Here is a 115,343-nt window from a genome sequence, read left to right as displayed (position 1 = left end):
AGCCCTTAACTTAAATGCTCCAATTGATGCAAATGCTGCATATTCCGGTATTTGGGCAACAAATACGTACTACCTCTTCAACAAAGGCATTCGCCTTGATTCCGAAGGGCATTTCAACTATAACACCGGTAAAGGCTACCTCTTGAACACAAGCGGCAAAACCTTCTCCCTGCACAGCACAGGCGTCTATGATATTGCAAATGTAGGCACAGACAAAGTGGCTTTTATTGATTCAGCAGACAAAGGTTATGTTGCCACGATAAAAAACAATAAAGTTACCAGCAAAAAAAATCTTAACATTTCTAAGCTTCATTCCGTATACAACATTATGTCAGGCGGAAAAATCACTTCTACAATCTTTTTCGGTGACAATGCCAGCTATTTGCTGAACTCGGATTTGTCGGTTCAAAAAATACCTGGATTGAACTGGGACTATATGCAGCTTAGTGAAGACGTTGATGGCATTTACTACATCAATGACGACTCTAAGGATGCTGGCTACGGGCAGTTGTTCCAACTGAGCAGCAATGGCAAAACAGCATCCAAGCTTAGCGAGCAATCGATCAGCCGGGTTCTGCTTGTTGCTAAACAATAAGCTGCTATTTTTTAGTCCTAATAGGTAAATCCACTTTTTTTAAAAAAGAGGAGCAGAATTTTAAAATCTGCTCCTCTTTTTCCTTTATAAAATGCCTGATTTTTTTACCGTTTAATTTGCTCAAGAATTTGCGGATCTTTAATTTTTGTATCTTGTGCAAGCAGAACAATTTTGGATAAAATCTCTGCTGTCTTTGGATCTTCATCTATAAACGGCAGAAACAGCTTGCCGCGATGCTGGGAATGAACCGGAATAATGGCAATGGCACCAGAAGCCTGTTTATATACGATACCGCTGCCCAGATGAACGCTGTATTCACCTAATTGACCTGCAATTAAAGCATGATTGCCTTCCAATCTTACATTGTCAATTTTGAGCAAGCGCAACGATTCACGAACGATAGCTTGGCGAATTTCAATCGTTGTTAGACTGGCCTCAGGATCTACTCCGCCTACATGCGCCACACTGACGACTAAATCCACATCACGCATCACTTCAGAGAAGACGAGCGGCGGCACATTTTCAATATCAATCGGTTTATACGTATGGCGGTCAAAGAAACGGACGGTCTCGATCGTCGGGCATTCAACATCCGATGGCGAGAACCAATCAGCAAGCGCATAAATGCTCGCAATGATATTTTCCTTGTAATAAACCTTCTGCAGCCCCTCCTCATAGCTTACCGTCCATAAACGGCTTTTCAGCAAGCTAACGGTTTTACGAGGCTGTACCTGGTGTCCATCATATCTGCGGGATATCGCACCACTAGCCAGTTCATCAGCATTCGGTATATACAGCTCCCTGAATACTTGTTTGAACGGCTGCTTCAACTGCCTATCAAACATATCCTTCTGGTACAAACTCCACTGTCCGCTATTTAGCAAATGCAGAGGATGGGCAATAAACAGCTCCTCGCCTTCGCCAACTTCATATGACCCCTCATCTGCTCCCAGCAGCGCCCCATTTTCAAAATAACCGAGCTTCCCATTGGCACCAAATACCAATGTTCTAATTAAAGGTGCAATAACCGGATTTTTCGCGAGCTTGTTAATCTCTTCCTTAGTGAAGAGACTTCCTGTTTCCATGGAGCGTTCAAGCTCCTTGCGCGCCCTCTTGTATTGATCGGAAAGCTCCGATTTAATTTGTTTTAACGTCTCCATGTATTCATGCTTTTTAAAAGCGGCCGGAACCGACTTAAGCTCCTTGTCTTTGCGGAGCAAACGGATTTCTGCTTTTCCTTCTTCATCAATAATAAGCTGTACCGTCACATCCTCGTCCAAAGCGACTGGATCAAAGTAATGCAGAAGCTCGTCTATTTTCCGCCCTTCCATATCCCAGGTTAAACGAACAACATCTGTATACCCTGCATTTCGGGCTAAATTATCCAATGCAATAGAGCTTGTTTTTGACTCTGTAGCTCGGCGCTGGGCTCCGAATGTTTTGCTTTCTTTAAGAAATTGCTGAATAAATTCATAACGCTCCAGTACATCACGCTGCTTGTCTTGCTCCAATGGAACTAGGCTATAGCACAGCAAATGATCTTTATTGCGCTTATCTGCTACTGATTTTTTCAAATCTGCAAGCTTAAGCTTGCCCAGAACCGCATCGGCAAATAATTGAGAGCGTCTGTGATTGGAACCAGCCGAAATGTATTTTGCAGACTGATAGAGTTGATCAAACCGCGTCTCTCCCAGTTCTTTATAGGCCGAATGGAACCAGTTCACATCGAATGCGCCATCGTTGAAGTCCTCCGGCAAAATCGGAGAATAATGTGCTACAATCGTTTCTTTCTCCCCTGAAAACGTCTCATTAATATGAGCGTGAAAATACCAGGCTGCACTTCGCAGACCATCCCAGCCCAAATATTTTGCTATAATATCAACCCATTGCGGTGCATACATCGCTGCTTCAAGCAGTCTGACCTCGCTTATTTTGCTACCTTTAAGCAGCTCTTTCAATGTCTCCTCGTTTTCCCCCGCAGCAGGGTGGCATACTTTAAGCATTTGGCTGAACGATTCTTTCTTCGTCGTATCTTTGCCATAGCTATAAATGTAGCCCCGAACGAATGATTCTTTATCCAGTCCTGTCAAAATATGAAGGAAATAAGAAGTCCCCTGAATATGTGAAATGCTTGTTGCGAGCTTGGTGACATCTGTCGGAAGATCACCGCGATTAAGTTCAATTTCCAAAATCCGCTCGATAATCCGATTTTTAATAGCTTCAATTGCTGGATATGAGTCTAAAACATGATTTTTCGGGCTAGTCATTTCCCTTATATAATTATCGCTTCTTGGTCTGGACATTAATAATCGAATAAGTTCATGTTCGGTCAGTATTTCCAAGCTGTACGCCCTTGCAAAATCCTCAATTCCAAGCAAATAACCATCGTATTCCTGAAGTGCAAATAACCAGTAATAAACTTCAAAATACGTTTTGAATGCATCATCGCTATGCAATTCAGACTTTTGCCAGCTTCGCCAGAAACTCGTCAATGTATTTAAAATGCCTTGGTATTCATCCTCTTTGTCATACGGAAAGCAGCTAATAATTAAACGCAGCGCATGATTCGACTTGTCAAAACGCTCCCGCTTATCACTATCTGAAATATAAGCGCCAATAATTTCATTGACCTGATTCTCATAATTCAATTGCTTATAAATCGCTTGCATTTCCGCCACCTTATTCATTGGATAAATGGCTTCAATCAGTTCCTTGCCCCAGTTCTCTATCACCTTAACGTTGGACCTGTACATTTCCCAGCTGTTCAATTCTCCCGTGCAGCAGCGATGCAAGAAATTGGCCTGACGATAAAACTCCAGCTGCATTAGCTCAAGCGGGCCAAAGCCGCTCGAATCCAAATAACTTCTCCATACTTCAGCAAGGGGATACCGATCCAATACGGGTGTTGGATCTTCGGGATCATAGCGCCAGCTAATGGTGGACAGCCTTGTCCCGAGAAGTACAGACTGTTTAGCCTCATAATAATCTTGAATTTCATACTCATGCTCCCGATACTCGTGCACAAGCTCAGATAACCCTTCCAGAAAACGCTGCATTTTGTCCACCGGCAACGTAAAATATTGCTTAACTTCTTCCAAGGCTGTCAACGGCATTGGTTCTATTTGCAAAAGCCGATCCACTTTCTCCGGAAGGTTGTACAAGCCGAAACCATTTGCTAAAGAATAGGTGGTCTCTTGCTTCAGCTTCGCTAGTAATAGCCGTTCCTTGTCCGTTGGCTCAGTAAGGACTTCTACCTGATCCTGTAGCTCCGCAAACAGCTTTGCGTGCTGCTCGTCTTCCTTCATCTCAGTCAGCAATTCCAACGCAGCCAGACGCTGCAGCTCCACCCTACTTTGCAGCAGTTCCTTTGTTACAGCCTTAAGACTGGACGCTGGCTGATTAAGAAGGAGCTCAATGGCACCTTGGCGAAGCGCTCCCTTCTTAAGCTTTAGAAGAGCGGAAATGGAGGACAGCTCCTCCTCATTAAGTTGAAGCTTGGCAGCTTTACTAATCGCGATTTCACGATTGCTTGTACTTTTATCTGAAAGGCTTGCAAACAAAAAGCCTCGCTGTGCTCTATTTTTTAGATCGGGAAGGAAATACTTTAACAGCTCGCCCCGCATGCTAGGGCTCAATGTATCTTTAATAGCTATCATTTCAGCAATCATTTCATTGTCCATATCGTAAGCAATAAGATAAAGCATTTTACTTACTATATCATCGGCACGTAGCGTATAACTTCTCCAATCAAATACACGGGAGTTTCTCGTAATTTCCTTTTCATTCATCCCGGACAGCATCGTGGAAAATTTCAGGAAATGACTTTGTCGCTCCGATTTCTCTTCAAGCAAGGGCGTACTTGTATAGGTCAACGTATTGTCTCGATCCATATGCCATTCATAGCTGTATCCATAGGCATAATTATCAAGAAGCCAATACTGCAGTTCAAAATCTGTCTCATCAAGCCAATTTCTAGCAATGGCAAAACGCATCGCTGTATTGGTGCTCTGTGCAAGAACATACTGGGCAACCACTTTACGGTACGTTTCTTGACTTGCCATTAAATACGCGATCTTGTCTTTCAAATCATCTTCCTCATGAACAGCTGTCGCCCACAAAGCCATAAATACTTCATTTACGTTGCTGCTTTGCAGCCACTGCTCACATAGTGCCTTATTACTAAGAGACTGGGTTGCATAGCTTAGACATTGCTTCGCTACACGCGCATTAGCAGCCTCCAAATTCATGCCTGTCCACACGTCCAGCGCACGAACAACTGAACTAAAGCGGATTAAATTATTGTCCTCCACAATTTTCAGCATAAATATCATAGCCTCAATCGTACCCGAGTCCATTTGCTCGACAATACTTTGTCTGAGGCCTTCTTGCAGTCGGGCAGCAACAAGAAGCTCGCCTATCATATGATAAGCCCGCTTACTGTGGCTCAAAAATATACCGGAAATCATAGAACGGGAGAGCAGTGCGGTGTTATTGTCCCCGTATATAATTTCTCTTAAATCTTCAAATGTTTCTTCATTGCCTCTGTCGATCTCATAGGCAATCATATCTGCTGCGGCAAGCATAAGGTGATTGTAATTCGAAAGAGAAGAATGATCCACTTTTGTTAAATAATCTTTTACATTGAATTTCGCCGCCTGCATGTAAAAGAGGGAGATGCATTTCTCTATCACTCTTTCTGTATGTATTTCTAAATTTGACGTGCGGAATGGACGACGCAAATAACCATTGCTGTGCGGATACTCCATGCAATAGTTAACAATATAACGGAATACAGCTGCATAAGGGTCATCAAACAGCTTGTCCATAATAATAACGAGTGGCTCAAACCAACTGCTATTATCATCTGCTGCTATTTGCGTCAACAGCTGCTTCAATTCTTTCTTCATGTCGCTGTCCATATATCTATTTTTAGCAGATTCAATTACTAGAACGGCAAGCTTGCGATAAGATTCATCCTTATATAAGGTACCCGCTTTATCCAGCATCTCTTTAAAATATTCCTTACCCGCTTCCAACTCCATATTGTAACAGCCTCCTGTATATCTAAAATGAAATATGAATCAATTTGGCTACCACATTCTACCTGCCAACATTGTAAATCGAATCAATGCGAGATCGTCTCCATCCTGTATATTTAAAGGACTATCCATTTGTTCGACTTCATCGCCATTAATGAATACCTTGTATAGTCCATCTTCAAAAGCCAGCAATGCGGTGCAAAGCGCTTCATCTAAGCTCGCCCTTTGCTCATTATATATAGAGCCAAAACCGACTTTTCCCGTCTCGGCTTGCAGCTCTACATCACTTTGCGTCAAATATGGCACAAGCGGAACGTCCGTCTCCTTCTGATTGAATTTCTGAACATTTACAGTAATCAGGTCCGTAATTAGTGCTTTCAACGTATCCGGTTTATTTGCAAATGTCCACTCGAGACGATCTAAATAGCTTTTCTTCTTACCAAGGCTCTTAACCGTTATGTACACAATCATGACTGACTACCTCCGGATACTTATAATGTTCCCTGACTACCATAATAGTACCATAATAAGGAAAGGACGCCCTTCATGCCGTTAGGAGGAAATAATGAAATTTTCTCTAAACAGCTAGGACCAATTACACTTAAAAATACGTGACATAGACTATTTACACATATCGCAGCTAGAGAACACGATGCATAAACTTTTAATATTTCGATATCATGTATATTTAATTGCCCTTTAATATTTACGGCTTGCCAAAAGAGAACATAGGTTCTATAATTCATATTACAGGAACATACGTTCTTAGTCAATAAAATTCCAGCGTCTTCCTTCTGCTTTTGATTATTTGGATTTGTTAATTCATTAAAAAAAGAATGTTTGAGCCTCTCTTAGTTTGGGTATAACCCTCTATTGGAAACTTTGCCTTTATGCTCGATTGTTTTTTATCATTTTCAGGAAAGCAGCTGGATTGACGCTGCTGAGCAGAGCGTGTTATTTTTAATTTTGACATGGAAACTTTTGGAGGGATTATGAATGATTGAGATTCGCTTATCCGTTGATTACGATGAATATGAAAATGGTGTTCGCATTTCCCAGCTTATTGAACAGCTCACTGAAAAACCGAACGCAGCTAATATTTCCGTCCTTACGATCGGCGATTGGGGACAAGCCTATGAGAACGGCCCTGAAGATGCCATCGAGTCACTCATTAAACACAAACATATTTTCACAGGACTAAGCAGCGTATTTCTTGGAGATATGGAATCAGAGGAATGCGAAGTATCCTGGATTAATCAGACAAACATCGCTCCACTGCTTGAGGCCTACCCTAATCTCCGTTCCCTGACAGTTAAAGGAAGCACCAATTTAAGCTTTGAGCCCCTCCAGCATGCAGCGCTTCAGGAACTGAAAATTATTTGCGGCGGATTGCCGAAAAGTGTAATTAAACAAATTGCTGGCTCCCAGCTTCCTGAGCTTCGCAGACTCGAGCTTTATCTCGGTGTAGATAATTATGGGTTTGATGCATCGCTGCAAGAGGTTTTGGCAGTCGCAAAACCAGAGCTATTTCCTAAGCTCACCTATTTGGGTTTGAAAAATAGCGAGATTCAGGATGAGATAGCCATTGCGATTGCTGACTCCCCAATTGTTGACCAATTGGACACGCTTGATTTGTCTTACGGTACACTAACCGACGTAGGCGCAGAAGCTCTCATAACGAGCGAGCGGGTGAAGAAGCTTAAACATTTAGATCTTAATTACCACTATATGAGCGAAAAAATGATTGAGCGCTGGAAAGCTACTGGTCTTTCTGTTGATCTTAGCGATGAACAAGATGCTGATGAGGATGACTGGCGCTATCCCTGCATTACGGAATAATGGCCGCTTCCGCTTCAGTACAGCCCTATTTGATAATTGGGAACCCGGGCAACAAACGTACTCTTGGCCTACAAGCTGCCAGACACAAGCTTGGGCTTCCCCCCGCTGTCGTGCTTCCTTATTCGGATTTGCTGAAACGTTCTATTCATTTAGGTGAATTGATTCAGCAGATGGCAGCAAACTCACAACCCCTTGAGGGCAAGCCTATTATTATTCGGCTGGATGCACCCGGGGAAAATCCACTTGTGGAGCGTGAATTAATTGCTTGGGGAGCAGAATTCGAGAGCAGCAGGAAAGATTTAAGCAGCGGTTTATCCGTTACTGCGGCCGAGTCATTGCGGCTTCCCGAACAATATGGAAGAATCCTTTTTCCAGGGCAATGGTACCTTGGCTACTGCCGCTTGCTGGCCGAGATCCGTGAAGCTGCACAGCAAAGTGATTTTCCTATCCGCTGGGTCAACGATCCGGCGGATGTTGCTGTTATGTTCGACAAGCGTCGCTGCCAGCAGCTGCTTTCACAAAATGGTGTTCCCACACCTGCTCTGCCGGCTCCTGCTGGCTCTATTCAAGATTATGAATCGCTGCTGGCGGCTGTTCAATCAAGCCGTATGAACCGCTTGTTCATTAAGCTTGCTTATGGCTCTGCAGCCTCAGGCATTATCGCTTATCAGCGGCATCCTGCAACCGGCTCAGAAATTGCAATTACAACGATTGGTGTAGAACAACATAACGGCGAACAGCTTTACTACAATTCTGGTAAATTGCGGCGTTACACCGATCATTCAACGATCCGCTTAATTATTGACTGGGTATGTCGTGAAGGTGCTCAAATTGAGCGTTGGATTGAAAAAGACAGTATCAATGGCAGCAGCTACGATATTAGGCAGCTTGTCGTTAACGGTTCCCCTTGCCATGCATTGGCAAGGCTAAGCCGCACGCCAATTACTAATTTGCATTTGCGCAATGAGCGGCTTTTCATAACAGATGGCACGCTGCCAACTGAATTGAAAGAACAGATTGAAGCTACCGCAGTATCCGCACTTGCCGCTTTCACTGGTTCGTCGGTCGCGGGAATTGATGTCCTTGTACAAAAAAAACGGGGCCGGGTCTACATATGCGATGTTAATCCCTTCGGCGATTTACTTTATCATGCCGAGCATAAGGGAATGAATACTTACGAATGGCAAATGTCTAGTTTAAAGTAGTAAAAGCTTACGTAGAGAGGATGCTCAGGATGATTGATATGAACCAGATCGTGGGCTCCCATGATATTGTCATGATTACGCTCGATACGCTGCGTTATGATGTAGCCAAGCTCGAAGAAGCCAACTGCCGCAACTTATGTGCAGATGGACCATGGGAGAAACGGCATACGCCTGGCAGCTTTACATATGCTGCACATCACGCCTTTTTTGGCGGCTTTCTCCCTACACCCGCCAATACAGATAAAGCATCGCATGTGCGATTATTCCATACCAAAAATACAGGCTTAAAAACACATCCCCATACGTGGCAGTTTGATGCACCTGATCTTGTAAGCGGCCTTGCCGAAGCAGGTTACCGAACGATATGTATTGGAGGCGTCATCTTTTTCACTAAGAAAAACAAGCTGGCAAAAGTACTTCCCGGATATTTTCAAGAAAGCTACTGGCGTATGACTTTTGGGGTTACCAACCCTCGTTCTACTGAACATCAAGTTAATCATGCTCTAAAGCTGCTGGAAAAGGCTGATCCCCATGAAAGATTGTTTCTGTTTCTAAACGTCTCAGCTATTCATGGGCCGAATCATTATTTTCTCCCTGGCGGATCACGAAAAGACTCCATTGAGTCACAGCGTGCAGCACTGAGATACGTAGACAGCCAGCTTGGCATATTGTTCGATGCGCTGCGAAGCCGCGGCAAAACCCTTTGCCTTGCCTTCTCCGATCATGGAACTGCCTATGGCGAAGACGGATATGACGGACATCGACTGGCACATGAGGTTGTATGGAACGTACCGTACCGTGAATTTATTTTATAATGAAAGAGGAGAGATGCCGGATGTCTATGCCAACATCACTAACGAGACCAGCGGATTTGCCGGAATGGGGCAAGCGCTGGTTCGCCTCCCCTTACCGCTCCTATCTTTATTCTTATCCGCATAAGACTGCTTATCGACCAATAACGCCGGCGTTGCCCCTTGATGAGCTCTGGAAGCACGAACCGGCTGATTATTATTTTTTATATATGCATATCCCTTTTTGTGGCGTGCGCTGCGGATTCTGCAATTTGTTTACACTGCCTGATCGCCGTACCCATGTCCATGAGCAATATGTAGACGCACTTGAACGCCAAGCTTTGCAGTGGGCTCCTATTATTACAGGAAAGCCTTTTTCCCGCTTCGCCATTGGCGGCGGCACGCCTACGCTGCTTGAAGCTACTCAGCTAAATCGGCTGTTCACAATTGCGGAAGATATTATGGGGCTGGATACATCGCAGGCTTCTATTTCCGTGGAGACCTCTCCCGATACAGTAAGTGAAGAGCGGCTGCAAATTTTAAAAGACCGCCGAACTGACCGAGTTAGTATTGGTGTGCAAAGCTTTATCGATGAAGAGGCCTCGGCGATTTATCGCCCACAGAAGCCTAAACTTGCTGAACAAGCTATTACGATGCTGCAAGCTTTTGATTTTCCATTGCTGAACATTGATCTGATTTATGGTTTGCCGGGCCAAACGACCGATTCATGGATTTATTCGCTAGAGAAAGCAATTAGCTTCTCTCCAGGAGAAATTTTCATTTACCCGCTGTATACGCGAGAGCATACTATTCTAAAGCCAGACCAAATTCAGCGCCAAGGCACCGATGCACGGCTGGAACTCTATCATATTGCATGCGAACGACTTAAGGCGGCAGGCTATAAGCAATTTTCCATGCGGCGGTTCGCTAAAGAAATAACGTTTACGCACAAAAACATTTTACCGTTTAGCTGTCAAGAGGAAGGCATGGCAGGACTCGGCTGCGGTGCGCGCTCTTATACGCGTGAAGTGCATTATGCATCCCGTTATGGCGTAAGTGCGGCGGCTACAAGAAGCATCATTGCCGATTATGTTTCCACAGAAAATTTCCAATCCGCGAATTACGGATTTATATTAAATGTAGCTGAACAGAAGCGGCGGTTTGTTTTAAAAGCGCTGCTTCACGCCGAAGGCTTGTTACTTGCAAGCTATTCAGAACGTTTCGGCAGTGAAGCACTAGCCGATCACTCCGAATTGGCTGAGCTGATTCAACTCGGCTTTGCGCAAATAATGGACGCCGGGCAAACCCTTCGTTTAACGGAGCTTGGCATGGCTTATTCCGATGCAATCGGCGATGAATTTATTTCTGGTGATATAAGAGAATTGATGGAAGGATACGAGCTGTCATGAAGGCCGTGCTGTATTATCGGGGATCGCTTTCTTCCTGCAACTATGACTGTCCCTATTGCCCATTTAGCAAAAATAAAGACAGTGCCGCTACGCTTCGCAAGGACGAGGAGCAATTGCATACGTTCATGGATTGGGTTCGGGAGCAAGGTCACGCCGGCCATGAATTGTCTATTTTTTTCAACCCCTATGGCGAAGCCCTGATCCATCGCTGGTATCGCGAGGCTATGATTGAGCTGTCGCATATGTCCCATATTTCCAAAGTAGCTGTTCAGACAAATCTCTCTACGAAGCTGGACTGGACAAGCCGGCTAAACCCGGAGAAAGCTGCTTTTTGGGTTACTTACCACCCTGGTCAGACGACGCTTAGCCAGATGCTGTCACAGTGTATGCAATTGTATCAACAAGGGCTTAATTTTAGCGTTGGAACGGTAGGGCTGCGGAGCGCCTTTGAGCAAATTGAAGAGCTTCGGAGCAGCCTGCCAGAGGATGTATACGTTTGGGTGAATGCTTTTAAAGATAAGCCCAATTATTACACAGAGGCGGAAATTGTACGGCTTGAAGCCGTTGATCCTTATTTTCTATGGAATACGAGAGATTATGATAGCTTCGGGCAACGCTGCTCCGCTGGCTCCTCGGTGTTTTATGTTCAAGGAAGCGGTGTTGTCAAACATTGCTACAAAGATCGGCGTATCATTGGTCAGCTCTATCGAGACGGACTGGAAGGCTTATCCGCAGAGCGGCCTTGTGGCATGAAGAAATGCGGATGCTATATCGGCTATATCCATATACCAAAGCTGGAGCTTGGAAGCATCTATGCTGATAGTCTGCTAGAACGAATTCCGGCGCATTTTCAGCACAAAGAAAAAGTAATCACTTCATAAAACAGGTTTCTGTTTTCCCTAGACTTTTCCTGTAAAGGAACTTGTCTATTTCTGTCGAATTATAACTAATATGATACTCAAAAACTATCCAAAAATCAGACTTTTCATTTATATCTTGCTATTCGCAAGTATTCTAACTGGACTGCATTTCGCTTGGAACGCAGCGCATAAGCCCCCTGTCCATCCTGTTGCTAAACAAGGTGTACTTGATTTGCGTAACTGGCATTTTACAGATGGGGAAACGATTCGGCTTAATGGACAGTGGGAGTTTTATCCGGATGCTTTTCTCCCACCTGAGCAATTTAATTCCATCCCTGCAGACAAAAGCTGGGCTGCCGTTCCTGCTGCATGGGGCAGTTATTCGGACAAAAATTCGAATCGTTCTGGCTTTGGATTTGGCACTTATCGTCTCAGGCTTTTGCTGCCTGACAATAACGTTGACCAGTATGGAATGGAAATGATGGTTGTATCCAGCAGTTATGAGCTATTCGTTAACGGGCGTTCTGTATCCAAGCTCGGTCAACCTTCAGAAAATAAGCAAGAGCATGTGGGAAAGATGTATCCCCTTATCGCATCTATTACAGGAACACATGAAATGAATATTGTGCTGCATGTGTCCAATTATGATTTCCCTAAAGGGGGCGGCATTACCAAACCGATTAAGTTCGGGACGCTTGCTTCCGTTCAATATGAAAATAATTTTTTAATTGCTATGCAGCTTATGGTCGCAGTCATCTATTTGCTTCATCTTATTTATGTTGGTCTGCTGCCTTTGCTTGGAGTTCGGAAGAAAGAGCTTTTTTATTTTGCCATTGTGGTTTTCTGCATGATGACAGGCACGCTTCTTGATGACAACCGCTTGCTTACGATGTGGCTTCCAATCTCTTTACATTGGACTATAAAAGGGCTAATGATTGCTATGATTGGCGCATCCACGTTGCTATTAACGTTTTCTGCAAACTTCTTCGCTGTTTATCAGAAAGGCAAAGCGGTACGGGTCTATTTATTTCTATGCTTCCTTTATACGCTTGCCATTGCGATATTGCCATTCAATTATGCGATTACTCTTTCACCTTATATGGCTGCTGCGGTTACCGTACCGTCTCTCTTTATTCTTATAATGATTCTGCGCCTGGCCCTTAAGGGCGAAGAGCATATGATTTTTCTCTTATTCGCAGCTATGAGCGTCGCTTCCAGCATTTTTTGGGGCTCGGTCAAGTTAAGAATAGCCTCGGATTTGCCTTATTATCCGTTTGATTTAATTTTTGCTTTTATCTGCTTTGCCTCCTTCTGGTTCAAACAATTTCTGCAAACAAGAACCGATTTGGAGCAGCTTGCTTTCAAACTGCAAAAAGCCGATAAAGCGAAAGATGAATTTCTCGCTAATACTTCTCACGAGCTGAGGAATCCGCTGCATGGCATGATTAATATGGCACAGACCGTATTGGCTAGTACTACCCATTCCATTAGTGAAGCAAGCAAAAACAATTTAATGCTGCTCATTACCGTAGGACGCCGCATGTCGCTGCTGCTTAATGATTTGCTTGATGTGACGCGTCTAAAGGATCGAGATATTCATTTGAATAAGGAAAGCGTCCGGCTGCAAAACATCATTTCCGGTGTATTCGATATGCTGCGTTATTTAACTGAGGACAAGCCTGTCCGGCTTGAAATGAATATTCCCCGTTCATTTCCTAAAATAATCGCGGATGAAAACAGGCTGATTCAGATCTTATTTAATCTCATCCATAATGCGGTTAAATTTACGAATGAGGGGATTGTTAGTGTCCATGCAGAAGCTATTGGCGATAAAGCCTATATCCACATACAGGACTCAGGCGTCGGCATAGAGGCGGACGTACAGCGCACTATTTTCCAAGCTTACGAGCAGGGCGATTCTAGCATGACGGCTATGAGCGGCGGAATTGGCCTCGGACTCAGCATTTGCAGGCAGTTAGTCGAGCTTCATGGAGGCAAGCTAACGGTATATTCGGTCCCTGGTAAAGGTTCTACTTTCACCTTCACCATGCTCCTTGACCCCCATTCAGCTGCTGACGAACCGGAATTTATACTGCCAAGCGCAGTTGAAGCAGCCGTATCTGCAAAGTCCGTCATTGCCGCCGATTCGCAATTACTGCGCCTTGATCAGAGAAAAGCGGCTTCAGAAACACAGCAAAATAAAGCTACTGTGCTCGCCGTGGATGATGATCCTGTTAACTTGAAAATATTATTCAACTTGCTGGATTCAGAGTTTTATGAAGTGGCTACCGTCACGAGCGGCAAGGAAGCACTCAAGCTGCTTGAAACGAAGGAATGGGATCTCATTATCGCCGATGTTATGATGCCGCAAATGTCGGGCTATGAGTTGACCCAAACGATTCGGAAACGATTCAGCATTTCTGAGCTTCCTATTCTATTGCTAACTGCTCGCAGCCGTCCTGAGGATGTCAACACAGGCTTTATGGCAGGGGCAAATGATTATGTTACTAAGCCTGTCGATGCAATGGAGCTCAAGTCTCGCGTACAAGCTTTAACAGACCTCAAACAAACGGTAAATGAGCGGCTGCGAATTGAGGCTGCTTGGCTTCAAGCGCAGATTCAACCACATTTTCTATTTAATACGTTAAATTCCATTGCCTCCTTAAGTGTAATTGACCAATCGCGAATGGTGCAATTGCTGGAGGAATTCGGGAAATATTTGCGAGCGAGCTTTGATATGAAAAATTCAGAACGCGTAGTTCTGCTTCAGCATGAGCTCGACCTGCTTCATTCCTATCTTTTCATAGAGAAAGAACGCTTCGGCAATCGCCTGCAAATTGAATGGGAGCTTGATGAACTGCCGTGGCTTCGCATTCCACCGCTTTCCATTCAGCCGCTTGTAGAAAATGCCGTGCGTCACGGCGTACTCGCCCGTTCAAGTGGAGGCAGCGTGCGTATTCGCCTGAAAGAATACGACAATTATATTGAAATTGCGATTATAGATAATGGGGTAGGTATGGAGGAGGAACAGGTTAGGAGCGTGCTCGAGCAGAACCGTGGAGGAATTGGCCTGCGCAATACTGACCGTCGCTTGAAACAGTTATACGGTAAGGGATTACGCATTGAAAGCACAGAAAAACAAGGCACGGTTGTAAGCTTTACTGTCCCAAAATCATCAACCAATGAAGGTAATTCAAATAAGTTATAGAGCAAGTATAGAAATTGTATAGAAGTTGCGTGTATAATGTTGGGGGAACAAAAAAAATAAATATGGTGATAAAACATGCGCTTAAAAAAATGGGTTAAGATTCTCCCGACCTCCATTATGATTGCCGCAATAACGGGAATGTTGGTGCTGTTTTTCACGCAACTGTTCAGACTCCCCGAGCCAATCTACTCTAACCAGAACCTTCCTTTCTTCTTCAACACCTTTATGGTCATCATCATTACCGTACTAATCATAATAATGCGTGCCATGCTTGTTGAGAGAGCAGTATTGAAGAAGCTTGCTTTTAGGGACGGTATTACTGGTCTATATAATCGTCATGGGCTTGAGCAATTCTGGAAAACATATCGCAGCAAAAAAAGTATGGCCATTCTCTATCTCGATCTGGATCACTTTAAAGAAATAAATGATCGCTTCGGTCATCATGTTGGAGACGCACTGCTTCGGGAGGTCAGCGTTCGCTTACAACAGGTGGAGTCTAAAAAAAGCCGTGAGTTATTCCGGCTTGGCGGTGATGAGTTCGTTATGATTCTCAAAAACTGCGATCCTATTATGGCGAAACGGGCTGCCACGCAAATTTTGGATAAACTGACGACGCCTTATGCAGTCGAAGGTTATCACGTGTTAATTACGGTGAGTATCGGTATTCGGATGTGCACGGCCCGCAACGCTGAGCATGATATGCTTGTAAAAGAAGCGGACGCTGCGATGTATGTGGCCAAGAAACAAGGCAAAAATGGATTTTTTGTCTTCCGGGAAGGCAGAAGCAAGCTCCCGAAAGAAAAATACGGCAATGTTAATCAAGCTAAGCCATAAAACCACAAGGCAAGGAGTTCTACTTCGTCCATTTATTCCGTGGATTGAGAGTGACTCCTTGCTTTTTTTTCCTATTTAGCAATCACGCACCTCTATAGTGTCTCTATTTGACGAGCGTGTACAATTAGCCTGTGCGTCGGATTAATGAGCGGATCACAGGTAATAAGTGTAAGTATATTTTCTCCCGGGACACTATCTAAAACTGATAATTCGGTTGGCTCCACAATTAACGTCTCGTACACTTTATAAATATATTTGGCAGTGCTCGTCTGCACGACAATTTCATCGCCAATTTCTACTTCATTCAGCCGATTAAATAACCTTCCGGTTGTATGGGCACGATGCGCTGCTACAGCCGCATTGCCCTCCTCCCCAAAAATAGCGGTCTCTCGCATATGTACAGCCGCATGCTTCATATTCGCCTTAGTAGCGCCCTCTAGGATCGGTAATAAGACATCAATACGATCTATCGTAATCGTTGCAATGGGCTTGCCATTTTGAAAATCGTTTAATAGGGAAGCTGCTTCATCCTCGGTTTCTTCTCCTGCATTTAACATATCATTCAGCTGTGCGTAGCTTTGTGCGGCCCCCATATTTACAGGCTCGGGCGTATCCATGAGCAGCAGCGCTTCTTTTAACAGCTTGTCCTGCTCCCGATCAGCCATCCATTCATTCCACTGCGGATAAATGAGCAGCAGCGCTCCGAGCGCTACCAATATAATTGCGATTTTACGCAAATTCTCAGCTCCCTCTGCTTATATGTCTCTTAACTAAACTGAATAGGCTTCTCTATTATGCAGAGCCTGGCTCTACAGTTTCTCTACAGGCCACACGCTTCTATAAAAAAACCTCCAAAACGAATGAAAAATCTTCGTTTTGGAGGCCGTATGTGCAGAGTAGAATGCGTACAGAATCAAAAATTTTCTACTCTTATGAAGCTTACTGCATCACGCTTAAGGACGTGAGCGTTTTTTTCTAAGCAATATAGCTCCAAGGGCAATTAATGCAGCGCCTGCGAGCTGGATTGGCAATTGACTGGACTCACCTGTCTTCGGAAGTGTGCCTTGGTTATTCGGTGCTGGCTTATTTCCATCTCCATCTTCATCCGAATCCTCCACTACCCCGAGCGGGATTTCATCCACATCAATTTCAAATAAAATTTCCTCTTCGTTGCCGTCAGCATCTTTTACAATAATGGAGAAATCATCTTTGCCTGTATAACCTGGGTCAGGCGTATACACCCATTGTCCATTATCGTCAACCGTTACTTGTCCATGCTCCGGTTGCTTGCCAACGTCTGTATTTCCACCTTTCGGAACATCAACTTTACCTTCAACTGGCGTATTTTCCTTAGTCTTATCTTTCTCTACTACAGGAGTCGCCGTTGGTGCTGGTGTCGGTGTGCCTGGCTGAACAGGAGTTGGAGCCACCGGTGTTGGCGTAGGCGTCGCTGTTGGCGTCTCCGTTACAGCAGGTGTTGGTGTAGGAGACGGTGTTGCTGTTGGCGTAGGTGTCGGCGTCGGTACTGATGGGTTGCCCGAATTTCCACCTGGACTAGTTGGCTTATTAATAAGCCCAAGGTCAATCGTCAAATCTTCCCAGCCACGCGGCGCTCCTTCACCAATAACAATAACTTCTGTGTATCCATCTACCTGTTTGTTTGAATCTTCCTCAGCAGACACGCCGTCTGCCTCAGCTTTCGTTACGGTGTAGCCAGTTGGCACAATAAATTTCACAAAATATTGTCCGCTTGGCAATTGATCAAACAAATAATAGCCAGGATTTCCACTCGCATCATTTGCTGTAATGGTTTCTCCAATTTGCTGTTTGTTTTGATCAAAAAGCTGTACGGTAACGCCATTGCGGCCATCCGCAGCCAGTTCATCCTGCTTGCCGTTGTCATTACGGTCAAACCATACATAATTGCCAATAACCCCTTTGGCAACTACGCCAAGGTCAATCGTATGATCAACCCAGCCAGCCGTCTCGTTAATAACAATTTTGACTGTTATGCCGTCTGCATCCGTTGCGTTGGAATCAAGGGCTGCGTTCGCTCCTTGCTCCGCGCTTGTTTTCAAATAATCGCTTGGCAAAACGAATTGAACATAATATTCGCCTGCAAGCAAATTATCGAACAAATAATAACCCGGCTTGCCACTTGCATCATTCGCTGTTGTAGTTTCAGCTACAGGCGTACCTGTGCTGCTGCCTTTATACAGCTTCACCACAATGCCATTAATTCCGTCTTTCTCATCTTCGTTCTGCAAGCCATCACGGTTGCGGTCGAGCCATACATAATTCCCGATTTCTCCGCGTGGAACAAGACCCAAATCAATCGTCAGATCATTCCAGCCTGCCGGCCCAATCGTAATGACCTCGGTTATTCCTTGGCCATCCGTTTTGTTGGAATCCACATCTGCCGCTCCAGCTTCCGGCTTCGTTACGCCGTATTCTGCCGGAATGACAAACTGGACATGATAATCGCCTTGCGGCAATCCGGCAAACAAATAAAATCCTGGCTTGCCATTTTCATCATGCGTCACGGTCTCAGCCAATACATGGTTTGCATCGTCATAAAGCTTAACGATAATGCCATTAATGCCTGTTTCCGCTGCATCTTGCAGCCCATCTTCATTACGGTCAAGCCATACATAATTGCCGATGGAGCCCCGCTCATCCGAAACGACAGGTATTTCATGCTCAGTCGTCACCGGCGGTGTTTCATCGGAAACAGCTTTAGCCACATTGATAATGGAAGCCGCTGCTGTATCTACTGATGTTACTTGATAGGAATACGTAAATTCCTTCGATTCCCCAGATTTTAGCGATGGAATGCTCGGTATGCCGGATACTTTCGTATCCGTAATCACAACATTCGTTAAATCGCGTTTGCCTGTATTCGTTACTTTAACCGTGTAGTTAATCCAGCTTCCTGCTGCTGTATCGGATACAGCGACTGCACTGCCTCTTTTCTCAATCTTAAGCCCTGCTGTCGGAATGCTAGCCTCATCCTTAATCGGATCAGGGGATTCATTGTAATACACGGTTGCTACATTATCCAAATCTGTCAAATCCAAATCCGCACTCGTGACACGGTATACGCCTTCAAGCGTCAATCCCGCTCCTGCTGCAAGATTTTTAATGACAATAGACGGATTCGTTCCGCTATTAGCCAACTGGCCAATAATGTCTGGTCTGTCATGGCTGCCGCCATTCAAGGCAACTTCCTCGCCATTATACGTCAGCTTAGTAAATTCAAAGCCAGCTTGCAGTCTGTCAAGCGCATCTGAAATTTTAAAATTATGCAAAGTAACAGAAGATGAATTTTTCAAAGAAAGCTTATAATGCACATCGTTCCCTACCACTACATATTGCTGCGATGGAGCAATTGTCGAGGAGCCTTGCGTCACACTTGTAATTTCTTTCTCAAACGTGATGGTTGGGTAAGACTCGCCAGTAGGTGATGCTGTTTCGATTAAGCCCAAATCGATTGTCGGAATTTTACCAGCAGTACCCAAGCTGATCGTATCCGTACGATATGGCGTATAACCGTCTACTGCAGCGCCTTTCGTTACCAGGTTGGAGTCATTGTCATTCGTATGGCTTGGATCTGCGCCATGCACATTGGCTGTCGTCGGCATGTAGCGATCTGGCAGCACAAACTCTACGAAATAATTTCCTGCCTCAAGTCCCTGGAACAAATAGTAGCCTGGGCTTCCATTGTAATGATAGCCTGTCTTGCTTGACTTGAACGGTGTCGTTTCACCCGCTTTGTACAGATTTACGGTAATGCCGTTAATACCTGCACCTTGGCCGCTGTCGCCTGGATATTCTTCATCCTGCGTGCCATCACGGTTGCTGTCGAACCAGACAAAATTGCCGATTTCGCCAAGCGGTACATGCTCGTCATTCGGGTGAATCAGGAAGCCGACTTTGTTAGGCGCTGTTGGAAGCATTTTGCTGCCTTCATCATTGCCTGCACCGATTTCAGTTGCTTGAATGGCAAAAGAGTTCCAAGCTACTTCATTTGTCGGTGCTCCTACAGGGGCATCCATTTTCCAATCCAATACGATATAGTCGCCTGGCGCAAGTCCAGATGCTCCATCACTGCCTACAATGTTCGACAGCTGGAAGTAGAGCGATTTGATGTCTGTCAAATCATCCTTTTGGTAATTCCCTTGTTCGATCCAGCCCTGCTTGCTGTCATTCACATTCGTGAAATTGACAACCTGCTCCTGATTAACCGACTTGCTGTAATACGCGGACAGCGTGTAGTTTACCGTTCTGCTTCCCGCTGCCGCTGAGGATGTAAAGGTTTTATTGCCGGAAGAGAGTACTTCCGCTAGGTTAGGCTGCCATTGGGAGCCCCTTGCTTCATAAGGCGAACCGCTGTTGACGCGCAGTGCATTATCGCCTACATGCGGCAAAATATCCAGCACATCAATGACGCCGAGTCTCGTATTGCCGCTATTGCGAACTGCCAATCTGTAATCCGCTGTTCCGCCTTCGTACGTTACGCTGTAGCGCGGGTACTCGGTGTATTCAATATCGCCATCATAATCAAATGGCTGTACAGGAAGAGCTGGTTCTCCATCATACGTAGCATCATCTGATGCCCGGAAAATAGGCTCCAAATCGCCTTGATTCCATTTTGTCGACTGGACGAGAGATGCTTTGCGTACCGTTACGTTCGCTGAAGCATGAACAAAAAACTCATCCGTTCCCGCCGTTGGATCAAAGCCTATAACTGTATCTTTAATCGTATTGTTGCGTGTTTGCCACGCTGGCAAACTTTGCGGATTATCCTGTGCGGAATCCCCTGTATGCCAGAACTCTGAATTTGGATCGCTTGTTGTAATATACATATCGTTCGTGTAGGTAGTACCTTGAGGCGTACCTGCACGGACCTCGCCTTTATAGCTGATTTCAAAGCTTGTACCTGGAGCAAAAGAGGTGCCGTCGGACCATGACCATTTCACAAGGGTCCGTCCCGTACCGTTCCAGTTTTTATCAACAAGCTCCAGCTGTGGAGCACTTGCTCCAGCAGGCGTGCCCGTAAATGTAAACGAGGCTGCCAGTGCCGCAGCAGGATCAGCTATTTTAGGATTCGTGTAATAATCAAAGCTTGTTGGCAATAAATCATAGACAACTGGATTAATATAAGGTCCCGTTGCTTTAATATCGTTGCGGACCGTAAGTGTGAACGGCACCGTGCTGAGTGGACGGAAATTTCCCGCTCCAATCGCTTTATTAGCTACAAGCCATGGCTTCTCATTGTTGATGTTGAAATCTGCCTGAGCCGTTTTCTGAGGCTTGTCATCCCATTGGCCCGGAATGGTAACATTCAGCGCTTGATAATCCAGCGTGACTTGATTCGTTACTTGATCACCGTGGACGACAGGGGTGTTCGTGCCATTAGCAAAATCTCTAACGGTCCCTGTAATTTCAATGCCGCCAATTGTACCTCCTGGAGCTAGGGTGCTGAACGACCACTCCAAGGCAACCAAAAATTCGCCAGCATTTAGCACAATGCGGTTCGTACCAGCTGTCGTGCTCACTGTAATTGTGCCGTTAGGCGCAAGGCTGCCGCTATACGCATGCCAAGTTTCAGTCGTACCATCGCTTGTTTTATAACGAAGCTGGGAAGTGAATACATTTGGCATTTTAATGCTGCTGTAGTCCATTTCCGCAGGCAGCACATCTGTCAATACCAGGTTCGACAAAGAGGTATTTACATTCGTCCCCGTATTGCTGATGCCGCCGATGTTGAACTTCTGTGTTTGGCCATGCCAGCGATACTGGTAAACACGCGACTTGGTTAGTCCGGAAACGCCAGATACTGGCTCTCCGAATTTAGTTGTCACATCAGCTTCAGGATCAGTGACCGAGCCGCCACCTTCGAGCGTATAACCGCTCAAAATTTCAACATTATTTTTGCGTTCCAGCGGTGTTCCGGTCGGATGACCATACCCTAAATCGTCAGGGAAGGTGACCGATACTTTCGCTTCGAAAGATTGTCCGGAAGCAAGCTCAATATTCGACCAAGTGATCGTGCGAGCTGTTGAATCATAGACACCGCCTTCTGTTGAGCTCACATATACAGCATCTGGCGGCAGTGTATCGACTAACGTCGCATTTTTCAAGCTGCCAGGGTTAGCATTGCCGGCTTCGCCTTTAATGCCTACCGTATACTCAACCGCTCCGCCAATAATCGGAACTGTGCTGCCAAATCCCGTAGCTTGGCTTTTATAAGCCCACCACTTGTCGTAGGTCGAAGCAGTTGGCGTCGCCGTCGGTGTTGCTGTAGGCGTCGGTGTAGCTACCGGATTCGGGTCCGCGTTAATCGTTACATTCGCCGATGCCGTTGTACTTTCCGCTGAATCAACGAGTGTAATCGTCGCCGTATTCGTCGTAGGCACAACCGAGCTTGAGCCAGTCGGCTTCGCTTTCACGGGAATTTCCAGCTTCACCGAAGTACCGGAAGGCAATGGATGTGCATTGACGGTTAGAGTTTGGCCATTTTTCGTATCCCAGCCTCCATCCTCCCAGCCATCTACAATTTCAAATTGTGCCGGTACTGTATCAACAATCGTTACATTCTTACCGACATGAGTTGCTCCATCTGCCTGATACAAGATCGTATACTTGAAGGTATCTCCTACATTAACAGTGCTCACACTGGCTGTCTTTGTAAAAGTCAGCCCTGTAATCGGTCCTGCTGCCTGTGCCGGTGCTGCGAATGGCTGTAATGCAGCTTGCAGCAGCAAAACGAGCAGCATGATCCAGGAAATCTTGTGCCTGATCGCTCTCTGTCTACTTGCGGGCATCTCATCAATCCTCTCTTTTTCTCTATCTCCTCTAGTTTCTCTCTTGTTGTGAATACCGATAATGCCTAGTACATAAACATTACCTTACGAATACCACGTCATTTTCCATCCTCTTCCTCCTTGTATTCAAATAAGAAAATTATATCCAGCCCAACTGTACAAAAACTTTACAAGCCTCCCCTTTATCCGTCAGCTAAATAACTGCAAAAAAGCTTCGTCCATCCGATGAAGGATAGACGAAGCTTCTGTGTGTACCTATTGAGTTATATGTGTTTATTTCCGTTTAATAAACTTTAGCAGCCGTATAACGCGAGCTGTCTTTAATCATTTTGCCCGCTTTCTTGCTGTTCTTCAGGCCAGCATCAAGCGTCGTATCGATCGTGATCCATTTGCCGTCCAAATATACTTCATTCCAAGCGTGATAATTTGATACATCAGACGCTTTGCCCGTCACCATCTTGGCCGGAATGTCCAAGCTGCGAAGCATGCCTGCCATTAATGCAGCGTAGCCGTAGCAAATATCTTTCTGCGAACTAAAGGTACGATCGATTTGAGGCAAATAATCGTTGGTCACCTTAGCCGCAAGCTGATGATCGTAAGAAATATTCGCTACAATATAATTGTAAACCGCCGTTACCTTCTCGGTATCCGTCTTTGCTCCCTTAGTCAGTTCCAATGCTTTCTTAACCGCTTTGCTGTTGCTGCTCCAATCAATATTTTGTATGGAGTTCAAATAGACGAGGCTGCTGTCACTCAAATTCAAGGTAACTTTGCCTGTATGAACTGCTCTATATTTTTTGGTACCACTTACGTTTTCCAATAATGAAATCGTATAATCTCCATTGCCCAGTTGAAGCGCAAACCATTCTTCTGTCTGGTTTGTCCGGAGCGCATACGTATAATTTTTGCCGTCTTTGGCTACAACCAGCCTTGTATCTACGCCTGACTTGACCTCATAACGAATGCCGATGCTTCCTTTATCCACATTGGATTCGTCGAGCCAGCTTGTCCCAGCTGCCGCTGCCACTTGAGCAGTTGCTTGAGGGAACACGGACAGAATCAACGCCAGCAAAATCATAACCGTTAAACTTTTGCGCATAAAAAAAACTCCCTTCGGTGGCTAGGCTGCCATCTAATAATAGAGAAGGCCCTTTAGCTTTGCGTCCCTGCCTTTCGACAGGTTTGCCGTTATCGTGTAAAGTTTTGTAAGTCGTGTTAGGTAGAAAAACTACCTTATATTAAACTATGATTATCTCTAGTATATACCCATTATTTGCAATAAACAATACGTTAAATCTTTTTTATTTCCAGGCTGAGGCTTGTATTTTCTGGTTTTTCTTCATCCATCTCCGCTTTAACCGTTTCATAAAAGGCTCTTCCTTCCGCTCTTTAAGCATGCCCTTTACGTCTCTAAGCAGGAGCATATACCGCATTTCATCTTCGTGCTTCAAGCTTTGAAATTCTTTCAAATGTTCTGCGCCCATCTCGCTTCAACTCCATCATGCGTTTTATCAATCCTATGTCGGTTGATAAAATTCCGATACCCGAAACAGCGTTTAGCTGCTTTTGACCGTGTAAAACTTTTGGAATCTCCAAAACTTCCTTGGTCCTGTCGACAAATAAAGCCACGCAAAAAAATCACGAATACCATCATCTACGATTCCCTCATTGTACCGATAAAGCTGACGCTGGTAGTTCAGGCGGCATATTTCCACCCCGTCCCACCAAAAAGAAAACGTGTTCCGCTTATCATCATGCTCCAGAGTAATCATAAATTCCCCTTCCGAAAGCTGAAAATACTGCTTGTCATAAAAAAACAAAGGCCCCTCAGAAGTAGCTGTAATGCCAATAAAATGACCTCTATGATGGGTATAAAAGCCACGAACGATGGTGTAATCGGTCATTTGATTCAAATTCAGCTGTCGTAGGTGCTGGGCTCCCTCGCTTATACAGCAAGCCAGCTCAGGATAGCGAAAATGGCGAATGACATTCATTTGCCGCTTCTCGGTTATCATCATCTTCTTCAACCATTCCTTTGGACATGCTATTTTTTTGAAAATGAAGCTCGTAAAGCTTGTCCGTCTCCATTTTCACCTACTCCTCCATTATAAATAGGGCAACTCTACAATTTCTCGACAAAATCTCTGTTTAATCTCGCAAAACTTACAAAATAATAGGCCGCATAGAATATTGAATTTTTATTCCTTCAACAGTATGATAATTCAAAGGAATACTCAGAAAGGACTGCAGCCCTTTGGAAGAACAAAAACTTTGGACTAGAAGCGACGGATTTACAATTAGCACAAATAAAGCTTATTTGGATATTGAAACGATTTATAAATTTCTAAACGAGGAATCTTATTGGGCAAACGGAATTGACAAAGAACTTGTACAAGCAGCCATTGAACACTCCATTTTGTGCTACGGCATTTATCAGGGGAATCCGCTTAAGGAACAAGCGAAGCTAGTTGGTTTTGCGCGAGTTGTCACCGACCTTGTCCGCTTTTCCTGGTTAGGGGATGTATTTGTTATACCCGAGTTTCGAGGTATAGGACTTAGCAAGTGGCTATTAGAAACCATATTGGAGCACCCCAAACTAAAAGGAACAAGCTTTAATCTAGGTACAAAAGATGCTCAGACTTTATATGCCAAGTATGGTTTTAAGCCTCTCGAGCAAGTAGAAAGAAGAATGGCACGGCCATTGGATTGGAGAGCTATTTATGAGGGCTATGGTTTAAAAAGTCAATAGCACTCGCTTGCCCCTCCAATTATTTACCATTTTGTTTCCTTCACCAGTCTACAAACCATTAACGCCGCTTTTCCAATCTTTGTACCATTCTGTAATGTATGCGCTTGGCTGCTCGTTCAATTCCTCCATCAGCGCGGCGGTTAAAGCATTGTACTGCTGATTAACCATAAGATGATTCCCTTTAGACGCATACAGCTGCATTAAGGCAAAATAAGCCTCTTCCGCCTGCGCATGCTCCTCGATAATTCGAATATATCCGGCAATCGCTTTATCCAGCTGGCCATGCTCGACATGCCAAGCTTCCAAGCGATAGGAAGTATTCAGCCACAGGCGCTTCAGGCGCTGGCGTTCGCTCTCCGCCCACCAATAATCATAATCCTTTAAATAATCGCCTCGATAAAGATTCATAGCCTCCTCGTATTCCGCAAGGGTTGCCGCCGCTAGCGGCGGTGCAGCAGCAATTCCTCTCTCCCATTCCTCCACATCCAGCACAACCTGATTAAGTGTCAATATGTATCCTTCTGTTGTATTGGCGATGTGAAAACACTTTCCAAACTGATCAAGCGTTTTCCTAATATGGTACACCGTCGTATACAGCTGGGCATATACTTTCTCCGTCCCATTATCGGGCCATAGCAAATCGATTAATAGCGATTTCCTTACCAGCTGTTCGCGATGCTGGAGCAAATACAGAAACAGCTCCTGCGCCTTTGTCGTACGCCAACGTATGGCTGCATCCTTTTTTCCAGAAAATTCGACACTAAACTGCCCCAGCAGCTGCAAAATCAGGTGCTGCTCCTCATTCGTTTTTATCACTTGCTGCACGGCCTGCCCTTTATCCTTCACATGGGAGTCCAGCCGCTTCTGAATCCGTTCCATCGTTTTCATTAACCGCTCAGGATGGATCGGCTTGACGACATAATCCAGCGCATTCAGCTCAAAAGCTTTCACTGCATATTCATCATAAGCGGTTACAAATACGATATTCAGCTCTGGTCTTACCTCCAGCAGTTGCTCGGCAAGCGCAATGCCACTGACTTCGGGCAAATTAATATCCAAAAATACAACATCCGGCAGATCAAGCAAAATCCGCTCTTTCCCGACCGTTGGATCCTCATATTTCCCCAATACCTCTACGTTATTTAGTTTCACGAGTTGCCGCTCCAAGTAATCCAAAGCGAGGCTTTCATCATCTACAAGGATAACCTTCATGCTTGACTCCTTTAATATACGAAATAACCACTCGTTCACAAACTCTGCCATGCTGACAACAATTATAATGCAGTTAAATAGTTGCCGCAATCATTTGGCATGAATAGTCGTTACAAATTCAGGAAAATTTATATAGCAAAAGAGCAGCAAGCGTTAAACCTAAGGCAGGTCAAACGCTTGCTGCTCTTGCGATTTGCGGTTTTGGTTTTGCCTACAGGCAAAACTCGCAGCGATAATAGATGGAATACACGATCCAGTTGTTCTGCTAGACAGTCTACCAGGCGTTGACGCCCAGTTGTTCAATCGTTGCTTGAATAAAAGCCGGCTCGTCCTCTGGCGTACGGGAAGTAATCAAATTACGATCAACTACGACTTCCTCATTGCGAAAATGCCCCCCGGCTGCCTGCACTTCCTGCTCCAGCTCTGGATAAGCCGTCAGTGTGCGTCCTTGCAGCAAACCAGCTTCCGCCAAAATTTGCGGGCCATGGCAAATGGCAGCAATGGTAATGCCTTTTTCATCAGCCTCTTTGACAAAAGCTTGCACGGCCGCATCTTCCTTCAAGTGGGAAGGTGATGCGCCGCCAGGAATAATAATAGCCGCATAATCGCTCGCCTTCGCCTCATTAATCGCAAGATGCGACTTATAGGCAACTGTGCCCTGCTTGCCTTTTAGTTCCTCATTGCTGCGCAAGCTTATAATAACCGCCTCATGGCCATTTTTCACCATTTCATCATACGGATTTTGCATTTCTGAATCTTCAAAGCCATCGGCCAGCAGAAAAGCCACCTTCTTCATTTGCGTCATCATTTACACGCTCCTTCTTGTTTGGGCTCTATGTTACTTTACCCTAAAAAAAGGTTTCGCAAACAAATCCTGCTGTTCATATTCCATCAACGATACACGAGCATCCTCCCGCAATAGTCGCATTCCTCGCTTTGCTGGGGAAGAAGCACCTTATTCGCCCCGCAGCCTGGGCAGCTGATTGTTTTAGGTTCAGATGATGCTGGGGGCGGAGAGCTCTGCCTTGCATTATCGTGTTCTGTCTGCTCTACTAAACGGGCAGCTGCTGCCGCTTGCTCCTCCGCTTCTCTTGCAGATTTTCTCGCTTGCTCCTCATTTTCAGCAAGACTTTTCTCATGCAATAGCTCTTGTCTTGCGATATGCAATTCAAGCTCTAAAGAATCAATCGTTTCCTTATGCTTCTTTTGGACTGATTTACGGTTCGAATAGCGCAAACCAAGGTACACTCCAATCCATGCTGGGAAAACGAAAATCAAGGAATAAAGAAGAATATAAAACATTAATTCTTCCCGATTTGGAGTCGATATTCCATTTTTAATAAAGAAAGCACCAATAACTAACCACACAATTCCGTTTACATACGAAATCATTTTAGATGAATCGTATCCCTTCCGCATTGCTCATCCCGCCTCTGTATCATCGTCCAGTCTCTTTAATTTAAATGTTGTACTCGTGCAAGTCTTGCCCTCTTCAGCTCACTTGTTTCGTTTTGCATCTCATGCAATCGCTGCTCCAAGCTGGCTGAATACTTATGTGCTTTTTCCATGTATTCTTTTTGTTTTATTTTATCGACCTTCTCGATCATTGCCGCCAATATAAATATGACTGCCGCTGTTATCCCGAAATATTTCCCGAAAAATAAAGCCTGCTCCGCGAAGGACATCTCACCTGCTCTATATAAGGGCATATACAGCATGCCATTCACAAGACATCCGATTGCAATTATTTTAAGTACTCCACCCATCCCGCTATCCCCTTTCCCTTTCGTTGCTGCAATCATTTGAGACCATAAGCTGCTATTATATTGAATCTCTTACCCTAGTAAAAAAAGCAGCATCCGTTAAACCCGCTATAGGCTAAACGCTTGCTGCTCTTATTTCTCTTTGGAGACCCTCAAATAGGCTGGCTTAAAATTAACTATACACCAGCATCGTTCCACAATAGTCGCATTCCACGCTCTGCATAGGCTGCAGCACCTTTCTCGCGCCACAACCCGGACAACTGATATTTTTAGGCATGAGGGGTGGCGGTGGCGGAGACGACGGTGGAGGCGGTGATGTACGGCTCGCGGCTTCGCGCCTTGCCGCTGCCTCTGTTTCTGCGCGCAAAGCCGCCAGCGTCGCTTCCTTCTCAGCCTCTAGCCTAGCCGTTGCTTCCGCTTCCTCGGCTCGTTCGCGTTCTTCTCTTGCAAGCTCCTGCTCATGCTCCAGCTTCTGTAGCTCTATTCGAAACTGGACTAGATATGGCTCCTGTTCATTTAAATATTTTTGCTTCCAATTAAAACGCCTGTTCTTCCTTACCCCAACACAAAAAAGGGAAGCGCCAGGAAATAAAGAGAAGACAACCCAAGAGGCTATGAGTCCATCTAATCCATAACTTGGGTCCAATGTATTCGGATATAAGATGAGACCTAAAGCAGCCCAGAATACGCCAATTGCCTTGTGCCAAAAACCAGCTGCCATTTTCATTCACCCCGTCTTTCGCTCTGCATGGCATAGGAGCCTTTACACCTAGCGGTATTCAATACTTGCATGGCAATATTCGCAGAGGATTGTTTGTTTAGGCCATAGCATCGTATGGTTGCCACAGCTTGGGCAAGCAACAGATTTTCTCCCTTGTCCTGAGCTGCCCGCTGGAGCCCTGCCTTCCCTTGCCTGCTCTCTCTGCAAACGGGCATGCCTCATTTCGTCGGCCATTTTTTTAGCCTCGAAGGTATTTTGTTGTATCGTGGCATGGGTCGCCCGGATGTTTGCGACCCATGCGTCATCACGCTTCTTCTCACTCTTGGCAAAAAAATACGCCATAATAAAAAAGAACAAAGCAGGAAGAATCGCTCCTAATAAATATATTCCTACTTTTTGTGTAAATAAAAGCGAACTTGGCCTATTATCGAAACCGCCTAGCATATAACCTACAATTAGCAATAATCCCACTCCAATTACGCGAAACAGCAAACTCATGAAGCTTTCCCTCTTTCCCAGCAGCAACGCCATTACGTCTCACGCGCAGTAATGTGCTGCTTTTGATAGCTGCCACAGCCCAATATTTGCGTCCCCTGTGCACTGCACTCGAGCAGCAAAAGAGCTATGCTCTGCCAGCAAGTCCATGCCCGCATTCCGGACAAAACTTCTGCCCCGGCTGCACTTCATGACGACATCCTGGACATTGCTGGCTTCCGCTGTTGTTGCTGGTGCCGCAGTGCGGACAAAATTTAGCGCTTGCAGCTACTTGCTCGCCGCAGCCTCTACACGGACGCGGCAACGTCTCGCCGCAAGCGCTGCAATTGACTGCATCCTCCGCACAATCCGCGCCGCAGCTTGGACAAGGATTATAAGCATCGCCGCAGTTGGCGCAAAACTTGGAATTTTCCCGATGCGGCATGCCGCACTTATCGCAATTATGAATCGGTCTCGGCGCTCCTGCCTGACCGCCAGCGGAGCTGCCAGCAAGCCCTTTGCCGCAGCTGTTGCAAAACTTCGCCTGCGCATCGTTGCGGCTTTGACAGCTTGGACAAACCTGAGCTGCGCCGGCTGCTCCATACAGCTGCTCGCCCAGCTGTCCAAATTGGCTGCCGAATATGCCGCCAATTCCCGCTCCCATGCTAAGTCCGAGGGCTGCGCCCATGACGCCAGCTTGCGAGCTGCCTTCATTTTTCGCTGCGCCCTCCAAGGTGTCGAAGGTACGCTCCTGCTGGTAGTTGTAGCCGATAATGTCCATCTCTGCTTTGCGTGCAAGCGCTTCGCGCAGCCGTTTCAGCGAGGCATCATCCTCCGGTGTACTGATGGAATCAATGAAGAAATTAACGAGCCGAATGCCGAATGGGTGCATCAGCGCCCCAACTCGTTCTTCGACGTGCTTGGAAATTTCGCCGATGTAGGCGTTGATTTCAAGCAGGCTCACTTTTTTGAACACTAGATAGGAAGAAAGCAGCTCATTAATATTCATCATAATCATGCCGCGCAAATGTTTGGACAGCGTTTCTTGATTGAACAGCGGGAGCGTTCCAACCAGCTTGGACAAAAACCGGCGTGAATCCTCAATTGCAATGCCGAACTGGCCGAAAGCCCGAACCGGAATGACAATATTGTATTTCGGGTCCTGCAATTGAATCGGCGACGCCGTTCCCCACTTCACATCGAGAGATACCTGCTTGTTCACAAACCACACCTCGGCCGAAAACGGCGATCTCCCGCCAAAAGGAATATTAACCAACTGGTTTAAAATCGGTATATTAAGCGTACTGAGCGTATGCCTGCCGGGCCCGAATAAATCGAGCGCCTGACCGCCCTTGAATAACAGCGCCTCTTGCGTATCATTAACGATGAGCTGCGTCCAAGTACCTAGCTCCGCATTCGGATATTTCCAAGCGTATACGTCCGGTGAACCGTCGTATTTGACCACCTCTACTATAGCCATTCCCTCTCACCTCTAACATGTTGACTTTTTTGTCACTCACTAGCAGCTTGACGAAACAGAGGCTATTCTGCAAGAAAAGCTTCGCCTTTTTCACTGCACTATCAAAACTTCTATCTCTATTATTTAATAATAAGAACAATTTTCCTGTTTTTCAACAAAATTATGGTCCATATTCCACAGATTTAAGCTAATTTCTCCAGCATTCGACTTTACTAAGCAAGCCTAACCTAAGAAAAAAGACATGGATCGATAATCCTGCCCCGCCTAGGCCAGTCTATCATCCATGTCTTATCGTTTAGACTTGCGGCTATACGCCGTATTGCTCGATTTTAATCAAATTCGTCGTACCGGATAAGCCAACAGGCGCTCCAGCCGTAATGACGACAAAATCTCCCTCAGCAAGCAGCCCGGTTTGCTCCGCATCCGCCATTGCCGCATGCAGCAGCTCGTCCGTCGTGCCAGTCTTCGTGCCCTTCACCGGAATAACGCCCCAAATCAGCGCCAATAGCGGCAAAATTTTCTCGTCGGAAGTAATCGCGATAACTGGCGATTGCGGGCGATATTTGGATACCATCCGCGCCGTAAAGCCGCTTTCCGTACGAGTAAGAATCGCTTTCGCCTTGAGCTCCAGAGATGAGCTGACGACCGCTTGGCTAATGACTTCGGTAATCGTCGTGGAAGCAAGCTGACGGCGCTCCTGGAAGCCTGCATAGTAGTCCAGTTGGGACTCCGCCTTAAGCGCAATAGCAGCCATCGTTGCAACCGATTGAACCGGATATTTGCCCGCAGCCGTCTCGCCAGACAGCATGATTGCATCTGTTCCTTGCATAACCGCACCTGCAACGTCGCTCACTTCTGCTCGTGAAGGACGCGGGTTTACTTGCATGGAATCCAGCATATGGGTCGCAACAATAACCGGCTTGCCTGCTACGTTACACTTATTAATCATGTCGCGCTGCATCGAAGGCACATCCTGAACAGGAATTTCAACGCCCAAGTCGCCGCGGGCAACCATAATGCCATCCGAAGCTGCAATGATGGAATCCAGGTTTACGACGCCCTCTTCATTTTCAATTTTCGAAATGATTTGAACGTGGCCAGCACCGTGTGCTTGCAGCAGCTCGCGAATTTCCAAAATATCTTCCGCTCTTCTTACGAAGGAAGGCGCAATAATATCGATGTTTTGCTGAATGCCGAAGTGAATATGGCGAATATCGCGCTCCGTTACGCCTGGCAGCGTCGTGCGGATGCCCGGCAGGTTAACGCCTTTGCGCGGCTTGATCAGACCGCCGTTTACGATCGTGCAGTGTACTTCCGTCGCTTCCACCGATGCCACCTCAAGATCAATCAGGCCATCATCAAGCAAAATCGTATTGCCAGGCTTCACGACAAGCGGAAGCTCGCTATAGTTAACATGAATGCGGCGGCCATTGCCGAGCACTTCTTCCGTCGTCAGTGTCAGCGTCTCGCCAGCCACCAGCATGTAAGAAGCTTCCTCCAGCTTGCCAATCCGCACCTCTGGTCCTTTAATATCCAGCAAAATCGGCACGATTGCATTTTCAGCAGCAGCCGCTTCGCGAATCCGCTCAATACGCCGGGCATGATCCTCCAGTTCCCCGTGCGCCATATTCAGACGCGCCACATTCATCCCCGATCGAATCATTTCCCTTAAAGTATCAACCGAATCACAAGCAGGTCCCATCGTACAAACAATTTTGGTTTTACGCATGAAGTCTCATTCCTCCTGAACATTTATACCCCTATTATAAACCTAGCCGTTTCAATCGACTACGAAATATAGTATTCTAAATGTAATATAGTACTGTTCAAGCGTAAACGGCTTTCGCCGTCCTTTGGCCGCAAAGCTTCCGTTTCGAGGGTGAAATATAAGCTGAATATAAGAGTGAAACTTATAATTTCTTATATTTTTGATAAGGAGGCCGATGGCCCAAATGCTGCAAGTAACAGCGGTTCGACAGGACCGAGGAATGGAATGGTTTTACGAAAAAAACACAAAAAACACGAACGAAGCAGCGTTGATTCTGGTCAGCTATGGGACGGTCGTCTATTGGATTGAGAACGAGAAGGTGATCGCCGAGAAAGGCGACCTGCTCTATATACCGCCGAACCAAGCGTATTATGGAAAATGTGTGCCTACTGTTTTTCATGAGAAGTTTGTTGTTACATTAAGTTTGTCTTCTGCTCCCGTATTGCCGCTGCTTCAGCGCCAGACGTGGGTGAAATCCCGCATTGGCATGTACGACATGCTGCTGGCCCGAATGAAGCATCTTCATGCGGAATGGCTGGAGCAAGCCGAGTATGCGCCTATCATCGCCCAAGCTGTCGTAACGGAATGGCTGGCGGTCTGGAACCGCGAATGGAATAAAGGTCCCGCAATGGCTGATACGAATCAGCAAGTAGAGCGTATGAAGCATTATATTTTCAACCATTATCGTGAAAAAATTACGAAGGAAGAGCTAGGCAGCTACATTCAGAAAAGCCCCAATTATGCTGCTACCCTGTTCCGCCGTGTCACTGGGCAAACGATTAGCACCTTCGTTCATGATACGCGGATGAAAAAAGCGATTTATATGCTCGTCGATTCGATGCTGACGGTTGGTGAGGTTGCTGAATTTGTCGGCTATCGCGACGTTTCTTATTTTCAGCGGCTGTTCAAGCGTTTTACGGGAAGGACGCCGACCTTTTATATGAAAGAGCGCGCCAAAACTCAGCCTTGAATCGCCCAATAAATGAAACATTGACATTGATTTCGATAATGATTATCATTCTAATTGGAGTCAAGAATAGGTTTAGGCCGTGCTTGATAATTAGAGATTTCTAGGAGGAAATTATGCTCTCACGTTTTGGATTTCTGAAAGGCAAATCACAGGTTACCCTCGTTGCTCTGCTTGCTCTAACGCTGCTTCTTGCAGCTTGCGGCGGGAAGGAAATGACAAATAACAATACCGCAGGTTCAGCCGCACCATCCGCCTCGCCGGAAGCAAGCGCTGAAGCCTCCGAGGCTCCTGCAGCAGATAAAGTAGTAACGGATGCTATGGGTCATGAAGTAACCATTCCTGGCAACCCTCAGCGTATTTTGGCTTCTTATTTGGAGGATCCAGTCGTCACGCTTGGCAAAATTCCAGTCGCACAATGGACCGTTGGCAGCGACAGCATTCAGCAATACTTGCAAGGCAGTCTGAAGGATGTTCCTACGATTGCCTACGATCTTCCAGTAGAAGCTGTGGCAAGCTTCTCTCCTGATTTGATTATTATTGGCGAGGAAAGTGCCGTACAAAAAGGCCTTTATGAGCAATATGCCAAAATCGCCCCAACTTACGTGCTCGGAAGCGCGACTGCTAAAGACTGGCGTAAAACGCTGCTCACAATCGGCGATTTGCTGAATAATAAAGCAGGCGCTGAGCAAGCGATTGCCGAATATGATCAAAAAGCAGCCGATGCCAAAACTAAAATTCAAGCGGCAGTCGGCGAGAAATCCGCAGCTGTCTTTTGGCTGACACAAAAAAACTTCTATATGGTAGATGAAGTCGTATCAAGCGGAGCTGTTCTTTATCAGGATCTGGGCCTCAAAACTCCGAATCTGGTTACCGAAGTGCCCGTAGAAAGCCGCGGCAACTGGAACCCCGTATCACTGGAGAAGCTGGCCGAGCTGGATGCCGATTATATTTTCCTGCTCAATAGCGACAAGCAAGCTGGCGATACTTCCATCATTGATGGTCCCATTTGGCAAGGCCTTCCGGCTGTCAAAGCAGGCAATGTCATTGAGCTCGATTCGTCCAGCAGTTGGCTGTACAAAGGCAAAATCGCCAATGGGCAAATCATTGACGATGTGCTGAAAGCAATGGTGAAATAAGCATTTAATAAGCCTCTGGCTTTTGAACACGCCGTACGATCGTCCTTGCTGGACGAGGTACGGCGTGTTTTTTAATGGGCTTCGACTCATGGAGAATGACGTTTTGCTTTTCCTTTTTTCAACAATAAGCACTGTACGCCTGTCCATTTAGCATTATAATAGGAAGTGATGTAATCACTTACATGGAGGTTGATAAACGTATGAGTTCGATCCCTTTGCATAAACGCGGCATTGAAGCGAGCCAGCTTGTTCTCGGCTGTATGCGCTTTGGCGGCGGCTGGAACCGTAATCCGATTGAGGCCGAGCATTTTAAGGAAGGCCATGAAGCCGTCGACGCAGCGCTGGAAATCGGCATCAACATGTACGATCATGCAGACATTTATACATTCGGCAAGGCCGAGCAAGTATTCGGCCAAGTGCTGAAGGACCGTCCGGGCCTGCGTGAGCAAATGATTTTGCAATCCAAATGCGGAATTCGCCTGCAAGGCGGCGATGATGATCCGCAGCGCTTTGATTTTTCGGAAAGCCATATATTAAGCAGTGTCGATGGTATTTTGGAGCGGCTGCAAACCGATTATCTCGACATTTTGCTGCTGCATCGCCCAGATGCGCTTGTTGAGCCAGAGGAAGTAGCCAGTGCGATTTCGAAGCTCAAGGCTTCCGGCAAAGTTCGCGCATTCGGCGTTTCCAATATGAGCCAAGGGCAAATTAAGCTGCTTCGCGCTTATACGGATGAGCCGTTTATCGTGAATCAACTGGAGCTCAGTTTGCTCAAGCATGGATTTATTGATACAGGTTTGCATGTCAATCAGCTCGCAGCGCGCGATAATGTGTTCCCGGAAGGAACGCTTGAGTATTGCCGAATGGAAAATATTCAGCTGCAATCGTGGGGCCCGCTCGCTCAAGGCATCTATTCCGGCGCGCCGCTCGGCGACAGCCCTGAATCGGTTGCTGCAACAGCCGCGCTCGTCGCTGAATTCGCCGAGCGTAAAGATACGACGCCGGAAGCGATCGTACTCGCATGGCTGATGAGACATCCGGCTAACATTCAGCCTGTTATCGGCTCAATCAATCCGAAGCGTATCCTCGCCTGCAAAGATGCCAATACGCTTCGTTTAACGCGCGAAGAATGGTACAGGCTGTATAACTGCTCGCGCGGCAAAGCGCTGCCTTAAGGATTATAAAAACAACGGTACTTATATGTATTTGAAAAAAGCTTCCAGCACCACTTTTCGTGGCAGCGGAAGCTTTTTTCTGATTCATAACTTATTATCTTGGATCGTCAACGACGTGACAATTCGTGACTATGCTCGACTACGCGACAGCTTAAACGCCAGCAGCGCGGAAACGATAAACCTTGCTTGCATAATCGTTATGGAATTGCGGCGTCGCAAGTCCAGCATATAGCAGCTCATCGCCACCATACGTCTCGCCATTTTCTTGCCATACATAATCGCGGCTTGGATCAAGCCCTTTCAGCACAAAACGGCTGAGCGGCGGATTCGGCTCCTGCAAGACGGATGTGTAGACAGCAAACGCCTCGCTCTTGTCTTTCGAAACGAACATCCATGCGGCAATATTGCCTTCAAATGGGCTGGACAGACGATAGAAATCGCCAAACTGCACGAGATGGCGGACTTCTTTATAGAGCGCAATCTGGTCTTTCACCGTTTCCTTCTCATCCTCGGTGAACTTCGTCAAATCCAGCTCATAACCAAAGTTGCCGGACAGCGCCACATTGCCGCGCGTCTCAAGCGGCGTACTGCGGCCAACCTGATGGTTAGGAACAGCCGATACGTGGGAGCCCATCGAGCTAATCGGATAAACGAGGCTCGTGCCATATTGGATTTTCAGCCTCGATACGGCATCGGTATTATCGCTCGTCCAAGTTTGCGGCATGTAATACAGCATGCCCGGATCAAAGCGTCCGCCGCCGCCGGAGCAGCTTTCAAACAAAATATGCGGGAAAGCAGACGTAATGCGCTCCAGCACTTCATAAAGGCCAAGCATGTAACGATGAGCCGTCTCACGCTGGCGCTCGGCTGGAAGCAGTGCAGAGCCAATCTCGGACATATTGCGGTTCATGTCCCATTTTACGTACGTAATCGGTGCGCTAGCGAGAACATCAGAAATCGTTTTAACGATATATTCGCGAACGTCAGCACGGGACAGATCCAAAATCAGCTGATTGCGAGCCTCTGTACGACGCCTTCCTTCGACATGCAGACACCACTCGGGATGAGCACGATACAGCTCGCTGTTAGGCGATACCATCTCCGGTTCAAACCAAAGGCCGAACTGCATATCCAGATTGCGAATGCGCGCTACTAGATCCTCAAGACCGCCCGGCAGCTTGTTTTTGTCAACGAACCAGTCTCCAAGCGATGAATTGTCGCTATTGCGCTGCCCAAACCAGCCATCGTCGAGCACGAACAGCTCCATGCCCAGTTCCTTGCCTACCTTAGCAATATCCTCAATTTTATCCGCTGTAAAGTTGAAGTAAGTCGCTTCCCAGTTGTTGATCAAAATCGGTCTGCTCTCGTCACGGAAGCTGCCGCGGCATAGACGCGAACGATAGAGATCATGGAAGCTGCGGGACATGCCGCCCAGCCCATCGGAGGAATGCACGAGTACCGCCTCTGGCGTCTGGAATTGCTCGCCTGGCTCCAGTCTCCAATTGAAATCAAACGGATTAATTCCGATAAACAATCTTGCCGCATGGTACTGGTCGACCTCAACGCCTCCTACAAAGTTTCCGCTGTAGACGAGGTTTACCCCATATACATCGCCATGATCCTCTGTTGCCCCAACAGATAACAGGGCGATAAATGGATTTTGCGCATGGCTGCTTGCGCCGCGGCGGCTTTCCACCGATTGCAGTCCCGGCTCCAGCTGGCGGCGGTGAATGTAACGCTCGCGCGCCCATGCACCAGACAGCTGAAGCATATCATAATGGTCATTAGGGAGGTCTAAGCTCATGCTAAGCGCCCGAAGCAGCTGCAGCGTGTTCTCGCTGCCATTTATGACACGAGCCGAGCGAGTAATCGCGTTATACGATTCGAATACGGTATAGAGCAATACGACACGCAGACCTGAGTAGCTGTCAGCAAGTGTAATTTCAAGCGTCTGTGCCTCGTCTTCGCCTTCTACATAGACAGACGGCAATCCTTCAAGTGACGGCTTGCCCTGTACGATCCGGTGAGAATCGTAACGCAGATCCGTTACCGTCGTTCCGTCAGCAAGCTGTACTTGATAGGCCGGATAGCGGAAATCCGAATTGCCGAATGCCGGATATTCCTGCGGAAGCGTATCAAGCGACACTCTTAAATCATCCGCTTCTGTTGAAGGACTGAACGAGCAGCGCTCCTTCAGCTCAAGCAGTCTTCCGAGCTGGCTGCCTCGTACCCGCTTGCCCCAATACACATGTGCCGGGTAAGCGCCTTTCACCAACGCGATCACATAGCTGGTTTCTTTCGATTGCAGATGAAAAAGCTGATTTTGTTCGTCAAAAATAATCGCCATTATTCATTAGCCTCCTTATTATGGCCGGCTGTCCCGCTGCTTTCACGCGCCATTAGCGTCGTATTCATCATGACATGCAGCGGAACTTCACGGCCTTCAATCCGTTCCAAAAGCAGTTGTACTGCTGTCTTGCCCATTTGCTCCGTATATGCCTTGACGCTCGTTAGCGGCGGCTGTACGAAAGCCGATACCTCAATGTCGTCGAAACCGACAATGGCCATTTGCTCCGGCACCTCTACACCGTGCTCATGCAGCGCGTGAAGCGCACCGATTGCCATCGGGTCGCTGCCGACAAAGCATGCAGTAGGACGTTCTTCCAGGCCCAGCAGCCCATTCATCAGCTCATAACCGCTGCCTGTTGTCCATTCCCCGGCAAGCACCCATTCCTTACGCAAAATACCGTGCGACTCCAGCAGGTGCTGCATATGCTTGCGCCGCGGCTCGTCGGCGGCTTGATCTACTCCACCGCCAATGTAGCCAATGCGGGTATGTCCAAGCTCCAGCAGATGCTCCATAACATCCTCAACCGCCTGCTCAAAATTCAAGTTGACCGTGTCATAATGCCGCAGCTTGCCCAGATGGTCAATCATAACGACTTTGTCGCCTTCGTACAGCATCCGAACGTCACGCTCTGCCACCCCGCCAACGACAATGAGGCCATCCAGCTGCGGATGAGGCTCCATAGCTCCGCCAATGCGCCATACTTTAACGATGGCGATGCCGAGCTCCTCACAGCGGCGCTCGATCCCTCTGCGAATGGATAGGAAATAAGGGTCAATATCCTCATGTTCAAGCGTAAAGCTCAGCAATAAGCCAACTTGCAGCTGTGAACGCTGGCTTTCTTGCTTGAGCCGTTTTAGACGCGATGGCTTATACTGCAACTTTTCCGCTATCGCGAATATGCGCGCACGCGTCTCTTCGCCGACAGCGAGCGTCATATCGTTGTTAAGCACACGTGACACCGTCGCGGCAGACACCTCCGCCATAGCCGCAATTTCTTTAATCGTTGCCATTTCATCCACCACATTCGTTTAGTTAATAAATTTACTAAATAACTCTCGCTTTATTTTAGCAAATTTTTTGGCGCACAACAAGCTTTGCCTCCATGAACGAAAAAAAGAGCCTGCCCTCGGACGGGAAGCTCCTGCTAGTCTTTCCTTATTTTACACATGACTGGCTTAACCTACTCTTTAACCTACTCTAAGGCATTCAAACTCTAAGGCATACAAGCCCTAAGATACATGCTTGTGGTAAAGCTTGATGAAGCACTCAGCCGTAACCGGCGGACTATAAATATAGCCTTGCACCAGATCGCATTTATGCTGGCGAATAATTTGCAGCTCCTCGTCGGTTTCGACGCCTTCCGTCACAACCTTCATATTCAGGTTATGGGCGATAACGACGAGCGATTTAAAAATCATTTGCTTCTTAAAATCCGAGACAATATCATGGATAAATGATTTATCCAGCTTCAGATAATGCAGCGGAATGTTTTGCAAATAGCTAAGGGACGAATACCCCGTACCAAAATCATCTAGAGAAAGCCGAATGCCAAGCTGCTGCAGCTCGCGCAATATTTTCAGCGTGTGATCGGGATTGTCCATAAAAATCGTCTCCGTCAGCTCAAGCTCAATTTGCTCGGGTCTGACAGAAGCTTCTGTAATAATGGACTGGATCGTCTCCACGATATGCTTTTGCTGAAATTGCAGCATCGACATATTGACGCTGACCGTCAGCGCCGTGACGCCTTGCTGCTCCCACATCTTGATTTGTTTGCATGCCGTTCGAAGCACCCATTCCCCCAGCGGGATAATGAAGCCCGTCTTCTCGGCAAGCGGAATGAAATCAAGCGGCGAGATCATGCCAAACTCAGGATGGCGCCAGCGGATCAAAGCTTCGGCTCCGTATATTTGTCCGGATTTCAAATCCACCTTTGGCTGGTAATACAACACGAACTGCTCGCCCTCAAGCGCAGGGAACAGCCCATTTTCAAGCTCCTGCTCCCGCTTTGAAACATCCTTCATCGATGGGGAATACAGCCTGCTTGTATTGCGCTGCTTCTTGGCGACAAAAAGCGCGGTGTCCGCCTCCTTGACCATACGGTCGCCGGTTTCCTCCGTCAGCTCATGCTGCAAACTAATGCCAATGCTAGCGGTAATGTAAAATAGCCGGTCATTCAATTGTATAGGTTCGGCAATCGTAAGCAAAATATCATCAGCTACCAGCAGCAGCGGATTCATATGATTGACGTCATTCAGCAGCACAACAAATTCATCTCCGCCAAAACGGAACACCCGCCCATTAGAACCAACGGTCTGTTTGAGACGGTCCGCGAACTGCTTGAGCAGTTGGTCGCCCATCGCATAATCAAGCGTATCGTTAATGACTTTAAAGCGATCCAAATCGATATACAGCAGTGCTGCCTGCTTATTGCTGTAAGGCACAGTATGTATTTGCTCAATATGACGCGTATAGCCGTAACGATTAGGCAAGCCTGTCAACAAATCATGAGTCGCTTGAAATTCGATTAATTCCTCGCTCGCCTTGCGGTGATCAATCATGCGATTGAACTGCTGCGCCATAAATTCAAACTCGTCCTTCGTATCAATGTCCAGCTTCTGGTCGGTATCTCCCTCCACCAGCGCCGAGGACACGTGGACCACTTTGCGGATGTTTTGGAGCACAATTTTGCGAATGAGCAAAATCATCAGCATCGTTGTGAAAACAAAAGCAACCAGGGAAATGATGATGGTATTGCTTAAGCCTTTATAGTAGTCCTTGAGCATATTGCCCTTCGGAATGATCGTTTCAAAATACCATGTTTGATCCTTTATATGTATCGGGTTAAGCAGCCTCATTACCGTTCCGCCCAACATGGGGTCGGAAGTATACATAATGGTTAGAGCCTGCTCCTTCAGCTCCTCTAACGATTCGCCCTTAGGCAAAGGCAAATAAGGCTTGGATACCAGCGCGCGATCAAATCCATTAGCAAGGTAGCTGTCACCAGCCGTAATCATCGTCGCGTAGCCGCCCATAGGACGGATTTTCTCCACTTCCTGCTGCACCATGTCGAGGGAAATATCCGCTCCAACGACACCTAGAAACTTGCCCTGCTCATCCAAAATCGGATAAACAAATGACGAAATCAAAATCCGCTCGCCATTTATATCATAATAATAAGGCTCCATTAGAGCGAATTTCTTCGTCCGCTTGGGGATTTGGTAATAGTCCCCGTCGCCAATATTTTCATAGTTTTTATTAGGATAGGCTACTATCTTGTCGCCTTGACGCACAATATAGGGGACAAAACGTCCCGTGTCATCATCGTAGCTGCTTTTGTTGCGAAAATTCCCATCCTGATTATCGAACGCATTAGGCTCCCAAACCGTAAAAACACCGAGTATATAAGGCTGTTCCCGCACAAAATTTTCAATGAGTCTAACTGCCTCCGAGCGGTCAGTCATGTTATATTCCTTCATTTGCTGCAACGATTGCTGCAGTCCTTCAAGTCTAATCAAGGCATCGTTCGTTTCAATGGACATCTTGGTTGTGTAGGCATTGGACTGATTTTGCGCAACCAGTTCCCCTTGACGCAAGCTGACGTCGTAAAGCTTCATTAATTGAATGGAAGCAAGCAAAGTGAAAGACAGGATCATGAGGGCTCCCAAAGTAAAAATTAATTTATGTGCAATACCAACCCTCATTGTTTTCAAGTGCCTATCCTCCTCCAAATGAAGCTGCTTATTGAATCGACGAATTTTGCCAAATTATGATATAGTTCTAGTATACTTGACGCATTAATCCAAACACAACGCCAAATTAATTTAATATTTTAAATTACCACGACAAATTGCGACAATTATTGTCGAATCTCGATTTAACTGCCCTATCTGCTGAAAAAAAGCTGTTTTTCCGCCATTTCCACCTGGCTGCTGACGTTCAATAAACTGTATTTCCTCCGAATCATTGCCTGTTATAGCCGAAAGTTCCCCTACATGTGATGGGAGCTTTCGCGCTTTCCGGCTATGCTTTTGTAGGCATATTGAACCTGTATCTGGCAATAGACCGGCCATATATTTACACATAATTAAGGTGAAACGGCTGTACCAGCCTTTGGCGGCACAACTACCGTTTAAAAAATACGACCAATTTAACGCCTGCTGTCCTCTGCCGCATCCTTGGAGCGTTGAAACTTGCGAATATCCTCGCGCAGCTGCTCGGCCGTTTTTCCTTCAGTCTCAAGACCATACTCTTTCGCTGCATTGCGCAGCATTTCCAAACGCTTGGCCCGATGCTCCGCTTTAAAAGCTTCCCACTTCGCCGGATCTTTTTCCTTCGCTGCCTTCAGCTCGCTCTTTAATTGCTCGGCTGTCTTGCCTTCTACCGCAATGCCGAAATATTCAGCCATATAACGAAGCTTGGCGAGACGATACTGCTCGTGGCCCAGCACGTGCTCGCGATGCTGCTTTTTATGCTCCTCGTGAAAATGGCCCTTGGCAGCTGGCAGCTTACCATGCTGTTCCTCCGCCTGTGGCGGCTGGGCAGGCTCGGCGGCATAGGCCGCGGGTAACGCTATGGCTGCTACGAGCAGGCATGCCGCTGCTGACCTCACTATTTTTGACTTATTCATCCTTGGACACAACCTTTCTGCTGGGCACAAGCGAAGAAAGAAAGGGCTATTTTTAAAATCCTTTCAGCGCCATGCCTGAATTCTTGATGCAAGAGGGCGAATCGCTTCAGCCCCTTTACTTGGTTATTTTGTCCATCAACGATTTAACATAATCATGAGAAAAGCGGAAGAATCATAAAAAACGCCAGAGCTTCTGCTCTGACGTCTGGCGCTGCAAATACAGCTTTATGTGTATGGAGACAGCCCATTTGCCCCGTTCTTACTGCTGGCTCGCTTTATGCTTCAGAAGAAGCGCCGTACTCCAACTGCTGAAGCTGTGCAATCAGCTCTTCCCGGGAAAAATGCTCGCCAATAAACACGGCTACATCATTAACTTTGCCTTGCGGTGTTATTTTCATAAAATCGCTTTCCCCATAGGCATATTGAAACAAGAAGCGGCTCGCCGTATCCGTAAAGGTCACGATGCCCTTCGCCCGATAAACATGCTCAGGCAAATTTCTTAGCAGCGCTTCAAACTGAACACTGTCTACGGGTCCCTGCAAATAATGGGTCAGCGCCATGACATGGTCATGCGAATGGTGGTGGTGCGCATGCTGCTCTTTCTCTTTATGCTCGGGAGAATGCTGGTGATGATCCTCATCATGCTCATGGGAGCAGCCCGGGCCACAGGCATGGATAGCTTCAGCGTTTTCCTGGTTCGCAGTCGGCGGCAAGGCCGCGGAGCTTGCAATCACCGGTTGCTGAGCGTCCAGCCAGGACCACTCGTCTATAATGCAGCGCATCGTTGCAACGATTTGGGCGTGGGCGTTCAGCTCCCGCAGCGCCTGCTGCGCTTCAACCAGCTGCTCCGGCTCCAGCTTGTCCACCTTATTAAGCAGCAAAAAGCTCGCGCAGCGAATTTGGTCCTGCATCAGCTTAAGCGTCCGTCCTTTGCCGGCACGGGTACGCTTTAACAGCTCAGGGCCATCTACAACTGTAATAACCGCTCGCAGATCAATGCGCATATACATGGCCGCTTCGGTTACGCCGTCCAAAATCTCCATTGGATTCGCAGCACCCGTTGATTCAATGACGATAATATCAGGCTGATGCTCATCCATCAGCAGCTTCATCTCCAAGCTCAAATCGCCGCGAATCGTACAGCAAATACAGCCGCCCAGCAGCTCGGCCATCGGCACTTCATCTCCGACTTCTTGTCCATCCAAATTAATATCGCCCAGCTCATTCATAATGACAGCTGCTTTCTTACCTTCAGCCTGCCAATAATCGAGCATGCGTTTCAACAGCGTCGTCTTGCCGCTTCCGAGAAACCCGGTCAGCAAATAGACTGGTACTGGCGGTTTGCTATTTTCCATCTCCAAAACTCCCGTATCCCATTATTGTCCTTCTACATAAGCTTTATTATATCGTAATAGTTACGTTTTCGCACCTTAAATACGGCCCAATCTATGTAAAAGCCCGGAGCGCGGGAAGCTCCGGGACGATTAAGCCTATTTCATGATTTTGCACGCTCAGGAAAGCTGGCAGTCTGAACGAAATAGCTTGCAGCGGTTATGCAAAACCTAATAAAGTTATGAGCCATGTCGGCAGACATCAACATTTATTCATTAGATGAAAGCGCGAGTGATGATAACAAGTAGAATGAAAAGGACAAGAATCGCTCCTACGTTAGTAAAGGGGCTGCAGCCGTGGCCGTGGCCGTAGCCTGCACCTGCTAAATTGTAGCTCATTTGTTCAACTCCTTTTTGTTCAGATATACGTTTCTGCAGCCCAGCGCCTAGTTCGGTGCCGAACCGCCAGATCCTATAACTGGACTATAGCCAGCAAGCGCGAGTAATAATTACAAGCAGGATGAAAAGTACAAGAATCGATCCTACGCTTGTGAAAGCTCCGCCTACACCGCAAGGGGCACAGCCAATTCCAGCGTTTGCCACATTGTAGCTCATTTGTCCATCTCCTTTGGTTGAAGTACACAGTATCCTATGGACGAAATGGCGAAACGGTATAGGCGCTTGCAAGAAATGTGCGTTTGCCCCGTTAACTGCGGGCTTGCTGGCTTAAGGAGCCTTTTATGCAAAAACCTTGTCGAATCCGGCTTTGGAGCGGCTTAGCAGCTCATCTGCTGTTCCTTCAGGAGCAGTCTGGGTCAATATTTCCTGTACAACTGGCCCCTTGTAGCCGATGTCGGCGAGCGCAGCAAGAAAGCCTTTCAGGTCAATAACCCCTTCACCAGGGTAGAGGCGGTCATTGTCCAGCAGCTCAGCGACAGGAAGATCGCGGGCATCATTAATATGAACGTGAACAACCTGATCAGCTCTGAGGCTCCGCAAATGCTCCGGCGTAAAACCCGTCGTATGGCAATGATAGGCATCTACCAGCAAGCCAACATTTGGCCGATTAATTGCCGAAATAAGCGCTAGCGTCTCCTCAACCGTCCATATAAAAGGGTTCGCCCATGCCGTCCGCAAATGATGCGGTCCCACAAACTCCAGCGCAAAACGAATGCCATACGCATCTAAAATGTCAGCAATTTGGCGCAGGCGGGCTACCGCTAGCACGGTGAACAGGGCCGATTTATTGTCCGTCGAGGGCAAAATATAGGTACAGCAGGCTGTACATCCCAATTGTGCCGCAGCCGCTGCATGCAGCGGAAGCTGCTTCAGGCCCTCCCGAAACTGCTCATCCGTGCCGCGCCATTCAACATTCAGCCCTATGGAGCCTAAAGTCACCTGATGGTCAGACAGCAGCCTCACTGCTCCTTGCTCCCCATGCTTTTCTACAAGCGCTTTGGCATCGATATCCACAACGCCGAATCCGTACTCTGCCGCTTTTGCAATCAGCTGTTCATCTGTAATGGAGCCTAATCCCGACTTGCTTAATCCTCTAATCATTCCCCTACACCTCTTCCCAGTTAAATAGCACACCTAAATATTCATCTTTTTTATTGCGTAATCCTTCATAGGCAGCAGGTGCATCAGCAGGACTCATAATGTGGCTAATGAGCGGCTCGACCTGAAGCTTGCCATATTGCATGAGGCGGAATACGACCTCTGAATTGCGCACAAGGGAATGCTTGACGAATGCTTCCGGCGTTAGCGGATAACGCCATTCATGCGCTCCCTTGAACGTCACACAGCCGCGACCATTCAAATGAATGCTGTTCAGCAAGTCGGTTACATTGCTTTGCAGCTCTCCCCTTGGGCTGCCGAGCAGAATCGCTTCCCCATATTGGCCGACAAGCGCTACATTGTCCAAAATAACTTGCGGGACGCCGGTCGCTTCGATAAGTGTAGATACCCCTTTGCCGCCCGTCAACTCCATAACCCGCTTATGCGTATCCGCGCCTGCCTCAATGGCATGCTGGATGCCGCAATTTTTCGCGAGGTCTCTGCGTTTTGCAGCTAAATCAATGCCAATAACCGAAGCGCCTTGAAGTCCAGCAAGCTGCGCGGCCATATTGCCAATTAGGCCAAGGCCTGTCACCGCTACATAATCGCCCAGTTCAATTGACGATACTCGCGTGCTTGTCATCGCTACCGTAGCCATTCGTGTAAAAGGAGCCCAAGCCAGCGGCAAGCTGTCCGGCACTTTAAGAAACACCCCGCTTGTCGTCGTCAGCTCATAGCGGGAATGCTTCCCGTAGTGAAACACCATATCGCCAATTTGGAAGCCTTCAGCCGCATCCGGCCCCAATGCTACAATTTCACTAGCTGCCGCATACCCTGGTACAGATGGCATATGGAACCAGCCTTCGCCTCCCGAAAGACAAGCAAGCTCCGTGCCAGGGCTAATGAGCGTATAATGCTTTTTCACCAGCACCTGATTGCCTGTAAGCTCTGGAACCTGGGCTTGCAGCTCCTCCTGCTTCACTTCTACTTTCCACGGCGCAGTAAATTCAATTTGCGTGTTTTTCATGAGTCGCACTCTCCCGTTATGTAGTGGTTGGACTATCGCTTATGAGACTTCGGATAGGACCGGAAGCCTCGGCCTTGAATTGGCTAGGCGTCAAGCCTGCCTCTCGTTTGAAAATTCGACTAAAATGATGAATGCTCGAAAATCCGCTGCCCGCCGATATAGCGGTCAACGTCTCTCTGCCCTCCATAATCCGTTTTTTGGCATGCTCAATGCGCACATATGTCAAATACTTATGAAGCGTGACACCCGTCTGCTCTTTAAATAAGTTGGATAAATAGCCCGGCGACAGCCCGGACTGCTCACTTATGCGATCATTATCCAGTTCAGGATCGGTGTAATGCTGCTGAATATAGTCAATGCATTGCTGGATTGGCGCCCACGCTTTCGCCTGTGTGCCCTCCTGGCGCTCATGCCCGCTTTGATTGCGTAGAAAAAGCACGAGCAGCTGCAGTGCGATCGCCTTAAGCTCCAGCTCGCTAGTGGCGCCGCCTTCTATGAATCTTTTTCGCATGATGAGAAACAGCTTCTTCAGCTCCATGCGGTCGGGCCCGCTGATGGCGGAAACCGGATGCAAGCCTTGCAGCAATTGCTCACGCTGTGGAATGACTAGCTGCTCACCTGTTACAATGCCAATGGACTGCCAACGTTCGCGGGTATCATCATGGAATAAATCAAAGTGAAAAATATACTGAATCAGCGGCTCGCTCGACGTAGAGCGAATGAAATGCGTCATCAGCGGCGGCATCACAATGGCATCGCCTTCTCCAAGCTGATAGCGAACGCCATCTAATATAAAATCGGCTTGCCCCTGCTCAATAAACGTAAATACATGGTCAAAATCCAGCCACTCGCCCGATAGCTCGGCGGATTTGATGATTTTAACAAAACGAACGAATGGAGAAATATATTTTAATGCTGCTGCCGAAAAAGTCATCCGCTAGCCCCTCCTCCTGTGAAAATAGCTTATAAGCTTTAGTTTAACATGAAGAGGCAATCATTGGAGGGAGAGACAAACTCGCGATCATATGCTTTTTCGCCTATTCGTTTGCTTTGCTACCGTTTTATTTTAACGTAATAACGCTTCCAATTCTTTAGGGGAAAGTATGACTATTTAACAAAAACTACGATTTATTTTTCACAAGGATGTGGTAGGAAAATAGACTTTGCTGGAGAATATAGTTCAACTGAGGACATCGTGCTTTTACATTCAAATGAAAGGAAGGTGACCCTGCCCATGTCTCTTTTTTATTATATTGCCGCTAGCCATGAGCTTCCAACGGGCTCGTTCGGGATGAAAAATAAGACGATGACACTAATGGATTACGTCACTTATGTGAATCCAGAGGCTAAAAATCATGGACATATGAAAACTTTATTGGAGAAATATCCGAAAGGGGACAAACTGATATAAATTTATGAAACCGAAGAGGATGCTGCGGGGTTATATGTGCGCGGGTCTATGGAAGATCAAGATGCCTCTCATATTTTCCGCCTCCCCTATGTATACGAAGTACACCCGGATGGCGGCTCCTTTCAAATGAATGAGGAAATAAAGCGCTTGTATCCCACTGCCTATCCATGCAGCAAAAAATGCTTGACGGAGCTGTTCCATTACTTCGACCGCAATCTGGAAATCGGTGAGGAAATCGAGCTATTTTCCTGCTGGGCGGATGGAATGGAGCGCTTTAGGGAAGCGGCCAAGCTGGAGCCTGATCTGACGCTAGAAATATCTGAGTTGCTCCTAGCAGAGGAGTTCGAATGGAGGAAGCAGCAGTACATCGTGGTCAAAAAGTAAGCTTGCGGCAAGCGCCGAAATGGAGAGCGTCTGGTGAGTAACGCAAAAGTGCGTCGAAATCGTAATTTCTCTCCATTTCTTTGTTCAGATTCTATTTGCAAGTCGGCAAAATAGATGGCCGCAGGCGGTTTATTGTTCTTTTTGTCCGCTTGCTTTGCGAAGCTCATTTGCAAGCCGATGCGCTTCTTGCATGCCTGCTGCATCGCCTTTTTGCTTGCATGCTGCCCAGGAAGGCTGCAAGTAACGTTTAATAAGATCATTAGCATCATCGGCTTTCATGATATACGAGTCCTCCTTCGTTATATGGGCCATCGCCGCCGCAATCTGTGCCGCAGTTGGCCGAATGCCAGCCCGGAGCTGCGCCGTCGATAGGCCAAACGTCATTTCAAAATGGGGATAATCCTTAAATGAAGTCCAGTCTCCTCCCCACGCAAAACCAAGCCGCTTCGCTTCATCTACTACCTCGGCCCAATCCGCGACTTTATTGGCATTGCCATCGCGCTTCGTATCCCAGTAAACCTGCTTCCCGTCCGGTGATAGCAGCGCAAAATCTATTGCTACGCCAAAATTATGGTAGCTGTAGCCGCCTTTGGCGTTAGTGACAATGCTGCCCGCCGTCGTTCGGCCTTGCGCGTACAGTTTCTCCTGCTCAGCAATTGTACGCAGCCCTTGCGTAATGACGATGGGAATATCGCGCGCATAGCAGCGTTCAATAAGTCGCTCTGCAGCGGCGCGAACAGGGGTTAGCAGCCCTTCGAGCTTGGGTACGGATTTATTTTTCACCTGTAAAAGGGTTAGCATTAGGAATCATTCCTTTCTGTTTGGTCTGTAGATTCAGTTGGTTCTGTTGATTCAGTTGGCTCTTTTGGTTCCGCACCGCGTTTTGTCGCCCGCTCCATCTTCGCTTTCAGCTCGCTTTCGATCAGCTTGACCACAGCCTCGGGAATCCATTTACCCCAGCCGGCGCGGTAGGCGTTGGCCGTTAAGGACTGCCAGGTGTGATAAATCAGCCCAATCGTAATTGCGTAGAAAAACAGCCCAGGCATCGCTAGCATCATATCCAGCAAATTCGCCAGTACTGGCAGGGCCAGAAGAAACAGCGTCCGCAGCACGCCCTGCATGCCGTATTCTGAGGAATACGTCGTATCTTTATGCGAAGCGGCAATGCCCGTAATCCAGTCCAGCCCAATGACCACCATTAGCAGCAAAATCGGAATCAGCCTCCCCTCCCCATAAATCAGTCCAATCCACGGCGCCAAAAAAGCTCCCACCGCTCCCGCAATCGTCGTCCCCGGCGTAATATCGATGTTGAAAATAGGTTTGAACATGTTGGTTTTTCCTCCTTTCGGGTTGGCCCCCGCGCGGTTGTTGCGCTAGAGACAAAAAATAAGGCTCCGCCGGAGCGGAGCCTTAACAGAGATAATGAAAATACATAAAATAAACTTTCTATTTTGATGAAAGTAAGGTCTAGGCTATTCTAACCATATTCCACCAGGTAAAGTCGGCTAGCATAGTTGAACTCGAGGTACCACCTGAGAGTACGGAATAAATTTCAATGGTTGCACCTGCTTCTAACCAAACTGTTCCTAATATTGGATAGCCATTATCACTAGTAACAGAAGGAGAAACACCCCCAAGATTGATATTCCCAATTCCATTCACAAACAACCGAGCTGCTGATTTTTGAGTGTTTTGAATAGATCCGAGCGTTAAATGTCCAGTAATTAAGTAAATGCCTTGTTTTTTGACCACAATTCTTTTGTTTGTATTATCCCACTCTGATAAGGTATCCCCTACTACACCTAAATTTAGTTTTGTCAAGACTCCATTATTTACAAAAGTTTGATTTGCACTTAATGATCCGTTAACAAAGCTACGGTTGTAAAGTGTATTATCTCCCCATGGATTTTGCACTCCAGCTCCAGTTAAAATCATACCACCTTGACCGATATGGTTCTGATTCGTCCCTGTAATTGTATTTGCTTCCGCCACTGTAAGGCGCCCATTATAAGCTGCTCCGAATGCCGAAAAATTCCCACTACCTTCCGTATTCTGACAAATAACCTCTCCATTAACATGTGCATAAATACCAATTTGTCTATTGCTAACACTAAGTTTATCAACGTGCAATTTCGAATAATCTACATATACTCCTTGTGAGCTAGAGGGACTATCGACTTTACACAGGCTCAAATAAACGATGTTGCATCCTGAAAAATAGAATGCCGGATCAGTTGTCCGGGTAGCTTTGAAACCACTTAATTGAAAATAGCATGTGTTTCTATAGACACTGAAACCTTGAACTACTCGAGTATCTGATATCACGGTGTCCCCAACAATAATTAATCGTCCGCCACCATGAAAACCTACAACATGAACAACTTCATCATATGTTCCTTCCGCAACATACACTCTGACTTCATGATTTATTCTTTTTGGAATTGAATTAATTGCTTTTTGAATAGTCCTGTAGGCCCCTCCAGAAGTATTGTTTAACCCGTTGTTAGCATCATTACCATCTGGTCTCACATACATGGTCATATCAACCGATGTCATAATTGAATTAACCGCCGAAGTCACTGTATCCAACCGTGCAATATCATCCGCTGCTACAGGTGGCGCTACCTTACCCCGACCACTAGCATCCCGCAGAATGGTACGATTAGCAGTAGCTGCCGCATCTGGCCTCATATTGATCCAATTAGGCGTAAATGCTAGATCAGCTGTTGTAGCAATAGCCCCCGTATCAAAATACTCTACGCTAGCAGTCAAGTGGTTAAAACGAATACCCCGTGCTCCTAAAGTTGCATGCGTATTACTATAACGGTACTCATTGTTAAGTGCCGTATAGCAGTTTTGCGCGAAAAGAGCATATCCCGTACTATTCGCACTCATATCTGCCCAAGACCCTGCACTGATCTCACGCGCAGCTGTCTCGACGAACAAAGCTCCAGTCATTTTGCCGCCAGCTTGGTCCAATTTCTCAGCATGCAGCTCCCCAATCGCACCAGCCGCATCTTTCGCCTCCGTCGGCACGGTCGACATATCCCCGATAGCCGAGGCCTGTTCATTCACTTCCTGACCCAACTCATTCATATCCGTCTCGGTCACAATATCATTAAATTTCCAGTCTGTTTTAGCCATGTTTATGTTACTCCTCCTTCACAAAAATCGTTTGAATCATGAGCGTGTCTGATGCAATGGGCAGGTTTACGGTGTTGTCGCTGACGGTTCCGGCTGCATTTTTCAGTTCAATGCGAGTGACGGTAGCGACCGCTCTCTCTGGAATCAAATAATTCAGGCTAAGCACACCATCGCTGACCAATTTCACTATAAAATCCGTAATTTCATAAGCCCCGCTATTGAGCACAACCTTCGTAATTTTTGAATCAATAAACTCCGCAACCTCCTGCTTAAACGTAGACGTAATCACTTCACAATCACCTCCGCTTCCCTATCTGTAAATGGCGTAACGCCGAGCTTCCAACTGCCGAGTCTAGCGTTCCGCACTAGAGGAACTCCAACAATTCGTTCTTCCAAAACAACGCCATCCCTAATCGTCGTCTGCTGACGATAAACGATATTGGCTGGCTTAATGGCCGAAACGGTCCGCTCAACTTCTTTGAAAATATTGGCGTCATCAATTGCCGCTGTCACCGTCAAAATAAAGCTCTGCACATCAACAGCAGCGATGCCGCGTCCCCGCCCAACCAGATAATCCAGCCGCTCCTGCAAATATCTCATCGTAAAAGGAGGCTTGGTCGAATAACGATTGACGATTCGTCTCCGGCGAAAATCAACAGTTTCCGCATTCGGATCGGCTTGAATGCCCAGCATGCGCTCCCTTCGTTTAATAGCAGGCAAGCTCGCCGTCATTACAAACCCGTCATCCAGTTGCTGCAGCTGTGCGTGTTCCAGCAGAGCCAGCTCCACATCTTCCGTGGCTGCGAGCTTAATGAATTCCTTAATGTCCGCATACAGCTCCGGCCAATAGGATGAAACCGGCTTAGTCATGCACAACCACCGTCCCCAATAACGGGATTTCACCCTCAGCCAAAGCTAAATTGGCTGCGGCTCCGTTTAGCGTTGTCCCAAGTACATCCACCACTCCCGAAACAGTCAAAATACGGGCCTCGATTTGAGCAATGCGAACGGTAAGCTCCTGCTGATTCATCCATTCTTGGCGCAGCTCTAGCAAATAAGCGGAAATTTTATCCTCAATATCACTTTGAACTTGTCCTATCGTCCTACCTTCCTCAAGCATAACCGTTGTTTCCATGGCCACCTGCACCGCGTCGACGCCCGTTACCGTTACCTCATGTCCGATTGGCGCCATACCGAGCCCAAGTCCACTATTGAGGGTTGGATCGACAGCGGTCTGAACAAGCTCAATGAGCGGTTCCGCTGGCTTTGTCCAATCCGCAGCAATCACCGTGCATTTGACAGTGCCACCACCATTCCACACCGGAAAAATTTTCGCCCCGCCTACACCATCAATCGAGCTAATCATTTGCTTGTAATCGGCAATATTGCCGCCAAACGCTGGCTCATTCACGACGCTGTAATACCTTGCCCGCAAAGCCTCATCCGTTTCAGCTTCTTCGCCAGGCACTATAATTTGCGCAAGCTCTGCGCGCGCAAGCCCATCAATATAAGCAAGCGGCAGCAGCGCCCCATATTTCTGATTGCCAACGATACCCGCTGTCTCACAGGTCAACGTGAAAAGTCCCGTTCCGATTTTCCCTGTCACCGTATACCTCAAATCATCGAGGGCAAACCTGCTCTGCAAAGGAACATCTACAAGCTGCCCATTGCTGCCAAAAAACTCCCCTTGCCGCTGGGCGAAGGTCGCTGGCTGCCTTTCCACACCAAACTCGGCCGTCCGCCGCTCCAGCCACTCGCCCGAAGCCGTATCCGCGAATAAGAGCGCCTGATTCACATCAAGCTGCGCATACATCTCAGACAGCTCGGCAGCTGCCGGCGCCAGGGCATCATAAATAACGCTGCCCTCTCGCTTATCTACATCATCTGAAACCCGGTCCAGCATACGCTGTAAAATAAAGCTGTACGTAAATGCCTCATACACGGGCCATCACCTCCTCTTTAAAGCTTCCTTCATCGGTAACCACTGTAAAACTCACCGCTGCCTTGTCCCCCTCAACCGTCAGTTCAAAATCAGTTACATCTGCTATTCGATCATCCGCCAGCAGCGCTTCGGTTACGCGGCGCTTGAGCTCAGAGCGTACATAGAGATGGGAGGATTCATTCAATAAATCCAGCTCGGAGCCATAATCAAAGCTATAGATAAAATAGCGATAACGCTCCGTTTGCAAAATTTTGAACACAGCCTGCTTAATCGCACTGAGGCCATCCGTCATGCCGGACATACGCTTATTGGCAAAATCAATATAATACGTCCGGCTGGGCTCAATGGCCGCTTCGATATCCAATTCGTCGATAATTGCACCTTGTGGGATCATACGCTCACCCGATCCAGCACGACGAACTGCTGACCGCCTTGAACCCGAAGCAGCAGCACCTTATCGTCAATATCCAACGCACGCCGAATGCGCAGCATTGATCCTGAGCCAGCGACAGCTGTCTCAATAACTCCCTGGTTCGTACTCGTTCCCTCTGCCTCGTCCGTTCCTGCATCATAGGTAAGCATGAGACCTGTCTCCAACTGTGTCATACTTTCCGGAACAATTAAAAAATCCTCCGAAAGAGTGAAACGTTGGTCAACGTTCACTTCCAGAGGATTCGTGCCGGTGACCCGGCCGATTAACACAGCGACGGGATTGCCCGACGCATGGGCGGCAGCGCCCGCTTTTTTAATCGCATCAAGCAGTGCCATCATATCACCTTCAATTCTAATGTCATCGTATGCGCGTCCGCTTCAAGCTTGTGGGAGCATTCATCGACCAGAAAATACTGTCCAATATCCAGTTCCTCAATGACAATCGGAACATAGGAGCCTGCACGCACGCGTAAATCGCCAATCGCTTCAATGCTGAGGCTGCGCTGCTCCCGATTTTTCAGCTTCAGCAGCTGGTCCAGCAATTCATTGATTTGCGCGCTGTTCATTTGCTCGTCGGCTACCTGATAAAATTGCAGCAGGCCCCATTTGGCAATATTTGCGCTGTCCTGCCCAATGTAGACGTCGCGCTTCCCGGTTTCCTTATTGTTTTGCACCACTTTGATCTTATTGTACGATTCACTGTCTATCGAGCTTTTATAGCCAAAATCCGTCATCAAGCTCCAATCGCCAATGATAGAATCCGTCTTCATGTCCTCAATATTGCGTAGAGACAAAGCACCCGCCTCATCGAATAATACAAAATTGCCCTTATCATTGATTAGCGTATAGTCGAGCGCCTTGCACATAATATCCAGCAGCTTTTTGTTGTCCTCCACCATAGAAGGAATGACATACTCCGTCTCCGCCAGCGTTCCTATTTTCAATCCCGTATCCTCAGCTATTTGCTTAATCATTTGGGTAGCGGTTTTGTTGCTGAACACATACGTATCACTCATCAACAAATAACGCAGCTGGTCATACGCCTTAATCGTGACACTCTCGTCTCTGCCGAAATTGTATTCAAACACATAGCCGTAAAATACAACCTTCCCATCCTTCGACAGCCGCACGACGTCGCCATTGTTAACCTCAAACGCTTGGTGCTGGTACGGAGCACCCTTAATAAGCGTAAAATCCAAGCTCGATGCAGAGCCTATCCGCTTCGTTTTATACGTCAGGGAAGGAACGAGATTTGTCACATTCCACACTTTCCCATTCCGGTTATCGATCAAAATTTCCAGCATCTCATCACCCCGGCAGCTTCAGCACCCTACCGATTTGCAGCTTGCGCAGCTCAGAATCGGCGATGCCATTCAGCTTCTGTATTTCCTTCCAACGCGACTCGTCCCCGAGCTGCTTTTTGGCTACCCCAATGAGCGTATCGCCGCTTACGAGCGTGTAGGTTTTTGGGGTTTCCTTGGTCAGGCGCCCTTTTGTATCGCGTTCTTTACCGCCGCTCTTCTCATGTTTTTTATTAATTTTGACGGGCCTTGCCTTGTAAAATACGTACTTTTTCAGCCCCAGGCTGTACTCAATATCACCAGAGCCCGCCGCTTCCCGCCATTCAAACTTCTCAATGCTGACGGCAAGATTCAGATCGAAGGAGGCACCTGTGAAAATAAAGCGGATCGGACGTTTCTTTTTCATCCAGTCCTGAATCAAGGTCAAATAAACATAAGGCTCGAGCAGCGTCTCGCTAGCGATAAACGAATAATTCGCTCCAGGCGCAGGAAAAAAGCTGTCGAAGGAAATCTCCGTCAGCTTTGGACTTTGAATCACATTAATTTCGCCAAGACCGGACACGTCGTAAGACTTGCCGCTAGTTGCGTCGCTAATTTGCAGCTCAGCTGGATTAACCGGCAGTCGAAAGCCGCTTTTCTGATTGTTGTAACTGAGCCAAATGCCATACTCATGATGCTTGTTCGTAATCATTAAGCATACACCCCTTCCGCCGACGAAGCGATTTGTTCGTTCAGGGAACGCTCAATTCGGCTAATAATGGTGTCAATATCGGTGCCATTGTTGATGTCACCGGTTTGTACGCTCACGGTCGGCTGGAGCGATACGAAGTTCTGAATATTTTTCATCTCCGCAAGCTCGCGCATCGTCTTAAGATCCTCGCTGGCAATGTCGACGGTGTCGTTGATCTTGCCGACTTCTCCCACTTTATCAATATTTGTAGGATTATAAGTGCCCTTGCCAGTACCCGATCCATTCCCATTAATTAAATTGTTATACATTTCTTTTGCCCTTGAAACCGTATCATCTACTTGTTTGAACGTACTTAATGTGTCTTCATATGCTCCAAGCCCTGCATTTTTATAATCATCCCAGGTTTTACTATCCCACTTTTCGGTCTCAACTACATCTTTATCACTGGTAGGTTTATTTTTCTCCAGATTGGTTTTCAACTTTAATATCCAATCACTCAATCCAGTTTTACTGTCTGTGTCCACCATTTTGAGTTTTGTGCCTGCAAGTTTCTCAAAACCTGGTATAATTGACATACCATTAATAAGGTCCTCGAAAAATTCTAAAACCTTGTTTATAGCAAGGCCTATTGTTTCTACAAAACCACCAGAAAATTCTTCACCTGCTAATGCCATTTGATAAAATCTATCGAATACTGACATAGCCAAATCCCAAAATAACTTTTTAACTGAATAAATAGGGTCTTTAAGAAAATTTTTAAAAAAGTCACCGAATATAACTAGGTAATTACGAATGGCTATAAATAAATCCTGAATTCCTACCCAGTGCATCGCAAGGCCACCAACCAATCCTGCAATAATTTGTTCTGTCGAAATTCCAAATGCATTTAAAATTTCCAATAAAATTATAATACCAGCAATAATCGCGAATATTGGCCATGCTGCAACAATCCAATCCACCATAAAAATTACTGCTGCAACTGCTGCAGCCGCTGCTACAGCAAGTAGAGCATTTTGTAGAAAGCCGATATTTTCAGCTAGAAAAGGGATAACTACTGACGCAACTGCTCCAATTATTTTAAAGCCTACTTCAATAGTATTAAAGAATGGATCAAATTTACCCTCTTGAAAATACGTATTCAACATTTCCAGCACTGGTAACATTGCATCAATAGCAGAAGTACCAGCCTTAGATAACGAAGATTTAATATTTTCACCCAGTATTCTTCCTTGAACACCCGCGCTTTTTAGCATAGTTGATGCTGCCTTTTCTCCTAAATTGGCTGCCTCAGTCATTTGATTTAGTGCTTTAATAAACGCGTTGATATCCCCTGATTTTCCTATTTCTGATATATTTGAAGAATTAAGAATAGAATCAGGAATATTATATTGTCTCGCTAGCAGCTTTAAATCACCACCCATTGCTGACTTAATAGCTGTTATTGCTGTCTTAGCTCCTCCACCATTGGTGTCTAAAAGCCCCAGACGCATAGCTATTTTTGAAAGCTCCTCAAGTTGATCTTGGGTATTGATTTTAGGAAATAAGGACAATGCACTTTTAACCGCATCATCTAGCGAGGTCCCTGTTGCTATTGCGTTGCTTTTTAGATTCTCAAAAAAACCATTACCAGACTCCAGACTACCAGTTCTTGCAATAAGCATGTTTTTGAGTTGATCCTCTTGAAGGGCTCCACCTAACGATAAACTCATAATTTTTTGAGAAAAGTTTTTCAGAACTCCTTTCATACCACCTTGCATGACCTTATCAAAATTACCCCATTGAAAATCGTAATTTTGAGAGGACGATGAAGACGTAGATGTAGCTGTCTGAAGTGACAATCCAGAAACAGCTGCCTGTATGCTAGTTGTAAAATAACTAACATCAAAATCAATATTACGACTAAATGTAAACGATGAACGTGGAAATTTTGAAGCTTCTTTGTTAAATTTTTTCTGAGCTTCGGTAGATAGATTTATTGAATCTGTTATTTTATTTATCCCTTCATTGGAAGCAGATATTTCTTTTTGCGCGTCAATAAACATACTTGCAATGCCGTTGTTGCCAAGTAGTTGTTTATTCAGTTTTTCAAGAAATCCAATTGTTTTCTCCAATGCATTTGTCATTGAAGTTAATGATCTTATAGATGCATTGGCATTTATCGTACCCGCCATCCTTCCACCTCCTTACAGAACAAAAGCGCCCTCTATTAGAGAAGCGCCGTCCCGTTACTTTCATTATTTCTTCTTCATTTTAGCCCGTTGCTTCTTCTCGCTGTCGATGCGGACATCAATCATCGCGTAGATCGCCGCTTTCTCGCGGCGCGACATGCTCATCAGCTCATGGGGCAAAATGCGAAGCTCGTGGAGGGCGTAGTAAGCGTAATTCGCTTCACCGTCGCCCTCTTTAATTAGTTTTTTACTTCATCGGCCAGCTCATTCAGGCTTTGATTAAAGCCGTTGATTTCCTGCACGCGCTGTACAAGCGAAGCATATTCGCCCGGACGCAGCATTTTGCGGAGCAGATGCTCGGCGCCCATCGTACCGTACGATTTTTGCAGCTCGGCATCCTTCAAGCTCGGATATTGAATGCTGCTTACGACCAGCTTAGCCAAATATTCATCCGTATTCGTCTCCGGCACGAAGGTGCCGTTTTTGCCTTTCACTTTGCGGGTTGCGGATTTGCGGCATTCTTCATTTTCCGCCTCCGTCATGCTGCGCAGCTCCCAGGCTACCGGATTGCCGTCTGCATCCTTGAATCGATCGGACACGACGAATTTCTCCGTCGCCTCCGCAGCTGTATTTTGCGCAAAAAACAAGCTTAAGTCACTCATTTGCTACCTCCATGGATTGGTTTTATTGGGATAAAGCTATTTATACGCGTGCTGGCGCTTTGAAGCTTTCGGCAATATCGACGCCGTCGAAGGTGAACTCAAGCTCTTCCTCAAGCGCTTCGCTCTCCGTGTCGAGCTTGCCGATGATGACCTTGTTCAGGTTGACGTTGTACAGCACAACCTCTTGGCGGCCGATCGTCGAAGTCGGATCTTCATTAATGATGTGAACATCAAAATTCGTATCAATGCCTGTTTTCACGTAATCGAGCATCATTTGGCGGAATTTCGACGTCACATAATAAACTGTCATGCTGCCGGTACCCGACCAGCCCGTCGCTTTATGCTGCAATGCGCGATGACCCAGCGTCTTAATTTCCGCTTTCGTCTTCTCCACGCTTGCTTCAAGCGTTTTAATATAGAACATTTCCTCGTTTTGGCCGTTGATTTTCGCATAAGCGCGTCCCTCTTGCCCCGAAATCGTATCTCCTGCATGCAAAAATGCCATATTACTTCACCGTCACTTTCATATATACTTTTTCAATGCTGTCAACCGGCTGGATGTAAACGTTGATGACGATGCTGTCGGAAGCCTCGCCCGCTTCAACCGTCAGGTCCGTTTGGGAATTAAAGTTTTGAATCGCATTGCCATCCTGGAGCAGCGTCAAATATTTCACGCATTCGCTGCGGAATAGGCTGCGGCCATCCGGATTGTTATCGATTTTGCCGATGTATTGCGTCTCGAACAGTTTTTTCATGTCGGTTGCAATGCCGTCCAGCACGCGGATAACACGGTTTTTCGCAAAAGAAGGATTTTTTCCCGGCACATAGGTGACCAGAGAGTTAATATCCTGCTCAACGATGACACGGCCGCCGTTAGGAGTGAACAAAAATTCACCCGCACGCAAAGCCTGCTCGATTTGCGAATTCGAATAACGAACGTCGACATCCACTGCACCTTCGTACACACTGTAAGTAAGCGATTGGCTCATACTTGCTCCGGAAGTAGCAGCTGCCACCCATACGGTTGCTTGCTCGGCATTCACTTCTGTGCCGTCTTCCAGCTTGACGCCATTTTTCACGCTAATGATACCTTCGTAATCCGATAGTGGGGCATTTGCCAGCACGACCTGAATTTTCTTGCCATCATTTTCGCGCAGTCTGCGGGCAAAAGCGGCGTAAACCGACTTCAGCGAGCTGTCGCCAGAAACAAGCGCCACCGCATTAAATTCCTGCAGCTCAACAGCTGCCAAATAATCCAGATGATTTTGATTCGTCACCGTGCCATTCGCACCGCCAGCAAGTACCGTACCTGCTGTCGCTACAAGCGCGCCAGTGCCGCTGAAATCGACGAAGCGATTGGATTCAAGGCCAGCAATCGCAGCAACTGTCTGCGAATCCACTTCTTCACCCGCCAAATAAGTGACAACGTCGAATTGATCTTCATCATCCACATTGCTCTGAACCGATACGGTAATCGCATTGCCGCGTGTGCCGCCAAATTTAGCTGTTGCCACCAGTCCACCAATCGTTGCAGTCGCTTTCGTTCCTGCATTCAAGCGGTAGAGCAGCAAAGTTTGTGCCCGTTTCAAAGCCTCACGAACGAGCAGCATTTCCGGTGCGGTTACATCATAACCGAGCACGCTCCGCAGATCGTCGCCTGCTTTAATGGAAATCATCGTTTGCGGCGCACCCCAGTTCAGCGTCAGCGCCGTTGATACGATGCCCCGTTCCCCTACGTTTGCTGCCGATTGCGGCTCAGCCGCGAAATTAATGTATACCCCTGGTCTTGCTTTCGTTTGCGTTGTCCAAGTTCCTCCTGCCATGATCTACATGACCTCCTTTTGTGAATATGCTTGTAATTGCTGTTTGACCTGCTCATGGGAGTAAGTGCTGTGCTCGTCCAAAATGACATTCAGCACATCCTTCTCGCCTGCGGAATAGCGCGCTGCTGCCAGCAGCTTCTGCTTGCTGTGCTTTGCTTCCATCGTGCTTTGCCGATTTTCCTGATCATTCACCGCTGCTTCCCTCCTGTTTCCTCCAAGCTAGCCTTGCGGCGCTTTCCCCGCCTCAATCGGCGATTACCGGCCTTGACGCTGCTGCTGTAAAGCTTCCTTCGTCTGGCGCTACATGTCCTCACCCCCTTTCACATTGAGATATTTAAATTACTTCGAGTTATGAAAAGAGGATTTAAAATACCTAACAAGCATCGTTTGTTGCCGTTGCTCATTTGGTGACAATATCATAATAACACGGTTTTGGAGGCCGTTTCGGACACTGGGCGGACACTATACGGACATAAACCGGACAATCTCGGAAACCGCTTTTTGACGCCATCTGCGGAAGGTACGATCGACGATTCCGAGCTCCGATGCGACGAAGTCAGCTGGTTTTCCTTCAATATAACGGAGCCTCAGCAGCGTCGCATATTCAGGGAAACAAGCCTCCAGCGCTTCCAGCGACTCATCAATCGTTTGCAGCTGGCGCTCCAAATCCTGCAGCTCGCTCAAACGTTCAATGACACCCTCATAACCTTCCGGCGCTGCACCCGCCCTTGCTTCAATAACTTTAGCGATTTTGCGGCTGAGCTCCTGTACGAGCTGCTCTTCATCGGCATTGCCCGGCTGGATTTGCTTTACTTCCCTAAGCTGCGCTTTCGTTCCAGCGGGGTACCTCGTCAAATGCGTATGTGCCAGCTTCTCTAATTGCTGCTCCTGCTTGTCCAAATACATATAGGAAGGAAGTCCGCGCAGCTGGCGATGAAGCTCCTGAAGCTTGTCATCCTCATATACCGTGCTTACCGTCAGACCGCTTCCAACCTTTTGCCTCTCAATTAGTTTTTTTCTGGCGACGAGACGCTTGTACGACTTTAATTGCTCAATTGTCATTTTTTCTACGTCCATTAAAATACCCTCTTTCTATTTAATAAAGTATTTTTAATACCATTTATTTTAAAAAATAATAGCGGACCTGCGATATTGACAATACCATCGTTAAAAGGTAAAATATAAATATAGTATTAAAAATACGTTTTAGCCACTTAATCGGCTTATATACTCGCTTTCAAACGGTTCACTTGCTATTTTCAGTAGCATTTGCGGAATCATTTCATAGCCGCTGTAACGACTGTGAATCTTATTATAATTGATATTTATAATACCGTCAAGTATTATAAATACCTTTTCAAGAGACGGAGGGTATTACCATGGCGATGGGAGCAAGGATCAAGCAATTGCGCACACAACGAGGGTTAACACAGCAGGAAATTGCTGAACAGCTTGGCATGGGACGCTCAAATTTTGGGCATATCGAGAATGATCGTGTCGTCCCGACCAGTGAGGATTTGCAGAAAATTGCAGACATTTTGCATACGACTGCCGACTATTTGCTCGGACGCCGCGATGCGTTTGCGGAGCATGTGCCAGACTGGGCAACCGCTAAAGACAAACGCGATTTCAAAAAAATGCTGGAGGAGGACGGAGAAGTTATGTTTGACGGCGTTCCGATGAGCCAAGGCGACCGCCAGCGTGTCATGGACGTGCTGACCGGACTATTCTGGGAAGCTAAGCAGATGAACAAACGTGCTCCCAAACCAGAGATAATGGACAAAACAACAGATCATACCGAAGGGTAGGTGCTGCCATGGACAAACTAATACTGCGCCTTGTGCGAAAATTCCAGACAAGAGATCCTTTTGTGATCGCAAACGGTTTGGGTATCCATATCCGTTACGCCGATCTGGGGCATGAAACGCGAGGCTTTTATTATAAGAAGCTGCGCCGTCGGTTTATCGTCATACACGAGCGTCTGCCGGATGACTGGCAGCGTTTTGTTTGCGCGCATGAGCTGGGACATGACCGCCTGCATCCCGGCTTCAGCCGTTTTTGGCTGGACGAGCAGTCCTTTATCAATGTTGGAAAATATGAGCGCCAAGCGAATAAATTCGCCGTCCGCCTGCTGACCTCTGGGGACACGATCGGCCGCTCGGAATCCATCGGCGAGCTGCTGCAGCGTAACGGCGTCCCGAAGGAAATGGATAAGTTTTATTTTTAGCTGCGGCCCCGCCCATCAGAGGTGGAACAACAAAGAGCTCCAGAACGCCAATCGGCGGCCTGGAGCTCTTTATGCTGCAATCATTTTATAAATACTTCTCCAAAATATTCACAAAAGCCGTTAACGTCGCCAAATCCGTCTCATCAAACCGCGAGAACTGCGGACTGTCAATGTCGAGAACACCAATAACCACTCCATCCCGCTTCAACGGAATGACAAGCTCGGAATTCGATGCGCTGTCGCAGGCAATATGGCCGGGAAATTGATGCACATCCGCTACCAATACCGCCTCGCCGCGGCTAACCGCCGTTCCACAGACGCCTCTGCCCACTTTGATGCGCGTACATGCCGGCTTGCCTTGGAAGGGTCCGAGCACAAGCTCCTCCCCATCCAGCAAATAAAAGCCGACCCAATTAATATCGCTCAAAAATTGCTGGAGCAGCGCCGAAGCATTGGCCAAATTAGCGAGCTGGCTGGGCTCATCTTCGATAAGCCCCTCCAGCTGCTTCAGCAGCAGGCGTTCGTTCTCTTCCTTCGTTCCTGTATAAAGTTGTTCTGCAAACATCGCTTACTCCTGACTGATTTTGATCGCTTGCTCCAAATCATAAATAATATCGTCAATGCCTTCGGTGCCGACAGATAAACGAATGAGTCCTGGCGTAACGCCGGATGCAAGCTGGCTTTGCTCATCCAGCTGCTGGTGCGTCGTACTTGCCGGATGGATAATGAGCGACTTCGAATCGCCTACGTTAGCAAGATGTGAAAATAGTTCCACGCCATGAATCAGCTTTTTGCCTGCTTCTACGCCGCCTTTAATGCCGAAGCTGATAATCGCGCCTTGGCCCTTCGGCAAATATTTTTGCGCCAGCGCATGCGATGCGTGGCTTGCGAGACCTGGATAGCTTACCCATTCCACTGATTCGTGCTGTTCCAAATAATTGGCAACGGCAAGCGCATTAGAGCTGTGGCGTTCCATACGCAAATGCAGCGTTTCAAGACCTTGCAGCAGAAGGAACGAGTTGAATGGCGACAGCGAAGCTCCCATATCGCGAAGCAGTTGTACGCGAGCTTTAATAATATAAGCAATCGCACCAACAGCTTGCGTATATACAAGACCATGGTAGCTTGGGTCCGGCTCAGTCAGGCCTGGGAATTTGTCATTTTGCGCCCAGTCGAATTTGCCTCCGTCTACAATAACGCCGCCAATGGATGTTCCATGACCGCCAATAAACTTCGTCGCCGAGTGTACAACGATGTCTGCTCCATGTTCAATTGGACGAAGCAAATACGGGCTTGGGAACGTATTGTCCACGATGAGCGGAATGCCATTCTCATGGGCAACCGCAGCAACAGCTTCAATATCGAGCACATCGCCACGTGGATTGCCGATCGTTTCCGCGAATACCGCCTTCGTATTGCTATTGATCGCTTTGCGGAAATTTTCCGGATCAGAGGAATCGACGAAATGCACTTTAATGCCGAGCTTCGGCAGGGTATGAGCGAACAGGTTGTACGTACCGCCGTACAGGCTGGACGAGGAAACAATTTCATCGCCTGCGGATGCAATGTTCAGAATGGAGTAAGTGATCGCCGCTGAACCGGATGCCACGCCAAGTGCGCCAACTCCGCCTTCAAGCTCAGTAATCCGCTTCTCGAACACATCAGTCGTTGGGTTCATAATACGTGTATAGATATTGCCAAATTCCTCAAGTCCAAACAATCTTGCCGCATGATCTGTATCTTTAAAGCCATAGGAAGTCGTCTGATAAATCGGTACCGCACGCGATTGTGTAGCGGGATCAATTTGCTGACCTGCGTGTACCGCTAAAGTTTCAGGTGAATATTGTCTTTCTTGCTTAGCCATTATAAAAAACCTCCCAGAACGTTAGTTTTTCCAAGCTTACGAATATAACACCCTGCGTCATCACTAATCCTACCATTAAAGTAGGAATTAAAAACGATTATAGCAGATCTATGCAAAATTATACAGTAGGGAGACAAGCTTTCATACAAAAAAATATTCCGCCAGTCCTTGACAGAACTGGCGGAATACAGATTAAGCAATCCAAATTCTACTCTTACTCAAACGCCTCAAATGGCGTCACAAACTCCGGCATGCCCTCGGCATAAGACGTATACTCGTACTGCTCGAAAGCGATGGCGATTCCCTCATGCTTCAAGTAGAAGGAACGATTCGATTTAATGCCATCGAACGGTGCAATTAGCGGCAGCTTGCGTTCTTTAATTTGCTTGTTGATCGAAGCATTAATAATGGATAAGTATTTCGAATTGTAATCGGCAGCTTCCTTCAGCGTCAGCAGCTCGCCGTTATTGAGATCAAATGTATAAGGCACGCGGAAGGTCATCCCATGCGCTCCGCCCAGGTAGGAGTAATAATCCACATACAGGCTGAGGCGCCCCTGTTCATTATAGGTCACATTAAAAACGCCCTCGAAGGTCGCCTTGGGAAACGTTGTGCCCGGATTTTTCTTAATGTACGCTGCATTTGTGGCCGTTGCTTTAGTCAGGTCCTTCTGACCCGCCTCCGCATAGGACTCCGCTTCTTGCTTCAGGAAGGTATTAATTTTCTCCTCAACTGTTTTATCCTTAAGGTCTTCAATAACCGGATAATTGACGAGCAGCGTTTGCTTGTCGTTATTTTCCTGAATCGTGCCCAGCTCAACCGTAAGCTCATTTTCCTCAATCGTGTTAATAACTACGGTCTTGCTGCCTTTCTCATAGGAAATGCCATAGCCCATCCGCTCCAGCAAGAAGCGCAGCGGCACATAAGCCGAGCCTTTATAAATAAGGGCCGAATCGCCGTACGTCTTCTGACCATTAATTACATAGCTGCCATCCTCCGGATTCGCCGTTAGCTTGCGGCCTCTTCCATCGAGTGTAATCGTGCGGCTATTCACATTCCACGTAATATCCAGGCCCAGCTTCTCATTGAGCGAGCGAATGCCAATATAGGTGCTGCCGCCAATGTTAATCGTCGGGATGGAATATTTGTAGTCGTCAATGATAAACGGTTGCGGGACAACGCGATAAGTTTGCACAGCCGTTGCCGCTGCTGCCTTCTCTATGCCGGGAAAACCAAATGCGGCAGGAGATGCGCCTACTATAAGACTCGCAGCCAAAATCGAAGCCAGGGTACGTTTGTAGGTCATATTTTTAAAAGGATTCATATTCATCATTCATCTTCCTCTCCGTGAATTCATTATCATTGTAGACGCATATACCACCCTATAAGTTACAAACTGGCTAATAAAAATAGGGCTTAGGCGCGGAGCGACGAATCGCTCCGCTACTTGTTCCGGGCTACTTGTTCCGATTCACAATAACGAGCTTCATCTCCAGCATTTCTTCCACCGCATATTTAATGCCCTCGCGTCCTGTGCCGCTGAGCTTCACGCCGCCATAAGGCATTTGATCGACGCGAAACGTAGGAATATCGTTGATCAGCACGCCGCCCACATGCAGCGCATCCGCCGCATCAAGCGCTTTGCCAATATTTTGCGTGAAAATGCCTGCTTGCAGGCCGTAATCGGAGGCGTTCACCTGCTGAATGCCTTCCTCGATGCTGCTGATTTTATTGATCAGCACGATTGGCGCAAACACCTCCTTGCAGGAAACCTTCGCTTCCGCTGGCACATGAAGCAGCACGGTCGGCTGCATAACGCCTTGCTCGTCGACTCGGCCGCCAATAGCTAGCTCGGCGCCTAGCTGAACCGCTTCCTCCACCCAATCTATCGCCCGCTTCGTCGCGGTTTCCGAGATAAGCGAGGATACATCCGTATGCTCGCTCAGCGGATCACCTGTCCGCAGCGCTGCAGCTAATGCGATAAACTTGCTGACAAAGGCTTCATACAGCTCGTCCACTACAAAAATCCGCTGCAAGGATATGCAAATTTGCCCCTGATACGAGTAGGCCCCGGTTACGCACCGTGCCGCGACAGCATCGACGTCACTGTCCTTGTCAATTATGACAGCGGAATTCGAGCCCAGCTCCAGCGTCACCCGCTTCAGTCCCGCCTGCTTGCGAATGCCTATACCGACCTCTGGGCTGCCGGTGAACGTAATCATCTTCACGCGGGCATCCTGCACCAGCTTCTCGCCAAGCAGCTTGCCGTCTCCACTAATAACATTGAGCGCTCCCGGCGGCAGGCCAGCCTCCTCGAACAGCTTGGCAATGAAATAAGCGGACAGCGGCGTCTGCGGAGCAGGCTTCAGCACGACGGTGTTGCCTGCCGCAAGCGCGGGTCCCACTTTATGGGCGACCAGATTCAGCGGAAAATTAAACGGCGTAATCGCGCCAATAACACCAAGCGGCTCGCGCAGCGTATAGGCAAGCCGTCCTTCGCCACCTGGAGCAGCATCAAGGGGCACCATCTCGCCATGAATCCGCTTCGCTTCTTCCGCCGCAAATTGATACGTTTGCACGGTCCGATCCACCTCGGCGCGAGCTGTCCTGATCGGCTTTGCCGCTTCCATAGCTACTATGCGCGCTGCTTCTTCCTTGCGTTCCTGCAAGAGCGACGCCACCTTGGCCAAAATTTCCGCCCGGCGGTAGGCGGGCAGCTTCCGCATAACCGCTGCCGCTTCCAGCGCCGCCTCAATCGCTTGATCGGCCTGCTCGATTGTTGCGCTCGCTACCTCAGCAATTACCTCGCCTGAATAAGGCGAGCGTAATGAATCGTACTGCTGTGCAGCTGCTTCCTGACCATTTACATATAAGTTTTGCTTCATTGCAGCTCGTCCTTCCTCTCCCAAAAACATACCTGTTTAACTAGCCCTATGTAACTATTTATAACCATAATTCGGGCCATTGAAGCGAAATCCCTTCTAGCGTACCAGATTCAAGCCTCCTGTACATTCATATCCTTATACTTTCATATTGGCCGATGAAAAAGCTTATATTGAAAACAAGCGGGTGAGTCTATACAATGAGCAGGTACCAAATTTACTTCCCTTAAGGTGGCTATTGCAAATGTTCAACCGACTTCGTACCGTTAACAAAAATTATGCGCTGCAGCTCGCAGCTATTTTCATCGGCTTTATTGTGTTTGGCATTTCTGAAAATGTAAAAGGACCCGCGATTCCCCGGATCCAATACGATTTCGCCCTTGATGAGCAGCAGCTTGGCTCCTTGCTGTCGCTAAACGCGCTCGGCTATATGCTCGCCTGCTCTTTCACCGCTTTTCTGACACGCAAGTTCGGCGTCAAGCTGGTCACGCTGGTTGCATTCGGCTCGATGGTTCTCTCAGGCGTACTTATTTTCTTTTCCAAAAGCTATTCTTTCTTCGGAGCGTCCTATTTCCTCATGTATATTGGCAACGGCATGCTGGAAATTGCGCTAGCGGTCATCGGGGCGCGCATCTTCGTGCGCAATGTCGGAACGATGATGAATTTATCCCATTTTTTCTATGGGCTCAGCTCAACCGTTGCCCCGATGATCGCCTCGGGTCTCATTACAGTGAGCGTCTACGGCCATGTTCTCGATTGGCGCGGCATGTATCTTATTATGCTGTCGCTCTGTCTCATTCCGATGATACCGACGCTGCTGAGCAAATTTCCCGGCGATGATCCCGCAGATGGTCCGCGCTCCGGCTTTCGGGAGCTGATGCGTGATCCGGCATTGTGGCTGCTGGCGCTCATTCTCACCTTCGGCGTCGTCGCAGAGCTTGCGGTAGGCGGCTGGCTGGTCAATTTTCTGGAGAAGGCTTACGCTTGGAAAAATGTTTCCGCAGCCGGCATGCTGTCCGCCTTCTTCCTCTGCTTCGCTGGCGCACGGCTGCTGCTTGGCCCGCTTACGGACAAAATCGGCTTTAACTTGTCGCTGCTGCTCTTCGCCGGCGTCTCGTCGATCTGTACGTTTATCGCAGTCTGGGGCGGCGAATCGCTGGCGTTTCTATTCGCCGCTGCCGGCATTGGCATCGCCCCGATTTATCCGACCGTTATGGCCTTCATCGCCAAGCGCTATCCGCGCGGCAGCGAATCCGCCATTACCTTTACAGTCACGATCATGGGTATCGGCAGCGTTATTTTCAACTATTTGATAGGCGCAGTTACCCAGCTGGTGAAAAATAGTTACGGCGCCGAGACGCAAATCGGCTTGCTGCGCGGACTTCAAGCCGGCTACGGCTTCATCGGCCTCTGCCTGCTCTTATGCGCAATAACCGGCGTTTTCCTCTACCGTTATTTAGCGGCGCGCAAAGAGCTAATCTAGCAGCCTGTCCGCCTGCTTAAAACGGCCTGACCCATTCGCGGGGCGCAAGTCTGAGCTCCGTGAATCGTCAGGCCGTTTTTCCTGTTACCAGCTTGCTATTTTCCAGAAGGCGGGCTTTGGCTGATGCTGCTCATCGAGAACAAATGGCCAATTTTTCCTGCCTCTCACCGGAAAGTTATCCAGCCACGTATAATCATCCGCCGCTCCCCAAAATGTTACCGATGTCAGTACCTCTTTATATTGCCTGAATAAACGAAAAACCTCCTCATATCGCTCTGCCTGCCGCTCCAGCATTTCGGCAGTCGGCTCGCGCAAGTCGGTGCGCTGGTCCTCGAAAGCAAATACGGACATATCCAGCTCCGTCATTTGCAGCTTCAATCCAAGCTCCGCATAACGCTCAATCGCCGAGCGAATATCGTCCAGGCTTGGATCATGCACATTCCAATGCCCCTGAAGCCCGATGCCGTGAATCGGTACGCCCTGATCCAGCAGCGACCGTACGAGCCGAATGATTTTGTCGCGTTTTTCGGGGAAGCATTCGTTATAATCATTGTAAAAAAGCAGCGCGGATGGGTCAGCCTCATGGGCAAACTCAAATGCTTTAGCGATATAATCCTCGCCGATGATTCGCAAATAGCTCGAATCCCGCAGCCACACGCCGCTTTTATCCTCGATGGCTTCATTCACCACATCCCAGGCGTAAATTTGCCCCTTGTAGCGGCCTACAACTGCGGCAATATGCGCCTTCATCCGGGCAAGCAACGTTTCACGGTTGGCAGAAGGCTCGCCATTCGCCCCGGCAAACAGCCAATCCGGCGTCTGATTATGCCAGACGAGCGTATGCCCGCGCAGCTTCATGCCATGCTCCTTTGCGAAGCTGGCGATTTCATCCGCCGCCTCGAAGGTATAGAGATGCTCCTGCGGATGCAGCAGCTCAAATTTCATTTCATTTTCTGCCGTCACACTGTTGAAATGGGCGGCCAGCACCTGCTGCTGCGTCTTAATCGTTCTTCGATTGACGGCAGCGCCAATATCAAAATAATCGCCGTATTGTGCGGCAAGCCCCGGAATTGCATTTTCCTCTTTTCTATCGCTCATATCCCATCCTCCTCCACTAGCCCTTCACACCGCCGACCGTCATGCCCTTCACAAAATATTTTTGCAAAAACGGATATACCATAATGATCGGTACGCTCGCTATAATCGTCATCGTAGCTCTAATCGAGGTAGGCGTGACAGACGTCACCCCGCTCTGGCCGGAAGCGAACTGGTCGGCTGCGGTCGATGAGGTGGCCGCCGTATTCGACGTCTGCAATATTTTCATCAGCTCATACTGCAGCGTACTCAGCTCAATTCGCGAGGAATTGTACAAAAATACGTCAAACCAGGAATTCCACTGTCCAACCGCCACGAACAGCGATACCGTTGCAAGCGCTGGTACAGTAAGGGGCAAAACGACGCGCATAAACGTCGTAAACTCGCCCGCTCCATCGATTTTCGCCGATTCCAGTATGCCGTCCGGCAGCCCTTCAATAAACGAACGTATAACGATCATATTAAATACGCCGATGATGCCGGGAATAATATAGACCCAGAACGAATTGATCAGGTGCAGCTCCTTAATTAATAGGTAGCCGGGGATGAGGCCGCCGCTGAAATACATAGTGAAGATAAAAGCGACCGTGACAAATTTGCGCAGCACAAAGCTTTGGCGGCTGACCGTATACGCCAGCATGGCGGTGCAAAACACCGACACTATAGTGCCCACGATCGTCCGCAGTGCCGAAATCGTCGTCGCATAATAAATCGAGGCCTCATTAAAAATGTATTTATAGTTGTCCAGCGTCCACAGCCTCGGCCATAAATAAATATTGCCGCGAATCGAATCATTCGCATCGTTAAACGACAGCGCGAACATATTGATAAAGGGATACAGCGTAACGATCATTAAGCCGATCATAAACACAATATTGCATAAATCGAACAGCTTATCCGGCCAATTATAAAATTTGCTCCGCGCCAAACGCCCTTCCTTCATAGCGATTCCTCCTTGCTTTGTTAAAATAGTCTGCTCTCGCCAAGCCGTTTCGCAATTCCGTTAGCAGACAAGAGGAAGATGAAGCTGACGGCGGTTTTGAATATGCCCGCGGCGGTCGCCAGCGAATAGTTGCCCATATCCATCCCGTATTTCAATACGAATATATCAAGGTTGTCCGAGTATTCGACCGTCATCCCATTGCCCAGCAAATATTGCGGCTCGAAGCCCGACTCCAAAATATGCCCTAAATTCATAATGAGCAAAATGACGATGACCGATTTCAGGCCCGGCAGCGTAATATATCCGATGCGCTGGAAGCGGTTTGCACCATCAATTTCAGCCGCTTCATATTGCGCGGGATCAATCGTTGTAATGGCCGCAAGATAAATAATCGTGTTCCACCCGACATTTTTCCACACTTCCGCCGAGCCGATAATGCCCCAGAAATATTCGCCCTTGCCGAGCCATAGGATAGGCTGTTCAATGATATGCAATTTGACGAGCAAAATATTAATAATGCCCTCCGGCGAAAGCGCCGAGGATACAATGCTGGCCGCAACGACCCACGATATAAAATGAGGCAAATAGCTGATCGTCTGCACGACCCGCTTGAACAAAATATGGCGCAGCTCATTGAGCAATATCGCCAGCGTTATCGCCGTTAGAAAGCCGAAAACCAAATTAATCGTACTCATGACGATTGTATTGCGCAGCACCTGATAAAACGTATCGTCCTGAAATAAAAACTTGAAGTTTTTCCAGCCTACCCATTCCTGGTCAAACAGCCCCTTCGCCGGGCGGAATTTCTGGAAAGCGATCGTCCAGCCCCATAGCGGCACATATTTAAATAACACCAGCCATAGCAAAAAAGGGATGGACATCGCCACTAGAACCTTTTGCTGCAGCAGCTTTTTGAAAAAAAAGGGCAGGCGCGAGCGCCTGAGCGCTCGCCCCTCAACGGTTGAAATAGCTGGCTGTGTCTGCTTCTCCACCTGAAAATTCTCCTCTCTCTAACCGTCTACCAATTGCCTGCTACGCGCTCCTTGACGATATTCGTTATAAAGGACTCATAGCTTGCGGAATCCAGCTTGCCGAATTCAGCCGTATATTCGCTCCAGATGGAATCGAATTGCGCCGGATCAGCGAGCACGAGCTTAGGCAAATATTTTTTCGCGATATCGCTGCTCTTCTGTTCAAAAATCTGCTCCGGCGTGCCTTGGCCTTTATTAATGCTCCAAGCGGGGTACCACGGCCGTTCATCCGGCTTCGCAAACATTTCAGCAAACGTCTTGACGCCGTAGGCATCCAAAATCGCCTTATCCCCGTCCGTATAGCCTGCATAAGCGACCTCCGGCTGATTGCCTACCGCATAGGAGTTGCCATCCGCCAGCAGGGAGTTATTGCCGTAACGCGGCCAATTGTATTGGAAGTAGGACCAACCGAACTCGCGAGTGAACTCCGTGTCGTTACGCTCGCTGATTTGCTGTTCGTTCATAATAAAACGCCCGTTTGCATCGACGCTGTAATTTTGGTCTTTGATGCCCCATTGCACGAGAATTTGATTTTCTTCCTTGAGCATATTGTCAAAGTATTGGATAATGCGGACCGGGTCCTTCGCATTTACCGAGATGCCAATACCGCGGTTGTTAACGAAGGCAGGCGGATCGACATATTGATCCTTCGTATTTTGATCGAATACGATTGGAAGCGGCGTATAGCGCTTCTCGTCAATGCCCGCTTTTTTCAAATTGTTCGTTGCATCTCCAACCTGCCAGCCGTAGTTGAAATAACCGAGCACACGGCCGGAGGTCAGCTTCGCCAAATATTGATCCTTGTTTGCGGTGAACGATTCAGGGTCAAACAGGCCCTCGGCATTCACCTCATTCAGCTTCTGAATCCAGCGTTTCTCGTATTCGCTTGCTTGATAGGTTTTCGCTTCATGCGTAGTCATATCAACGAGCACGCCGCCGTCGTTCGGATAACCAGCCAGGTGCATCGAAGGGTTTGTAAGGGTAAAGAAGTTGTCAGCTACGCCTGCAAAAATAACGAAGCCCACCGTATCCTTGCCATCCACTTGCGGATGCTTCTCCTGATACTGCTTGATCAGGTCAAAATATTCATCCAGCGTCTTAATTTTCGGATAGCCAAATTCCTTCAAGACCGAGCGCTGCATCCAAAATGCGCCTTGGCTAATGCCCGGGTCGCCAATGTAGCCTTGGTCCGCGGAAAAAGGAAGATGATAGATTTTGCCGTCAGCCTGCTTGAATTTATCCATATAAGGTCCATATACGCGCTTAATATTAGGGCCGTATTTCTCGATTAGATCATCCAGCGGAATGAAGGCGCCGGCGTCCATCAGCTTATCAATTTCGCCATCTGGCACGATCACATCAGGATAGTCGCCGCTGGCGATCATAACGCCGGATTTCGTTTTCACGTCACCGACGATAAACTCCATTTTGAAATCAACGCCGGTCTGCTTTTGCAGCTCCTTGCCGATGACCGTATCGCTTGCGAGCGTATCCTTGTTAGCCGCAAAGCCGTAATACGTGAAGGTGACGGGCTCCTGCTCGCCCGCTGCTTCCGAGGAGGAGCCCGGACTGCTTGACGCATTGCCAGCATTTCCAGCATTGCCTGAATTGCCGCTGCTGCTGCTGCATCCGATCAATGCGACAGATAGCGTCGCTGCCAGTCCCATTGTCCAAAGCTTCTTTTTGACCATATTGGTATGACCCCTTTCAATCTATTGGTTTGTTTTTTGTAAGCACTTTCATTGTAAAACGTGGAAAGAGGCTGCGTTACCCTAAAAACTTTAGCTTTTACTGTGAAAACTATAGATCGGGTGAAGAGCAGAATTGGGTGAACATTGGGGCTGCGCTGCGCGAAAGGTTTGGGTTCCAATCGCCATTCCGCCTGAAATTTTTCAATTGGGACCGCTCAAGCGGTTAAATTTCAGGCGCAAAAGCGAACGCTATCGCTTCTCCACCCAAACCTTTCACATCCGCTTCACCCCTTGTTCCCCCTCCCCTAGTAGGATGGACAAGAGGGTGGGGCGTTCCTATTACGCACCCTTATCCATTACTGGGAGGCGGAGCTCTATGGTGGTGCCGGAGCCGAATTCGCTGCGGAGGGTGAAATCGAAGGCGTCTTTATAGCAGAGCTTGAGCCGGGTGTATACATTTTTCATCCCTACGTTGTCGCCCATCGCCCCGTCCTCCTGCAAATATTGCATCAGCTCGCTCAGCTTGTCCTCCGGCATGCCCATACCATTGTCCGTTAGACGGAACAAAATCCGGCCATTCTCGTAACCAATATGCAGTCCAATGAGACCGATGCCCGGCGAGCTCTCAATGCCATGAATGCTGGCATTTTCGACAAAGGGAAGAAAGGTCATTTTAGGAATCGTATGCTCGTATACCGCATCCTCGACCGTCAATTGATATTGCAGCTTGTCGCCGAAACGGTATTTCTGAATATCCAGAAAACATTCAATCAGCTCCAGCTCCTCGCGAACCGATACCCAGCTGCGCTTCCATATAATCGACTTGCGGAATATTTTGGCCATCGAATGGATCGTCCGCGCCGTCTCCGTTTCCCCCTTCATTAAGCTGCGCATGCGGATCGTCTCCAGCGCGTTAAAAAGAAAATGCGGATTGATCTGGCTGTGAAGGGCATGAAGCTGCGCTTGCCGCTGGCGGATTTCCAAATCCTTTTTCTGAATATCCGCCATATAGACGTCGTTGATTAAATTGTCAATCCGCATCGTCATTCGGTTGAATTCGCCCGTCAATTGCCCGATTTCATCGCGCGACTCCTCGAACGGAATCGTCTCGAAATGCTGGTTTTTCACCTTCTTCATATGCCTTAAAATGCGGACCAGTCTTACGTGGATAGATCGAGAAATAGCGGCAATAATCAAAGACGGAACGACAATGTTAATGCTCGCCAACAATAAAATGAAGGTGCCCGACTTGCGTACCTCCTGCAAAATAACCTTCTCGTCCATGACGCCATACAGCCGCCAGCCGTTTAAATAATTGTTGTTCGCATACGGCTTATTGAATGCAATCGACTTTTCCGGCATCGCCATCTGCTCAAGCCGCAGCGTCCCAGCCTCCCAGTCTGCCCCCGCCTCATTCGTATAATGAATGATTCCGTTTGCATTAACGAAATACATGCTCCCTTCAAAGCCAATACCAGCAAACAGCTGCCTGAAGGTTGCCATGTTCAAATCGCTTTTGATCAGGCTGTTGTATCTCCCGTCTCCGCTATTATTCAAACGCTGAATAAGGCTGATCTTATCTCCGCTATGGATGAGGACGGGATACGAAGCGCTCGTTAGCTTGAACTGGTTATACCAGTCGGCATCAAGAGCTGTATCATCGAGCGGCAAAATCTGCCCCGAGGCAAGCACCGTCGGATTGTCTGTATAAATGACTGTCGAGCTAATCGTAGAATAGGCTTGCTCCGACTTCATAAACACGCTTTTCATATCCGTAAACGCTTCTACATATTCCAGCTTCGATGTGTACGTGTGATCCAAATGCCCGTTCAGCAGCGGATCGATATAATATAAATAGGAGATGCCCGCCGCCTCATCAATGACGGATCGCACCTCCCGCTGTAATTGCTCCAAAACCATGTCCGCATCGCGCGTCTTCTGGTTTTTGATGTTGTTTGTGGTCACGTTGTAGAAGATGACGTTCGTCAGTACGATCGGAATAAACACCGAGCATATGTACATAACAAGCAGCTTATCCCGCAATTTCAATTGATTTAATAGATGCATCCACCTGCCGCCTCCATCCGTTTAGGTTTTGTCAAACAGGCCGTTGCGATAGTCGGTTGGAGTAACCTTCTCCAGCTTTTCAAACTGGGTGACAAAATAGTCCGAATTCTGGAAGCCAACCATCTCTGCCACCTCATACATGCGCATATCGGTTTGCCGCAGCAGCTTCTTCGCTTCCCTGACCCGAATGCTGAGCAAATATTCGTTAAAATAGACGCCATAGGTTTTGCGGAACAGCTGCCCCAAATAAACGGAATTCATATAAAACTTTCCTGCCAGCCCCTTTAGGCTAATATTTTCGTTGTAATGAGCCTCAATGTATTTCTTAACCTTCTCGATGCCGCCTTTGGATTGGTCGCTGCGAAGCAGAGCGATGTAGGCAGCTGCCTCGTTCGTAAAAGCGAGAAACAGCTGCTTCAAATCGCATAAGCGTGTGCCCTGCTGCTGCCAATTCATCATAGCGGGAAGCTGCTTCAGCTGCTTTTCATCCCCATTCATTTTGCGAATAATATTAATGATGCCGATGAGGAAGCGGACCATCGCATTCGATACGGCATCAGGAGCAAAACGTTTCTCGCGAAACGCCTGAAACAGCAGGTCGATGTCAGCGGCATATTGCTCCGGTTTATTTTCCTCCACCTTCTCAATCAGTCTGCTGTACAATGCTGCCTCCATATCAAAATAATAAAGCGGTGTTCCCTGTACACGGCTCGCATGCACAATAACTTGGTCCGCTTCAGCAAATTTATAGGCCAACGCTTCATTCGCCCCGCGGTAGGACTCTTTAATATGCTGCAGCCGCTCAACTGGATTGCCTACGTACAAAGTGACCGGATGTCCCAACTGATTTTCCAAGGTGCTGTGCAAGAGGCGAAAAATATAATGCCCATCGGAATCGTCCGCCAGCAAGCTGTTCATATGCAGCAGGCAGCCATACAGCCCCGTTTGCTGCTCATAGGTGAATATGGCTGGTGATTCGTGCTTTTTGTCCATTGCTTGACTGGATTGATTGAATGGGTTGGATTGGCTAAGTTGGATAAGGCGAATAGCCGCCTGGCAAGCGGCTGTGAAGGCTTTCGACGTCGTATCAGTGGTGCCCGCCATGTGGACTCCAGATTTTATTGCCGTTTCTGACGCTGCTTCTATTGCCTGGGCCGCGGCACCTGTATGCAGTTCAGCCAGCACATAAACATACGTGCCAACCTCCTCTAGCTCAAGGGCTGAGCATAGCGTCTTCATATCCTCTTCTTTAAAGCTCCCCTTAATCAACGTTTCAAAAATCGAGTCGGCAGCCAGCTTATCGCCCGTCAAGCTCGCAATACGCTTAAGGGCGAGCGTTCCGGTCAGCTTCTTCAGCGTCGCCGTAAGCTCGCCCTCATCAATAGGCTTTAATATATAGTCATGAACCCCATAGCGCAGCGCCTGCTGGGCGTAATGAAAATCGTGAACGCCGCTTACAATAATGAAGGCCGGACATTCCTGTTCCTTTTCCGAAGCTGCACGAATCAATTCAAGGCCATCCAGCATCGGCATGCGAATGTCCGCCATCACGACATCCGGATTAAGCCGCTTCATCTGCTCCAGCGCGTCCATGCCATTTTCAGCCTCGCCGCAAATTTTATAGCCCAAGGCTTCCCAGTCCATTAAATTCATCAGCCCTCTACGGACAAACATTTCATCATCCACCAGCAGCACCTTATACATTCGGCTTCCTCCCTTGTTCCTAGTGAAACTCTATAATTCGCAGATGTTGCTGCGGATTCCTTTATTATGCAGAAAAATAACTCAAAAAATGGTAGATGCATTTCAGATACGGTCGCAAAAGAAAACGCTTGCAAATCATTATAAAAGCGGGGCTTTTACTTTTTCACCCCACAATGTTTAGGATTTACTTGGAAGATTAAAGGACTTTTTTGGAAATCACCTTTCCTGTCCCTCAAATGCTGAGCAGAAGCCTATTTTTCGTATTTTTCAAAAAAAGGTTGATTAACCAACAAAACCGAGTATAATACTTGGTATATAACTTAAGCGGGGAGATAACGGACATGACAGTAGAGGCGTACACTCAGATTTGGATCAATGACCATTTGGATTTAATCAATTATGCTATGCAAATCGGGGATCAGGAATGGCAAGCTGAGCTTGTAGCTGCTTTGCAGGAAATGAATGTGCCGAGCTACCCTTCGGAAGAAGTCGTTAAGGAGCTATTATGGCGCCAGTATGATGAGGTGCTTCGGCAAATGCTGGCCATTTATGAGCAGCTGCGCAATAGCGCATTTAAAGGGGATTTAAATATAGAGAAACAGCTGTGGAGCCTGAAGCTTAGAAGAGTTAATCTAGCAAAACAAATCAAGCAAGCCTAGCGATTAGACAGTTATTTGGGCTGAAAATAAAAAAGGCAAGCAGTTGTCTGCTATGCCGCTAACTTTTATAAGGACCGACCAGCGAGGCTTAGGCCATCATTTCCTTTTTGTCGCGCATCATAGCCATCATACCAGTCATCATTTCGTCGCACTCTTGCATCTTGGACATCATCATGTCGCTGTCCATCATTTCTTTGCTGTCCATGGAATCCATCATCATTTTCATACATTTCATCTTGCACATCATTTCTTCCATACACATCATCATCATCATGTTTGTCGTCATTATTTTCACCTCCACTTTCAAATTCATCATTTATTTTCCTCCCTAATCATAAACCAACTCCCACAAAATAACAAGCTTTTATAGTTGATTTCTAATTACATACTGTGTTATATTTATATGTTACTATTCTCATTAGACTTATAGGGATTGTTTTAAAGGAGATAAATCATGCTAAAACCTGTACCTTTCGGCATCATCGGATTCGGCTGGAGAGCGGAAGCTTATTTGCGAATTGCCAAGCAATTGCCGCATTTATTTAAAATAATTGGTATTGTGGTTAGAGATTCTGCAAAATATGAGCATGCTGCTGATCAATGGGGCGTTACCCTTTATTCAACGCCGCAGGAGCTGGCCAAGCATTGTGAATTTCTTGTTGCAGCCGTCTCGAAAACTTCCATGCCCCACGTCCTGAAGGAAGCGGCGTTACTGGACATTCCACTGCTGGCCGAAACGCCTCCGGCTTTCAACGACGAAGGCTATCAGCTCGTTTCCTCGCTCATCCAATCCGGCGCCCGTATCCAAATTGCCGAGCAATACCTTTTGCAGCCGCATCATCAAGCCAGAACCGCCCTGATTCAATCGGGAAGCCTGGGAGAAGTACGCCACGTACAAGTATCGACGGCACATGGCTATCACGGCATCAGTTTAATTAGACAGTGGCTTTCCGTCACGGATTCCAGCTGCCAAATCGTTTCGCGACGTTTTGAACTCCCCATTCAAGAAGTGCCCCATCGAGGACGAGCCGCGCAAGACCGGCTGGAGACCGAGATTCAGGATATTTCCATTATTACTTTCGGAGATGGGAAAAGTGCCGTTCTTGATTTCGCACGCTCTCAATATTTTTCGCCAATACGACACAATCGCATACTAATACGCGGCTCTAAAGGGGAAATCCGGGATAATGAGGTAACCCGAGGATTAGGTGCCAATAGCTATGAAGACGTAACGATTAGAAGAATGCAAGACGGCTTGGAGGGCAGCCTTGCTCCGCTTTCGCTTCGGGAATTGCGGGCAGGATCAGAGTGCGTTTTTCGCAATCCGTACTACCCTGCCCAGCTATCCGATGAGGAAATTGCGATTGCCGAAGTTTTGACTCGCATGACGGCATATATAGCAAGCGGAGAAAGCTTTTATTCACTATCCGAGGCTTTAATCGATGTTCGTCTATCCCTGGCTATTGATGAGTCGATTGCTACCGGCCATGCGGTAAATGTGCTGTAGTTAGCTTGTTCACTTTCAGAAGCTAAATAGACACCGAATAAGGCACTCTGCCCTTAAATTGCACAACCTCTCGAATGTCATGGCTTTGCAGCAGCTCGATCGCTTCTGCGAAGCCTTGCTCTAAATGCCCCACCTGATGGGCATCTGAGCCAATGGACACCGCTCTGCCTCCTAAATCCACATACATGTCCAGAATATACGGATGCGGATGAATCCAGCCTTGGCGATAAAGTCCGGTTGTGTTCAGCTCCAGCACCTTTTGCTTTTCAATGATCAGCGTTAAAATATCATACAAAATAGGCTTGCAAGCCGCTATATCTTGTTCCTCAACCGGATAGGTCGTATATCTTGCTACATAATCCAAATGGGCAACGATATCGAAATTGTCCATCTGGTCGACAGCCTCTCTTACATGCGTAAAATAATGCTTAAGCCTTTGCTGAATCGGCAGATCATGATAGGCTTTTTCGGAAAAATCAAGGCTGCCGTCGTTATGCGCCGAAAGCAGAATGACGTCAAACTGTTGCTGAGCCAAATAGTCGTTTATGACGTCTTTATAATCGCTCCGATAGCCGACCTCAATGCCTTTGCGAATTTCCATCTTATAACGCTGTGTCAGCTCTTCCACTTCTTGCTTGTAGCTCTTCCAATCAATGAGAACATTCTGTTTGAAATATTTGCAATCATACTCTAAATGGTCTGTCGTTACGACAGCTGGCTTTCCCAGCGCAAGCGCATATCGCACAAGCTCCTCCAGCGTTGAGCTGGAGTCTGGCGAATAGGAGGAATGCACATGCTGATCGATTAAAAGATTAGGTATTGTCATCCTTTTCTCCTTCTCATTCTACTGAAACTGCAATAGATTGCGCCCTTCATCTGTCATATCGAACAAATGGATTTTATCCGGCCTTATATCAATCGAGACCGTCTCGCGTTCCTTTAACCGCTTCTCGTTATCGGTCAGCAGACGAATCATCATATCGGACTGGCCAGCCCGATCCGTCATTTTAACGAGCTGCCCGCTGCCTAAATGCTCAATCAGATCAATTTCGAGTCTAATCGATGTCTCACTTGGCTGCTCGGGAATGAACAGATCATGCGGACGTATGCCCAGCTTGACCGCCTTGCCAATATGCTGTGCCTCCAGCCTGCGCGACTGAGGAATTTCCAGCTCGAACAGCTCCGTCTTTACCCACTGCCGATCCTCTCTTTGCTCCACTATGCCATCAATCAAGTTCATAGGCGGATTGCCTAGAAAGCTTGCGACGAACAGGTTATACGGATGATTGAACAGCTCGCTGGGAGGCGCATATTGCTGAATTTTCCCGCCGTTAAGAATCGCTACCCGATCAGAGATGGCCAAAGCTTCCTCTTGGTCGTGCGTGACAATAATAGTCGTTACGCCTAATTTGCGTTGGATTTTTCGGATTTCATCCCGTACATCCAATTTCAATCGCGCATCCAAGTTGGACATCGGCTCATCCAGCAGCAAAATTTCCGGGTCCTTGGACAGTGCGCGCGCCATGGCGACACGCTGCTGCTGTCCGCCTGACAGCTGCGACGGCTTGCGATCGAGCAGATGATCGATTTGCAATATTTTGCTCGTCTGCAAAGCACGGTCGTAGGCGTCCTTCTTGGCCATTTTTCGCTCGCGAAGCGGAAACGCAATATTGTCTCGAACCGTCAAATGAGGATACAGCGCATAGGATTGGAACACCATTCCGATATTTCGATCCTTCGGCTCCACATGATTGACCAGCTTATCCTTAAAATAAATTTCCCCGGAGGTTGGCTTGAGCAGCCCTGCCAGCATCATTAGCGTAGTCGTCTTTCCACAGCCTGAAGGGCCTAGCAGCGCGACAAATTCGCCCTTTGCGATTTCGAGATTCAATCCGTCAACCGCACGGCCTCCATTTTGCTTGCCATCATAGTTTTTCACAATATTTACAAGAGAAATCATACCTGCTTTGCTCCTCCCAAATTCACCTTCAGGAATATTTTCTGGGTAAAAATATAAAACACGATTAGCGGAATCGTATAAAACAAACCAATCGCTGTAATTAATCCATAGTTCATAATGACATTTTCCTTCGTTACGAGCCGCGACAGATAGCCGGCGAGCGTCAGCATATTGTCATCGAATATAAACAGCTTGAATAGAAACCATTCGCCGTAGGCGCCTAAAAAGGCAAAAACAGCAATTGCCCCGATGCCTGGCAATACGTAGGGAACGAGTACCTTCATGAGCGCTCGAAATCTTGAGCATCCATCTACCATCGCCGCCCATTCCAAATCCCACGGCACCTCATCGAAGAAACCTTTCATAATATACACCCTGCCTGGCAAGGAGCCCGTTATAGCAACGAGGATAACGCCAAAGTACGTATTTACTAGATCCATTTGAACCAATATGAAAAACGTAGCGATAATGAGCGTGATGCCCGGAAAGGAGCGCATAAGAAACAGAAACTTCATGGCGGCCAGCTTTCCTTTAAAATCGAGCCGAGAGAACGCATACGCAGCAGGCACAGCAATGCCGATTTCAATCAATACAATAAGAAACGAATAAACTAATGTATTTAGAACAATGGGCCAAATCGCTGGCAGACGGACGCCCGCATACTCGACAGGCTCCTTAACAAAATTGAAGTTTTCAAGCGAAAATTGGCCTGTCATGCTATTAAAGGTGGCTGCAAGAAAATACCATACAATCATACCGATAATAGGCATCGTGAAGAGCAGCAGATACGTGTGCACGAGCAGCTTTTTTACAATCGTTGTCGACATATTTGCCTCCTAATCTTCAATCCGTGATGGCTTTATCATTTCATCAAAATCGAACAGCCTCAGCAGCCATAAGGTCAAAATAAGCGAGATCAGCACAACCAAAAGCGAAAGAGCGGCGCCGTAGCCATAATATTTTAAATGAAAGGCCTGCTGGTACGCATATAGAGATAACGTCGTCGTGTCGCGCATAGGTCCGCCATTCGTCAGCAGCAGGATGAAGAAATAGGAGGACACAAAGCCAATAAGATCGGATATCGTAATATACATTAACGGCCATTTCAAGGATGGAAGGATGATTTTAGTGATGACCGATTTTTCACTTGCTCCATCTACTTTCGCAGCCTTATACAAATCTTCAGGTATCGAGCTGATTGCAGCAGATAATAAAATCATGCCTCCTGAAGTTGTAGATACAATCGTAGCAATGATCACAATAGCCATAGCGATTTTCGTAAACCATGAGACGGGATCGCTGTCTGGCTGGAATAAGAGCAGAAATTTATTGATCAGCCCACCCTCCGTGGGATCAAATAAATATTTCCAGAAGGTTACATATACAACTGCAGGAATGATGCTCGGAATTAACCATAGGACACGGTAAATGACTGCCGTCAATTTGCCCTTTAAGAAGTACTGGGTTGCGATCGATATAAACAAACCAAAAAACAAAGAGAACACGAGCGTAATCACGGCAAATATAACGGTGTTCCATAAAATTTGCGGCATGCTGTAGTCGGAAAATATTCGCTTGAAGTTATCGAAACCAACAAAGTTGATTTTCATGGATGCATTTAAATCAGTGAAGGACATAATAATGGTCGCAATAGCCGGAAGAATAAAAAAGACCAGCACCAGAAGAGCAAAGGGCATAATGAATAAATAGGGGTACACTTTCTTGGCAAAAGGTTTCTTGTAAGCTGTCTTGGCTGAAGTTACCGGGATCTCCATAATGAGATCTGCACCTGCTTCCTATAAGCAAAATAGATGGAAAGGTGCTCCTGTCATCAGAGCACCTTTCCTTGTATCATCGTTATTCTACAATGAGACTGTCCGCTGGCACGTTTTGCTTGACATCCTTTTGGAATAACTCAAAGGCCTGTGCGGCGGTTTGCCCTTTCGTCAGAATGGCATCAATGCCAAGCGTAAAGGATTTCATATAGACCGCATAATCCATTTGGGCTGGGCGCGTTTTCGTAAATTCGATTAAATAAGCATGATCTTTGTAGAAGCTCATTTGCTGGAAGCGGGCATCCTCCTGCGCTGCTGCTGTTACAGGCAGCTTGCCGCTCTTAAGCGTATGATTAACCTGCAGGTCCGGATCCAGCACATGCTCAATCAATTTTTGAACATAAGGCATCTTCTCATCATCCACAGTAGGTCCCACATAGATCATCGCGGGATTGCTGTAGGATACAGGTTTTCCTCCCTGCTCGACCGACGGAACCGGAATCCAGATTGCATTTTCCTTAAACCATGCTTCATAGCCAGCCAAGTCCTCTTCCATGCCAAGTTGTGTACGCATCACTTGATAAAATTCAGTACGGGCAAATTCAGCAAACAATTCGCCTTTAATGAACAGCTCGGCAGCCTTGTCCGTATCAATCTCGGCAATGCCCTCGGTAACTACGCCGCGCTGCTTCGCGTCCTGCCAAAACTCATAAACCTTCTGCGTATTTTTCGACAGTACCATCTTGTTCTGTTCCGCACTATAATTGAAGTTGCCGAATGTATAATTCCAGCCTTCAAACCTTGTATCCTCAACACCAAAGCCTACTTTAACCAGCTTTTGCTTAACGGCCGCATCTGCAAGATCCACAAGCTCACTGAATGTGAAGGTTCCAGCATCAACGCTAGCCTTCAGCTCATCAATTTGCGTCGCTGTCCAGCCTAAGCCTTCCAGCGCTTTGCGGCTAATGAATACGGGAGAAGCATCCATATCTTGAATGACGCCATAGTAATGGTCCTCGTATTTCATCATGTTGTTGTAGGACTCCGGCATATTTTTGAACACGTCTGAAGTTCCAACCCAGTCCACATCACGGATGAGTCCAGCGTTCAGCTGCCAGCCAATATCTACGCTGGAGTTAATAAATACATCTGCTACCTTATTCGCTTGTGCCTGCAAAATCAGCTCATCATCGCCAATACCAGGCCACCAATCTATTTTCACCTGCACGTTTTCCGGCTTCAATTGTTCATTCAAACGCTTTTCTGCTTCTACAAAATTGTCCTTCCGTGCTCCCCATGTGTTCTCGCGTACGGAAATCACGACCTCTTTCATTTTCGCCCCATTGCTGGAAGTCTCTGTACCGCTATTTGCAGCAGTGCCAGAGTTTGAGCCTGTCCCACATCCAGCTAACAATGCGGTACTAGCCATTACACTAACCAATCCAAGTGCAAGCCTCTTCATGCTTTTAAACCCTCCTCGTTATCCAGTTATCACTGGCTTAACTAAACTATAAAGGAGAATTGTAAAACCTGTGTCAATTACACATTAATAAATTGTTTTTTTATTCTTTTAATTGCAATGATATTGTTTTCAAAATGATTGATCTGTTTTATTTTGTGAACACTTGCCCAAGTGCCTGATCCAAAATCGCGATCGCTTCTTCCATTTGTGGAAGGGTTGTAATTAATGGCGGAACAAGCGTAATGACATTTCCGCCGGATACCTTGAAGCTTAGTCCGCGGGACAAGCATTCATAGAGAACCTTTTCAGCACCTGCAACTTCCTTCTCTTTCGTCTCGCGATCAGATACGAGCTCTATTGCCGCCAGCATGCCTTTCACCCGAACGTCGCCGATTACGGCATACTTTCGCTGCAGCTCCTGAAGCTGCAGCGTCAGCCACTGCTCCATCTTTTGCGCGTGCTCAAGCAGGTTTTCCTGTTCGATGTATTCAATGGTAGCCAAAGCTGCCGCACAGCCTACAGCGCTTTTCTCATGCGTATAATGTCCGAGTGAAATATCGCCAGCAATATCTAGATGCTCTCTCGCAATAATGCCTGCCATCGGAAAAATGCCGCCGCCCAAGCCTTTGCCAATAACAACGATATCCGGAACAATATCATAATGCTCGTGAACGAACATTTTGCCCGTACGGCCTAATGCCGTCGGTATTTCATCCAGGATGAGCAGCACCCCATAATCATCGCAAATTTGACGCAGCCGCTGCATATAGGCAATGGTAGGAATCTGTACATCCGTGCTGCGAATCGGCTCTAGAATGACCGCGCACACGTCATCTTCCCGCTCCAGCATATAGCTTAAGTAATCGAGATTTTTGGCAGCTGCGGCTTCTCCTTCTCCAAAGATCGAACGATAGCTGTTATAGGGCATCATATGCTCCGTTCCAGACATTAACGGTCCGATCCCGCTTCTGAATACAGCTTCGCCGCCAATGGATATCGCATCCAAGCTTGCGCCATGAAAGGAATCCCAGGTGGATATCGTTTTGTGCTTGCCAGTTGCCCTGCGGGCTAGCTTTAGCGCTATTCCAATTGCGCTGGTGCCGCCTGGCGTAAACAGCACCTTGTTCAAATCTCCCGGCGCAAGCTGGACTAGCTTCTGGGCCAGTTGAATAGCAACCTGGCTCGTATAGCGGCGCGGCAGAAACGGCAGCTGCTGCATCTGTTTCATGATGGCATTCATCACATACTCATTTTTGTAGCCGACCTGATGAACGCTGTTTCCATGAAAATCAATCACCTTGCGTCCGTCCTGATCCTCAATGTAAATGCCTTCTGCATTTACGATGACATTTAAGCATGGCGTAGACATAGACTGATGAAGAAAAAGCTTGCTGTCCTGTTCGAGTACAGCAAGCGTTTCTTCGCTTAGATGCTCATCCTGCCAAGCTTGACGGGCATCCGTTCCATTGATATCTCCTTCTATGCGGCTATTGATGCGGTTTGGCATAGGGCAGCTCCTCCCTCATCAAACGTTCATTGATTTGCTCGATCATTGCTGGCAGCTCGGACATGTCCTCAATAACGGCATGGGCTCCTGCTTCCATATAGCTCTGGCTCACAGCAGCAATAATATGGCGTTCTTCCTCTGGCGTCAGCTGCAGCGCCTCTGCCTCCGTAAAGCCCAGCATGGAGCTGCCCTTCACAATGCCAATCGCCCATACGCCAGCACTATTCGCCTCTTGTATGTCAGAAATCGTATCGCCAACCTTTACAACTTGCGCATGATGGCGAAGGCCAAGCTGCTTCATATTCTCATAGATCATATAGGGATACGGTCTGCCTTTGTCCATGACAAGATCAGGTGTTACCCAATGATCGGGTTCATAGCCGCATTCCTTAGCTGCTTTCGCCACGATGGACAGCATGGTGGACGTGTAGCCTGTCGTCGCTCCGATTTTTAAGCCTTGCTGTCTCAGCTGCCGTATCGTCTCTACAACATATGGGTTTGGTTTTCCGTATTGCGAAAGGATAGCCAGCAATCTAGGCTCGAACTGGTCATGCAGCTCATTAATATCCGTCTCCGTATAGCTGCGGCCAAATTTTGCTTGAAAAACAGCTTCTATTCTCGGCATTTGCAGCAGCGATTGAATATGATCCCGCTTCAGCTGCCCCATAGGAACGCGAACCTCTTCCACCGTAACTGGAATGCCTAGCTCCTCAAAAACATCCATAAACACCTGCACGGGTGCAAAACAGCCGTAATCAATGGTCGTCCCGGCCCAATCTAAAATAACACCTTCAATTTTCATAGTTGACCTCTCCAACATAACGTAATACTTGCTCACTTAAACGCTCCATATCCTTTGCATGCACGTCCCCGATATTTCCGATTCGAAATACCTGGGCGTCTGTCAGTTTGCCAGGATAGATAACAAGGCCAGCCAGCTTCAAGAAGCTATAAAAATGTTCAAATTCAAAAGGGATATGCGTCGGATACAAGAAGGTTGTAATAATCGGAGATTGCAGCTCTCTAGGCAAGTAAGCCGTAAAGCCAGCTAGCGTCAGCCCTTCCACAACGATTTGCTGGTTGGTACAATACCTTGCATGGCGTGCCTCCACACCGCCTTCTTCAGCCAGCTCCTCTAGTGCCTGTGCAAATGCGTGTACGACATGCGTTGGCGAAGTAAAGCGCCATTTGCCGGAGTCGTTCTCCATCGTCTCCCACTGGTCATATAAATCGAGCGATAACGAGCGCGCTCTCCCTTTGCATTTCATAAGCTCCTCCCTTTTGCAAAGCATAAAGCTGAAGCCTGGAACACCTTGAATGCATTTATTGGCGCTGCTAATGATAAAGTCGATTTGCAGTTCCTCTACCCCAATCGGAATGCCGCCAAAGCTGCTCATGGCATCGATGATTGCAATTCGATGATTTCGCTTAATGACCTCCATTACCGCCTCCAGCGGATTCAAAATGCCGGTTGTCGTCTCGCAATGGACCATAGCGATATGCGTAATTGATGAATCCTCAATAAGCTTCCTCTCAACGACTTGAGGATCTATCTGCTCATTCGCTTCAAACTCAAGGGATGCATGTGGAATATGGAGCACCTTTGCTATATCCTCCATGCGCTTCCCGTAGGCGCCATTTTGCAAAATAAGCAGCTTGCCATCATTCGGGATGACTGAGCCAAGCGTCGCTTCAACCCCAAAGGTGCCGCTGCCCTGCATGAACAGAGCCGTGTAGTGCTCCTGAGATGCGCGGCCAATCTCTAGCAGCTGCTGACGAATCTGCTGGACAATGGCTTTATAGTCATGATCCCACGTGCACCAATCCTTTAACATCGCCTCTTTGACCGTTAATGTTGTGGATAAGGGACCCGGCGTCAATAATACATATGGATTGCTCATAGCTCCTCCTATACTTGCCACTCGGATTTGGGATAGATAGGATTGCTCCATGCGACTTTTCCCCATGCATCTACACATTCCACTCGCACATATTGCTCATCATTTTGAATGAAATATTCCGCTTCGGTGATGTATTCGCCAGTTGGGTCCATTTCAGCCAAGCCATTGTGGGGAAAGGTAATAAAGCGAATACTCTGCACAGGAGAGCATTTGACCTTAAGCCTATCGTTCTCCATGCGAAGATCATAAATGGTCGGACCATTGGAGCTGTAATAACGCCCTGCTTTCATCGCCTCAATAATCGCCTGCTGCTCTAATCGCTCGGTCTCTACGACAATCCAGCCGCCATAAAATTCGGATACTGCCATCTCCGTCGGACCACCATGGGCATCGTCTGCTGCAATGGCATTTACCTGCTTGCCACGTTTTAGGACATAGTCCCAGTAGGATATGCCGTAGCCTACCGCCTCTTGAATTTCCGACTGGTGATTATAGATTTCAATCGCTGCATAACCCTCCAGCTGAAGCAAATCCTCTTCTCGATTTTTCGACCATTCTGGATGGTTCATAATGACGAGATTGCCTTTGCTTCTCATGTCGTCAATCAATTGCTGAATCGTATTCAGGCTCTCGTAATCGGGCTTCTCATGCACCTCATCATGCTGAAAGGGCTTCTCCGCCAGCAGCGAACGGTCCAATAGTCCATGCAGATGATACTGCTGGCCAGTCGTTTCACGATCCATCTCGCATGCCATTTCATAGCCGTCCAGCATAATAAAATCACCGGTGTCATACGCATCGCTCTGAAAATATATTTCATGGTCGCTTAAGCACATAAAATGATAGCCTTTTGAACGATAAGCCTCTCTCATTTGCTCTATCGTATATTCCCCGTCACTGCGAACGGAGTGCGCATGAATGTTACCTTTATACTTTTGCCGCTCAGCATCTAAAATAACAGCATCTCTCATCGCTATTCCCCCTCCGCCAAATCTGCCACAAAGATCGGATTAGACCACGCTATTCTGCCCTTCTCGTCCACACACTCAACCCGAATATATTGCATGCCCTGCTTAATTTTCATGCTTCCAGAGGACATCAGCTCGCCCGTCCCGCGTTCCACGAGAAAGGGTCCGCGCAGCGGAAATGCTTTAAACATCATATACTGGCAGGGCGAGCACTCCACATGGACAAACCCATCCTCCACACGATAATCAAAAATTTCGGGACCCGAACTGGAATAAAACTGTCCGTTCTTCAGGGCTGTAATAATCCCTTGCTGCGTAAGCTCCTCCGCCTCGACACATACCCAGCCTCCGCCATACTCAGAAATTTTGCTGCCCTGGTCATGCTCATGCGAGTCATCAGCAGCGATACCAAACACGCGCTTGCCATTTTGAAGGGCATGATCCCAGTAGGCCGCCCCATAAGAAGAGCTTGGTGTCCATTCTGTTGCATGATTATAGATTTCGACTGCAAAAAAACCGTCGTACTGCACCATATCCTCGAAGCGTGTCAAATGCCATTCGGGGTGATTGAAAATAACGAGATTGCCATGCGCCTTCATTTCATCAATCAGCTTCTGTGGGGATTGCGGCCCCTCCCAAGGAATGGGAACCTCGAATGCTTGCAAATGATGAAATCTCTCTTTCTCCGGTCGCATCGTCGGATCATCCAGCACGCCAAAGTGGTAACCTGGGTCTTCGTCCGGCACTAAATTCAAGCCGCCTCTTTCCATGCCTGGCAGCACGATGAAGGATTCAGTGTCATAATCAGCCGTTCGAGCGAAAATATCATGATCGGTTATGCTGATGAAGTCATAGCCTTTAGCCTTGAAAGCAGCCACAACATCCTCCGCTTCCTGCGATCCATCTGACCATGTCGTATGCGTATGCAAATTCCCCTTGTACTTTCTTTTGCTTTTGTCTAAATACACGGCGTCCTTCATCGTCATCACTCCTGTTTTCCTAGTTATCCATTCGCTTAGCAAATATTTGCTTTTTATTGCTTTTATTTTTATTTATGTTGTTTTAAACATTCTACTGCGAAAAAATGACCAATACAATGCGATTCGAAAGATTTAACATAGGGATTACAATTTTGACACAACAACAAACAACATCAAAAAAAGCCAGCAGAGAAGAAGTGCTTCTCTACTGGCTTTTAAGACGGATTGAACCATCTGATTGGACCATATGATATGATTATTTCATTCGATCGTTTGATTCAAACCTTATACTTTACTCATGCTTTACTCATGCTTTGCTATTCAGTTGGCATCATCCATCTCGTATTCTTCTCTTCCAGCTGCGTCTTCCATTCGGCCGGGGGCTCCAGTTCCGAAATCACGATATCGACATTTTCAAAATCGCATATTTTCACCATGGACCGCTTGTTCCATTTCGATGAATCCGCCAAAATGATCGACGTTTCCGACTGCTGAATCCATTTGCGGGTCAACGTTGCTTTCTCATAATCATAGCTCGTAAATCCGTGCTCGATCGATAAGGCATCTACGGTTACAAATGCTTTATTCACAAAAATATCCGACATATTAGCTTCCGCAATAGCGCCCGTGACACGGGAATGCTTCACATTCACCTCGCCGCCAAGCATAATAATCCGGCCATCGAATTGCTCTCTTTTTTTGAGCTCAATCAACGCCATCATGGCAGATATCGAGCTCGTTAGTACGGTTACCTGCTGCTTTTGAGATAGAAACGGGATAATTTGCAGCGGTGTCGTGCCTTCATCTATAAAGATAACGTCATAATCGTCGATTAGTGAAAAAGCAAGATAGCCAATTTTCTCCTTCGCCTCTTGATTAATGCAGGCTCTTTCAAACAATGTAGGCTCTATTTCTACCTTCAGCTTGATTGCGCCGCCATACACCTTCTTAAGCTTATTTTCCTTCTCCAGCTCATCGAGATCTCTGCGAATCGTTTCTGTTGTAACCTCAAACATGCGCGCCAGGTCGCCCGCAATGACCTTCCCATGCTCATTCAGCAAGTTCATAATGCTTAGCTTTCTTTCTTCGCCTGCGAGAGACATCACAAACCCTCCATTCTACTTTTTTACTATTCTCACGCACCCAGAACCCTACAAAGATGCCGCCGCTGCTGGCGCTTCCGGGCTAGACCCAGCTAAATTCCGCATCCATTTCTGGGAACGATAACGTTTATACCCGATCAAAGCTTTGCTAACCTCTTCACATAAAAATAAAGCATACACCCATTCAAGCGGCAGATGGAGCACGTACACGCCAACAAATACTGCTGGCAATGCAATGGCCCATGTTGTAATTAAAATCATGTTCATCGTAAACAAATTATCTCCGCCTGCTCTAAACATACCGACAATCCACACATTATTCAAGAAAAATGCTGTCATAGCCAGTGCTTGCAGCAGAAGCACATTCCCTAATGATGCATGAACCTCCGCGCTTAGGTGAGGAAAAATCAAGGCTGCAAACGGCGAAACTATAATAATGACAACACTTATGATTATACCAGCAATGACCGAAATGCGAGTAAATCTGCGCGCATAATCCATCGCCTGCTCCGGCTCATCCTGTCCCAGCTTTTGTCCAATCATGACCTTTGCTGCATAAGCAAATCCGTGGATCCCCATCATAAAATAGCCCTGCAGCGTATTCCCCAGCTGAAAGGTAGTCAATGCCGCGATACCCAATGCCCCAAAAGCTACGGCATACAGCATATTGCCAATCGACCACATTCCTTCGTGGAACACGAGCGGCGTGATCGTTTTCAATACCTGTTTGCGCAGCAGCAGAGGCAAGCTAAATAGCTCGCGGACGCGAATGTTTACATAATAGGATTTACTATAAATGAAAACGAGCAAAACCAGCAGACTCGCACCCGAAGCGATTAACGTTCCCCATGCAGCTCCTGCAACACCAAGCTCGGGCAAGCCCAGCCTGCCGTAAATCAGCCCATAGTCCAGTGTAATATTGACGGCCATCGCACATAGACCGACATACAAAGTGATCTTAACCTTCCCTATAGAACCAAGCGCCTGGGCATAAGCATCTCTAATCGCACTGATTAGGAAAACACACGCCATAATCGTCACGTATTGAATGCCAAGCGGCATGAGTTCAGCGTCCTTAATAAATAAAGAGAGGATCGGCTCCTTCCAAATCGACACAGCAGCAAATGCCAGAAGACTGATGCCGATACCCGTCAGCAGCATAAAACCGAATGTCGCACGCAAAAGCATATACTGCTGTTTTCCATAGTACTGGGTCATATAAGCGGTCATTCCATAAACGGCGGTAAGAATCATTGATAAAATGAAGCTGATTCTGCCTGCTGCGGCAGTAATCGCGACTGCTCCATCTCCCAAGCTGGTTACCATTAGCATATTAACGAGCGAGAATGAATTAGCAACTAGCATTTGCAGCACAGATGGAACGACTAATCCTTTCATCTCGCGAGTAAATTCAGACTTTCCGATCGTACGCTTCCCCAAGCCTATCCCTCATCCACATTCAAATTGTACGATATCTTGCATGTTTTTCACTTCGTTTCGATTAAAACGACGTAGCTTTCGTGTTGTTTTAATTGCTTTTTTGTTGCCTCATTTATCATACCTATTGTTTGTTGATTAATCAATGCAAGATCGCAAGAGAAATGAGGATTTACAAATACTTTAGTTTTTATCGTTAAAAGCTGACCAATTAAATAAAAAAGCCCACCTCCTTGGAATAGGAAGTAGGCTGAATGACTGGTTCACAAAACGGCTCAGACGTGACCGACCATAAAGCGACTGTTTATGGGAGGTGATGCCTTGTGACAGTATTTGAAGCACTCATGATCATGCTTACTTTTGGTTTGCTTATCGTAGCGCTACTGTCCGAGAAACGAAAATAGACCGCCCCCTGGTCAAGGAATGCGGTCTATTTCGATCGTAACACCTGATTAAAGCCTACTGCCCTTAAAAGCAGCTGTTGCAGGGGGAGTCGTGTTAGCGCACGGCTCCTTTCTGCATTATATGCTTCTGTTGCTTATAATATAACACTGTCGAGTGGATAAGTAAATTATCCACTTTACTTTTTATTCCACCATGTACGATTACCTCAAACTATATAAAAAGCACCTTAGAGTCTACTGAAATATTCCAGTGAACTCTAAGGTATACTAACAAAACGATGTGAGTTTTTTGTGTATTTTAGGTCTTATCATAGGTTTTCTATCCGAATCCCCTTAAAAATCAGCCCTATATTTCCAAGTCAATATCATGTGTTTACGCTCACACAATCGATTCAGTGCATCAAACGAAAAAAAATGATATTATGTATGATGTATGATGGATAAAGGAATTTGCCATAGCTTTTTTTATATATTGCAACAAGAGGAGATACTATGAGTAACGAACATAATTTTTGGCTTGACTTACCGAAGCCATTTTTCATATTAGCACCAATGGAAGATGTCACAGATGTTGTATTTCGTCACGTCGTTAGTGAAGCTGCAAAGCCCGACGTATTTTTCACGGAATTCACAAATACAGAAAGTTATTGTCACCCTCTAGGAAAAGACAGTGTACGTGGCCGGTTAACGTTCACAGAAGATGAACAACCGATTGTCGCTCATATTTGGGGCAATAAACCAGAATTTTTTGAACAGATGAGTATGGATATGAAAAAACTCGGTTTTCGTGGTATCGATTTAAACATGGGATGCCCTGTACAAAACGTTGCTTCCAATGGAAAAGGTGCTGGATTAATACAACATCCTGAAGTTGCAGCAGAAATTATTCAAGCCGCAAAAGCAGGTGGATTGCCGGTTAGCGTTAAAACAAGATTAGGTTACCATAACATTGACGAGTGGCGCGATTGGTTAGGACATATTTTGAAACAAGATATTGCGAATCTTTCCATTCACCTTCGTACAAAAAAAGAGATGAGTAAAGTAGCTGCACACTGGGAGCTAATCCCTGAAATAAAAAAATTACGCGATGAAATTGCTCCACATACGTTGTTAACGATTAATGGAGATATTCCTGACCGCGCAGCAGGATTAAAATTAGTAGAACAATACGGCGTTGATGGCGTCATGATTGGACGCGGCATTTTCACCAATCCATTCGCTTTTGAAAAAGAGCCTAAAGAACATAGCGCAAAGGATTTTCTCCATTTGCTTCTTTTACAGTTGGATCTTCACGATAAATATTCGAAAGAAATTCTGCCACGTTCATTTAAACCGCTTCTTCGCTTTTTCAAAATCTATGTTCGCGGATTTAGAGGCGCAGGCGAACTAAGAAACCAGTTAATGGATACAACGTCAACAGATGAAGTACGTCATTTAGTAAAAGCGGTTTTAGAGCAAGAATTAGATTGATTTTGCGAAATCAAAGAGACCTTTCAAGAGTTCAATGAACTCATGAAAGGTCTCTCATTTTTGCATGATGTGGTCAAACGGTGTTTCCGTTTAAGGAAACTTTTGATGCTGCAGACTTCTCAGCCTGATTACCGCATGGAGCGCTTTTCTGCTCCATCGGCGATGAAATCTACCGCTTAAGCGCGGTCGCTCATCATCGAATTACTTCGATAATGATTTCATCACATCATGCCGCCCATTCCACCCATGCCGCCCATGTCAGGCATGCCGCCGCCAGCACCTTTTGGTTCTGGCTTGTCAGCAACAACCGCTTCAGTTGTCAGGAACATAGCTGCAACGGAAGCTGCGTTTTGCAATGCAGAGCGTGTAACTTTGGCAGGGTCAACGATACCTGCTTCGAACATGTTAACCCATGTTCCAGTAGCAGCGTTGTAGCCTACGCCGATTTCTTCATTTTTCAAGCGCTCAACGATAACCGAACCTTCTTGACCAGCGTTCGCAGCAATTGTGCGAAGCGGCTCTTCAAGGGAACGAAGAACGATGTTAACGCCTGTTTGCTCGTCGCCTTCTGCATTAACAGCAGCAACTGCTTTGTATACGTTAATTAGAGCTGTACCACCACCGGATACGATACCTTCTTCAACCGCTGCGCGAGTTGAGTTCAGGGCATCTTCGATGCGAAGCTTGCGCTCTTTCAATTCTGTTTCAGTAGCAGCACCGACTTTGATTACTGCTACGCCGCCGGACAATTTAGCCAGACGCTCTTGCAGTTTCTCACGGTCGAAGTCGGAAGTTGTTTCTTCCAGCTGCGTACGGATTTGGCTTACACGAGCCGCGATGTCAGAAGCGTCGCCGCTGCCGTCAACCACGATTGTGTTTTCTTTTGTTACGCGTACTTGACGAGCGGAACCCAGTTGCTCAACCGTAGTCGATTTCAGCTCAAGGCCCAGTTCCTCAGTGATCACTTGACCACCAGTCAGAGCAGCGATATCTTGCAGCATCGCTTTACGACGGTCGCCGAAGCCTGGTGCTTTAACAGCTACGCAAGTGAATGTGCCGCGCAGTTTGTTCACAACCAGAGTTGCGTTCGCTTCGCCTTCAACATCTTCTGCAATAATCAGAAGCTGTTTGCCGGATTGAACGACTTTCTCAAGCACAGGAAGAATTTCCTGAATGTTTGTAATTTTTTTGTCAGTGATCAGGATATACGGGTTATCCAGAACAGCTTCCATTTTGTCCGTGTCAGTAACCATGTAGTGGGAGATGTATCCACGGTCGAATTGCATACCTTCAACCACTTCAAGCTCCGTTACAAAGCCTTTCGACTCTTCAACGGTAATAACGCCGTCGTTGCCCACTTTTTCCATAGCTTCTGCAATCAGTTGGCCCACTTCATCGTCAGCGGAAGAAATAGCCGCAACTTGGGCGATGGATTGTTTGCCTTCGATTGGTTTAGCGATGTTTTGCAGCTCTTCAACTGCAGCTTTAACCGCTTTTTCGATACCTTTGCGGATAACCATTGGGTTAGCGCCAGCTGTTACGTTTTTCAGACCTTCGCGAATCATCGCTTGAGCCAAAACAGTAGCTGTAGTTGTACCGTCACCGGCAACATCATTTGTTTTTGTTGCTACTTCTTTAACAAGCTGTGCACCCATGTTCTCGAATGCATCTTCCAGCTCGATTTCTTTCGCGATGGATACACCATCGTTCGTGATCAACGGGCTGCCGAATTTCTTCTCCAGCACGACGTTGCGGCCTTTAGGTCCGAGTGTAACTTTTACAGCATTTGCAAGTGCATCTACACCACGCAGCATTGCGCGGCGAGCGTCTTCGCTAAATTTAATATCCTTTGCCATTATCATTTACCTCCCGAAAATATATTCATATAAGTATGCTTAACGGCCTGCGCCGTTTCGTTTAAGTCCAGTCAAGCTGTATGTGAGCAGCCTATTCAAAGATCGCGTGAATGTCGCTTTCTTTCATAATCAAATACTCTTTGCCGTCGTATTTAACTTCTGTTCCCGCATATTTGGAGAAAAGGACGCGATCGCCTTCTTTAACTTCAAGCGCTACGCGAACTCCGTCTTTCAGCGCGCCGCTGCCAACAGCCACCACTTTACCTTCTTGCGGTTTTTCCTTAGCCGAATCTGGCAAAACGATACCGCTTGCAGTCGTTTCTTCTTTCGCGATCGCTTCTACTAATACACGTTCACCCAAAGGTCTGATCATTGAAAATAGCCTCCTTTAAAAATTTGTCGCTTATTTTTGTTAGCACTCATGAGCATGAAGTGCTAACAATCATGTTTATCATACTTTTTTTCGTTATTAATTTCAAGTGCTTGAGGACGATTTTTGCAGGAAATTTACATACCACTGGAAAAAGACCGCTTTATGCGACCGTCTGCTTTAACTCATGCAGCGCTAGCAAAGCCCCTCATCCATTGTTACCGAGCTTATGCCAAGGTAAACGGTCTTCTGTAAAAGTTTGAGGCGCGGCTGAAGCTTCGCATTTATAAAGTGCGCAGGCCACAGATAGCTGCAAAAATAAGAGAAAGCGCACCTGTACGAAAATGGCTGCGCCTCTTCACTTACTCTCGCTGCTAGTAGCTGGTAATCATACTCTTGCTCATAATCTTGTTCATAATCTCGCTGCCTATTATGACTGCTACCCTTTTATTGCATGATCAATTGAAAAAGCACTCCCTGACCACGCTTTGCGCGCTGTCCAATCCTCAGGCTCGCCGCTCCAAAAGGGATGCTCCGCGGCAAGGCCAAGCGGGAGAAACACAGCCGCGCATAAATACAGGCTTCCTGTGGAAATATAATGCTCGCCAATGTCTGGCTGGCTGCCGCAAAAGCCGATGGTCAGCCAGCCGTCCTCTGTAAATGTGCCGGGGACAGACAAGCTGCGGCGGATAACTGCTGTCAATGCGCAGCGCGCCTGTGCCGGAGAAACGCTGCCGGGAAGCTCGCCGAGCAGCGCGCTTTGCGCCAAGCTTTGCATGGCGCCGCAGCGGTAAGCAAGCGAGCGGCCCAGCGGCGGAAATGTGCCCTCCGGCGAAATGAGCCGCTCCTGCACCTCCGCCCAGCGCTTCGCTCTCTCCGTGATGCTCGCCTGCATTGCATCCCAATCTTCATAGCAGCCTTGAACGGCTGCTACGATGTCAACGAGCATAGGCTGGATTACAAAGCTGTTGTAATAGTCGAAGTGGAACGACGGGCCATCTCCGTAGGCTCCGTCTCCGACATACCATTGCTCATGCTGCTTAAGGGCATAATCAATGCGCATCGGATCCCAGTCGCTTTCTCCCATACGGTACAAGGCCGCTTCAATGATCGCGGAGAAAAGCAGCCAGTTCATGGCGAATGGCTTGCGCGAGCGGGTTAGTTTGAAAGCTTGGACAACGTGCTTCTGCACCTTGGCATCCAGCTTGTCCCAAAGCTCCGTCGGCGCACGCAAAATCGCCTGCGCCAGAAACGCTGTATCAACGATCGGCTGAAAGCCTTCTGCAAAATTCATATAATCCGGCGACTGCGGATCACAGCCAGCAGCAATCGCAGCCCGTGAAAGCTCCGCATATTGCTGGCGAAGCCGCTCTTCTGCTTCATTTGCCCCGCCGCTGCCTTCAAGCCAGGGTGCTATTCCACATAATAGGCGGCCCAGCGCCTCCAGATGGGTCACATCGGAGCGATCCTGTCCCGCAGCAGACTGGACGGGCATCGTTTTTTTCAACTCACGAGCCGCAAGCAGGCGCAGCACAGGCTCAGCAACCCGGCATAACTCGCTCACCCAATACTCGCGTTCCTCCAGTAACCGTACTCTCTCGCCTGAATCTGTACCTTTTTCCCCAATCAACGGCCGTTCGCCCCTTTCTGTTCCCTAGCTATGCGAATTGGATAACGATCAGATGACACTTGATGTTCGCCTTACGACCAGAAGCTATCGTAGCCTCGCAGCTTGGACAAGCCCTCCGTAAAGAAATAATCGCCGTAGATGAGCGGGACGTCGAGATTTTTGCGTTCCGGGTAGTGGCTCGTGCCATGCAAAACCAGCCCTTCCTCCTGTGCATCGTCCGCCCATGCGCCATAGTTCTCGTACAGCGATTTCAAAATCCGCTCGCCCGCTCGGCGATACAACTCACGCTCGACCTCTGGCACTACATCCGCAATTGCCAGCAAACCGCAGGCCGCGCAAGCGCCCGCCGATGAATCGCGGTATGTCTCCACGCCATCCGGTAACCGGAAATCCCAATGCGGTACGGAATCCTCTGGCAAATTCGCCAGGAAAAAATGAGCCGTGCGCTTCGCCGCATCCAAATACCGCTGCTCGCCGCTATGGGCGTAACTGAGTGCCATGCCGTAAATCGCCCAGGACGCGCCGCGCGACCATGCCGATTCGGCTGCAAATCCTTGCCCGCCATGCTTTGCAGCTACTTCGCCACTTTGCGGATCAAACTCTACGATATGATAAACCGAGCCATCCGGCCGAATAAAATGCTCCAGCACCGTATCGGCATGCGCCATTGCCAAATGCTTGTAGCGCGGGTCCTCCGTCGTGCGCGAAGCCCAATAGAGCAGCGGCAAATTCATCATGCAGTCGATAATAGCCAGCCCGTCATTGCGCTCGCCTTCCCGCCAAGGGTTCCATGCCCGAATATAGCGCCCTTGAATATTGAAGCGTCCGCATAGCAGGTTTGCTGCAAGCAGCGCCCGCCGCCGGGAATCTTCCTCCCCAAGCAGCTTATAACGTGCCACACTAGTCAGCGTCCACATGAAGCCGATATCATGGTCGAGCCGGTCATAGCCCATGATGACTTCGTCGAGCTTAAGCTCGCAGGCTTCGGCAAGCTCTTTGTAGCGCTCCGTGCGCGAATTCTCATCTTGATAGAGCAGCCATAGCAGCCCCGGCCAAAAACCCGCCGTCCACCAATGCGCCGCCTCCAGCACATAAACCCCGTTCACGCTTGCATGGGGAAATTGTGAGCCGATTCGGCCGCTAGTCCGTCCGATCTTCTGATTCACCTTGTCCCAAGCTTCATTCACCCAATTTTGCTGCTCCTGCACCTTCTCCTGCACTGTCATGGCTTCGCTCTCCTTTTCTTTGACGCTTTAATCTCGTGCTTTTAGCTATTCCACCCTATGGCTCAAAGCGAAAAACAAACTCGGAATCCACGGCCGCAGTTCCCGCCTCCAAATGATGAAAATCCAGCGTGTACCATTGACGTTCACGCCCAAAATGATCCATGTCGCTCCGCTGCGTCACCACTGGCTTCCACTGCTTCGCATCGAACGCAATCGTCAGCCTCTTGCGTCCCTGCAGGACCACGACACCGCCGGCCTCCCCGGCCTCCGGCATCTGCCATGCAACGAAGCGCTCGATAATCTCGCGCCCGCCGACTACTTCCTCCCGAAACCGATACCGATTTCGGATCGTCAGCACAGGCAGCGCGCCCTTCTTGTTCCACTCGAAGCGCCGCCCCAGCACCGCAAGGCCCGCTTCCTCGCCGTACGCGGCCTGCATTTCCAGCTCCAGCACGTCAAGCTCCGCGCTGGTCGCCGCCTGCACAACCACGGCGCGCGCGTCCGCGCCCTCGCGCTGGCGCGCGCTGCCAATAATCGGCACGGAATGTCCGTGCGAGCCGTTGCACCAAATCGTATACCGCTGCGGGCCAAAATAGTCCGCCGTATACTCCCCGCTGCCCAAATCCGCCAAATAGGCTTCTCCGTCCGCATGCATTACGAACTGCCCGACATCATTATGATTATGCGGCTCAGCGTTATGTCCGCCTTTGGCGGCAAAGCTATAAGTAGCGCCATCCGTTGCGACATAACGGGACAGCAGCCACTGTACATTTTCCAAATAAAACGATTCTGTCGGCCATAGAGCTGCAGCGCTTTCCGAGTCGCTTCGCCCCTCGGCACTTTCACTATTAGTTGCCGCTGTCGTTCTCGTTGCCGTTGTCGTTGCCGTTGCCGTTGCGTTTGCCGACTCCGCCCACCAAAGCAAATTCCGCACCGCAGGCGCCCACCTTGCGCAGTGATCCCCTGTGTAGCTGTCGCGCAGGCTGGCATGCGGCAGAGCCACAGCTGGAAACTCCTGATGCAAATATGAGCTCAGCCCCATGAAGATACCGCTTTCAGAAGGGGCATCGGAAAAATTCACAATGCTGCGTCCACCCGTAAAGCATTTCTGCTGAAACATTGCGATCTCTTGTACTTTTGCGCTGCGGAATAAATCAATGGCTTCATCCGTTGCCGCCTTAAGCAGCTGAGCAAAATAAACATAAAAGCCAAAACCATATTGCCAATACGAATACCCTTCCGCACAAGCTCCATCTTCGCCATAGCCGTCCAAAAAGCAATCCATCGCAGCTAATACGCGCGAAAGCACCGCTTCCAGCCGTTCGCGATCATCCATCAAATGCAGCGCCGCTGCGCCAATCGACCCGGCACATACCGCCGCCCAATTATGCTCCGCATTCTCCCAAAAATAAGGCCCCTCGGTCAAAAATGGCTGAAACAGCCGCTTTTCCACTTCTTCACGAATACGCAAGTGCAGCTCCTCTGGCAGCCGGGGGCCGAGCAGCACGCTTATTTCGCTGAGCGCGAAGCCCGTCTCCGCAGCGAATAAATCAATCGGCGTCTGCTGCTCCGCCCCGCCCAGATGCGCAGGCAGGCACCACGTCCGCTCCTCGCAGATCGACCAAAGCGCAGCCTGAAGGGCCTCCAAATATGGCGCTTCCTCCGGCTCAATCAAGGACATTAGTGCGAATGAATTCAGCCGCCGCCTTTTTTGAAAATAAACCCGTTCGTACGGCAGCCGCTCCCCCGTCTCCCCGTACATCCGAAACAAGGATTCGCTCAGCTCCGGCTCTTCGCTTACCAATTGGCGCTGTGCCTCGGCGCGAATCTCCTCGACTAACGGACGCTGCACCTCAGATTGGCGCAGCTTGTCATGCCATGCCTCGCCTAGCTGTCCTTCAGACAGCGGCTCTCCATTCAACAACAGCGCCAGTCCTCTCCGGCGCTCTGTCGGCAAATACAGCTGCCCGGAGAAACGCTCTGCAAAGCGCCTTTCCAGCGGTAGTTGTTCTTGCTGTTGCTGTTGCTGTTGCTGTTGCTTCTTCTGCTCCATATATCCCGCTCCTCTCCCCAAACTTCTACAGCCTTTCGTTTGTTCTCCGTTCCCTATCCGTTACTATCTGCTTTCGTTCTGCCCTCTATCTGACCTCGATCTGCTCTTGATCTGCTCTCGATCTCCTCTCTATCTGTTACCTATCTCCACTCTATCCATTTCCAAGCCGATCCCGACACCTTCAGCAACTATCCATCTCACCTTAAAATAACAGGCTTCCAGCTACCTTAGCATCTCTTACAATCGCTTTGTCCTTCTTACAATCGCTTTTGCCCTCTCCGATATTCCACAGGCGTCACACCTGTACATGATTTAAACAGCTTTATAAAATAGCTCTGGTTATCGTAGCCAAGAGTCTCGCATATTTTGCCTATGGGGGAGCCGGTTTGATCTAGCAGCTCTTTGGCCCGATGCATTTTCATCCGTATTACATATTCGATAAAGGTCTCGCCCATTTCCTTCTTGAACAGGCGGCTGAAGTAGCTGGGGTTCATAAACAGCTGGTCGGCGACCTCGTCGAGACTGATCTTTTTGTCCAAATGCAGCGAAACGTATTCGCATGCGTCGATGACCTCGGCTCGCTTGCTGCCGCTGACGCCATTTTCGGAGGCGGTTATCGCTGACAGGCAGTGGGCAATCAGCCACGCTTGCAGCTCGGAGAGGCTGCCCAGCTCCCACACCTCATGGTGGCTGACGTCAATCGAGCTTGCTGAGCGGGTATGCTGCATCAATTGAAGCTTGAGCTTTACGTCCAGCAGCAGCTTAAACACCCAATCCTTCACCTGCTCGGGCGGCAGCCTCCGCTGCTCCGCGAGCAACAGCCACTGGCGCACCAGCTCCTCTGCCGCCTCGCGCTTATGGCCCAGCAGCGCCTCCCGCAGCAGCTCGGCCGCCTCGCCAAACCTTTCCAGCAGCGGATTGTCGCTGCCTGGCTTTATGGGCTGCGCCGCCTGCACGGCGCCTGCCTTCACAATAGAGCCAGGCGCGCGGTAAAAGCGCGCCTCCGCCCCGGAAAGCAGCTCCGCCAGCGATTCCCGCAAGCGCAAAGGGTCGCTCGCGCTATCGCCGATCAGAAAAGACATCGTCAGCTTCAGCGAGCTTTTGAGCGTACGCTGCACTTCGGCGAGCAGCAGCTTTACCTCGTCGAAGCCGTTTATTTTCAATCCATGCGGGCATACCTGCATGAAGAAGGATTCTTGTGGACTGTACACAAAATGGGCAGCGGGGCTGCCCGTCTCCCTGCTCGCCATCACCTCGCGGGTAACATTGTCCACTACAAAACGCAGCACCTCCTCCGAGCGAAAACGCTGCAGCGCCCGAGGGTAATCGTCGATGATGCCGAGCACGGGAATGACCCGCTCGGAGGCTCCGAACGGCAGGCCGAATGCTCCCAGCTCCTGCTGCCATTTTTCGGGGTCCAGCATCGGCTGATGAAGCGTCGCCCTAATAAACTGCTCCTTCAGCAGCGCCTTGTTGCGATCGACCATATGCTCCTTGCGGAGCTGCTCCATATGCAAATCTTTCGTCTCATTCAGCTCCGCCTGAAATTGCAGCAGCAGCTTGCGTATATCAGAAGGATCAAGCGTATCCTTGAGCAAATAATCCTGCACTTGCAGCTTGAGCGCCTGCTGGGCATAACGAAACTCATCGTGGCAGGACAGCACCGCTACGCGCAGCTCTGGTTTGTGCTCCTTCAGCCGGCGTATGAGCTCCAGTCCGTCCATGCGCGGCATCCCGATATCTGTAATCAGAATATCCGGCATTTCCTCCAGCGCCGCTGCCAGCGCGACCTCGCCGTTCTCATGCATGCCTAACAGCCGAAAGCCCAGCTCCTCCCACTCAATGGCAAAAGCCAGCAGATCCAGCACAGGATAATCATCATCAACCAGCATCACCTTAACCATCAGAATCCACCACCTGCTTCGGAATGTACAGCGTAATGACTGTGCCTTGCCCGATATCGCTGTCTATCGTCATCTGGAAGCGCTCGCCGTAGGTTATGCCCATCCGCTCATACACATTAACAAGTCCAATGCCCGAAAACTTGCCCGGCAAGGCGCTTATTTCTCCCTCTTCCTCGCCCGCGGCTCCCTGGTCCAGCTTTTCTAAAGCTCCTGCGCCCAGCTTATATCGCAGCCGTTCAAGCTTTCCCTTCTCAATGCCTTGACCGCTGTCGCTTACCGTTATTTGATAGCCGCCTTCCGCTTCGCTCGCACTAATCGTCATTAAGCCGGCCTGCTGGCTGAAGCCATGAATGAGCGCATTTTCAATAATCGGCTGCAGGCAGAAGCGCGGGACGAGTGCCGTTAAGCTCAGAGGCGACAGGTCGAGCGTCAGCTCCACCTTCTCCTTTTGCCGCATATTCATCAGCCTTACATAATCAATGGCGAGATCGACTTCCTCATGAAGTGGAATGACGCCTTTATCCTGGCTAATGGTCATCCGCAGCAGCTTCGACAGCGAGCTGATCATTTCTGCGCTTTCCGAATCTCCTTTGCGCAGCACCTTCATCCGAATCGAATTCAGCACATTAAACAGAAAATGCGGGTTGATCTGCGCCTGGAGCATCGCAAGCTCCGCCTTGCGCTTTCGCACCTGCGTCTTCGTAATTTCGCCAATCGTCTCCTTCACCTTATCGAGCATTAAATCGAAGGACTGGCCCAAATAGCCGATCTCATCCTCCCCGCGAATGCCCGAGCGCACCTCCAAATTGCCGCGCTGCACCGTCTCCGCTACCCGCCCTAGACGAACGAGCGGCCGTGTAAATTTACCCAGCAAATAAAGCAGCAGCACCATAAATAAGCAGAAAGATACGAGCTGGAACGTAAAGACGCGTTTGAAAATAACATTCAGCTTAAATACAGCGCGGTCATACGGAGTAAGCGACACCAGCTTCCAGCCCGTAAGCGAATTCGTATGCCAGGCCATTAAATAATCCTCGTTTTCAATTTGCAAAATATGCGGGTCCGACTGCTCGCTTGCAAGCGTTGCATAAGGAAAAATCTCGCCCACACGCTTGGCGTCGGGATGCGATAAAATGTGGTCCTCGCTGCCAAGCAGCATCGTCTCCTGCTCCAGCTCGATTTTCCGAAAAATATCGCTCACCTTGGTTTCCAATATCGTCACGATGACGTAGCCGTAGGGATTTACGCTGTCGCCGCGCAATGCCCGGGCAATGGACAGCTGGTAGGGGCTGCGGCCTTTATCACTGTCAAACACCGTCGGCGTAGCTCCCGGCCAAAACGATTGCAGTCCGGACAACCCATTTAACTGCGCGAACCAAGGCTCCTCGCGAAATAAGCCGGGGTCGTATTCATCAAACGAATAATTGGCAAAATTCGTCCCGTCCTTCAGCAAAATCGTCACATACGCCTTATCGCCGACGACGGTCATATTTTCAATTTTATTCATAATCTTCATGCGATCGAGGTAGCGGTCATATTCCGCGCTTGCGCCCTCGTAGGTTTTTCCTGAAGCAATCGCTTTCATAATCCGGTTCATTTCCGAGTCCAGCTGTACGTTATTGGCGATATAAAACATATAATTAAACAAATTCGACACATAGCCATCCACCAGCTCCAGCTTTTGCTGCGATTGCGTGACCGCCTCCTGCTTCATCGCATCCTTCGTCAGCATATTGTAGACGGCGAGCGTAATTAAAGTGGGGAGGAGCAGACAGACGACGGCCGCTACCATCAACCGATAGCGAAACGACCTCAGCCGCAGCAGCGACAGCCATTGACTAGACATAACCCCACCCCTTTTTTTCGTCGTTCTTTCAAGTGTAACTGAAACGCACCATTTCCGCGTCGTTTTCCCTTAAGATTTTTTCTATATCGATTGGACTAGAGCATATAAGATCGGGAAGCTTCAGTCGATCAGCTTTGCCCCTAAGATGAAGCTGTTTAAATGGAAAATACCTTTTGTCGGACTGTGACGCCGTTATTTGTGAGCAAAACAAGCTTTGGCCGTGCTCGCGGACTCAGAAGCCGCTATATGTGCTGCATAACATGAAATGAGCCTAGTTTGAGGAATATAACCGCCTCACAGTCCGCAGCAACGTGAAAAAGGACGAAAATGGGGCAATAAGGACTTTACAGTCCGCGAGCAACGCAAAGAGCGCAATTGCATAAAGAACGCCACGGTACAAAGCTGTACGAGCCACGTGAATTTCAGCCAGCAGAAAAGATCCGCCCCAGTTGCAGCAACTTGGGCAAGGAAGGAGTAGGGTGGCTGGAATCTTTAGCTCAACCTATACAGCAAAATCATTGATTTTCTGCGGTTTCAGGCAAAAAGAAGTGCAGCAACAGCTCTGCACTTCTTCCTATGCTTTACCCGTGTGGCAAGGTGAAACGGCTGTCGCCATCCTCTGGCGGTAAAGCTAACGTTTCGCGGTGAAATATAAGCTGAGTATAAGGGTGAAACTTATAAATTCTTATATTTTGAAAAAGTCTGCGCAGCAATAAGATTGGACTGGAGAAGCGTTAGCGCTCGCTTTTTATCGTCAAATTTCTACCATCCCCTTGCTATAAGCAAAGGAAATTTGACGATAACGGCGATCGGAAGCCAATCTTTTGCGCAGCAGACTTTCTTCCACCACATACCCTCTTCTACTTTTTGTTCGAATCAATCACCTGCTGCACACGCTCCTGCAAGGCGGCAATCGTTTGATCAATATCCTGCTGATCAAAAATCAGCTTCTCGTACTCCTCATTGATCACTTTATAAATTTCCGCTTGATACGTAACGGGCGGAATGATTTTGGACGATTTGGCGTTTTTCAGCACCGACAGCAGCGACTGCTTGTCGACCTTCTCCGGATTTGCCGTACCACTCAAAATCGTATCAATAATCGATTCCAGCTGGGAATCGTCAATGCCATTCCAGGACGGAACATTTTTACCTTGAGCGATCTGTCCTTCAGTCGTATACCAGCGAACAAACTGGTACGCAGCATCCTTATGCTTGGAAGCAGCTGCAACCGATACATAATCCGTCGTCACCATCGTGTAGCCGCCTTCGTCTGTGGCTGCATTTTTCGGAATAGGAGCGACTGCCACTTCAAAGTTAAGCGGGAATTGCTCGGTTCCGCCAAGCTCCGTGTTCATCCAGCTGCCAATCATGATCATGCTGACTGCTTGGTTGAAAAACTGATTGCGGTAATGCAGCTTCTGCGAAATCATATCGGTGTAAGGGGATGCCGATTTGTCCTGCTTCTCCATTTGCACGCGCAGCTCCAGCGTTTTGCGCATGAGCGGATTGTCCAGATTGGACGTGCCATCCGCCTTCAAAAACTCGGTATTATCCGGCTGATTCGCCAGCGCCAGCTTCAGAAACTCCATCCAGCCGCCATTTTGCGGACCATGGAAATACGTGCCGTAATGCTTCGATGCGCCATCGCCTGTCGTGAGCGTCTTCGCATAGCTCATAAAGTCATCCCAAGTCCATTCGGTTGGCACATCTAGCCCAGCAGCGGTCAGCTGCGTCTTGTTCAGCAGAACATACCAAGGGTTGAACTTGCCTGGCAGCGCATAATATTTGCCGTCCAGCATCGTATCAACCTTGTACTCTTCATTAACCTTAAAGCCCTCTTTAGCAATAAAATCGTCAATCGGAGCAACCATGCCAAGACCAACGCGCTGCGCATAGCCAGCCGGGTCACTGAACATAATGACGTCCATCTGCTCATTGGAGGAAGCGGCAAGATCCAGCTTCTGAATCGCCTCCTGCGTATCGCCCTTCTCGCTCAATACGACGACATCAACCTTGATGTTTGGATTTTTCTCCTCAAATGCCGCAATCGTCTGCTTCCAATTATAGCTCGCTTCGTTTCCGAACGTATGCAGCTTAATCGTAACCTCTTCATCAGCCGCCCCCTGCGCCGGGCTTTCCGTGCTGCTGCTCGCTGCTGGCGAAGCCGCTGCCCCGCCGCTCTCTGCATTTCCGCCTGAGCAGCCCGCCGCCACCATCATGATCGACATCAGCATAAGCATAAGCGATAACCATTTCATTTTTCTAAACATGCAAACCCTCCTCATGAAAATAAAAAAATAACGATAGCTGTGTGAAATATGTGTGTATGCGCTTTCTATCTATCGTTATTGTAGCAATGCGGCTGCCCGCTCCTATACTACAATATTGACTACATTTACGACTATTTTGACTTCCCCTAGCAGCCCGCTTGGGGCAGTGTCTGCCGCTGTACATCTTGCAACTGATTAGACTACCCCTTTACTCCGCCCAGTGCAATACCTTCGATGACGCTTTTTTGCCCAATGACAAAAATAATCAGCAGCGGCACGATCGACGATACGGCGGCCGCCATAATGAGCGAATAAAATTCGCCGTTAATGGTCGTAAACTTTTGCATCGCCAATTGAATCGTGTACAAGCTGTCCGTCCGCAGGAAGATCAGCGGATTCTGGTAGTCGTTCCATGTCCAAATGAAGCGCAAAATCGCATACGTCGCAACGGCTGGACGCACAAGCGGAAACGCAATTTGCATAAATATCCGGGCATGTCCCGCCCCGTCGATTTTCGCCGACTCAATATATTCATTATGGACGCCCATAAAAAACTGGCGCAGCATGAAGGTGCCAAGCACGCTGAAGCTGCCGAGCAAAATCAGTCCCACATGACTGTCGAAAAAACCAATCGAGCGATACAAAATAAACTGCGGCACCAAAATCGCCTGCTGCGGGATCATATAAGTGGCGAGTACAATAAGAAACAAATATTTTCCTGCTGCAAACTGGATTTTGGAGAAGCCATAAGCAGCAAGCGCGGATACGATGCACGATAATATCGTCGTGACTACTGTAATTTTAATGGAATTCAAATAGTATTTATAGAATGGAAATTGCCCATTCCACACTTCCTTGTAATTTTCAATGACATGCCACGTTTTCGGTATCCACTGAATCGGATAGGTGAACACATCCGCCTCAATTTTGAAGGAAGTGGACAGCATCCAGACGAAGGGCAGCAGGAACAAAATGCTCATGCCCATCATAAGCACCGTGAAAATCGATTTGCGAACCGTATTTATCGTTTTTTGGTTCATTCTCTTCTTGCCTCCCTTATAGAAATGCTATTAATAATTCACCCACTTCTTCTGTCCTACCCATTGCAGAAGGGTAATGAGCAGCACACAAGCGAACAGGACGACTGCCATCGAGGAGGCATAGCCGATTTTCAAATTGACGAATGCCGTATCGTATAAATACCAGACGATCATGCTGGTCGAGGAAAGCGGCCCGCCTTTGGTCAAAATCGCAATTAAATCAAATACCTTGAACGTCGAAATAATGCCTGTTACAAGCAGGAAAAAGGAGGTTGACGACAGCTGCGGGAACGTAATGCTTTTGAATTTTACCCAGGCGTTTGCTCCATCAATATCGGCCGCCTCATACAAATCCCGCGGAATCGATTGCAGTCCTGCAATGTACACGATCATATTAAAACCGATAGCCGTCCAGACGGTAATCATCATGAGCGATGGAAGCGCATATTTGGGATCAGCAATCCATTTCGGCGGATTTTCAATACCGAGCGCCATGAGCAGTTGATTAACTGGTCCCGCTGACGGGTGGAAAAGCACCTGCCAGACGATAGCTACCGCTACTATGCTGGAAATGTACGGCATGAAATACGCAACCTTGAAATAGCCTTTCAAATACACATGCTTGTCGATCATAATCGCGAGAAACATCGAAACCGCCAAATAAGCGGGAACGGTCAGTAGAAAATAAGCATTATTTTTCAGCGATTTTAGGAATGCCGCATCTTTCGCCAGCCGCTCAAAATTATCGAAGCCGACCCATTTCAGGCCATCAAAGCCAGCGATAAAATTCCAGTCCGCCAGCGACAGCCCGAAGGTTGCGAGTATCGGCAGCAGCGTCAGCACCGTCACACCTATGAGCATCGGGCCTACGAACAGAAAACCTGCGAGCGTTTCTTTTCGCTGGATCGCGCCGCTTGACCGCCTCGCCGCCAGTTGCTGTTTGCCCGAATGCTTCTGCTTGGTCGTTGTTTCTTGTAGCGGATTCATGAGCCTTCACCTCGATCTATAATGGATACCTTTATCATAGAAAAAATGGCGCTCGCGCTGTGACGGTATTTTGCCAACCTATATCATTATTTTGACTTTATCGCAGGCAAGCTTGAGCATCTGGCAAAAAAAAGCGATGACCAGCACCTTATGGCGCCAATCATCGCTCTTACCTTTTTTTGCTTATGCTTGCAGCGGCTTATTCTTTTTGTCAGAGGGGAGAAATACGGTGAATAGCCCCAGCAGCGGCAAATACGAGCAGCATTGAATTACGAACACAATGCTTGTCGCATCAGCAAGATTGCCGAGAATCGCCGATCCCGCACCGCCAAGCCCGAAGGCAAGGCCGAAGAATATGCCGGATACGAGCCCGACCTTGCCTGGCAGCAGCTCGTTCGTATACACCATAATGATCGAGAACGCCGAAGCCAAAATCAGCCCCGCAAAAAAGATCAAAATAACCGAAAGCGTCAAATTCGCATACGGCAGGGCAAGTGAAAAGGGTGCCGTGCCCAAAATCGAAAACCAAATCAGCGCCCTGCGGCTGAATTTATCCGCTAGCATGCCGCCGAACAGCAGCCCAATAACGTTTGCAACCAGAAACACGAATAAGATCAATTGTGCCTGGCTCGTCGATACCCCGAATTTTTCTATTGCGTAAAAAGAATAATAGCTCGTTATCGCTGAAATATAAACGTATTTAGAAAATACCAAAATCATAATAATCGTAACCGCAACTGCAACTCTTCCCTTAGAGAGACCGCTTCTCGCGAACGGATGATTTTGCACCGTCCCCTTGCGCTCCTTCTCAGCCTTCAAGTGCTTCGTGTACCAGCGGGCGACGTAGCTTTGCAGCATGAACCCGACAACAAGCAGCAGGGAAAACCAGACGACACCCTTTTGCCCCGTATGTACGAACAGCATCGCTGTCATAATCGGAGCAAGCGCTTGTCCAATATTTCCGCCAAATTGAAAAATCGATTGCGCCAGTCCTTTGCGCGCCCCGCCTGCCACATAAGCTACCCGCGCCGACTCCGGATGGAATATTGCTGACCCGACCCCAATTAGCATAACCGCAGCGAGTATCATCCAATAATACGCCGAGAAGGACAGCACCAGCACACCCGCCAGGGTGAAAAGAATGCCAATCGGCAGCAGCCTTGGAATCGGCCGTTTATCAGTAAAAATACCAATAAGCGGCTGTAAAATCGCTGCTGTCAAATTAATAATTAAAGAAATAAAACCAATTTGCGAGAAGGTTAACGAAAAAGAATCTTTAAGCACCGGATACAGCGCAGGCACAATCGATTGAATCGTATCATTGAGCAAATGCACGGAGCTTGCAGCAAACAAAATCGGAAAAAAAGTGGTGGCCGCGACATTGGCCGGAGCTGGCCGAATAGCAGCTTGATTGGTTGACATTAGGTTCTCCTTTTTCGAAGTAAAAATCGACGTTTGATATGCGATATATTGCATATTATATTCTGATTATGTATGATATAGCAAGATTTATTTTCACGATTGCTTTTTGTTTATATCGAGCTTACTTTAATCCATTTGCGCCCTCTTGCTGCTTCGATATATGATAGGAAGTAGCCAATAACGCCGTTTAAGAGCTGCGGCTCGAATTTTTTTGAAGAAGGTGATGCAATGCCGATACCGACTAATTATTCCTCGCCGCTGCGCATATCTGCGAAGGACCGGGCTTTAGCCCAGCTCCAGAAATGGATTATAGAAGGCACGCTTCAGCCCGGAGAGAAGCTGATCGATGCCGAGCTTGCAGATGCACTTGGCGTCAGCCGGACGCCGATTCGCGAAGCGCTGCAATTGCTTGAAGTACAAGGGCTTGTACAAATGCTGCCCAGCAAGGAAACAAGAGTGACGATGATTGAAGAAGAGGATATGCCTAAGCTTTATGCGCCGCTTGTTGCTCTGAATGCTCTCGCGGCAGAGCTTGCAGTGCCGCATATTCAGCCGGAGCATATAACCCGCCTTAACGAGCTGAACGCCCAGTTTGCGAAATGCATTCAGGAGAATAAGCCTTATGAAGCGATCGAATATGATGAGGAATTCCATAATGTCATTTTGGAGCTGGCGGATAATGCCTATATTCAATCCTTCACCTCCTCGCTGCAAATGCACCTGCGCCGCTATAAGTATTTATTTATTAAACAGCCTGCTTTCATTGCCCAGGTAGGAGTTAGAGAGCATCAGGCGATCATTGACGCGCTGGAAGCCCGTGATGCGGAAGCTGCTTCCCTGATGATGAAGAAAAATGTAAGCATTCATATTTAGGCACTAAGCTGGAATTTGCTCATCTTAGGTGAAAAAAACCAACTTCACTCCCCGCTTGTTAAAACGGAGTTAAAGTTGGTTTTCTCGTATTTATGGATAATGCTATTCGGCTTATTCCGACGGTTTTAACGCTTTTAGAATAAAGGCCGTCGTATCTGCAATCCGCTCTTCCAGCGTGGTCGTATCCTCTCCCATAAGCACCAGCATACGAGTATTACCTTTAGGAAAAAGCAGGGTTGAGCTAACCGCTGTGAAAGCCGTATGAATGGAGTTAAATTCAAACACTCCCTGTTCATGCCCCTTCAACAGCCATTGATGCACCAGCTGCCATAACGGCAGGACACGCTCTTCAATCATTTCAATACGTGGAGTGTTCAGCGCAAACTCGCATTGAATAATGTAAGAGAGCTCAGCATCCTCGTAACGAAAGGTGAGCAGCTCCCGAATAACGAGCTTTATGCCTTCAAGCGGTTCCATATCCTGAGCGATAGAAGCAATGCCTCTGCTAGGAAAAAAAGCTTCAAACAGGGCGAAAAACAAATTATCTTTTCCGCCAAAATAATAAGAGATCAGCGCCACATTCGCGCCCGCTTCCTCACAAATTTGCCGGACGGATGTCCTGTCAAAGCCTTGAGCGGCAAACAGCTTTTTCGCTGCCAGCAAAATTCTCATTTTCACATCGATATCCGCAGCTTTCATCTCAGCCTCCTAACGGCAACCACTTTATTTGACGCAAGCACTCGGGGCTGACCAGAAAGCGCGGAAACGAATTAATTAGACTTCATTGCCATCTGCCCTGGCTTCATCACAGCTTGCTTCTTCAAGCCAACCGCTGCCATGCTGATCACAAATCCGACGATCGCAATAATAGCCAGTGCTGCGACCTCGCTTCCGATGCCCGTGCCACCGAACAGCACATTCATTAGCCCCTCAACTGCATAAGTTGCAGGAAGCGCTTCTCCAAGCTTTACATAGAAATCTGGGAGCAGCTCACGCGGCACAATTGCGCCGGAAGAAACGAGCTGCGCAGACAGCGCAATAATATTAAACAGCATGCCAGTCATGCCGAACACGTACAGGAACATTTGAGAAACAAACATAAAAGCAAGCACGAACATGAGCTGGAACAGCCACAGCTTCAAGAAGCCCTGCTCCATTTGTCCATTGAATGCAGCAAGCAAAGAAGAACCAATCAGAGAAACGAAAATTGCCGATCCTGCCGTAATGATGCTGCGAGCTGCAAAACGCTTCCAGCGGCCTGCCCCAGCACTAACCATCATCGACGATTGCTCCAGGTTCATCCCCATAATCATCGCGCCGACATAAGAAGCTAGTACCATCATCATCGGAACCATCTGATTGTTCATGCCTTTGACTTGGTTGGTCGATTCAATGTTCGCCGTAATACGTTCCGCTAAGCTTTGACCGGCAATTGCCGCCTGCTCCGTCGGAATACCCGCCTTGCCAAGCGTACCGGCAATACCTTGCTCTATCGCCTGTGCATTAGCTTCTTTCGTTACTTCTGCGGCAACGCCGCTCATAATAGATTTAATTAATGCAGGATTGGATTCATTAATAATATAGCCAATATCCGCTTTGCCATCTGCTGCCATCGCCTTTTGCGTAAAATCAGCAGGGAAATAAATGATCATTTGCAGCTCGCGTGCGTTAAGCTGCTGCTTCGCATCCTCAAGACTGGATGGCTGCGACATTTGGAAAGGCAAGCTGCTAACCAAGGAGCCTGCAATTTGCGTGCCGAACTGTTGATCCTCATTGACTACTGCAATATGCAATTTATCAATACGATCGGTCACTCCATTATAACCTGTCATCCATATAACTGAAAATACAATTTGAAACATAAGCGCCGTAATAATACCAACAATTGTTGTTGGACGCTTCATAAAAGCTTGAATCGTGTTTTTCATCGCCAATCCCATCCTGTCTGTGTCTATTTATCCGGTTTAAACAAATGTTTTAAACAATCGATTTAAACAACTGTTTTAATAATATATTTTGCTTCAAAAATTGTCAACATGAAAATTATGATTTCCAGCTAGCTTATTAAGTCGAGCTTCAGCCAAATAAATGATAAAAATCCCTGTGCCCGCTGCCATAAAAGCAACGGATACAGGGATTTTTATCATGCCGATCGCATGAAGCTATGACGCTTCTTCATTCATTTCCTCTTCCCGCAGTTTGTCTGCCGCAAGCTGCTTGCGGTATATTGCAGCGGACAGGAAGACGCTCATTTCATATAAGCCGATTAATGGGATAGCAACGAGCGCATCCGATACAAAATCGGGCGGCGTCACTACAACCCCAATAAAAATCATAATAAAATAAGAGATACGGCGCATTTTGCGCAAACGAATCGGATTCAAAATCCGGATTGCGGTCAAAAACATAATGACCAGCGGAAGCTCAAATAAAAGCGAAATCGGAATCAAAATATTAAACATAAAGGTGAAATATTGAATAATTCCGAACGTCTCCACCAAATTCAAACTGTCCGATACATTTCTGGTAAAATGGAACGCGAGTGGAAAAACGACAAAATAAGAAAACGACAATCCCACCAAAAACATCAATAAAGCGAATGGAATATATTTAAGCGTTGCCCGCTGTTCCTTCACATGCAAAGCCGGCTTAACGAATGCCCATAGCTGATATGCCGTAAACGGAATCGTAATAATAAGCGCAATGACGAGCGCAAATTTCATATAGACGCCGACGCCATCCCACAAGGAAAACGTATGCATCGGCAGAGAGCGCGCTGGCTCAAGGCTCATAATGAAATCGTATGCAGGCTTGGCCACAAACAATCCGGCAATAAGA

99 protein-coding genes and 1 riboswitch (2 of these 100 cut by a window edge) are annotated in these 115,343 nt (G+C 47.7%); of the genes, 23 read left to right on the top strand and 76 right to left on the bottom strand.

Annotated elements, in window-relative coordinates:
* Positions 1 to 595, top strand: the 3' end of a protein-coding gene (locus AC6B99_RS21255) for a DUF5050 domain-containing protein (RefSeq protein ID WP_496664172.1). Its footprint begins 722 nt before the window's first position; the window shows 595 of its 1,317 coding nt (coding positions 723–1,317); the start codon falls outside the window, past its left edge; its stop codon occupies positions 593 to 595.
* A 104-nt stretch (positions 596 to 699) separates the two neighbouring features.
* Here AC6B99_RS21255 and AC6B99_RS21250 read toward each other — a convergent pair whose 3' ends face one another.
* Together AC6B99_RS21250 and AC6B99_RS21245 are read right to left on the bottom strand one after the other, a co-directional pair.
* Positions 700 to 5,637, bottom strand: coding sequence for a DUF4132 domain-containing protein (locus AC6B99_RS21250; RefSeq protein ID WP_496664171.1), 4,938 nt, complete (start codon positions 5,635 to 5,637; stop codon positions 700 to 702).
* Between the two features lie 48 nt (positions 5,638 to 5,685).
* Positions 5,686 to 6,105: a hypothetical protein gene (locus tag AC6B99_RS21245; protein WP_056043869.1), complete on the bottom strand. Its 420-nt coding sequence runs from the start codon at positions 6,103 to 6,105 to the stop codon at positions 5,686 to 5,688.
* 525 nt (positions 6,106 to 6,630) lie between these two features.
* On the opposite strand from AC6B99_RS21245, the gene AC6B99_RS21240 reads away from it, so the two are divergent.
* From AC6B99_RS21240 to AC6B99_RS21210, 7 genes are all read left to right on the top strand, one after another.
* A complete protein-coding gene (locus tag AC6B99_RS21240; protein ID WP_494864248.1) occupies positions 6,631 to 7,473 on the top strand; it encodes an STM4015 family protein in 843 nt (280 codons plus the stop codon).
* A complete protein-coding gene (locus tag AC6B99_RS21235) occupies positions 7,473 to 8,678 on the top strand; it encodes an STM4014 family protein (protein ID WP_496664170.1) in 1,206 nt (401 codons plus the stop codon). Before AC6B99_RS21240 ends, AC6B99_RS21235 begins: the two co-directional genes overlap by 1 nt.
* Before the next feature lie 29 nt (positions 8,679 to 8,707).
* Complete coding sequence (locus AC6B99_RS21230) at positions 8,708 to 9,493, top strand: STM4013/SEN3800 family hydrolase (RefSeq protein WP_056043862.1); 786 nt, start codon at positions 8,708 to 8,710, stop codon at positions 9,491 to 9,493.
* A gap of 26 nt (positions 9,494 to 9,519) precedes the next feature.
* The gene (locus tag AC6B99_RS21225) at positions 9,520 to 10,878 is read left to right on the top strand and encodes an STM4012 family radical SAM protein (protein WP_235533363.1); all 1,359 of its coding nucleotides are present in this window, start codon (positions 9,520 to 9,522) and stop codon (positions 10,876 to 10,878) included.
* Positions 10,875 to 11,759: an STM4011 family radical SAM protein gene (locus tag AC6B99_RS21220; RefSeq protein WP_056043855.1), complete on the top strand. Its 885-nt coding sequence runs from the start codon at positions 10,875 to 10,877 to the stop codon at positions 11,757 to 11,759. Before AC6B99_RS21225 ends, AC6B99_RS21220 begins: the two co-directional genes overlap by 4 nt.
* 211 nt (positions 11,760 to 11,970) lie before the next feature.
* The gene (locus tag AC6B99_RS21215; protein ID WP_162241958.1) at positions 11,971 to 14,946 is read left to right on the top strand and encodes a hybrid sensor histidine kinase/response regulator; all 2,976 of its coding nucleotides are present in this window, start codon (positions 11,971 to 11,973) and stop codon (positions 14,944 to 14,946) included.
* 75 nt (positions 14,947 to 15,021) lie between these two features.
* The gene (locus AC6B99_RS21210; RefSeq protein WP_081419178.1) at positions 15,022 to 15,780 is read left to right on the top strand and encodes a GGDEF domain-containing protein; all 759 of its coding nucleotides are present in this window, start codon (positions 15,022 to 15,024) and stop codon (positions 15,778 to 15,780) included.
* A 92-nt stretch (positions 15,781 to 15,872) separates the two neighbouring features.
* Here the strand turns inward: AC6B99_RS21210 and AC6B99_RS21205 are convergent, their stop codons facing one another.
* The 4 genes from AC6B99_RS21205 to AC6B99_RS21190 all read right to left on the bottom strand — a co-directional run bounded on the left by AC6B99_RS21205 (position 15,873) and on the right by AC6B99_RS21190 (position 24,625).
* Positions 15,873 to 16,517 carry a class D sortase gene (locus tag AC6B99_RS21205; protein WP_496664169.1) on the bottom strand — a complete coding sequence of 215 codons (645 nt, stop codon included), beginning with the start codon at positions 16,515 to 16,517 and terminating at the stop codon, positions 15,873 to 15,875.
* 216 nt (positions 16,518 to 16,733) lie between these two features.
* A complete protein-coding gene (locus AC6B99_RS21200) occupies positions 16,734 to 22,607 on the bottom strand; it encodes an SdrD B-like domain-containing protein (protein ID WP_496664168.1) in 5,874 nt (1,957 codons plus the stop codon).
* A gap of 283 nt (positions 22,608 to 22,890) precedes the next feature.
* A complete protein-coding gene (locus tag AC6B99_RS21195) occupies positions 22,891 to 23,706 on the bottom strand; it encodes a transglutaminase-like domain-containing protein (RefSeq protein ID WP_056043845.1) in 816 nt (271 codons plus the stop codon).
* A 13-nt stretch (positions 23,707 to 23,719) separates the two neighbouring features.
* Positions 23,720 to 23,804, bottom strand: a riboswitch (cyclic di-GMP riboswitch).
* A gap of 359 nt (positions 23,805 to 24,163) precedes the next feature.
* Entirely contained in the window at positions 24,164 to 24,625 is a 462-nt protein-coding gene (locus AC6B99_RS21190) for a hypothetical protein (protein WP_496664167.1), read from the bottom strand.
* A gap of 236 nt (positions 24,626 to 24,861) precedes the next feature.
* Between AC6B99_RS21190 and AC6B99_RS21185 the strand changes: the two genes are divergently transcribed.
* Entirely contained in the window at positions 24,862 to 25,356 is a 495-nt protein-coding gene (locus AC6B99_RS21185; RefSeq protein ID WP_063892706.1) for a GNAT family N-acetyltransferase, read from the top strand.
* A 48-nt stretch (positions 25,357 to 25,404) separates the two neighbouring features.
* On the opposite strand, the gene AC6B99_RS21180 is transcribed toward AC6B99_RS21185, so the two are convergent.
* The 8 genes from AC6B99_RS21180 to pyk form a co-directional block, all read right to left on the bottom strand.
* Positions 25,405 to 26,568: a response regulator gene (locus tag AC6B99_RS21180; RefSeq protein WP_056043836.1), complete on the bottom strand. Its 1,164-nt coding sequence runs from the start codon at positions 26,566 to 26,568 to the stop codon at positions 25,405 to 25,407.
* 274 nt (positions 26,569 to 26,842) lie between these two features.
* On the bottom strand, positions 26,843 to 27,364 hold the full coding sequence (locus AC6B99_RS21175) for a DJ-1/PfpI/YhbO family deglycase/protease (protein ID WP_056044072.1): 522 nt from the start codon (positions 27,362 to 27,364) through the stop codon (positions 26,843 to 26,845).
* Between the two features lie 95 nt (positions 27,365 to 27,459).
* On the bottom strand, positions 27,460 to 27,987 hold the full coding sequence (locus AC6B99_RS21170; RefSeq protein ID WP_056043831.1) for a hypothetical protein: 528 nt from the start codon (positions 27,985 to 27,987) through the stop codon (positions 27,460 to 27,462).
* A gap of 35 nt (positions 27,988 to 28,022) precedes the next feature.
* A complete protein-coding gene (locus AC6B99_RS21165; RefSeq protein WP_496664166.1) occupies positions 28,023 to 28,370 on the bottom strand; it encodes a hypothetical protein in 348 nt (115 codons plus the stop codon).
* A gap of 133 nt (positions 28,371 to 28,503) precedes the next feature.
* Positions 28,504 to 29,052 (bottom strand): hypothetical protein, encoded by a 549-nt coding sequence (locus AC6B99_RS21160; protein ID WP_155973664.1) that lies wholly within the window; start codon positions 29,050 to 29,052, stop codon positions 28,504 to 28,506.
* 48 nt (positions 29,053 to 29,100) lie between these two features.
* On the bottom strand, positions 29,101 to 29,550 hold the full coding sequence (locus AC6B99_RS21155) for a hypothetical protein (protein ID WP_056043823.1): 450 nt from the start codon (positions 29,548 to 29,550) through the stop codon (positions 29,101 to 29,103).
* Between the two features lie 124 nt (positions 29,551 to 29,674).
* Positions 29,675 to 31,006 carry an SPFH domain-containing protein gene (locus AC6B99_RS21150; protein WP_494881402.1) on the bottom strand — a complete coding sequence of 444 codons (1,332 nt, stop codon included), beginning with the start codon at positions 31,004 to 31,006 and terminating at the stop codon, positions 29,675 to 29,677.
* A gap of 307 nt (positions 31,007 to 31,313) precedes the next feature.
* The gene (gene pyk / locus AC6B99_RS21145; protein ID WP_056043818.1) at positions 31,314 to 32,735 is read right to left on the bottom strand and encodes a pyruvate kinase; all 1,422 of its coding nucleotides are present in this window, start codon (positions 32,733 to 32,735) and stop codon (positions 31,314 to 31,316) included.
* A 223-nt stretch (positions 32,736 to 32,958) separates the two neighbouring features.
* Between pyk and AC6B99_RS21140 the strand changes: the two genes are divergently transcribed.
* The 3 genes from AC6B99_RS21140 to AC6B99_RS21130 all read left to right on the top strand — a co-directional run bounded on the left by AC6B99_RS21140 (position 32,959) and on the right by AC6B99_RS21130 (position 36,055).
* Positions 32,959 to 33,744 carry an AraC family transcriptional regulator gene (locus tag AC6B99_RS21140; protein WP_056043814.1) on the top strand — a complete coding sequence of 262 codons (786 nt, stop codon included), beginning with the start codon at positions 32,959 to 32,961 and terminating at the stop codon, positions 33,742 to 33,744.
* A gap of 113 nt (positions 33,745 to 33,857) precedes the next feature.
* Entirely contained in the window at positions 33,858 to 34,880 is a 1,023-nt protein-coding gene (locus AC6B99_RS21135; RefSeq protein WP_494864241.1) for an ABC transporter substrate-binding protein, read from the top strand.
* 200 nt (positions 34,881 to 35,080) lie between these two features.
* Positions 35,081 to 36,055 carry an aldo/keto reductase gene (locus AC6B99_RS21130; protein WP_496664165.1) on the top strand — a complete coding sequence of 325 codons (975 nt, stop codon included), beginning with the start codon at positions 35,081 to 35,083 and terminating at the stop codon, positions 36,053 to 36,055.
* Positions 36,056 to 36,206: 151 nt separating this feature from the next.
* Here AC6B99_RS21130 and AC6B99_RS21125 read toward each other — a convergent pair whose 3' ends face one another.
* From AC6B99_RS21125 to AC6B99_RS21085, 9 genes are all read right to left on the bottom strand, one after another.
* Positions 36,207 to 38,402, bottom strand: a complete 2,196-nt coding sequence (locus AC6B99_RS21125) for an alpha-galactosidase (protein WP_494864239.1) — start codon at positions 38,400 to 38,402, stop codon at positions 36,207 to 36,209.
* Positions 38,402 to 39,415 carry a LacI family DNA-binding transcriptional regulator gene (locus AC6B99_RS21120; RefSeq protein ID WP_496664164.1) on the bottom strand — a complete coding sequence of 338 codons (1,014 nt, stop codon included), beginning with the start codon at positions 39,413 to 39,415 and terminating at the stop codon, positions 38,402 to 38,404. Before AC6B99_RS21120 ends, AC6B99_RS21125 begins: the two co-directional genes overlap by 1 nt.
* A 219-nt stretch (positions 39,416 to 39,634) precedes the next feature.
* The gene (locus tag AC6B99_RS21115) at positions 39,635 to 42,106 is read right to left on the bottom strand and encodes an EAL domain-containing protein (protein ID WP_496664212.1); all 2,472 of its coding nucleotides are present in this window, start codon (positions 42,104 to 42,106) and stop codon (positions 39,635 to 39,637) included.
* A gap of 446 nt (positions 42,107 to 42,552) precedes the next feature.
* Positions 42,553 to 43,032, bottom strand: a complete 480-nt coding sequence (locus tag AC6B99_RS21110; protein ID WP_496664163.1) for a hypothetical protein — start codon at positions 43,030 to 43,032, stop codon at positions 42,553 to 42,555.
* 275 nt (positions 43,033 to 43,307) lie between these two features.
* Positions 43,308 to 44,387, bottom strand: coding sequence for a CobW family GTP-binding protein (locus AC6B99_RS21105; protein ID WP_496664162.1), 1,080 nt, complete (start codon positions 44,385 to 44,387; stop codon positions 43,308 to 43,310).
* A 459-nt stretch (positions 44,388 to 44,846) separates the two neighbouring features.
* A complete protein-coding gene (locus AC6B99_RS21100; RefSeq protein WP_235533354.1) occupies positions 44,847 to 44,978 on the bottom strand; it encodes a YjcZ family sporulation protein in 132 nt (43 codons plus the stop codon).
* Between the two features lie 123 nt (positions 44,979 to 45,101).
* The gene (locus AC6B99_RS21095) at positions 45,102 to 45,923 is read right to left on the bottom strand and encodes a sugar phosphate isomerase/epimerase family protein (RefSeq protein WP_496664161.1); all 822 of its coding nucleotides are present in this window, start codon (positions 45,921 to 45,923) and stop codon (positions 45,102 to 45,104) included.
* A gap of 4 nt (positions 45,924 to 45,927) precedes the next feature.
* On the bottom strand, positions 45,928 to 46,947 hold the full coding sequence (locus AC6B99_RS21090) for a zinc-dependent alcohol dehydrogenase (RefSeq protein ID WP_496664160.1): 1,020 nt from the start codon (positions 46,945 to 46,947) through the stop codon (positions 45,928 to 45,930).
* Positions 46,948 to 46,963: 16 nt separating this feature from the next.
* Complete coding sequence (locus AC6B99_RS21085) at positions 46,964 to 47,881, bottom strand: helix-turn-helix domain-containing protein (RefSeq protein WP_496664159.1); 918 nt, start codon at positions 47,879 to 47,881, stop codon at positions 46,964 to 46,966.
* 300 nt (positions 47,882 to 48,181) lie between these two features.
* Between AC6B99_RS21085 and AC6B99_RS21080 the strand changes: the two genes are divergently transcribed.
* Positions 48,182 to 48,358 carry a hypothetical protein gene (locus AC6B99_RS21080; protein WP_496664158.1) on the top strand — a complete coding sequence of 59 codons (177 nt, stop codon included), beginning with the start codon at positions 48,182 to 48,184 and terminating at the stop codon, positions 48,356 to 48,358.
* Positions 48,359 to 48,406: 48 nt separating this feature from the next.
* Positions 48,407 to 48,742: a hypothetical protein gene (locus tag AC6B99_RS21075; protein WP_496664157.1), complete on the top strand. Its 336-nt coding sequence runs from the start codon at positions 48,407 to 48,409 to the stop codon at positions 48,740 to 48,742.
* A gap of 129 nt (positions 48,743 to 48,871) precedes the next feature.
* Here AC6B99_RS21075 and AC6B99_RS21070 read toward each other — a convergent pair whose 3' ends face one another.
* The 16 genes from AC6B99_RS21070 to AC6B99_RS20995 form a co-directional block, all read right to left on the bottom strand.
* Entirely contained in the window at positions 48,872 to 49,543 is a 672-nt protein-coding gene (locus AC6B99_RS21070; protein ID WP_496664156.1) for a M15 family metallopeptidase, read from the bottom strand.
* Positions 49,543 to 50,070, bottom strand: coding sequence for a phage holin family protein (locus tag AC6B99_RS21065; RefSeq protein ID WP_496664155.1), 528 nt, complete (start codon positions 50,068 to 50,070; stop codon positions 49,543 to 49,545). Before AC6B99_RS21065 ends, AC6B99_RS21070 begins: the two co-directional genes overlap by 1 nt.
* A 139-nt stretch (positions 50,071 to 50,209) precedes the next feature.
* A complete protein-coding gene (locus tag AC6B99_RS21060; RefSeq protein ID WP_496664154.1) occupies positions 50,210 to 51,886 on the bottom strand; it encodes a hypothetical protein in 1,677 nt (558 codons plus the stop codon).
* Between the two features lie 7 nt (positions 51,887 to 51,893).
* On the bottom strand, positions 51,894 to 52,175 hold the full coding sequence (locus AC6B99_RS21055) for a ketopantoate hydroxymethyltransferase (RefSeq protein ID WP_496664153.1): 282 nt from the start codon (positions 52,173 to 52,175) through the stop codon (positions 51,894 to 51,896).
* Positions 52,172 to 52,756 (bottom strand): putative phage tail protein, encoded by a 585-nt coding sequence (locus tag AC6B99_RS21050; protein ID WP_496664152.1) that lies wholly within the window; start codon positions 52,754 to 52,756, stop codon positions 52,172 to 52,174. The genes AC6B99_RS21055 and AC6B99_RS21050 overlap by 4 nt, the downstream gene beginning before the upstream one ends.
* Entirely contained in the window at positions 52,749 to 53,828 is a 1,080-nt protein-coding gene (locus tag AC6B99_RS21045; protein WP_496664151.1) for a baseplate J/gp47 family protein, read from the bottom strand. The genes AC6B99_RS21050 and AC6B99_RS21045 overlap by 8 nt, the downstream gene beginning before the upstream one ends.
* Entirely contained in the window at positions 53,821 to 54,222 is a 402-nt protein-coding gene (locus AC6B99_RS21040; RefSeq protein ID WP_494881437.1) for a contractile injection system sheath initiator, read from the bottom strand. Before AC6B99_RS21040 ends, AC6B99_RS21045 begins: the two co-directional genes overlap by 8 nt.
* Positions 54,219 to 54,599 carry a DUF2577 domain-containing protein gene (locus AC6B99_RS21035; protein WP_496664150.1) on the bottom strand — a complete coding sequence of 127 codons (381 nt, stop codon included), beginning with the start codon at positions 54,597 to 54,599 and terminating at the stop codon, positions 54,219 to 54,221. Before AC6B99_RS21035 ends, AC6B99_RS21040 begins: the two co-directional genes overlap by 4 nt.
* Positions 54,596 to 55,564, bottom strand: a complete 969-nt coding sequence (locus AC6B99_RS21030; protein WP_496664149.1) for an XkdQ/YqbQ family protein — start codon at positions 55,562 to 55,564, stop codon at positions 54,596 to 54,598. Before AC6B99_RS21030 ends, AC6B99_RS21035 begins: the two co-directional genes overlap by 4 nt.
* Positions 55,565 to 55,568: 4 nt before the next feature.
* Positions 55,569 to 56,252 (bottom strand): LysM peptidoglycan-binding domain-containing protein, encoded by a 684-nt coding sequence (locus tag AC6B99_RS21025; RefSeq protein WP_496664148.1) that lies wholly within the window; start codon positions 56,250 to 56,252, stop codon positions 55,569 to 55,571.
* The gene (locus AC6B99_RS21020) at positions 56,252 to 58,423 is read right to left on the bottom strand and encodes a hypothetical protein (RefSeq protein WP_496664147.1); all 2,172 of its coding nucleotides are present in this window, start codon (positions 58,421 to 58,423) and stop codon (positions 56,252 to 56,254) included. The genes AC6B99_RS21025 and AC6B99_RS21020 overlap by 1 nt, the downstream gene beginning before the upstream one ends.
* 236 nt (positions 58,424 to 58,659) lie before the next feature.
* The gene (locus AC6B99_RS21015) at positions 58,660 to 59,082 is read right to left on the bottom strand and encodes a phage tail assembly chaperone (RefSeq protein ID WP_496664146.1); all 423 of its coding nucleotides are present in this window, start codon (positions 59,080 to 59,082) and stop codon (positions 58,660 to 58,662) included.
* A gap of 40 nt (positions 59,083 to 59,122) precedes the next feature.
* Positions 59,123 to 59,587, bottom strand: a complete 465-nt coding sequence (locus AC6B99_RS21010; protein WP_046229141.1) for a phage tail tube protein — start codon at positions 59,585 to 59,587, stop codon at positions 59,123 to 59,125.
* Position 59,588: 1 nt separating this feature from the next.
* Complete coding sequence (locus AC6B99_RS21005) at positions 59,589 to 60,905, bottom strand: phage tail sheath subtilisin-like domain-containing protein (RefSeq protein WP_494881445.1); 1,317 nt, start codon at positions 60,903 to 60,905, stop codon at positions 59,589 to 59,591.
* 3 nt (positions 60,906 to 60,908) lie between these two features.
* The gene (locus AC6B99_RS21000) at positions 60,909 to 61,097 is read right to left on the bottom strand and encodes a hypothetical protein (RefSeq protein ID WP_056043740.1); all 189 of its coding nucleotides are present in this window, start codon (positions 61,095 to 61,097) and stop codon (positions 60,909 to 60,911) included.
* A 270-nt stretch (positions 61,098 to 61,367) separates the two neighbouring features.
* Positions 61,368 to 61,982, bottom strand: a complete 615-nt coding sequence (locus AC6B99_RS20995) for an ECF-type sigma factor family protein (protein WP_237163481.1) — start codon at positions 61,980 to 61,982, stop codon at positions 61,368 to 61,370.
* Between the two features lie 302 nt (positions 61,983 to 62,284).
* Between AC6B99_RS20995 and AC6B99_RS20990 the strand changes: the two genes are divergently transcribed.
* Together AC6B99_RS20990 and AC6B99_RS20985 are read left to right on the top strand one after the other, a co-directional pair.
* Positions 62,285 to 62,713, top strand: coding sequence for a helix-turn-helix domain-containing protein (locus AC6B99_RS20990; RefSeq protein WP_496664145.1), 429 nt, complete (start codon positions 62,285 to 62,287; stop codon positions 62,711 to 62,713).
* 8 nt (positions 62,714 to 62,721) lie between these two features.
* A complete protein-coding gene (locus AC6B99_RS20985) occupies positions 62,722 to 63,132 on the top strand; it encodes an ImmA/IrrE family metallo-endopeptidase (RefSeq protein ID WP_341279363.1) in 411 nt (136 codons plus the stop codon).
* An 85-nt stretch (positions 63,133 to 63,217) separates the two neighbouring features.
* Here the strand turns inward: AC6B99_RS20985 and AC6B99_RS20980 are convergent, their stop codons facing one another.
* The 4 genes from AC6B99_RS20980 to AC6B99_RS20965 all read right to left on the bottom strand — a co-directional run bounded on the left by AC6B99_RS20980 (position 63,218) and on the right by AC6B99_RS20965 (position 67,881).
* On the bottom strand, positions 63,218 to 63,697 hold the full coding sequence (locus AC6B99_RS20980; protein ID WP_496664144.1) for a GAF domain-containing protein: 480 nt from the start codon (positions 63,695 to 63,697) through the stop codon (positions 63,218 to 63,220).
* Positions 63,698 to 63,700: 3 nt separating this feature from the next.
* Positions 63,701 to 64,996 (bottom strand): homocysteine synthase, encoded by a 1,296-nt coding sequence (locus tag AC6B99_RS20975; protein ID WP_494864215.1) that lies wholly within the window; start codon positions 64,994 to 64,996, stop codon positions 63,701 to 63,703.
* Positions 64,997 to 65,210: 214 nt separating this feature from the next.
* Complete coding sequence (locus tag AC6B99_RS20970; protein ID WP_496664143.1) at positions 65,211 to 66,329, bottom strand: PdaC/SigV domain-containing protein; 1,119 nt, start codon at positions 66,327 to 66,329, stop codon at positions 65,211 to 65,213.
* Positions 66,330 to 66,453: 124 nt separating this feature from the next.
* Positions 66,454 to 67,881 (bottom strand): aldehyde dehydrogenase family protein, encoded by a 1,428-nt coding sequence (locus tag AC6B99_RS20965; protein WP_056043717.1) that lies wholly within the window; start codon positions 67,879 to 67,881, stop codon positions 66,454 to 66,456.
* A gap of 241 nt (positions 67,882 to 68,122) precedes the next feature.
* On the opposite strand from AC6B99_RS20965, the gene AC6B99_RS20960 reads away from it, so the two are divergent.
* Positions 68,123 to 69,361 (top strand): MFS transporter, encoded by a 1,239-nt coding sequence (locus AC6B99_RS20960; protein WP_494881454.1) that lies wholly within the window; start codon positions 68,123 to 68,125, stop codon positions 69,359 to 69,361.
* Positions 69,362 to 69,445: 84 nt separating this feature from the next.
* Here the strand turns inward: AC6B99_RS20960 and AC6B99_RS20955 are convergent, their stop codons facing one another.
* From AC6B99_RS20955 to AC6B99_RS20930, 6 genes are all read right to left on the bottom strand, one after another.
* On the bottom strand, positions 69,446 to 70,459 hold the full coding sequence (locus AC6B99_RS20955) for an endo-1,4-beta-xylanase (protein WP_056043712.1): 1,014 nt from the start codon (positions 70,457 to 70,459) through the stop codon (positions 69,446 to 69,448).
* A gap of 16 nt (positions 70,460 to 70,475) precedes the next feature.
* Positions 70,476 to 71,399 (bottom strand): ABC transporter permease subunit, encoded by a 924-nt coding sequence (locus tag AC6B99_RS20950; protein ID WP_494881458.1) that lies wholly within the window; start codon positions 71,397 to 71,399, stop codon positions 70,476 to 70,478.
* Between the two features lie 20 nt (positions 71,400 to 71,419).
* The gene (locus AC6B99_RS20945) at positions 71,420 to 72,367 is read right to left on the bottom strand and encodes an ABC transporter permease (protein ID WP_496664211.1); all 948 of its coding nucleotides are present in this window, start codon (positions 72,365 to 72,367) and stop codon (positions 71,420 to 71,422) included.
* Positions 72,368 to 72,417: 50 nt separating this feature from the next.
* Positions 72,418 to 74,121 (bottom strand): ABC transporter substrate-binding protein, encoded by a 1,704-nt coding sequence (locus AC6B99_RS20940; RefSeq protein ID WP_496664142.1) that lies wholly within the window; start codon positions 74,119 to 74,121, stop codon positions 72,418 to 72,420.
* A gap of 339 nt (positions 74,122 to 74,460) precedes the next feature.
* Positions 74,461 to 76,188, bottom strand: a complete 1,728-nt coding sequence (locus AC6B99_RS20935; protein WP_496664141.1) for a sensor histidine kinase — start codon at positions 76,186 to 76,188, stop codon at positions 74,461 to 74,463.
* Between the two features lie 21 nt (positions 76,189 to 76,209).
* Positions 76,210 to 77,892: a response regulator transcription factor gene (locus AC6B99_RS20930; RefSeq protein WP_496664140.1), complete on the bottom strand. Its 1,683-nt coding sequence runs from the start codon at positions 77,890 to 77,892 to the stop codon at positions 76,210 to 76,212.
* A gap of 341 nt (positions 77,893 to 78,233) precedes the next feature.
* Here AC6B99_RS20930 and AC6B99_RS20925 point away from each other — a divergent pair, with 341 nt between their 5' ends.
* Positions 78,234 to 78,551 (top strand): hypothetical protein, encoded by a 318-nt coding sequence (locus AC6B99_RS20925; RefSeq protein ID WP_056043695.1) that lies wholly within the window; start codon positions 78,234 to 78,236, stop codon positions 78,549 to 78,551.
* Positions 78,552 to 78,639: 88 nt separating this feature from the next.
* Here the strand turns inward: AC6B99_RS20925 and AC6B99_RS20920 are convergent, their stop codons facing one another.
* Positions 78,640 to 78,867 carry a hypothetical protein gene (locus tag AC6B99_RS20920; RefSeq protein WP_200931695.1) on the bottom strand — a complete coding sequence of 76 codons (228 nt, stop codon included), beginning with the start codon at positions 78,865 to 78,867 and terminating at the stop codon, positions 78,640 to 78,642.
* Between the two features lie 138 nt (positions 78,868 to 79,005).
* Between AC6B99_RS20920 and AC6B99_RS20915 the strand changes: the two genes are divergently transcribed.
* On the top strand, positions 79,006 to 80,058 hold the full coding sequence (locus AC6B99_RS20915; protein ID WP_496664139.1) for a Gfo/Idh/MocA family protein: 1,053 nt from the start codon (positions 79,006 to 79,008) through the stop codon (positions 80,056 to 80,058).
* Between the two features lie 22 nt (positions 80,059 to 80,080).
* Here AC6B99_RS20915 and AC6B99_RS20910 read toward each other — a convergent pair whose 3' ends face one another.
* The 12 genes from AC6B99_RS20910 to AC6B99_RS20855 all read right to left on the bottom strand — a co-directional run bounded on the left by AC6B99_RS20910 (position 80,081) and on the right by AC6B99_RS20855 (position 93,154).
* Positions 80,081 to 80,884, bottom strand: coding sequence for a histidinol-phosphatase HisJ family protein (locus AC6B99_RS20910; RefSeq protein ID WP_496664138.1), 804 nt, complete (start codon positions 80,882 to 80,884; stop codon positions 80,081 to 80,083).
* Positions 80,885 to 80,902: 18 nt separating this feature from the next.
* Positions 80,903 to 82,018, bottom strand: coding sequence for an ABC transporter ATP-binding protein (locus AC6B99_RS20905; protein WP_056043685.1), 1,116 nt, complete (start codon positions 82,016 to 82,018; stop codon positions 80,903 to 80,905).
* On the bottom strand, positions 82,015 to 82,845 hold the full coding sequence (locus tag AC6B99_RS20900) for a carbohydrate ABC transporter permease (RefSeq protein ID WP_496664137.1): 831 nt from the start codon (positions 82,843 to 82,845) through the stop codon (positions 82,015 to 82,017). Before AC6B99_RS20900 ends, AC6B99_RS20905 begins: the two co-directional genes overlap by 4 nt.
* Positions 82,846 to 82,854: 9 nt before the next feature.
* Positions 82,855 to 83,793 (bottom strand): carbohydrate ABC transporter permease, encoded by a 939-nt coding sequence (locus AC6B99_RS20895; protein ID WP_496664136.1) that lies wholly within the window; start codon positions 83,791 to 83,793, stop codon positions 82,855 to 82,857.
* 82 nt (positions 83,794 to 83,875) lie between these two features.
* Positions 83,876 to 85,255, bottom strand: coding sequence for an extracellular solute-binding protein (locus AC6B99_RS20890; protein ID WP_496664135.1), 1,380 nt, complete (start codon positions 85,253 to 85,255; stop codon positions 83,876 to 83,878).
* A gap of 148 nt (positions 85,256 to 85,403) precedes the next feature.
* Positions 85,404 to 86,762: an aspartate aminotransferase family protein gene (locus tag AC6B99_RS20885; RefSeq protein ID WP_496664134.1), complete on the bottom strand. Its 1,359-nt coding sequence runs from the start codon at positions 86,760 to 86,762 to the stop codon at positions 85,404 to 85,406.
* A complete protein-coding gene (phnX, locus tag AC6B99_RS20880) occupies positions 86,743 to 87,564 on the bottom strand; it encodes a phosphonoacetaldehyde hydrolase (RefSeq protein ID WP_496664133.1) in 822 nt (273 codons plus the stop codon). The genes AC6B99_RS20885 and phnX overlap by 20 nt, the downstream gene beginning before the upstream one ends.
* Positions 87,554 to 88,663 (bottom strand): 2-aminoethylphosphonate--pyruvate transaminase, encoded by a 1,110-nt coding sequence (gene phnW / locus AC6B99_RS20875; RefSeq protein ID WP_496664132.1) that lies wholly within the window; start codon positions 88,661 to 88,663, stop codon positions 87,554 to 87,556. The genes phnX and phnW overlap by 11 nt, the downstream gene beginning before the upstream one ends.
* Before the next feature lie 8 nt (positions 88,664 to 88,671).
* Complete coding sequence (locus tag AC6B99_RS20870; protein WP_496664131.1) at positions 88,672 to 89,634, bottom strand: CehA/McbA family metallohydrolase; 963 nt, start codon at positions 89,632 to 89,634, stop codon at positions 88,672 to 88,674.
* Between the two features lie 2 nt (positions 89,635 to 89,636).
* Positions 89,637 to 90,611, bottom strand: coding sequence for a CehA/McbA family metallohydrolase (locus AC6B99_RS20865; protein ID WP_056043663.1), 975 nt, complete (start codon positions 90,609 to 90,611; stop codon positions 89,637 to 89,639).
* 317 nt (positions 90,612 to 90,928) lie between these two features.
* Positions 90,929 to 91,714, bottom strand: coding sequence for a DeoR/GlpR family DNA-binding transcription regulator (locus AC6B99_RS20860; RefSeq protein WP_496664130.1), 786 nt, complete (start codon positions 91,712 to 91,714; stop codon positions 90,929 to 90,931).
* A 48-nt stretch (positions 91,715 to 91,762) separates the two neighbouring features.
* Entirely contained in the window at positions 91,763 to 93,154 is a 1,392-nt protein-coding gene (locus AC6B99_RS20855) for an MATE family efflux transporter (RefSeq protein ID WP_496664129.1), read from the bottom strand.
* Between the two features lie 320 nt (positions 93,155 to 93,474).
* Here AC6B99_RS20855 and AC6B99_RS20850 point away from each other — a divergent pair, with 320 nt between their 5' ends.
* Positions 93,475 to 93,555, top strand: a complete 81-nt coding sequence (locus AC6B99_RS20850) for a putative holin-like toxin (protein ID WP_414811807.1) — start codon at positions 93,475 to 93,477, stop codon at positions 93,553 to 93,555.
* Between the two features lie 492 nt (positions 93,556 to 94,047).
* Positions 94,048 to 95,025 carry a tRNA dihydrouridine synthase gene (locus AC6B99_RS20845; RefSeq protein ID WP_496664128.1) on the top strand — a complete coding sequence of 326 codons (978 nt, stop codon included), beginning with the start codon at positions 94,048 to 94,050 and terminating at the stop codon, positions 95,023 to 95,025.
* Positions 95,026 to 95,246: 221 nt separating this feature from the next.
* Here AC6B99_RS20845 and groL read toward each other — a convergent pair whose 3' ends face one another.
* The 7 genes from groL to AC6B99_RS20810 form a co-directional block, all read right to left on the bottom strand.
* Positions 95,247 to 96,881 (bottom strand): chaperonin GroEL, encoded by a 1,635-nt coding sequence (gene groL / locus AC6B99_RS20840; RefSeq protein WP_056043601.1) that lies wholly within the window; start codon positions 96,879 to 96,881, stop codon positions 95,247 to 95,249.
* Positions 96,882 to 96,972: 91 nt separating this feature from the next.
* Positions 96,973 to 97,254 (bottom strand): co-chaperone GroES, encoded by a 282-nt coding sequence (groES, locus tag AC6B99_RS20835; protein WP_046229112.1) that lies wholly within the window; start codon positions 97,252 to 97,254, stop codon positions 96,973 to 96,975.
* 436 nt (positions 97,255 to 97,690) lie between these two features.
* Positions 97,691 to 98,881, bottom strand: a complete 1,191-nt coding sequence (locus tag AC6B99_RS20830) for a DUF2264 domain-containing protein (protein ID WP_496664127.1) — start codon at positions 98,879 to 98,881, stop codon at positions 97,691 to 97,693.
* A 71-nt stretch (positions 98,882 to 98,952) separates the two neighbouring features.
* Entirely contained in the window at positions 98,953 to 100,107 is a 1,155-nt protein-coding gene (locus tag AC6B99_RS20825) for a glycoside hydrolase family 88 protein (protein ID WP_496664126.1), read from the bottom strand.
* Between the two features lie 55 nt (positions 100,108 to 100,162).
* The gene (locus tag AC6B99_RS20820) at positions 100,163 to 102,160 is read right to left on the bottom strand and encodes a heparinase II/III family protein (protein ID WP_496664125.1); all 1,998 of its coding nucleotides are present in this window, start codon (positions 102,158 to 102,160) and stop codon (positions 100,163 to 100,165) included.
* A gap of 257 nt (positions 102,161 to 102,417) precedes the next feature.
* The gene (locus AC6B99_RS20815) at positions 102,418 to 104,064 is read right to left on the bottom strand and encodes a response regulator transcription factor (protein ID WP_496664124.1); all 1,647 of its coding nucleotides are present in this window, start codon (positions 104,062 to 104,064) and stop codon (positions 102,418 to 102,420) included.
* Complete coding sequence (locus AC6B99_RS20810; protein ID WP_494881502.1) at positions 104,057 to 105,910, bottom strand: histidine kinase; 1,854 nt, start codon at positions 105,908 to 105,910, stop codon at positions 104,057 to 104,059. Before AC6B99_RS20810 ends, AC6B99_RS20815 begins: the two co-directional genes overlap by 8 nt.
* 479 nt (positions 105,911 to 106,389) lie before the next feature.
* Here AC6B99_RS20810 and AC6B99_RS20805 point away from each other — a divergent pair, with 479 nt between their 5' ends.
* Positions 106,390 to 106,539 carry a hypothetical protein gene (locus tag AC6B99_RS20805; RefSeq protein ID WP_155973654.1) on the top strand — a complete coding sequence of 50 codons (150 nt, stop codon included), beginning with the start codon at positions 106,390 to 106,392 and terminating at the stop codon, positions 106,537 to 106,539.
* Between the two features lie 231 nt (positions 106,540 to 106,770).
* Here the strand turns inward: AC6B99_RS20805 and AC6B99_RS20800 are convergent, their stop codons facing one another.
* From AC6B99_RS20800 to AC6B99_RS20785, 4 genes are all read right to left on the bottom strand, one after another.
* Positions 106,771 to 108,183: an ABC transporter substrate-binding protein gene (locus tag AC6B99_RS20800; protein ID WP_496664123.1), complete on the bottom strand. Its 1,413-nt coding sequence runs from the start codon at positions 108,181 to 108,183 to the stop codon at positions 106,771 to 106,773.
* A 200-nt stretch (positions 108,184 to 108,383) separates the two neighbouring features.
* Positions 108,384 to 109,223: a carbohydrate ABC transporter permease gene (locus AC6B99_RS20795; protein WP_056043582.1), complete on the bottom strand. Its 840-nt coding sequence runs from the start codon at positions 109,221 to 109,223 to the stop codon at positions 108,384 to 108,386.
* A 30-nt stretch (positions 109,224 to 109,253) separates the two neighbouring features.
* Positions 109,254 to 110,210: a carbohydrate ABC transporter permease gene (locus tag AC6B99_RS20790; protein ID WP_056043578.1), complete on the bottom strand. Its 957-nt coding sequence runs from the start codon at positions 110,208 to 110,210 to the stop codon at positions 109,254 to 109,256.
* A 183-nt stretch (positions 110,211 to 110,393) separates the two neighbouring features.
* Positions 110,394 to 111,632 carry an MFS transporter gene (locus AC6B99_RS20785; RefSeq protein WP_494864191.1) on the bottom strand — a complete coding sequence of 413 codons (1,239 nt, stop codon included), beginning with the start codon at positions 111,630 to 111,632 and terminating at the stop codon, positions 110,394 to 110,396.
* Between the two features lie 228 nt (positions 111,633 to 111,860).
* Here AC6B99_RS20785 and AC6B99_RS20780 point away from each other — a divergent pair, with 228 nt between their 5' ends.
* A complete protein-coding gene (locus AC6B99_RS20780) occupies positions 111,861 to 112,505 on the top strand; it encodes a GntR family transcriptional regulator (protein WP_056043572.1) in 645 nt (214 codons plus the stop codon).
* A 111-nt stretch (positions 112,506 to 112,616) separates the two neighbouring features.
* On the opposite strand, the gene AC6B99_RS20775 is transcribed toward AC6B99_RS20780, so the two are convergent.
* The 3 genes from AC6B99_RS20775 to tatC form a co-directional block, all read right to left on the bottom strand.
* Positions 112,617 to 113,204 (bottom strand): TetR family transcriptional regulator, encoded by a 588-nt coding sequence (locus AC6B99_RS20775; RefSeq protein ID WP_056043569.1) that lies wholly within the window; start codon positions 113,202 to 113,204, stop codon positions 112,617 to 112,619.
* A gap of 71 nt (positions 113,205 to 113,275) precedes the next feature.
* Complete coding sequence (locus AC6B99_RS20770; RefSeq protein WP_496664122.1) at positions 113,276 to 114,433, bottom strand: YhgE/Pip domain-containing protein; 1,158 nt, start codon at positions 114,431 to 114,433, stop codon at positions 113,276 to 113,278.
* A gap of 234 nt (positions 114,434 to 114,667) precedes the next feature.
* Positions 114,668 to 115,343, bottom strand: the 3' portion of a protein-coding gene (gene tatC, locus AC6B99_RS20765; RefSeq protein ID WP_081419174.1) for a twin-arginine translocase subunit TatC. The gene runs 140 nt beyond the window's last position; 676 of the gene's 816 nt are visible here — the last part of the coding sequence; the start codon falls outside the window, past its right edge — the gene reads right to left on this strand; the stop codon is at positions 114,668 to 114,670.

The sequence above is a fragment of the Paenibacillus liaoningensis genome (assembly GCF_059609455.1).
The sequence above is the reverse complement of the archived record's forward strand: the minus strand, read 5'-3'. Positions and strand labels throughout refer to the sequence as shown.

Excerpts from the sequence above, each read along its gene's own strand:
- AC6B99_RS21250 (WP_496664171.1), bottom strand. The coding sequence starts at position 5,637 with ATGGAGTTGGAAGCGGGTAAGGAATATTTTAAAGAGATGCTGGATAAA.
- AC6B99_RS21005 (WP_494881445.1), bottom strand. The coding sequence starts at position 60,905 with ATGGCAGGAGGAACTTGGACAACGCAAACGAAAGCAAGACCAGGGGTA.
- AC6B99_RS21195 (WP_056043845.1), bottom strand. The coding sequence starts at position 23,706 with ATGCGCAAAAGTTTAACGGTTATGATTTTGCTGGCGTTGATTCTGTCC.
- AC6B99_RS21015 (WP_496664146.1), bottom strand. The coding sequence starts at position 59,082 with ATGAGTGACTTAAGCTTGTTTTTTGCGCAAAATACAGCTGCGGAGGCG.
- AC6B99_RS20950 (WP_494881458.1), bottom strand. The coding sequence starts at position 71,399 with ATGAAGGAAGGGCGTTTGGCGCGGAGCAAATTTTATAATTGGCCGGAT.
- AC6B99_RS21050 (WP_496664152.1), bottom strand. The coding sequence starts at position 52,756 with ATGACTAAGCCGGTTTCATCCTATTGGCCGGAGCTGTATGCGGACATT.
- phnX (WP_496664133.1), bottom strand. The coding sequence starts at position 87,564 with ATGAAAATTGAAGGTGTTATTTTAGATTGGGCCGGGACGACCATTGAT.
- AC6B99_RS20780 (WP_056043572.1), top strand. The coding sequence starts at position 111,861 with ATGCCGATACCGACTAATTATTCCTCGCCGCTGCGCATATCTGCGAAG.
- AC6B99_RS20785 (WP_494864191.1), bottom strand. The coding sequence starts at position 111,632 with ATGTCAACCAATCAAGCTGCTATTCGGCCAGCTCCGGCCAATGTCGCG.
- AC6B99_RS20865 (WP_056043663.1), bottom strand. The coding sequence starts at position 90,611 with ATGAAGGACGCCGTGTATTTAGACAAAAGCAAAAGAAAGTACAAGGGG.
- AC6B99_RS20990 (WP_496664145.1), top strand. The coding sequence starts at position 62,285 with ATGGCGATGGGAGCAAGGATCAAGCAATTGCGCACACAACGAGGGTTA.
- AC6B99_RS20900 (WP_496664137.1), bottom strand. The coding sequence starts at position 82,845 with ATGTCGACAACGATTGTAAAAAAGCTGCTCGTGCACACGTATCTGCTG.
- AC6B99_RS21200 (WP_496664168.1), bottom strand. The coding sequence starts at position 22,607 with ATGCCCGCAAGTAGACAGAGAGCGATCAGGCACAAGATTTCCTGGATC.
- AC6B99_RS20820 (WP_496664125.1), bottom strand. The coding sequence starts at position 102,160 with ATGGAGCAGAAGAAGCAACAGCAACAGCAACAGCAACAGCAAGAACAA.
- AC6B99_RS20895 (WP_496664136.1), bottom strand. The coding sequence starts at position 83,793 with ATGGAGATCCCGGTAACTTCAGCCAAGACAGCTTACAAGAAACCTTTT.
- AC6B99_RS20960 (WP_494881454.1), top strand. The coding sequence starts at position 68,123 with ATGTTCAACCGACTTCGTACCGTTAACAAAAATTATGCGCTGCAGCTC.
- AC6B99_RS20770 (WP_496664122.1), bottom strand. The coding sequence starts at position 114,433 with ATGAAAAACACGATTCAAGCTTTTATGAAGCGTCCAACAACAATTGTT.
- AC6B99_RS20985 (WP_341279363.1), top strand. The coding sequence starts at position 62,722 with ATGGACAAACTAATACTGCGCCTTGTGCGAAAATTCCAGACAAGAGAT.
- AC6B99_RS21180 (WP_056043836.1), bottom strand. The coding sequence starts at position 26,568 with ATGAAGGTTATCCTTGTAGATGATGAAAGCCTCGCTTTGGATTACTTG.
- AC6B99_RS21140 (WP_056043814.1), top strand. The coding sequence starts at position 32,959 with ATGCTGCAAGTAACAGCGGTTCGACAGGACCGAGGAATGGAATGGTTT.
- AC6B99_RS21150 (WP_494881402.1), bottom strand. The coding sequence starts at position 31,006 with ATGGCTATAGTAGAGGTGGTCAAATACGACGGTTCACCGGACGTATAC.
- AC6B99_RS21100 (WP_235533354.1), bottom strand. The coding sequence starts at position 44,978 with ATGAGCTACAATGTGGCAAACGCTGGAATTGGCTGTGCCCCTTGCGGT.
- AC6B99_RS20790 (WP_056043578.1), bottom strand. The coding sequence starts at position 110,210 with ATGAATCCGCTACAAGAAACAACGACCAAGCAGAAGCATTCGGGCAAA.
- AC6B99_RS21020 (WP_496664147.1), bottom strand. The coding sequence starts at position 58,423 with ATGGCGGGTACGATAAATGCCAATGCATCTATAAGATCATTAACTTCA.
- AC6B99_RS20775 (WP_056043569.1), bottom strand. The coding sequence starts at position 113,204 with ATGAAAGCTGCGGATATCGATGTGAAAATGAGAATTTTGCTGGCAGCG.
- AC6B99_RS21065 (WP_496664155.1), bottom strand. The coding sequence starts at position 50,070 with ATGTTCAAACCTATTTTCAACATCGATATTACGCCGGGGACGACGATT.
- AC6B99_RS21090 (WP_496664160.1), bottom strand. The coding sequence starts at position 46,947 with ATGAAAAACACGCAAATTGAATTTACTGCGCCGTGGAAAGTAGAAGTG.
- pyk (WP_056043818.1), bottom strand. The coding sequence starts at position 32,735 with ATGCGTAAAACCAAAATTGTTTGTACGATGGGACCTGCTTGTGATTCG.
- AC6B99_RS20975 (WP_494864215.1), bottom strand. The coding sequence starts at position 64,996 with ATGGCTAAGCAAGAAAGACAATATTCACCTGAAACTTTAGCGGTACAC.
- AC6B99_RS20845 (WP_496664128.1), top strand. The coding sequence starts at position 94,048 with ATGAGTAACGAACATAATTTTTGGCTTGACTTACCGAAGCCATTTTTC.
- AC6B99_RS21085 (WP_496664159.1), bottom strand. The coding sequence starts at position 47,881 with ATGACTTTTTCGGCAGCAGCATTAAAATATATTTCTCCATTCGTTCGT.
- AC6B99_RS21030 (WP_496664149.1), bottom strand. The coding sequence starts at position 55,564 with ATGCTGGAAATTTTGATCGATAACCGGAATGGGAAAGTGTGGAATGTG.
- AC6B99_RS21175 (WP_056044072.1), bottom strand. The coding sequence starts at position 27,364 with ATGAAGAAGGTGGCTTTTCTGCTGGCCGATGGCTTTGAAGATTCAGAA.
- AC6B99_RS21210 (WP_081419178.1), top strand. The coding sequence starts at position 15,022 with ATGCGCTTAAAAAAATGGGTTAAGATTCTCCCGACCTCCATTATGATT.
- AC6B99_RS21010 (WP_046229141.1), bottom strand. The coding sequence starts at position 59,587 with ATGGCATTTTTGCATGCAGGAGATACGATTTCGGGGCAAGAGGGACGC.
- phnW (WP_496664132.1), bottom strand. The coding sequence starts at position 88,663 with ATGAGCAATCCATATGTATTATTGACGCCGGGTCCCTTATCCACAACA.
- AC6B99_RS21190 (WP_496664167.1), bottom strand. The coding sequence starts at position 24,625 with ATGATGATAACCGAGAAGCGGCAAATGAATGTCATTCGCCATTTTCGC.
- AC6B99_RS20800 (WP_496664123.1), bottom strand. The coding sequence starts at position 108,183 with ATGTTTAGAAAAATGAAATGGTTATCGCTTATGCTTATGCTGATGTCG.
- AC6B99_RS20930 (WP_496664140.1), bottom strand. The coding sequence starts at position 77,892 with ATGTATAAGGTGCTGCTGGTGGATGATGAAATGTTTGTCCGTAGAGGG.
- AC6B99_RS21170 (WP_056043831.1), bottom strand. The coding sequence starts at position 27,987 with ATGCGGAAGGGATACGATTCATCTAAAATGATTTCGTATGTAAACGGA.
- AC6B99_RS20970 (WP_496664143.1), bottom strand. The coding sequence starts at position 66,329 with ATGATGAATATGAATCCTTTTAAAAATATGACCTACAAACGTACCCTG.
- AC6B99_RS21230 (WP_056043862.1), top strand. The coding sequence starts at position 8,708 with ATGATTGATATGAACCAGATCGTGGGCTCCCATGATATTGTCATGATT.
- AC6B99_RS21060 (WP_496664154.1), bottom strand. The coding sequence starts at position 51,886 with ATGGCTAAAACAGACTGGAAATTTAATGATATTGTGACCGAGACGGAT.
- AC6B99_RS21130 (WP_496664165.1), top strand. The coding sequence starts at position 35,081 with ATGAGTTCGATCCCTTTGCATAAACGCGGCATTGAAGCGAGCCAGCTT.
- AC6B99_RS21155 (WP_056043823.1), bottom strand. The coding sequence starts at position 29,550 with ATGAGTTTGCTGTTTCGCGTAATTGGAGTGGGATTATTGCTAATTGTA.
- groL (WP_056043601.1), bottom strand. The coding sequence starts at position 96,881 with ATGGCAAAGGATATTAAATTTAGCGAAGACGCTCGCCGCGCAATGCTG.
- AC6B99_RS20980 (WP_496664144.1), bottom strand. The coding sequence starts at position 63,697 with ATGTTTGCAGAACAACTTTATACAGGAACGAAGGAAGAGAACGAACGC.
- AC6B99_RS21080 (WP_496664158.1), top strand. The coding sequence starts at position 48,182 with ATGTCTCTTTTTTATTATATTGCCGCTAGCCATGAGCTTCCAACGGGC.
- AC6B99_RS21125 (WP_494864239.1), bottom strand. The coding sequence starts at position 38,402 with ATGGCGATTATTTTTGACGAACAAAATCAGCTTTTTCATCTGCAATCG.
- AC6B99_RS21110 (WP_496664163.1), bottom strand. The coding sequence starts at position 43,032 with ATGAATAAGTCAAAAATAGTGAGGTCAGCAGCGGCATGCCTGCTCGTA.
- AC6B99_RS21105 (WP_496664162.1), bottom strand. The coding sequence starts at position 44,387 with ATGGAAAATAGCAAACCGCCAGTACCAGTCTATTTGCTGACCGGGTTT.
- AC6B99_RS21115 (WP_496664212.1), bottom strand. The coding sequence starts at position 42,106 with ATGAGGGTTGGTATTGCACATAAATTAATTTTTACTTTGGGAGCCCTC.
- AC6B99_RS20910 (WP_496664138.1), bottom strand. The coding sequence starts at position 80,884 with ATGACAATACCTAATCTTTTAATCGATCAGCATGTGCATTCCTCCTAT.
- AC6B99_RS20795 (WP_056043582.1), bottom strand. The coding sequence starts at position 109,223 with ATGAACCAAAAAACGATAAATACGGTTCGCAAATCGATTTTCACGGTG.
- AC6B99_RS21220 (WP_056043855.1), top strand. The coding sequence starts at position 10,875 with ATGAAGGCCGTGCTGTATTATCGGGGATCGCTTTCTTCCTGCAACTAT.
- AC6B99_RS21245 (WP_056043869.1), bottom strand. The coding sequence starts at position 6,105 with ATGATTGTGTACATAACGGTTAAGAGCCTTGGTAAGAAGAAAAGCTAT.
- AC6B99_RS21135 (WP_494864241.1), top strand. The coding sequence starts at position 33,858 with ATGCTCTCACGTTTTGGATTTCTGAAAGGCAAATCACAGGTTACCCTC.
- AC6B99_RS21035 (WP_496664150.1), bottom strand. The coding sequence starts at position 54,599 with ATGATGGCACTGCTTGATGCGATTAAAAAAGCGGGCGCTGCCGCCCAT.
- AC6B99_RS20955 (WP_056043712.1), bottom strand. The coding sequence starts at position 70,459 with ATGAGCGATAGAAAAGAGGAAAATGCAATTCCGGGGCTTGCCGCACAA.
- AC6B99_RS21235 (WP_496664170.1), top strand. The coding sequence starts at position 7,473 with ATGGCCGCTTCCGCTTCAGTACAGCCCTATTTGATAATTGGGAACCCG.
- AC6B99_RS20915 (WP_496664139.1), top strand. The coding sequence starts at position 79,006 with ATGCTAAAACCTGTACCTTTCGGCATCATCGGATTCGGCTGGAGAGCG.
- AC6B99_RS21120 (WP_496664164.1), bottom strand. The coding sequence starts at position 39,415 with ATGGCAACGATTAAAGAAATTGCGGCTATGGCGGAGGTGTCTGCCGCG.
- AC6B99_RS21240 (WP_494864248.1), top strand. The coding sequence starts at position 6,631 with ATGATTGAGATTCGCTTATCCGTTGATTACGATGAATATGAAAATGGT.
- AC6B99_RS20940 (WP_496664142.1), bottom strand. The coding sequence starts at position 74,121 with ATGGTCAAAAAGAAGCTTTGGACAATGGGACTGGCAGCGACGCTATCT.
- AC6B99_RS20890 (WP_496664135.1), bottom strand. The coding sequence starts at position 85,255 with ATGAAGAGGCTTGCACTTGGATTGGTTAGTGTAATGGCTAGTACCGCA.
- AC6B99_RS20935 (WP_496664141.1), bottom strand. The coding sequence starts at position 76,188 with ATGCATCTATTAAATCAATTGAAATTGCGGGATAAGCTGCTTGTTATG.
- groES (WP_046229112.1), bottom strand. The coding sequence starts at position 97,254 with ATGATCAGACCTTTGGGTGAACGTGTATTAGTAGAAGCGATCGCGAAA.
- AC6B99_RS20925 (WP_056043695.1), top strand. The coding sequence starts at position 78,234 with ATGACAGTAGAGGCGTACACTCAGATTTGGATCAATGACCATTTGGAT.
- AC6B99_RS20885 (WP_496664134.1), bottom strand. The coding sequence starts at position 86,762 with ATGCCAAACCGCATCAATAGCCGCATAGAAGGAGATATCAATGGAACG.
- AC6B99_RS20810 (WP_494881502.1), bottom strand. The coding sequence starts at position 105,910 with ATGTCTAGTCAATGGCTGTCGCTGCTGCGGCTGAGGTCGTTTCGCTAT.
- AC6B99_RS20815 (WP_496664124.1), bottom strand. The coding sequence starts at position 104,064 with ATGGTTAAGGTGATGCTGGTTGATGATGATTATCCTGTGCTGGATCTG.
- AC6B99_RS20920 (WP_200931695.1), bottom strand. The coding sequence starts at position 78,867 with ATGATGAATTTGAAAGTGGAGGTGAAAATAATGACGACAAACATGATG.
- AC6B99_RS21075 (WP_496664157.1), top strand. The coding sequence starts at position 48,407 with ATGGAAGATCAAGATGCCTCTCATATTTTCCGCCTCCCCTATGTATAC.
- AC6B99_RS20860 (WP_496664130.1), bottom strand. The coding sequence starts at position 91,714 with ATGTCTCTCGCAGGCGAAGAAAGAAAGCTAAGCATTATGAACTTGCTG.
- AC6B99_RS21160 (WP_155973664.1), bottom strand. The coding sequence starts at position 29,052 with ATGGCAGCTGGTTTTTGGCACAAGGCAATTGGCGTATTCTGGGCTGCT.
- AC6B99_RS21225 (WP_235533363.1), top strand. The coding sequence starts at position 9,520 with ATGCCAACATCACTAACGAGACCAGCGGATTTGCCGGAATGGGGCAAG.
- AC6B99_RS20870 (WP_496664131.1), bottom strand. The coding sequence starts at position 89,634 with ATGAGAGATGCTGTTATTTTAGATGCTGAGCGGCAAAAGTATAAAGGT.
- AC6B99_RS21025 (WP_496664148.1), bottom strand. The coding sequence starts at position 56,252 with ATGATTACGAACAAGCATCATGAGTATGGCATTTGGCTCAGTTACAAC.
- AC6B99_RS21070 (WP_496664156.1), bottom strand. The coding sequence starts at position 49,543 with ATGCTAACCCTTTTACAGGTGAAAAATAAATCCGTACCCAAGCTCGAA.
- AC6B99_RS21095 (WP_496664161.1), bottom strand. The coding sequence starts at position 45,923 with ATGATTAGAGGATTAAGCAAGTCGGGATTAGGCTCCATTACAGATGAA.
- AC6B99_RS21165 (WP_496664166.1), bottom strand. The coding sequence starts at position 28,370 with ATGATTGCAGCAACGAAAGGGAAAGGGGATAGCGGGATGGGTGGAGTA.
- AC6B99_RS21040 (WP_494881437.1), bottom strand. The coding sequence starts at position 54,222 with ATGATCCCACAAGGTGCAATTATCGACGAATTGGATATCGAAGCGGCC.
- AC6B99_RS20965 (WP_056043717.1), bottom strand. The coding sequence starts at position 67,881 with ATGAAGCAAAACTTATATGTAAATGGTCAGGAAGCAGCTGCACAGCAG.
- AC6B99_RS20905 (WP_056043685.1), bottom strand. The coding sequence starts at position 82,018 with ATGATTTCTCTTGTAAATATTGTGAAAAACTATGATGGCAAGCAAAAT.
- AC6B99_RS20995 (WP_237163481.1), bottom strand. The coding sequence starts at position 61,982 with ATGGACGTAGAAAAAATGACAATTGAGCAATTAAAGTCGTACAAGCGT.
- AC6B99_RS20825 (WP_496664126.1), bottom strand. The coding sequence starts at position 100,107 with ATGACAGTGCAGGAGAAGGTGCAGGAGCAGCAAAATTGGGTGAATGAA.